Consider the following 115,343-nt stretch of genomic DNA (forward strand, 5'->3'; position numbering starts at 1 on the left):
ACATCTCTAGTACGGGCCGTGAGAAAATGGCCAAGAGCAGAAAAAGCGGCACCATTGGTTTTCGCTTGGCATTGTCGTTTTAGTTCTCTTTAACATTGCGTTTCAAAGTCTAAAGTTGAAGGTATTTAGCTAATAAAAAATAGTCGGATTGGTTTTTGTCTCGTTACCTGCCAAAATAGTGACATACGTTTAATCGATATAACTGTATAGAGCGATTGAAATTAATGCTTAAATTTGTGTTGCAGATAATGTCAGCTTTTACTTTGTTAATTGTTAGTTCAGTTGCTTATAGTCAAAACTCGCCTTTTGTTGACGATGACAAAGTGGTCGTTGTTGGCTCTATTGACGCCTTAGAAATTGAGCAGATGCCAGCAAAGTTTGCTGACTTTTCCGCCATGATTAGCTATATCGATTCACAGCAGGACGAAAAGCCAAAGCGTGTATTACAGTCAATAATCCGGTTTTTGGAGGAGAGTTCGTCACTTTCCCCAGAACAAAAAAGGTGCTACTGACACATAAAGCCCAGCTTCAAAAACATTTAGCTATGCCTCATAAAGCCATTGCAACTATGGCTGAAATACATCAATTAGAGCCCAACTTAGACAATACCGAAAAACAACAATATGCAAGTGAACTCGCCGAATTATATCAACAGGTAGGGAATTATTATCACGCCATTGAATATACTCAGGCGGCTTTTAACTTTGCGATCTCAAATCAAAATGTGCGTGATGCGGTTATGTTCGGTCAGAGGCTAGCCAGCTATTTTTATTCTTAAATGACCTAGACTATAAGCACAATCTTGGGTCGCCAAGGCAGAAAACTTGGCTGTTAAACAGGGAAATAACATAACTAAGATTGTCTTCTATTTAGAAAAGGCTCGTTGGCATAAAGAAAACCGAGAGTACTTTTTAGCAGAAGTCGCCGCCAAAAGTGCAATAAACATTGCATCTCACTTATCTCTGCCAAATATTGCACGCGAAGCGTCTCTTTTGTTAGTTGATGTCTTATTAATCGAGCGTAAATTTTCAACTGTTGAGCCATTGTTACAATCATTATTTGACCAAGCGCATGCCATTCGTGACCGAGCTGCACAATTTGAGGTAGTGATAGCAATTGTCGAATTACAGCTTAAACAGAAGAAAATTGAAGAAGCACAGCACTTTTGGACAATGGCGAAACAATTACAACGATTTGCCTATTCAATGCCAAATGCACAAAAGCTAAATAACCAATTGATAGGGCAACGAGTTCAGATATTAATGGCGCAGGAAAAATGGCAGCAGGCGCAAAGTGAAATTGTCCAAATACCATATCAAAATAATGTTCAATGGTATGCCCGATACATGTCCATATTATTCAATGTTAACGACAACATAGACATTACCGCAGAGCTTGCGGCGTACGTAGAGTTATCAATAGAACAAGCGACTCAGGCAAAACTACAAAAAATAGCATACGAATCAAAATTGTTAGCGATAAGCAAAGAAAATTTACAACAGCAGTTGGCGTTAACCCAAGTTAACGCCGACAATACGATTAACAAACTTCGCCGTTTAATCGATGCGAAGTCAAATTTAGTCACCGCCTTGTTTGTCATCCTTATCGTTTGTTTAATAACGATTTATATTAGGCATTTTAAGCCTACAAACTTACTCATTGCTGATAGTTTAACTGGCCTGCCCACCATTAATGGGTTGCCTGATATTACTGAACCATTATTTTTGCAACAAACACCATTTTCGTTTTTGTTATTCGACCTAGATAATTTTGCGCAGCTCAATGAAAGCCAAGGGTTATCAGGTGGAGATCAAGTTTTACAACAAATGGTCGCGGCTTTAACCTTATTACTGCCGCCAAATTGTATTTTAGGGCGATTACAAGGTGATACTTTTTTGTTGTCGCCACCGATTTTGACCGTCAACAAGCAAAAATATTGGCCGACCGAATTAGATTGCAGTTGCATAAATGTGACGCTTCCATACAATCAAATAAGTTGGGATTAACAGCGTGTGTCGTTGTAGCTGAATCTTGTGAGTTTTCAGATATTAGTCAAATGATAACGGCGACCAAAACACACTTGAAACAAATCCAAGCAACGGCGGTTGATAAGACTGTCGTTTTTGAAAGTAACTGTTAGAATTCTATTCAACTGACTTGCGCTAAACTCGGATATCGCCGAATTATAATAATAAAAGGGTAATACGAATGACCGAAGTGACGACCACCATAAGCAGTGATGGTGTTGAACAACTGCCACTTAGACGCTTTACTGAAGATGCATATTTAAATTATTCCATGTACGTCATCATGGATCGTGCATTACCTCATATTGGTGACGGCTTAAAGCCTGTTCAACGACGCATTATTTATGCAATGAGCGAATTGGGACTGTCGGCTACCGCAAAATATAAAAAGTCTGCTCGGACCGTTGGCGACGTTTTAGGTAAATACCACCCTCACGGCGACAGTGCGTGTTATGAAGCGATGGTATTAATGGCGCAGCCGTTTTCTTACCGTTACCCTTTGGTTGATGGCCAAGGTAACTGGGGTGCTGCAGATGATCCTAAGTCATTTGCTGCAATGCGTTATACCGAAGCTAGGCTTTCACGAGTTAGCGAACTTCTATTATCTGAATTAGGTCAAGGAACCGTTGAATGGCAACCCAATTTTGACGGTACTATGGATGAGCCAAAAACACTTCCTGCACGTTTACCTCACATTCTACTGAATGGTATTACAGGCATTGCGGTTGGTATGGCGACTGATATTCCACCTCACAATATTCGTGAAGTGACCAATGCATGTATTCACTTACTCAAAGATCCTAAAGCCGAGCTATCTGACTTAATGGGTTATGTACTGGGCCCAGATTACCCGACAGAAGCTGAAATTATTACACCATCTTCTGACATTGCGAAAATTTACGAGACGGGCAAGGGCAGCATTAAAATGCGCGCGACGTACGTTGAAGAAAGCGGTGACATTGTTATTAACGCGTTACCGCATCAAGTTTCTGGTGGCAAGGTGTTGGAGCAAATTGCAGCTCAAATGCAGGCGAAAAAGCTACCGATGATCACCGATCTTCGTGATGAATCAGATCATGAAAACCCAACTCGGATCATCATTGTTCCGCGTTCAAATCGCGTTGAAATTGAACCTGTAATGCAGCACTTATTTGCTTCAACAGATCTAGAAAAGAACTATCGCGTTAACTTAAACATGTTAGGACTCGATGGTTTACCTAAAGTTAAAGGTCTTAAACAGATATTAACTGAATGGTTAGAATATCGTCGCGAAACGATTACCCGAAGATTGCAATATCGACTCGATAAAATTTTAGCAAGACTCCACATCTTAGAAGGTTTGTTAACAGCCTTTTTGAATATTGATGAAGTCATCGAGATTATCCGTGCGAACGATAAACCAAAGCCGGTATTAATGGAACGTTTTGCTATCTCGTCGACTCAGGCAGAAGCCATTTTAGAATTAAAATTACGCCAATTAGCTAAATTGGAAGAAATGAAAATTCGTGGTGAGCAGGACGAACTAGCAAAAGAACGTGACACCCTTGAAGCTTTATTAGGCTCTCGCGTTAAGTTAAGTAACCTCATTAAAAAAGAACTTGCTGCAGATGCTGAAAAATATGGTGACGACCGCCGTTCACCAATTGTTGTGCGCAGTGAATCAAAAGCAATATCAGCCAAAGACTTAGTGCCAAGTGAGTCGATTACGGTGGTGGTTTCAGACAAAGGTTGGGCACGTTGTGCTAAAGGGCATGGCATTGATGTTGAAGGGTTAAGTTATAAATCTGGTGATGGATTTAAAGATGCGGCCCAAGGTAAGAGTAATCAGCAAGTCGTGTTTATCGCCAGTTCTGGACGCAGTTTCTCGACAGAGGCGCATACCTTACCGTCGGCGAGAAGTCAGGGGAACCACTAAGTGGTCGATTTAGTATTGTCGCGGGTGAAGTGATTGAACATGTCATTATGGCCAAAATGGACAAACAATATTTAATCGCATCCGATGCAGGTTACGGGTTCGTTTGCACGTTTGAAGATATGGTGACGCGACAAAAAGCCGGTAAAGCACTTGTTAAATTGCCAACAGGGGCAAAATTAAACGCACCTCAACCGGTTTATGATATTGAAACGGATTCGTGTTTAGCGATTTCCAATGAAGGCCGTATGTTGGTTTTCCCTTTAAAAGATTTACCAATACTAAGCAAAGGTAAAGGCAATAAGATCATCAATATTCCTTCGGCACGTTCTGCGAGTCGCGAAGAATATGTTCGTCAACTCGTTGTCGTACCGCAGGGTAGTGCCGTTGTGTTGCATGCGGGTAAGCGTAAATTAACATTGAGTGAACGTGATATTGAACATTATCGCGGTGATCGTGGACGCAGAGGAAGTAAACTTCCACGTGGTTTGCAACGAGTCGACAAAATTGAAGTCGAGGATATTGTGGTGACAGACGTTGAACAAATCGAATCTGATGGCAACGCTGCTATTTAATTTGGCTTTATAGATAGGCATTAGCGCAATATTTAGCTAACGAGTGTACGCTGAGTTTGTTACAATGCCGTCCTATTTTTTATTGGAGCAATCTACGTGTTGAAATTAGTTCGCCTACTCATGTTGGCGGTATTTTTTGTGTTGTCTACCCTATACCTTTTATTGTTTATGGTAGTTAGACCATTTAAGCCAAATAACGTATGGCATGTAGCTCATACCTATGGTTTATTTTTGCCTTTTTAGGGGTGAAAACCGAGATCCGTGGTGAGCACAATATTCCAGATACACCTGTTGTTTATGTTGGCAATCACCAAAATACGTATGACATTTTTACAGTTGCAAACGCCGTGCAACCAAATACCGTTAGTATTGGTAAAAAGAGCCTTAAGTGGATGCCATTTTTTGGTCAAGTTTATTGGTTGTCAGGCAATATCTTAATTGACCGCAAAAACAAAAATAAAGCCCACGGCACAATTAGTCAGGCGGCGAAAAAATTAAAGAACAAAACATTTCTGTTTGGCTATTTGCTGAGGGCACTCGTTCGCGAGGTCGTGGTTTATTAAAGCTTAAAGCAGGTGCGTTCCGAACGGCCCATATGGCTGGCGTTCCTGTTGTTCCAGTCGCAATTAGTAATACACATGAATTGATTGATTTGAATCGTTGGAATAATGGCAAAGTTATCATCGAATATTTACCGCCAGTGGCAATTGAACAAGATGATAAAACCTATATTCGCGAACAAGCTGACCACGTACACAATTTAATGGCGGCAAAACTCGAAGAATTAAATACGGAGTTAACGCCAACCACTGCAACTTCTGAAAGAAAGGAAGCATAAGTAATGGAACAAATCGATTGGCAACAATTTACCAATGACATCGTAGAGCAACTACTAGAAGATGGCTCTAATGAAGAAGCTATGTATGTAATAGAGCACCATTTTGTTGCTGACGATGCGACAAAAGCCGATGAAGCTATGCAGCAAGGTTTCCTCAATGGTTGGGACTTATCTGAACTAGAAGTCGCTGAGACTGAAGATGGCGAGCAAGTCTTTTGCTTTGACGTTGAAACTGAATGTCCACTAGATGAAGTTATCATCTTCGAAGAAGTTGAAATCATGGTGGCATTTGCAGAGAAGTCTGGATTGGAATATGACGGATGGGGCACTCACTTCGAGGAATAACCCGTTTGTAAATGAGATAAAAAAGGCTACCGATTGGTAGCCTTTTTGGTTTCTAAACTCGACATTAAATTAACTCAACCGCAATTTAACTTACTTTAGCAAGTAGAGACAGGTTAGCCTTGTTGTCCAATGCCCCGCTTATTCGAGTGAGCACTAACGCAACTAATACTACTACTGCGCCTACCCAAGTTGTATTTATTAAATTAGACTCCGCTACAATAAGTCCGCCACCCCATGCACCTAAAGCAATACCAACATTAAAGGCGGCTATATTGAGACCGGACGCAACATCGACAGCGTCAGGTGTGTGCTTTTGGGCCAGAGAAACAACGTAAACCTGCAAACTAGGGACATTGCCAAAAGCAAATGCTCCCCATACTAAAATTGTAAGTATGGCGGCTATAGGGTGGACCGCAGTAAAACTAAAAGTAAATAATATAATCGCTAGACCGCTAAATATAACCGTTAAGGCTTTAATAGGGCCCATTTTATCAGCCATTTTTCCGCCCCAAATATTACCAATGGCGACTGAAACTCCATAAACCAACATCACTAAACCGATAACATTGCTATTCAGTCCTGTAATGTTGTTTAAGATCGGAGCCAAATAAGTAAATGCGACAAATGTCCCGCCATAGCCAATCGCAGTAATGGCATACACCAATAATAATCTTGGATGTGTCAGTACCTTTAATTGCTCTGAAATTTTCGCCGGTTTTGCTTGTTTGAGGTTGTTAGGAATTAACATTGCACTGCCACACATTGCGATTAGCCCTAATGCAGAAACGGCTAAAAAAGTTGCTTCCCAACCAAAATGCTGGCCGATATACGTACCGAGCGGCACACCTGTAACTAAGGCCACTGTTAAACCTGTAAACATAATTGCAATTGCGCTCGCGGCTTTTTCTTTGGGCACCAATCCAGTGGCAATTGTCGACCCTATGGAAAAGAAAACACCGTGGGCAAGTCCTGTAAGAATTCGGGCTACAATAAGTATTTCAAAACTCGGTGCTTGCCATGCAACAAGGTTCCCTATGATAAACAAGCCCATTACTGTGAGAAGAAGGTGTTTTCTATTCCACTTACCCGTCAGTGCGGTAAGTACAGGCGCGCCAATGGCAACACCAAGTGCATACAAACTAACCAGTAATCCGGCAGAAGGTATCGTTACGTTAAGATCTTGAGCCATAGTAGGTAACAAACCTACGATAACAAATTCTGTGGTGCCTATCGCAAAGGCACTTAGTGCCAAGGCTAGTATTGCTAAGGGCATAATCATCTCCAAATAGTTAAAAGTGTATAGGTGAGCGCATATCCAAATTAATTGGGTTGTCACTTTGCCGACGCTATTATTAAGCGTTATACTGTTGTGATAAATGTGGTTATTGGCAAATCACTTTTGTTGTTAATGGTGTTAATTGGGGTTGGCTTTGGATTTAAAAACGCGTTCTGATGATTTAGAAGTATTACTCTGTGTCGTAGATTCAGGTGGTTTTTCTGCGGCAGCAGATGTGCTCGATATACAGGTTGCTCGGGTTTCGAGGGCGGTGAGTAAAATAGAGAAGCAGCTTGGCGTGAGTATTCTCACCCGAACGATCAGGCGAATAGAATTAACAGAAGAAGGCCGTAAGTTTGTAAATACCATTAGGACTGCATTGCTGTCGATTCAAACTGCAGAAAATGAAATTATTAGTCGTGGCGAACTGCCGGCGGGTAAACTACGTATTAATGCCGCTAGCCCATTTATATTTCATCAATTAATCCCACTAATACACCCTTTCAAATTGGCTTATCCTGATATTGAATTAGAGCTAAGGTCAAACGAAGCATTTATCGACCTTATTGAAAAGAGAACTGATGTTGCAATACGTATTGGTAAACTTGAAGATTCCACATTACACGCTAAAGCATTAGGTAATAGTCCGCTTTATATTGTCGCATCGCCAGAATACATAGCAAAAAGAGGCTTGGCCAAACACCCTAAAGATTTATATCAACATGACATTATTGGTTTTTCCGATATTAAGTCTCTCAATAAGTGGCCTTTAAAGGGAGGAGAGGCAATTGCGCCCACCGTTACAGCAAGTAATGGTGAAACAATACGGCAGCTTGCTTTAACAGGTAATGGCATCGCCTGCTTATCTGGTTTCATGGTTCATGGTGATATAGCGTCTGGGGCACTGATCTCGTTATTAGCGCCATACCGAATACAGAATACGGAAAGAGAACAGATAAATGCTGTATTTTATAAATCATCTGCTGTGGCTAGGCGAATAACTGCTTTTTAGACTTTATCAAACCCAAATTAACACTAAAATAATGTGATCAAAATTTCAGCTTTTCTGTTATTCGCATCTTTCTATGACGGTTAGGTTTTCTGCGGCAATTTCGTTGGGTTCGTCAAAGTACTTTGTCACATGATTAAATACTTGTTCTGTATCGAACTTTGCCCTAGAAGGTTGCTCAATTCGTCTTTGTGCAATTTGTTTTAAACATAACTCATTGCTGGCTTTCAAATAGATAAGCTCATACTTTGCATTCGCCTCCGCACATAAACTAACGAACCACTTTCGTTGATTAATTGTATTTGCAGGGAAGTCCATAATCACATTTGCACCGGTCTTAAGGATGTTTTGCACATGTGTTTTTAATAACGGTTTTAATAAACCAGAAAACCGAATGTAATCTTCAAACGTGGTGATTTGATCTGGATAAAGTGACGCCAGCCATTTATCTTCAGAGATTAGGATCCCATTACGTTCATTGTTGATGTTAACTGCAGCTGTCGATTTTCCCGCCCCCATTTTTCCGCAAAATAGTATTAATGTTCCATTTCTTGCCATTGGCTTTCCTAAAATTTGGCTATCGTTTGCTCGAGTTAATATTTAACTATTATTGCCTATGATTATGGATCTGTGAATCATTTCCTAATTGCAATCACTAACAGGAAATACATTATTGAATCGTTCGGTTCAGATACAAGCGTTAAATCGCTGGGAATTGGCTTTTTCTATGAATAGAGGTATGAAGGAGCTTTGCCTCCGTGATTGCGTAATCGGGGAAATGATGAGTGACTTAAAATAGGGTATTGCGAGCTTGTCCCTCAATACTAATTTTCGTTAAAAACGTTTTCTTATTGGCAAAATAGTAAAGCAAGGACAAACATACACTGCAAAATAATATACAGGGGCGCAGGATGCTGTCCTAGCTTTGCAATTTTAGGATGACATGATTAGTTTAGGACTGTACTTGTCAGTCCATAGCTTAACCAGTAACCAACTGAGTAAGCGACGATTAGGTAACCAAACATCGACAAATAACTGATGAAATTTAGCTCTTTTACTTTACTCATTGCGATAATGCCAGCTGCAGAACCAATGACTAACATCGAACCCCCGACGCCAGTAGCGTAAGTTAGCGCTAACCAGTTTGCTACGTCCATTTCTATGTCTGCTTTTAACAACGCGGCAGTCAATGGTACGTTATCTAGAATTGCAGATAGCATGCCTAGAATATAGTTTGCGACGCTGTAATCCATAGCCGTATATATTTTTGTTAATTGGTTTAACACGCCAACTTCTTTCAAAATGCCAACGATTAGTAAGACACCTAGGAAAAATAGCAGGGTATCAAATTCAATTTCACGAATGTAATTTAAGACGTTTTTATTTGTTTTTCTAACTAAATACTGCGCGATTAAAAACATGCAACTTAAGCCAAACAAAAACGTCAGGACCGGTGGAATTTGATAAAGCGCATTTAAAAACAAAGTGGAGAAGATAGTGACGAGAAACACCGACGCGATGATTTTGTCATTTCGTTCAATGGGTAATGTTTCCTGCTCAAAGGTCAGCTCGCCACGCATATTTCGTGCAAGTAACAATGCGAGAACTAATACCGCAGTAAAAGATGGAATAATTAACAGCAATAAGTTCGCAATGCTCACTTTGCCTTCTAGGAAAATCATCAGTGTGGTTACGTCACCGGTGATGAGTGAAACCCCACCGCTGTTTACTGCGAAAATTATTAATGTTGCATATTTTAATCGTTGACGGGCTGGGATATCGAGAGACGCGATAACAGCAACAGAGACTAAGGTTGCGGTCACGTTGTCGGCAAATGAACTGAACAGAAACGAGAAGCCGCCAATTAATAGCATAAACTTACGTTCGCTCATTTTTTTCGGAAGCAACCGTTGAACGAGATTCGATATAAATCCTTTGCTGTTTAAGTAAGCGACAAATGTCATTGCAGCCATTAGGAACAGCCAAAGCGTCGCAATTTCTAAAATATTTTCGTTTAACTCATTAGTTATCTGCGCTGAGGTAGAACCATGAAGTGGCACAAGGTATGCCAATAACCAACTTAACGTACCAATGAACAAAGTCGACTTTGCTTTATTGACGTGGATGACTTCTTCGAAAATTACCAGTAATAGGGCAATAATCGCCAAGGTACAAATTATTATGGTCATGGGGGCTCTAGGCAGTTAGGTCAAATTTGAAACACATTTTAAAGTATTAACTCTATTATGGAACTGTTTTTATATAATTAAAATTTATTAACCTATACATTTTTAACAAAATTGAACTTAAAACGGCTAGCTAAAACGCCAATCACTGAAATTTGTCACGGCAATTAAAATAATTCGTTTTAATTATTAACGATTTCCCTCTATAACTAACATATAACGTGTTAAACCAAATTGGATTTTATAATGGTAAACCTAAAACAATTAGGGTTAGTGAGTACAATATTTTTTATGGCTTTGTCTTTTTCAATCAAGGCCGAGGAATTGAGTAAAACGGCGACAATCGTTTTTGATCAAGTTGAAGTTGCTTTAAAGCAACTAAAAGCAAATGACGGTTTAAACTCAACCGAATTAAAGGGATTAGTAAATACAGTTGTTTTGCCACATATTGATCACAAGTATTTTACCTTTAAGGTTTTGGGCAAACATTTAGAAAAGTTAACGCCTGAGCAACGAGCTGAATTTGTAGAGTTGCTCACGATAGATTTAGTGAGTAACTACGCAGAGTCGTTAAAAAGGTACAACAACGAAAAAATAACGGTTGTTTCCTCGACCTTAGCACCGTCAGGTAAATTAGCTTCTGTTGCAATGAAGTTTACCGGTCAGGATAAGCCAATCAATGCGACCACCAAATGGCGCATGTCGGATAAAGACAGCGAATGGTATATCTACGATTTTGTCGTTGAAGGTGTGAGTCTATTGCAAACCAAACAAAAAGAATTAGGTAGTCAATTATCTAGCACAGGTATTTTGGGTACGATTGATAAGTTAAAGTCTAAAACAACCAAGGGATAACATTGGAAAATTTATTAACAAGCCAATTTTTTATTAGTGTTTTATTCGTCGTTTTTGCGTGGCTTGGCAAAAACGGCGTCACTCGTTTTATCAAAAAAATCATCTAAACCGGTTGCAGACAAACGTTACTTAATAAACAACACAAAAAACGTAATTAACGCGATTTTATTTATTTCGTTGTTTGCGTTATGGAGTGCTGAGTTACAGCGTTTTGCGTTAAGTATTGCGGCGTTTATCGTCGCTATCGTATTAGCAACAAAAGAAATCATTCAATGCGTTGTTGGATTTATTTATATTTCCAGTACGAATCCATTTCGAGTTGGGGATTGGATCCAAACCAAAGATTTTACCGGCGAAGTAACCGCTACCGATTGGGCAAAAGTGACTTTATTAGAGCTTGACCCAAAAGATCATAGCTATACAGGCCGCAGTGTATTTGTTCCTAATAGCCAATTGATCATGTTGCCGATTATTAACCTTAACTATATGAGACGTTATGTTAATCACTCGTTTTCGATTGTACGAGAAGATACCAACTTTAACCCCTTTATTATAAGGGACGTGATGATTGAGAAGGCCAATCAATATTGTGCCGATTTTAGTGACGTGGCCGAGCGATATAATACTTTGATAGAAACTCGCTTAGATATAAAAATATCTGGGCCGCAACCTGCGTTTATTGTGAGTACAACAGATATAGGCAAAATCAAGATAACAATGAGTTTATTTTGCCCAACAAAGCAGTCTAAAAAGATTGAACAACGATTAGTTGAAGACCTTTTGACGTTATGGTCAATTGAACAAAAGAAACATAAACAGTTAGAAGATACGTCAAAAAACGAAGTGTTGGACGCGTAGATGGAAAACCATTCACTTGCAATAGATTTGGAGCCGCTCATCGCGGCGTTGGCAATTGAGCCTATTGAATTGCCTGATGTCTGCCAAACGTTAAATTCATTTCAGTGGGCTGGTGTATTTGAAGGGTTAACAAATGACCAGCGGATAAAATTGTGGGCGTTTATCCCTGTAGAATTGCAAAGTACAGTGCTCGCTGTTATGCGCGAGGATGCAAGAAATCAGTTTATTGCAGTGTTGCCGCAACAGGTAATTGCAGAGGCTATTAGCTCGGCAACCAACGCAGAAGTAATGGGCATACTAGATGTATTGCCTAAACGTACAGCGGCCAAACTGGTTAACAAACTTGACCCCGTAATGCAGAGTGTTCTCGAAACGTCACTGAGCTATTCTTCAAATCAAGTTGGTCGGTATGCCAACGCAAATGTATATACAGTAAATGAAAAAGCGTCTGTTAAAGACCTTATTAATGAAATTAAGTCGAGTGACATAACAAATGACGGGGGCAGTTATTTTGTTGTAGATGATAGTTTGATATACGTTGGCGAAGTCAAAATTAGCGATATTTTAAATTCCAGTCAAAAAACCGATGTAAAAGAACTGGTCATTCCAAATGAAAAAGTGATTTTAGATCAAGCCAGTTTATTGGAAGCATCAGACTTAGTTCGTGGGTCAAACAAAGCTGCGTTGCCAATCGTGACTAAAACCGGTGTATTTTTAGGTCAGTTTTCAATCCATGACGCACTGGATGTTTTTCAAGCGCATTATGAAGAGCAACTCGCGCATATGGGGAAGGTGAGTGACGAAGACCTCTTTGCACCGGTTGCAGTGTCTGCAAGACGCAGAGCGGTATGGTTAGGGATAAACCTTGTCACGGCATTTCTAGCATCGTTTGTGATCGGCATTTTCGATGCGGTACTCATTGAAGTTGTGGCACTTGCAGTGCTTATGCCTATTGTGGCAAGTATGGGCGGGATTACGGGTAGTCAGACATTAACATTAACTATTCGAGGGCTAGCCACTGGGCAATTAGGTAAAGGTAATTTTAAAGTATTGCGGAGCAAAGAGTTAAAAGTTGCGGCGATAAATGGGGTTTTGTGGGCTATGTTGGTCACTGTCGTCACTATGTATTGGTTCGACAATCCAGGCTTATCTTCAATTCTCGCACTTGCAATGGTGGTCAATATGACAATTGCGTCTTTTGCCGGAATAATGATCCCAATGATATTAGACAAATTGGGGATTGACCCAGCACTCGCGGGCTCGGTGATATTAACTACAGTAACAGACGTAACGGGATTTTTTGTATTTTTGGGCAGTGCAACATTGCTATTTATTCATTAAATCGCAGGGATTCAACACCCTAAATGTCATAGAAAAAGTACGGTTGAATTCATCCTTTTGTTGGTGTTTTTAGGATGAAAATGGAGAGTTAATGCTGTTATTAACTCTCCTATAGAGGCAAGTCTCAGATAGAAAGCAGTTGGGGAAACCGCCTCTTAACTCGCCAAACAACGTATTGTTTTATTTACTTTCGTCGTCTGCAACTTTAGCAAAAGACAAGGCTTGTTCTATCGACGCAAACCCCGTGTATTCATAATATTCTAATTCACTGTTAAGACATTCTAACAAAGATTGTTTATCGATCTCTTCGCTAGTCTGCATGCTTACACAGTAATCATAAGTTTCTTGAACAAATTCTTTATCTGCTGGCTGTGTAACCACGTCACCATCAGCAAACGCCAAAGTGCTAAACATAAAGCTATTTATTAATGCGAACCCAACTAATAGTTTTTTCACGTCTTTTTCTCCTATGGAAAAACTAACGTTAAATTAGTCCCAATTTTGAAAATTGAAAAACGATTAATTTTTGTGGTATCAACAAAAAATATTATTCGACGTTTGAGGCCATTTCTAGAATTGCAGGACGTTGAGGCGATGACTGATCGATAACCTCTACAACTTGCTCAACAATGTCGACATTACGATTATGTTTTTGATAGACGGCGTAGATAGAGCGCTTCATGGCGTGTTTACCTTTTACTCGGTGCAATTCACCACTTTCGATAAAAGGCTCAGCTAGAGCATTAGGAAGGTAGGCGCTGCCACCTTGGGCTAATAAAAAGTCTAACGCGATGCGGCCCGTGGATGTTTTGAGTTTTGGTACAAAATTACGGCCATATTTAGCTTCATGTTCTGACGCAAATTGCGCTCCCCAGTCTACAAAGATATAGCCTTTAGACATGGCTTGTTCGGCACTGACATTAGGTTCACTTGAAACGAGGGACAAATTAATTTGGGCAATTTGTTCACTGCATACTTCGTTAGTCAAGAAGGGGTCAAACATCAGAGCTAAATCTAAGGTGTTATCAATAATAGACGCATGTAATTGACGAATGCCCAACATTTCAGTTTTAAACGCCAATTCATCAAATGCGTTAGCAGCGACGGTCAAATAATTTTGAAAATACGCATCCCACACATTTGGAGTAGCCGCGATAGAAAACGGCATAAGCTTAGCGTCAATTAGCGAAATTTCGGATTTAACTTGCTGCAATGCACGCACCATAGTGGTGGCATAAGGTAATAGTCGCTCGCCAGCGAGGGTCAACGTAATGTTGTTTTTAAGGCGAACAAATAGTGGTGCGTTAACAAACTCTTCGAGCTGTTTTATCCTCGCACTTACCGCAGCTTGGGTAATGTAAAGGTTGTCAGCAGCGCGACCAAAGTGGCGCGTATTGGCAACCTCTAAAAATGTTTTAAATACTTTCACGTCCATGCCAGTAGGATAACTAATCTACTGGGTTAAACAATAGTTTTCTCAATAAGTCAGGGTTTTTGGCCATTAAATATTTGTGGTATTAGATAGATTGTTTTAAAACGCTATCTAATACCACTCATATCCAGACCGGTTAAACGTGCACGCCGCGAATAAGATAATCAATAATGGTGTTTTCTTTGCTTACTTTTAATTCAAAAAGCGGTGCTGATTTTTGTAACATACCACGGGCGATCATCTCAGAAATGACGGGTAAATCGAGTAGACCTGTTTTACCTACCAATAGAATCTTCAATAGGTTCTCCATTTTCAGCCATCGTTACAATGTCGATAAATCCACGTAAGTAAAGGTGGTCTTTTGTAAAGCCACCACCACGATAAACCCGAGTGGTTATTGTGAAGGCTTGTTCTTGGCCTAAGTCGTAGTCATTAACTAACGTTTGATAGGTTTTTAGAAAGTTATTTTGTTCTAACATCAAGTGTACGGCGATAACCCGCAGTGCCAATGACTTAAGGCGGTTCAAGGTTAGGTTGCCCGAGCAATATTCGCTGAATATGGCTAATCCTTCCTGAGTATGGGTATTTCCGACAAGACCGAGGAAAACACTTTAAGCGGTTGAGCACGGGCACTCAACGTCGTAAACATATGAATGCCCAATTCATGGTGCGCAAAAGCACGCAATTCAACGTCGCTGAAGGTCGCGCTTTTATTAATCAACAATTGTTTTTTGAATTGTTAACCATAGCTTTTGCGACGATTTTGGTCGACGTTTCGATTTTACATTCCATCGCCCAATCTGCCGCCTGCTGCTTAAAGTATGCAACCGCACCATCAGCATCAATACGGGTTGGATTAAGCTCAGACTGGATGTCAGGGGCGTGTAAAAGGAATTTAGCGTTAGCAATATCACGGTGACTTGGCTGACCATAATATTTAAGCGAGTTGTAAAGAAACTCGTCTGTACCTATGGTAGTTAACATGTCGATTTTAGTTGCCAAGTTATCCACCACGTGGCGGTACAATTGCTGAATGCCAGCGTCGTCAATGTCTTCAATTGGTAATTTGTACAATTGTTCACGGAACAAGTACGGACTGATATTCAGTTGTTTGTATTGAAACTCAGGTGTTACGGTTGCTTTGCGACCAAAGAATTTTTCTTCTCTGCTGCGATGTTCACCGGATTGATGAAGTTCAAGGTTTCGATGTCTTTACACAGAGCGTAGAGCTTTTTGTCGATCTTGATGACTTCTGGGGTAATCGTCGACGACAATACATCGGCTTTAGAAAAAGATTTTTCTTGCCATAACGACGCATAAAAAGGCGGTGGTTTCACCAATCGATTCTTTGAATCCAGCTTTGAGCTCTTCTAAAACAAGCGGGTATAGCTCACCTGATACTTCATCCATAAAGACTTTTTCGCTTCAACAGGTATGACTAAGGTGTTGTCAAAATGCGAATTAATATGGGTGATCAAATAACCTCGTCCTGGAAGACTTCGTTGCAAGCCGCACGAGTTTCGAGGTTAGGTAATTCGATTTTATTGAGTTCTTTTTCAAAACGCTCAATGACATTGCCCCAGCGTTCAACGTCGATTTGGGCCGTACCAATATTAAATGTTGGTGTATCGGCTTCAATCCGTTGGTAGTTATACGAATGCACGTCAAACACAATCGCGTTGCGGTAAAGCGATTCAATAACTTCAACAAGCGCTTCTAGAATATCGTAAAATGCCTGATGTTTTTCGTGACTCTTTGCTCGTTGACTGGTCGTTAACGGCTTTTCCCAAACTTGTTTATTCCACGCCGTTTTGAAATAAGTAGACAGGGTTTTTGGGCGGTTTAAGTCGTATTCAAAACGCGAATCATTACCGGTAAGTACTATTGGAAACGACGAAACTAAGTCGACGGTATACGGGTCTTCTTCGTACAAACGTTCCGTTTGGCTCAATAAAAACGACTTAGTCAGTTCTTTCCTGAGCTGGTGGCCATTGTGAATTGCAGTACAGATAATTGGCGAATATTCTTCAATTTTAATTGTGAAAGCGCCGTTATCTACGTCAGCATGAAAACATTTCCGTTTTTTAATGAGTGCAATGCACTCTTGTTTAGAAAGCGTTTGCATCTTCAATTACCTGTCTGAATTGAGACTTTCTTGAAACCACTAATTCTTTGGCGTGTACAACACTTTCTACAAAGTCGATCACTTGGGTTTGTAAACGAGTACGATTTAGTTTGTTAATTCTTACGATGCCGCCCGGGCTTAATACATTGACTTCAATTAGTTTTCCGCCAATAACGTCGATGCCGGTAAAATACAAACCGTCGCGCACCAATTTAGGACCGATGTATTTGCAAAGGCGTTTTTCTTGAGCAGTCAATTTATGTTTAACTACAGTGCCACCAGCGTGCACGTTTGAACGGACGTCATCCAACGCAGGAACGCGTTTCATCGCGCCAATTGGCTCGCCATTGAGCATTAATATGCGAACATCACCTTGCTCAGCACCGGGCACATAATCTTGTAAAATAACGTAGTTGCTGCCTTTGCCGTGTTCATCGCCGCCGATGTAAAAGTCCAATAAAGAACGGAAGCTTTGTCGTGCGCTTTTTTCTAATACGATAACCCCACGACCACCAAAACCGTCAAGGGGCTTTAGTATCATTCGGTCACTTTCAGATTCGTCAAAAATACGTTCTAAATAATCACGGTTTTTAGACACGTGAGTCGCTGGAATAAACTCGCTCGCCGTGTCTTGGAATGAGGCGGTATAAATTTTGTTGTTAGCAATTCGCAATCCATCAAGGTCATTCATAATAAAGGTATCGCCTTTAACTGAATCGAGGAAGTTCAGTGCTAATGCATCTAGCGGGGGTTCGCGCGCATGATAATAGAATCAAATCCAGCTAAGGGCAGGGGCGTACGCTTAAATTTAGCTGATTTGTAAAATGTGACGATGTTTTCAGGACACTTCTGAGCTTTGGTAAATACATCGCAAAATGCACTTGCAACACTGTCGCGAATCGTTAAATTATGAATTGTCGAAATCGCCACCGTGTGACCACGTTTTACACATTCGTGGATTAATCGCAGTGTTGTATCTGTTTCAGGGTCCACGCGATCCCACGGGTACATAATAAAGCAAATTTTCATGGTATTTCTGACTCATATATAAACGGGTAAATTTTTGCGGAGGCTACCGACTTATGGTGGTAATTACCCACAAAATATTTTTATGTTATCCATAGAAATCTTTAATGATTAAATGGATATTTCTCCGGCGGGATTTTTAGGGCCTATAAATTGTGGGGTTTAGAGGTCGAGCCCTTGTGTACTGTAAATTACATCGCTTTTGTTTATCGAGATAATAAAAATTATTTGTTTTTCAAATAGGCTAGTGATCTCTATGTTATTGAAAGCAAAATAACAGAGAGTTAATCCATGATAAATATCGAGCTACGTACCGGCGCTAAGCTATTTTTTGATGATTTACATTTTCCTCGCGGTTTCAATCGAAGTGGCGAATTTACAATAAATGAATCGAAACTTCTAACCGATTATGGCGATACCATGAAGCGGTTAGCAGAAGGCACGTTAGATCCAATTAATGAAGAAGAAAAACGCTTCATTCGATGTGCAAATGGAGAGCAAGAAGCAACAACGGTTATTGAAAAAATCTGGCGTAGATACAAGCAGATCATCGTACCAAAAGTCGTAGTGACATTACATGGTCGCGGTATTCCAAATTTTGATATGGACTCATCTGAATACAGCATGGAACTGTAGTTTTAGATTTTTTGGTAAATGGGGATAATATTTCATTGTCTGTCTATTGGGCATTTAGCCAATAATTCGATGTGAAATAAACGCCCCATTTATTGCGTTATGGGACTGTTCAACGCCCGCCGTGCGCCCACCGAGTTATAATGTTTTGGTTGGCTAAATTTAGACTAAAATCAACTGACTTTACTGTTGTTCGATGGCATCAAAAAATAGCAAGCTTTTGGCGACATGTTCGTGCCAATATTGCCATTGGTGGCCACCATCAAATACTTGGTAACTGTGCAGTACACCAAGTTCATCAAACTGTTGACTTAATGTGTTGTTGCTTGCAAAAAGTGCATCGTCTTTACCACAGTCAAATCTAATTGGCGGTAGTGTCGCTAAATTTTGTTTACTCCAATACAAAATATTGTCTTCATCCGGTAACGCACATTGATAGTCCGCAATGGGGTTGTCAATAAAGGTCTGTAAGTCAGTTAAATTTGTTACTGAACTGTGGGCAGAAATGCCGGCGAACCGACTCGCAAATTTTGCACCTAATCTAAGTGCGCCATAACCTCCCATCGACAACCCTGTGATGTATATATTACTTTGTGATGATGCCGCTGGAATATGAGTTTGTACAGCGGTGAGTACATCGTCCATTATCCACTGTTCATAATTGCCATGCTCTTGTAATGGCAGGTATGCTGAACCTTGCCAAAGCCCTCCGTCTGACGGCATAACTAAGATAAATTCATTAAGGCCTTGTTGTCGCAATTTGTCATATACTTGATGCACACCACCTAAATTCATCCATACCCAATTAGAACCGTAAACACCATGCAGCAAAATGACAATAGGTAAATTGTTTTGGCTCGTTGGCTGGCAATAAACATTAACGTCCTGCCGGGCATTTAAATGACTGCTATGAAATGTGAGCATAGTCAGATTGTCGGCCGTGTATTTGGGTTCAGATATTTCAATTTGCGATATTGTCATGATGTTTTGTCGCTCTTTTTATCGATGAATTGAGGTTATGTCTCGGTATCTATGCATCCATTATTGGTCTTCTGCGATGACAAAAACACCTTTAGCAACACGACCATTTAATAGATCATCAAAACCTGACTCTGCTTGTTCGAGTGTATATGTTTTGGTGACAAGCTCTTCTAACTTCATGGCACCTTGTTCGTATAACGCTAAAATCTTGCCAAAGTCACGTTTAGGATTACACATTCCATAAAGTGGATTGATGTAAATTTTATCCCACTCAAATAACTCACAATCAAAATCTATTCGCTGTTCAATACCGCTAACCTGGACTGCGGTGCCGGCATTTTTGATTAATGCTAATGGTGCTGACCCAAGTGCGGGGATCGCTGTGCATTCAAAGGCGTAATCGGCACCGATGCCGTTGGTTAACTCTCGTACGGCTTGTCGAACGTCAATAAAATCAATGTCTTGATGATGTGCAACAATACCATGCGTCGCGCCAAATTCTTTTGCTTGTTCGATACGTTGTTGATTAATGTCGATAGCGATTATGGTTGTGGCACCAGATTGTTTGGCTGCCTGAATGCAGTTCAACCCAACCCCGCCAGCACCGATGACACAGACACTAGAGCCTACCTCTACTTTCGCGGCATTGACCACTGAACCCCAGCCTGTCATAACCCCACAGCCTATAATTGACGCCGCTGGAAACGAAATGCCACTGACTTGACTATTAGCATTTCCATTGGGTGTCATAGCAGTCTGACTGGGATTTACCTTTACCACAGCGGCTGCTTGGACAACGGTATATTCACACATGGTGCCTAAATGAAACGAGCGCTCAATAGGTTGACTTGCTAACGTTGTCGACGCTAAAGCGGCATGGCCAGATAAACCGCAACCGCAAACAGGTGAATTAACCTCGCAAATATGTAAATTACCTGCTTGGCACTGGTGACAGTCACCGCATGGGATCGCCCAATTAAGGATCACTTTATCACCAATGGCCAACCCCACAACATCGTCACCGACGGACTCAATAACGCCGGCACCTTCATGACCAACAATAAATGTTTTGTCCCAATTCTGGATTGAATCCCAATCGGTATGGCAAATACCAGAAGCGTATAGTTTTACACGCACCTCACCGCTTTGGGGTAAACCTACTTCAACAGTTTGGAGCGAGTATTTACCACGCCCATCTGAAACAATTGCTTTGGCTTGTTTGATCATGTGTCACCAGATATAAATTAACTTAGGCTTATTTGACCATCAAAACCAGAGGTAAACTGTCATCATTTTTATCTAAAATATAAAATATATGTCCAGTTTTAGTTTAGTAGTAGACGAGAATCGTTTTAAATATCATTATTGTGATGTTATGAAATGTTGGGTCGTAAAAAATTACGATGTTCAATTTCTGTAAACCCACTTAACTTTTGCGAGAACGTAATGAAACGAGCCTACTGCGAACCGTTTTGCATAGAAAAAGGGTATGCGTTCGAGATCCATAACGTGGCCTATGATATACATCAGCCTTATTCGTGTTTTATGCATTTTCATGAAGTGCACGAATTCATTATATTTGACCAAGTCGACGGAAATTATTTTTATAATCAAGGACAATCAAAATTAGAAAGTAACGATGTCGTTTTTACTCCCGCAATGGAAACGCACGATTTTGAACTTAACGATGGTGCTAAGTCTTGGCACATTATTCAACTTTTGCCTGAGTTTTTTCACCAAGATGACATTGCCCACTATGCGTCCTTCTTTAATCAAGGCATGCATTTACGGATTGATGACGTTAATCAACAGGAACTAAAACAAATAGTTGCTTGGCTGTTGGCGTCTTATCAAGTTGATCCGCAGAGCGCAAAAAGCAAAACCCTATTAAAACTATTGATCATTTGGATTGCAGAACATGCAACGGCTGTAACGGCCCCCAATATTCTGCCTATTACCGCAACTGTAGGTTATGAAAGATTATTGCCCGTCATCAATCGATTTAGACATGACTCCGCTGTGCGCTTTAGTCTTGTCGACGCGGCAAAGATGTGTCATCTGTCACCATCTTATTTTTCTCGATTATTTAAAAAGATTTTCCGTTTTAGCTTTTCGGAATATGTGCTGCGGCATAAACTTTATTCCGCAGCTCGGATATTAAGTATGGCTGACGTATCAATAACTGAGTTGAGCTACGACTTGGACTTTTCCAGCCCGTCGCATTTTATTGCACAATTTAAACGGCAGTTTTCGATGACCCCACTTCAATATCAAAAGTCGGTTATCAAACGCAGCAATATGTAACGAATTCCGCTTACACAGGTGTGAGTTTCATCGGATAACTGCCATTTGCACGCCATTGGCCCACATAAATATTACCTTCATCATCGACACACAGTCCGTGGCAGTGAGTAAATACGCTCCAATCTGTTACTAATGGTTGGAGTTTACCGTCAATATAACTCGGCGGCTCTCCGCCTAAGGTTGCAATCACTTGGTTGTCAGTGTCAAAAATACAAATAAAACCGGAACCATCGACATTTGAGCCGTCGATATGCGACCAGCAAACGGCGGAATACATCAAAGAACCGACGATAACCGGCGCATGGATCCAAGCCCCTGGTGTGGCAATCGTTGCGAGGTATTCACCAGCTAAAGTAAATTGTTTTAAACATTGTTCTGCACGGGAACTGACAATAAGCTTTGGATTAGCTTTGTCGCGATTATCCAGTTCAATACCGTGGGCATTAATGAGATTATGGTTGGGATCTTGATTGTCATGTCCGCCCCATTTTTCTTGGTACTGCCCTTTGCTGTTGTAACGAAGTACATAGTCAGAACCATATCCGTCGGTGACATAGATGTCGCCATTGGCCGCGATTGCTACGTCTGTTGGCCGAAAGGGCATGTCAGGCTGATAAGCGCCAACAGTTTGTGGGTGTCCTATTGTGTAAATCAATTTGCCATCGATTGTTAATTTTGCCACAAAGCCACTTTGAGCGATGACTTTATTGGTTGGCGAGTCCCATTCATCTGTTGAAACACCATCCCAATTACGATTTAAGATCCAACCGCTGTCTACCAAATAAATGTAATCTTGGCCCTGTTCCGAGACAATTTTGATGCCATGAGCGCCGGGGTATTCACGCCCCCAGACATCAATTAAATTTCCCTCTTTATCGTAAACAACAATGTTATTATCCGGGTGGTCAGTGACCATAAAAATTCGGCCAAGGCTGTCTATTGCAAATGCGTGGCAGTTTTCTACAGCGATTTGTTGTTCGTCAAGTTTGCCCCAGTGAGTATCTATGCTGTATTGATATTTGTCAGTTCCGATAATTTTACCGTGGCAATTGTTGCTCGACTTTGGTATTGCTATTTTTTGCTTCAACATATGGTTTTTTTGATTAGAGAATGATTATTAATATTAGTAACAAATAAATCTAGGGTTGACCATACTTGTTTAAATGTTTATTGTTAACAAAATGATTATTAAAACGGCAGTATTATGGATAAATTTGTAAAGGCCGCGTTTATCTACGCGTCAATTGTAACTATTGGTGGTTTTGTCTTTGGGTTAGACGCTGCGGTTATCTCGGGCACGCTTCGCTATGTTGCGGCAGAGTTTATGTTAGATGATATGCAATTGGGGAATGTAGTAAGTGCGCCTGCGTTAGGTGTTTTACTGGCATTAGTGATCACAGGTGCAGTATGTGAGTCCATTGGCCGTAAAAAACGCTTATTCTGATTGCCATGTTATATGTTGTATCGGCAATCGCATCTGCGCTCGCACCAAGTTATGAAGCCTTAGTCGCTGCGCGTTTTCTTGGCGGGTTAGCCTTTACTTCTTTGTCTCTCGCCTCTATGTATATAGGTGAAATTGCCCCCGCAAAACAACGTGGCAAACTGGTATCGATGAATCAAATTATGATTGTAGTTGGTTTGACGTTTGCTTATTTTTCCAATTATTGGTTGCTTGGCGCAACCGAAGCAGGCGCAAATTGGATCGTAGAATTTGGCGTTGCTGATAACCTCTGGCGTTGGATGTTAGGTATGGAAATCGTACCGGCCTTAGTTTGGTGTTTATTACTGTTTATTATTCCTGAAAGTCCTCGTTGGTTAGTGTCGAAAGGTAAGTTAGAAGAAGCAAAACAAGCCCTAAGTAAATTAATGCCGGCGGAACAAATTGAGGGCGAAATCCAATCCATCGAAGCAAGCTTCAACAATAGCGAAGTACAAGAAGGCGGAATTAAGCAAAAATTTAAGGCGTTATTAGACCCTCGTGTGCGACTCGCTATGATTGTCGGATTAGTGTTTGCCATTGTTCAACCATCCACAGGTGTAAATCCAATATTGTTTTATGCGCCAATGGTATTTGAACAGACTGGTATTGGCACAAATGCAGCGTTTGCACAAACAATTATCATTGGTTTGGTTTCATTTGTATTTACTGCACTGGCCATAGTATTAGTTGATAAAGTCGGGCGTCGACCGCTGGTAAATGGTGGGCTTATTGCTTCTATTTTATGTCTATTACTATGTGTAATCGCTTTTAATCAAGCTTCTTACACGCTTGACCAACAGGATGTCTCTAAGCTTGCTGCAGCGCACTCAGAGCTTAATGAAGGTGCTATGCAGTCGCTAGTAGGACAAACATTTAGTGATGACAAGAGTTTTAAAGCTGGTGTTGCTGAAGTGATTGGACTAGACAATGTTCGGGCACTGGAGAGTCAGTTTATTCAAGCGGCAGTGACGATAAACAGCATGTTGGTTTTAGTTGGTATCGTAGGCTTTATCGCCGCGTTTCATATCTCTATTGGACCAATTATGTGGGTGGTCTTCTCGGAGATTGTGCCGACCTCAGTTCGTGGCGTTGCTATCCCAATGTTTGCTTTAGTCTGCAGCACGATAAGCTATTTTATGCAGAAATTTTTCCCTTGGTTACTTAATGCCTTTGGTGCTGCGGATGTGTTTTTATCGTATATGTTGTCAGGCATCGTTGGTCTTGTTTTACTGTATCGCTATTTACCTGAGACAAAAAATAAATCGATTGAGGAAGTTGAAAAACTGGTGGCGGAATACAAGTCGTAGCCTCTGGTCCAATATTAAATTTATTATTGGGCGGTTAAGTATACTTAACCGCCTTTTTTGTTCTTAAATAAAGTGTGATGTTGTCGATAAAGGCCGAGGCTTGCCTATAATACAAAAGCGGCAACTCTGTTATAAAAAACAGTTTTCAACCATCTAAATCAACCACCCTATTAAAATTCCCCTTTTGAAAGCTAAGGTGACATCAAGCTCAGCCTTAGATTTACGAGCTAGCACAATGTAAGCGGTTACTTGATTGCGTCGCAGAAGTGTCCCGTTATAGTGACGAGTGGCCGCCTTTTACCCATTTTGTAACATTCCCTGAAATTGACAGTCAACCATAGTTGATTTATACCTAACTCTGACGAGCCCAAATTAGGATCGTAAATATTTCCTTGGGGAGAATAGTGAAGTTACCAATAATTGCATTTTTACTGTCGATTTTTTGTTTTAGTATTAACTTGAAAGCGGAGCGTTATACTTTAGGCATCGCTGTTAGCCCTCATATTCTCGAAGTTTTTAATCAATGGACGTTAAAACAAGATTGTTGGAATGTTGACGAGTTTAAATCTAAACATTCATCACGTGGTGCCATCGAACTCGTTATTATCTGTAAAGCTCTGTATTTAGGCGGGCTAGACGTCAGATTGGATTTTTATCCTTCTCCCAATTATACCCGTAGCTTAGTGCTGGCAAACCAACGTAAAGTTCATATTCCAGGAAACGATTTGGAAAGATGAAATAGACGAATCTATTTTTTATGTTTCTAAACCTGTAATTGACGTTGGTGAAATGAAAAAGGGCATCTTTACACTGGGCAACCATCCAATGTTAGATGTTGTTAAAACAAAACAAGATTTACAAAAATACGTTGGCATTTCACCAAATAAGTGGACCCATGACTGGCAAGTCATATCAAAGTTAACGCCGCAATTGTTAAATGCGCCGTCTTCTACAGCTGTGCATAAAATGATTGCTAAAGGGCGCGCAGACTTTACGCTAGGTGAATTTAATAGCGATATGAAAATTGGATTGGAGAATGTTGTTCTAGTGCCAATTCCAAATATGTATGTTTCGTTAGCACAATCTCGTCACTTTATTGTTCGTAAGGACGTTCGCAATAGTAAGTTGATATTTTTGGCGCTGGAAAAAGGTTTATCGATCCTAAAAGAGAACAAGTTTATTAGTAAAGCTTATACGGCTTCTGGTTTCACGCCTGCTGAAATCGCTAATTGGCAGGATATAAGTGTCGATTTGGAGTAATTATTTTACTTCGTTAACCTTCAAGCTCTTGTCTTGCTATTCTTAAAAGAAGGATGACCTTTTCGTTTAAGATCATCTAACTTTCTGTTTTTGACTATAGAAATTGTACAGCCGTACTATGATCCCCTAAAGTCGTTTTATCGACGACAAGTCCATTTTTAATGGTTTTAGTTGCGACGACATAGTCTTTTGCATTGTTCACTGCATCCACTGCGAGGAGTTGAGAACCGTTAAAATACCAAAGTGAAAATTTATCTGTATGTTCTTTACGAACGACAACATCCGTAAATCCCTCCGATAAACCTACCATCTGTAACTTAATATCAAATTGATCTGACCAAAACCAAGGTATTGTATTGTATGGCACAGGTTGACCACAAATAGCCTGCGCGACACATTTGGCTTGATCAACTGCATTTTGAACGGATTCAAGTCTAATGAAGCGGCCGTAATGAGGGTTGAAGTGATTGCTACAATCACCAATCGCATAAATGTTTTTGGTCGCGGTAGCGCCAAACTCGTTTACTTTCAGACCATTGTCTATTTCGATATTCGCCATTTTTGCTAGTTCTGTATTGACCCTGACACCCACTCCGACAATGATAATATCAGCTTCGTAAACGGTATCATCATCACAATGGAGTTGATTGATATTGCCTTTAAGAGACAAACCCTCTACATTTTTATTACATAGGATATTAACGTCATTTTGCTCGTGCAAATTGGTAAAATAAGACGACATGGTTGGTGTTGTTACACGAGCTAGTATCCGCTCCTCTCGTTCGAGAACCGTAACATCTGCACCGAGTTTTTTAGGGAAGCCGCGGTTTCTAAACCAATGTACCCACCACCAATAATAACGACTTTGGGAGCCGCTTTTTGACGCATGGCTTGTTTGATATTATTCACATCTAAAGCGGTGCGCAGTGGAAATAGGTTTGCCGCCTGTTGTAAACCAGGGATTGGCGGAATAATAGGACTAGCGCCGGTCGCCAATACCAATTGGCTATAATACATGACCTCTGTTGTTCCATTAGAAGCCGAGTCAAAGGTAATTGTTTGTTTGCCCGCATCTAAGTGAGTTACCCGACAACCTAAGTGCAATGATATCGTCGATTTTTCATAGCTCTCTGGTGACTTAAGGGCATTTCTTTCAATGGGGTCATCCGAGATCAAGTAGGCTTTTGACAGCGGTGGGCGATGGTAAGGTAACGTCGGGTCAGCATCTATTAACGCAATCGCACCAACATAACCTGCTTTACGTAATGAAAACGCCAAATTAACTCCAGCGTGACTTGCGCCAACGATAACGCAGGTCGATTGTTCAGGTTGATTTGTCATAAGTGTGACCTTTTAAAAACAATTTTTGATAAATGTCTATTTTAAGAATGGACTTAAAATAATGACTAACGTTTATATAATTTGATTAACCAACGACTTTTAACGTGATCCCGTCAATGTCGTCAGATATGTCAATTTGGCAACATAAGCGGCTATATTCATTCACGTTGTCATCTAGTTCGAGCATGTCAGATTCTATTTCGCTTGCTGTTCCGGTCTTAGCCATGTCTTGTGCTGCAACATGAACGTGACAAGTTGCACATGAACAAACGCCGCCGCAATCGCCATCGATGCTCTGGAATATTGTTGTCGACTGCCAGTTCCATAACGCTGCCACTTGTTGCTTCAACTGTAATTGATTGTTCGTCTTGTGTTACAAATGTAATTTTAGCCATGGTGGTTTCCTCTATTTATCTAAATTAGCGCTGTTTAAATTGTACGGTTAAATGATCAAAACCCACTTTTCGTTTAAATTCACCCAATGTTTCAATGTTGTCTTTGCTATCGACGATTGCTATTGAATCGAGCTTATTGATCATCACACTGAGTAAGGTCTGTAATATTTGACGCGCATGTGTCGCGCCTAAACAATTGTGAGTACCAAAACCAAATGCTACGTGAGGATTCAGCTTTCGGTCCAATACCACGTCATTTGGATTTTCAAATACGCGCTCGTCACGATTAGCAGATGCCCAACACAACGAAATACGGGTATCCGCCTTAACGGCATGTTCGCAAATTGAGGCGTCTTCAGTCGCAACTCGTCCCATTTGAGTTAATGGCGAAAAGTATCGTATTAACTCTTCTACGGATTTATTGATAATACTTGGTTCATCTCGCAAACGATGCAAGTCTTCAGGGTGCTCAGCAAAGTAGCCTATGGTATTGGTCACCATATTTATCACTGTGTCTCGGCCACCTGCGAAGGTCAAGATCATAACGCCTTTGATTTGTTCCTTTGTCATAGGTTTACCCATAACTTTTGACTGCAATAACAAAGAGTATAAGTCGTTTCATGGAGACTGCTCAGCCCGCTCGATTTGTGCTTCTATATAATCGTAAAGTATTGCAGCTTTGTCGCCATCTAGGGCTGTGGTATCACTTCTAAAAACGTGTGTACCCCAGTTGATCCAAGTTTCAGAGTCTGACATTGGTGTGTTAAGTAACAAGGTTAACGCTCGAGATTGAAGAACAAGCGCGAGTTGAGACACCACTTCGGTTTCAGGCTGTTGTAATACATCGTTAAAAACACCTTCGATAATCCCAGTTAATTGCTCTTGGTAGTCTGCTTCCAATGGTCGTTTAAACCAAGGTTCGATTAAATCCCGGTAAGTTTTATGCTCAGGTGGATCAACTTCAAAAGGGATCTGTCGTGTCTCACGAATGTTCACTTCAGAGGGGATGACGATTCGATCAGGTTTAGCGCCAGACTGGTACGTTTTCCAGTTATGGGCGCATTTACGAACGTCTTTTAATCCCAATACCATAGTTACAGGATCGTTTTGGTCATCCATAAATCCCAATCCAGTTTCAACTCTTGCGGTGGCAAACGGGTCAGATTGTTCACTTTTTTCATCGAGATACCTTTTGATTATGACGCCTAGTTTGAGCCTAACTCGAGATAATATTGTCTCGGTTACTTCGACCATGTAGCGGTTTGTTTATGCTGTAATCTTAATCAAGAAATTGGCATTAAAATACAAAGGCTAGAGAATAAAATGTTAAATATATGACCTGTTTTTTAGTTTATGTGACAATATTTTATTTAAAAAGACAAAATAATGTTTTTTAGGAATTAGTATTGAGAAGACTAGTGAGTTTAAAACAAAGCACCAAATGGGAATGTTATTAAGGGGTTCTCTAAGAAAGTAGGGGTTCTACTAAATGACGCCAATGAAACTCCTTAGCGTCATTGTTAACCTACATTGTACTAGGAGGTTTTCATCAAGACGGTTTTAGAGGCTGAAATGATAACTGGAATAGACTTAGACGTTGGAGTAAAACTGCCATCACCAAAGCTGTCGATTGGTACAAGTGGGTTAGTTTCAGGATAATAGGCTGCTACATTGCCCAGTGGAATGTCATAAAATATCAATTTAAAACCATCCACCATGCGTGTTTGATTATCGTGCCAAATTGAAGTGAGAGATACCCACGTCCCTTCTTCTAGTTTTAATCGCGAGGCGTCTTTTTTGTTTATAAAGACAACATTTCTTTCGCCAAATACGCCTCGATAGCGGTCATCCATGCCGTATATCGTCGTATTGTATTGGTCGTGAGAACGAAGCGATTGTAAAGTAAATATTGGTGCTTTTTGTTTTTCGATTATTGCAACGACCGCTGCTGGGTAGAGGCTAGTAGGCAATTGGGACGCAGTGAAGTTGGCTTTGCCACTATGAGTCTGCCAATGATAATTAGCCGCTGAGTTAACAAGGTGAAAGCCACCTATGGCGTTGCTATTTGTTGGTTAAAGTTATCAAATCCAGGAATCGTTTTTTCAATTAGGTTTCGGATCTGTCCGTAATCCTCCGCCAGCGTTGACCAGTCGACAATATTGTCACCTAATGTTGCGTTTGCAATGGCAGCGACGATTGCGGTTTCTGACTTTAAGTTTGGCCCAACCGGAGTGTTAGCGCCTTTGGACGCATGAACCATACTAAAGGTATCTTCTACCGTTATCGCTTGTTCGCCACTACTTTGTTTATCTATTTCTGTGCGGCCTAAACAGGGCAGAATAATCGCGTCGTTGCCAACACAAAGGTGACTTCGGTTCAGTTTGGTACTAATTTGTACATTGAGCTCAACTTGTTGCATGGCATCAATAGTAAAGTGCGTATCAGGTGCAGCTGCCGCTAAGTTGCCACCCAAGCAGATAAGGACTTTGCTTTGTTGTGTAGACAAAGCGGTTAACGCTTGGTTGACGTTATGACCGGGTCGCTTGTTGGTCGAGATACCAAATTCGGCGTCAAGGGCTTGTAAAAAGGGCATTGAAGGGTTTTCATTTATCCCCATTGTTCGGTTACCTTGCACATTACTGTGTCCACGTACAGGGCATAGTCCTGCGCCCGGTAGGCCAATTTGCCCAAATAATAAGTGTAAGTTGGTTATCTCTTTAATCGTATCAACAGAGTGTTTATGTTGTGTAATACCCATCGCCCAGAGTGGTAATGACACGCTTTCCACTTGCAAACAAATCAGCAGCCTGCTCAATATCTTTCTGGTTTAAGCCTGATTGTTGAGTGATTAATTCCCACGGCGTAGCAGAAACGGCCGTTAGGTAAGCTTCTAATCCATTTGTATGCTCTGCAATAAACTCATCGTTTAGTTTTGTATTTATATCGAGGAGATGTTTGACCATGCCTCGGACGACAGCAAAATCGCCGCCCAATTTGGGTGTGAAATAACGATGGCTTATGGTCGTTGCCGCTGGAGTAAGTAATTCAATAGGATCTTGAGGGCTGGCAAATTTCTCTAAGGCAACTTCTCTTAGATTATTAAATGAAACAATTTTACATCCCCCTCTTGAGGCTTTGCGCAACGAGTTCATCATTCTAGGGTGATTAGTGCCGGGGTTCTGGCCAAAAACAAAGATAACGTCTGCGTGGTCAAAGTCGTCTATCGTGACGGTTCCTTTGCCAACGCCTATAGTGTCTTTTAGAGCAACACCACTAGCCTCATGGCACATATTAGAGCAGTCAGGAAAATTATTGGTGCCTAAAACCCGGCCAAATAATTGATACAAATAGGACGCTTCATTACTTGCTCGTCCCGAAGTATAAAACTCCACTTGGTCTGGCTCTACGTTTCGTATTTTGGTACCGATTATTGAAATTGCCTGTTCCCAGGAAATAGGTTCGTAATGATCGGTGTTTGCATTGTATGACATAGGGTCAGTTAACCGACCTTGATATTCTAACCAGTGGTCACTTTGCTTTTTGAGTTGGCTTACCGAGTACTCACGAAAAAATTCAGGACCTACTTTTTTGTCTGTAGCCTCCCAAGTTACCGCTTTTGCTCCATTTTCACAAAACTGAAAACGGTCATTTGTATTGTCGCCCCACGCACAACCTGGGCAATCAAAACCATCGCTTTGATTTACTTTCAGCAAATTTTTGATATTGTCTTTTGCGCGTTGGCTGCGCATCACTTGTTTGAACGTGGAGGCGACTGATGCGAAACCACCGGCTTTATTAGATTTAACTGTCATAAATTACTCGATACCATAATAGATAGGCTGATCTTTTTCGGGATCTGGACTAACAAAAGGTTATGTTCTGCAGCTAGATTAACTGCAAACTGGCTTGGTGAGGCAAGGCTAATTAACGTAGGTACGCCGGCCAAAATTGATTTCTGCACTAATTCGACACTGCATCTACTTGTTATTAAAATTGCGCCTTGGCGTCTATCAATACCATTTTTTAAAAGGTAACCAATTAACTTATCAAGCGCATTGTGTCGGCCGATATCTTCACGGCAGGCGACTATCTGACCGTCAGTGTTGAGCCAAAATGCCGCGTGCAAAGCGCCACTATTTTTAGCTAGGGTTTGCCAAGTCGACAGCTTGCGCCGAATGACGCTAAGAGTGGTTTTCAGATTAGGCGATATCGCTGACATCGCAGGCAACGTTGGCAGTGTAGGGAATGCTTGGGTTAACGTTTCTGTACCGCAGAGCCCACAACCCGTGGTGCCTTTTAGTTGCCTTTGTCGTTGTTGCAAGTTAACTAAACATCGGTTAGCAATGATTACGTTAACGATATAGGCATTGTCCTGCTGGCTGATATTGATATCATGAATATCGCGATTGTGGCTAATAACTAAGTTGGACAACAGAAAGCCGATGACAAATTCTTCTAAATCATGAGGGCTTGCCAACATGACAGCATAGCTCACCTGATTTATTTCGATAGCAACAGGATGTTCTTCCACTAAATGAGTCGAAAGGGCTTTTAATGGAGTTGCAGAAGTCGGCATAAGGCTTGGGCTAACCTTGTATTAAAATATAAGAATGGCAAATATGTTAATAATTAAACCATATCGCGGATCAAAATGCTGTTACTTGTTGGTTGTAAAATAACAAATATATGATGGATCCGAGAAAGGTTATAAGCCGTATTCTCGCATAAGAAGGATCGCAAAGGCACTTTTTACGACACCGGAGTCTTCTTCTGTAAATTCGACGCCCAGTTGAACTTTTTCTCTTTGTCGAGCATTTTTAACGACACCGCTGATGGAAAAATCCATATCTAAGTCGTCGTTAGCAACAAATTCAACATTGACCTCTTGTCCAGTTAACTCTTCTGACGTTGGGTTCTCTAATACTTCTTCATTAAGTAAGTATTCACACTTTAATCCTGTCATTGAAAAGTCAGAAATCAAAGCCAGATATTGTCGGTCTAACTTTGGATAAGTAATGTTAGCCATTAACTCTACGGAAATCCTAGGGTGGTTCTCAGCCGCTGACCTTTCACAATTTTAGGGTATTCAACAAGTAAAAGGGGTTCTCGAAGTTTACTGATCCCTAATGAAGATACCTGAAAATTAAGAGCGGTAAGGTACTCTTGAGCTACTACAGTTTGAATTGATAACTGGACTCCGGCTTTCAAGTCGTGGCTGTCATTGGCAGCACTAGTGATATTTTGAAATTTTAGAATTAAATATTCATTTTCAATCAGGCCAACGTAAATCATTTTAAATTTTAGTCGGTTATGCACTTTGTCATATAGGCTGATGTTGACAATAGTACCTTAGTTGTAATTCTTTAATTAGATTCAACGTTTACTCCACCAATGAGTTAAATATGACGTTATCACTTGCAATAGGGAAACCAATATTAGTTGTTACTATTCGTTAAAATTATGCGTAATAAAATAATTTGTAAAAAGTCCCAAATAACTCTTTTTAACGAATATTCAATAGTATGGCGGATATTCAGTATGTGACAAAGAACTAATTTTTTAAAGTGGTTAAAGGGAAGATTATTAAAAATAAAACGCCAAGCAATAAAAAACCCGCTAGTGCGGGTTTTCTAAATGTGTTGTAAATTGACTTATTACTCGTCTAAGAAGGTTCTTAACGGTTCTGACCGAGAAGGATGTCTTAATTTACGTAATGCTTTTGCTTCGATCTGGCGTATACGTTCACGTGTTACATCAAACTGTTTACCAACTTCTTCCAAAGTGTGATCCGTATTCATGTCGATACCAAAGCGCATACGCAATACTTTAGCTTCACGGGCGGTTAGGCCAGACAATACATCACGGGTTGCATCTTGCAAACCTTCAGAAGTAGTTGTTTCCACTGGTGAAGATATTGTTGTATCTTCGATAAAGTCACCTAAATGTGAATCTTCATCGTCACCAATAGGCGTTTCCATTGAAATAGGCTCTTTTGCGATTTTAAGCACTTTTCTGATCTTGTCTTCAGGCATTAACATGCGCTCAGCAAGTTCTTCTGGTGTAGGCTCGCGACCCATTTCCTGTAACATTTGACGTGAAATACGATTAAGCTTGTTGATCGTTTCAATCATATGTACTGGAATACGAATTGTTCTTGCTTGGTCAGCAATTGAACGCGTAATCGCTTGACGTATCCACCATGTTGCATAAGTAGAGAACTTATAACCACGACGATATTCAAACTTATCTACCGCTTTCATCAAACCGATATTACCTTCTTGGATCAGATCCAAGAATTGTAAACCACGGTTTGTGTATTTTTTAGCGATGGAGATAACCAAACGTAAGTTGGCTTCGACCATTTCTTTTTTCGCACGACGCGCTTTAGCTTCTCCAATGGCCATACGGCGGTTGATGTCTTTAATCGCTTCTACATTTAGTCGTGTTTCTTTTTCAATTTCTTTTAACTTTTGGATGCTACGACGAATTTCAATGTCGACTTCTTTAAGTCGATTTGCAACGTCATCGCCGCCCGATTGCAATAACTCTAACCAAGACGTTTTAGTTTCGTTGCTTATGGAAGATCTTAATGAAATCTTTTTTAGGTAATTTAGCGTAACCACAAGTGTGTTTCATGATTAGACGTTCTTGAACGCGAACACGGTCCATCATGTCACGCATATTTCGAACTAATTTATCAAATTGCTTTGGAATCAGTTTGAATAAGCGGAAATGTTCACCAAGAGCCGCAATCTTTTCTTGAGTTTTTGGGTGAGAACGACCAAGTTCATTGATAGAGACTGTTGACTCATCATACAAACGGCGTAACTCTTCAAAATGCTCACGAGCTTCTTCAGGATCTGGGCCTGTATCAACTTCTTCTTCGTCTTCATCATCGTCATCTGAATCGCCGTCTTCATCGGCTAAATCAGTTTCAGACAATTCTGATCCAACATGAGTTGCAGCAGGTGCTACATCTTCTTCGTTTGGATCTAGGAAACCATTAATGATGTCGCTTAAACGAATTTCTTCTGCTTCATATTGGTCCCACTGATCCAACAAGTAGCTGATAGCTTGCGGGTATTCCGCAACTGAAGATTGAACGGTATATATACCTTCTTCAATTCGTTTTGCTATGACGATTTCGCCTTCGCGAGTCAGTAATTCAACCGTACCCATTTCACGCATATACATGCGAACAGGGTCGGTAGTACGACCTATTTCTTTTTCAACAGTAGCAAGTGCTGCAGCTGCCGCTTCAACGACTTCATCATCGCTGGTTTGTTCTTGCATCAACAATTCATCGGCATCAGGTGGTGTTTCACATACCTTGATACCCATGTCGTTGATCATCTGAATGATGTCTTCGACTTGATCAGCGTCGATCATATCCTGCGGAAGGTGATCGTTCACTTCTGCAAAGGTTAAGTAACCTTGCTCGCGACCTTTAATAATAAGAAGTTTTAGTTGAGACTGAGGAGTTTGCTCCATACAGATTATCTTCCACCTACTAGTTGAACATGAAATACTTGGGAAAGTGCTTATTTATTCACCGTAAAGTGATTTAAAAAGCGAACTACATATTATAACAGCTGTTTTAATTTCTGGCTATGTATTAATCGAATTGAAACAAATCAATGGCAATTAAATCTATTTTGTGAAATATCAATCTACGATGAAGGGGGTTAAGGGTTCTTAGAAGGAGTAATACAGTGCCAAAATCAAACTTCCGTTTGGTATTGTTTTAGGATTTTAAGGCGCTCATTAATGCCACATACTCAATCTGTTCTTGCTTATCGAGTTGACCAGTTTTCCCTTTAATTAATAAGGCCTCAAGGCGTTTCTCCAGATAACTATCTTGCAATGACTTAAATGTCTCGGCAAATTCTTGAATCAAGTTCTCATTGTCAATTTGGTGCTCCCAAGAGAATAAACGGGCCAAAAATGAGTATTCTTTTTGTGAACGAAAACGCTCTAACAAAACCGATTGTTTAATTTCAGGTTCGTCCAAAATTAACTTTTGAATAGCGATGAAGGTGGCAAAGCCTGGCATTTCTGCATTAGCTAATGCTGGAATAAATGGGACTTCTTTAGCTAGATTAGGATGTTGTAATAGCAAACCAATGGCCCGGCGCATCGGCGTTATTTGAAACTCAGTCTGTTGACGTTTAACTTCAGCGATAGGTGAGCGATTTGCCAATTTAATTTTATCGGCGTCGCGGCCGATTAAACGTGCTAACTTTGCTAATAATGCTTCTTTATAATAATCACTAGGAACAACTTCTATTAGTGGTTTGGCTTGCGAGAGAAGGGCAGATTTTCCTGCGTCACTGGTAATGTCCAGAGCGTTTACAAAGTGCTCAAAGAAATAGTCGAGCAAAGGTTTTGCTTCACCGAGTCTAACTTCAAAGGCTTCTTTGCCTTCCTTTTGCACCATAGTATCTGGATCTTCACCGTCAGGTAAAAATGTAAACCGTAAATCGACACCGTCTTTTAAATGGGGCATGGCGTTTTCTAACGCTCGCCAAGCGGCATCACGTCCAGCTCTGTCGCCGTCATAACAACAGATTACCTGGCGCGTACTACGGAACAAGAGCTGCATATGCTCAGGTGTTGTCGCTGTACCAAGTGCTGCTACAGCGTACGATATTCCCTGTTGAGCCAAAGATACAACGTCCATATAACCTTCGACAATAAGAACTCGTTCGAGGTTTTGATTGGCCTGTTTGGCTTGATAAAACCCATACAGTTCGTTGCCTTTATGAAATATACGTGTCTCAGGTGAATTTAAATATTTTGGGGTTCCGTCATCAATAACGCGTCCGCCAAAGCCCACCACTCGTCCACGTTTATCACGAATTGGGAACATCACTCTTTTACGGAAAAAGTCGTATGTTCTGCCTGAATCGTTCTGGTTTAAAACTTTTAGATCGAGAAGTTGTTGTTGCTGCGCTTTTGTTTTACCAATCGACTTTAAAATACTGTCCCAACTATCAGGCGCATAACCAATGCCGTAGCGTTGGCAGATTTCGCCAGATAAATTACGATTCTTTAAATAATCAATAACCGCTTTTGAATTCTGATCATGTTTGAGATTGTGTTGGAAAAACTTTGCGGCGAGTTCCATTAACTCGTAGTCCGATTGTTTTTGTTCTCTACTTACTGTTGGATATTTTTTCTGTTTTCCGGTCCCGTTATCTTCGCGGGGACGTCAATACTGTGCAGTCGAGCTAGTTCTTCAATGGCCTCGACAAACTCAAGTTGTTCGTATTCCATTAAAAAACTGATGGCATTGCCATGAGCACCGCAACCAAAACAATGATAAAACTGTTTTTCAGGGCTTACCGAAAATGACGGTGATTTTTCATTATGAAATGGGCAACAGGCTTGGTAGTTTTTGCCGGCTTTTTAAGCGGAACTTTAGCATCAATTAAATCAATAATATCGGTGCGAGCAACAACGTCATCAATAAAGCCTTTCGGAATACGACCAGTCAATCACTTGCCCCTTTGAGTAGTAAAAATAATTTAATTGGATGGTGATTATTGCAAATTAACAGTGGATTTAAAATGATCTATACGGCAAATAAAACAAAACCGCAAAATTTGCATTTTGCGGTTTATGTTGCTGAAGTGTTGCAGGTCAAAAATTAACTGTTTAATTTCGACCGTACTAAACCACTTACCTTGCCCATATCGGCACGGCCAGTGATTTTTGGCTTCAATTCGGCCATTACTTTTCCCATGTCCTGCATGCCAGATGCCCCAGTGGCTTCGATGGCGGCAGAGAGCAAGGTTAGAACTTCTTCCTCGGTAAGCGCTTGAGGTAAGAAATCTTCTATAATGGCGATTTCAGCTGCTTCAATATCAGCTAGCTCGGGACGGTCAGCGGCTTCATACTGCGCTTTAGAATCTTTTCGCTGTTTTACCATCTTAGTTAAGATGGCAATAACATCTTCGTCACCAAGCTCAATTCTTTCATCTACTTCTCGTTGCTTAACCGCTGCCAAGGCCATGCGAATTGTGCCTAAACGGATTTTATCCTTAGCACGCATAGCATCTTTTTGGGCGTCTTTAAGCTGGTCAATAAGACTCATAGGTACTTCCTGACTCGAGAGTTAGTAGATTAATAAAGTTTGATGCGACGTGCGTTTTCGCGAGAAACTTTTTTCAAGTGGCGCTTAACAGCAGCAGCTTTCTTACGCTTACGAGCCCAAGTTGGCTTTTCGAAGTGTTCACGACGACGTACTTCTGAAAGGATCCCTGCTTTTTCACATGAACGTTTAAAACGACGTAGTGCAACGTCAAACGGTTCGTTCTCTTTAACTTTAATTACTGGCATTTAAAAATCGACCTCAGTATTCTGTATTTTATGGTTAAACTTTAACCAAGACTAATAAAAATGGTGCGGCATTTTAAATCCAAGCCCCGTCTTTTGTAAAGTACTTTTTTAAATTTAAACAGGTTTTCAGGGATTATTTAACAAGACGTAATGTCTAAGAGGTTATTACTGAAATAAACTGCTCGGGGATTCAATTGAATCTCTTTGTTTCGAGGGGTAGAATGCGCGCCTTTCGCTAAGAGTAACATAGTTGCTACGGGGCGAAAACAGTCTAATTTGCACGATGGTTGGAATCGTTAGTCAAACCAGCCGGTAAACCCTGTGTATATTGATATTATCGTTATGAAAAACAAGCGAGTTTAAGGTGAATTTAACATGTTAATTTTAGGTATAGAATCTTCCTGTGACGAAACAGGCATTGCGTTATACGACACCGAAAAAGGGCTTGTTGGACATAAACTTTATAGTCAAATTGCGGTTCATGCCGATTATGGCGGTGTTGTCCCTGAACTTGCATCGAGAGATCATGTGCGTAAAACAATACCTCTTATCAGTGAATTGTTGACGGAATGTGATCTGACAAAACAGGATATAGAAGGAATCGCGTTTACGGCTGGGCCTGGACTTGTTGGGGCTTTAATGGTTGGAGCCTGTATTGGCCGCTCAATGGCTTATGGCTTAGGGATCCCAGCGGTAGAGGTTCATCATATGGAAGGGCATTTACTTGCGCCGATGTTGGAAGATGAGCGCCCGGAGTTTCCATTTATCGCGTTATTAGTTTCCGGCGGCCACACGCAACTTGTAGAAGTGCAAGGTATTGGCCAATACAAAATTTTAGGTGAGTCTATTGACGACGCAGCAGGTGAAGCGTTTGATAAAACCGCAAAACTACTTGGGTTAGATTATCCTGATGGACCTATGTTGGCAAAATTAGCCGAACACGGAACTCCGGGGGTATTTAAGTTTCCTCGACCAATGACAGACCGCCCAGGATTAGACTTTAGCTTCAGTGGCTTAAAAACAGCAGCGGCAGTTGCGATTCGTGGTGCAGGGATTCATTTGTCTGGAAGTAAATCAGACGCAACTGAATTACCAGAGAATATTGACCAACTTAAAGCTGATATCGCCCATGCGTTTCAGCAAGCTGTCGTTGATACTATTGCAATTAAGTGCCGACGTGCGGTAGAGCAAACTGGAATTAAAACTTTAGTTATCGCCGGTGGTGTCAGCGCAAATACAGAACTAAGAGAGAAACTAGCTCAATTGATGGCTAAGCAGCGCGGTAATGTGTTTTATCCTAGACACGAATTCTGTACCGACAATGGAGCGATGATCGCATTTGCAGGCGCTCAACGTATTTTGAGTCAAGGGGATCAAAACTTAAAAGTAAAAGCGAAACCACGCTGGTCAATTGAAGAATTACCTAAACTTTAATGTAAGTTTACAATAACTTTATACTCTTAAATTCGACTTAGGTTCGCTGCCATTGGCTAGGCGAATGATATTAGGGATATGTCGAGCAATAATAAGTAACGCTAACATGGTTACTGCGATTGTATATTTAGGCGAGGTTAGGTAAGTCACCAGTGGTGAAATCCCGACAGATACTATAGCGGATAAAGATGAATATCCGGTTAAACGGAATACGATCATCCAAGTTCCTAATAGAGTAAACGCAAGAGTCGAACCGACGGGCAGTAAGCAACCTAACGCGGTTGCGACCGCTTTGCCGCCTTGAAACCGGAAGAAAATCGGAAACATATGTCCGAGGCAGCAGGCCAATGCAATTGCGCCAATTTCTAAAGTCGAAAATCCTAGGTAATAACTCCCCAGCTAGGGATTATTCCTTTTAGAACATCGAACAATAAAGCCTGGATAGCCGCGGTTTTACCCGCAATACGGTAGACATTTGTTGCGCTAGGGTTAAAAGATCCTTTAGAGCGAGGGTCAGGTAATCGCCACAATTTACAGTAGATGATCGCTGAATTGACTGAACCTAGTAGATAGGTTGCAATTAATGTAAGAAAAATTCAGCGGACATGAGTTCCTCATTGTTAGTATTTCAGCTATTATTCGCGCTTTCAATTTTCGCGTCGCGTAAACTAAGAGCGAAACGTTAATTTGGTAAGCAGATATTTATCATTGAGAGAGACGAATTACTATACAAATTTGTATTTCGTTATGGTATCCGACCTCTTGGCGATACACAAATACAGCTCAGTTATACTATGTTGAATTGAATTATATAGGACCAAAAATTACATGGCGCAAGATATTGTTTTTATTGAAGCTCTCAAAGTTGATACTGTTATTGGTGTTTACGAATGGGAAAAAACGATCCAACAGACATTGCAATTTGACGTTGAAATGTACACTGATATTAGTCAAGCGGCACAAATAGATGACCTATCTAAAACAGTTGACTACGCCATTGTTGCAGAAGATATAGTGAATCTTGTTAAACAAAATCAAGCGGAGCTTATTGAAACCGTTGCTGAAAAGGTCGCAAGCCACATTTTAACGTCGTTTCCTGTTGAACGTTGTCGAATTAAATTACGTAAATTGGGTGCTGTAGCAAGTACGGCATCTGTTGGTGTGTTTATTGAGCGCACAAAATAAAAGTTAACGCATTAAGGGAAATCTAATGGGGATCATAGAAGTCATTGTTTTGGCGATACTGCAGGGGTTAACCGAATTTTTGCCAATTTCGAGTTCAGCGCATTTAATTTTGCCGTCACAGATTTTAGGTTGGCAAGATCAAGGTTTGGCATTTGATGTTGCTGTTCACGCGGGCAGTTTGCTCGCCGTTGTTTTATATTTTCGGGAAGAAGTCGGCCGCATGGCGGTAAGTTGGGTTCAGTCATTTAGTGGCAAACAGGATAAAGACAGTAAATTGTCGTGGTTGATTATCCTAGGGACTATACCTGCCGGACTAGCAGGCTTTATTTTTAAAGACTTCATTGAAGAAAACTTAAGAAATACAACCGTTATTGCGGCGACAACAATTGTCTTTGGTCTCTTGCTATGGTGGGCTGACAGACAAGCAAGCCAACTTAAAGACGAATATCAAGTATCGGTAAAAAATGTTGTCATTATTGGTTTAGCCCAAGTACTAGCATTAATTCCGGGGACGTCGCGCAGCGGCATTACTATTACTGCTGGGTTAATGGTGGGGCTAACTCGAAAAGCGGCCGCGCGATTTTCTTTTCTATTATCTATCCCGCTAATTGCCGCGGCCGGTGGTTATCAAGCAATAAAATTGAGTCAAGAAATTGTACCGGTTGATTGGGCCGCAATTGGTTGGGGCACCTTGCTGTCTTTTATCAGTGCCTATGCGTGTATTCACTACTTCCTAATCTTAGTAGAAAAGGTCGGTATGTTACCGTTTGTAATCTATCGATTAATCTTAGGTTTAGTATTGATCTTCTTTTTTATCTAGTTAATAGCCGCTAAAACAGGTTGAATTGATGTAATAATGGGGCTTAAGGCCCCATTATTTGTTTAAGGCGCGTAATGAGGTGACTATCTTTGTTTAGCCAAATAAACCACTGGTTGATTATTGTACAATCAATGTGTTGTTAAATTTACTGTCATTATTTAATTACGCTTTTCCTGTCACATATGCCCTAGAATCTAGACTTTTTGTTATTATTTTTTTACTTTTGGGCGAGAAACGTCTTATGTACTCCAAAAGGAAGAATAATAAATGAATAAAATGTCGAAGCTAACTGCAGCTTTGTTTGTTTCCAGTTTGGCCATAGCAGGCTGTGCGAGTGATTTAATGAAAGAAAAACAAATCAAGCTTGTTTATTCAGTTACCCAAAAAGGTGATGTGGTTGAAAATTATTTTGGTATTGACGTAGCAGATCCATATCGTTGGTTAGAAGATGACATGAGTAGCGAAACCGCAGCGTGGGTTGTAGCTCAAAATGAAGTGACAAACAGTTACTTAAGTCACATACCTTACCGCGAAAAAATTGAAAAACGCCTTACTGATTTAATGGATTACGAAAAAGTAGGCATGCCATTTATTGAAGGTGATTACACTTATTTTTACAAAAATGACGGATTGCAAAATCAATCGGTTTTATATCGTCAAAAAGGCAATGCCGAGCCGGAAGTGTTTTTAGATCCCAATACCTTTAGTGAAAATGGGACAGTTTCTCTTGCTAGCATAGAGTTCACTAAAGACGGTTCAAAAGCGGTTTACCTTATCTCTGAAGGTGGCAGTGACTGGCGTAAAGCGATAGTTATCGATACTGAAACTAAACAACAGTTAGAGCCTGAGCTCATTGACATTAAATTCAGCGGCATTTCTTGGTTTGGCGACAAAGGTTTTTACTATTCAAGTTATGACAAGCCAAAAGGCAGTGAACTGTCGGCAAAAACAGATCAACATAAAGTTTATTTCCATAAGTTAGGAACCCCGCAGAAACAGGATCAATTGGTTTTCGGTGGAACTCCAGAAGAAAAACATCGATATGTTTTTGGTGGCGTCAGCGATGATCTTAACTATTTGATCATTCAAGCAGCGGTATCCACATCGGGCAATAAAATCTTTATCAAAAAAATGGGTGTTAAAAACGCACCACTTGTTGCGATTGTTGATAACACAGACTCAGATACTAACTTTTTAGAAAGCAAGGGTGACGATATATATTTGGTCACCAACCTTAACGCACCTAATAAACGAGTTGTAAAAGTTAATGTCGATAATCCAGCTCCGGCAAATTGGGTTGATGTTATTCCTGAAACTGATCATGTACTCAGCGTGTCTACTGGTGGCGGTTATATATTTGCTTCCTATATTAAAGATGCCGTCTCTATGATCCAACAGTACGATTTTAGCGGTAAGAAGATCAGAGATATCGCGCTACCAGAAGTTGGCAGTGCAAATGGGTTTTATGGCAAAGATGATCAAACCGAACTTTATTATTCATTCAGCAACTACAAAACACCGACAACCATATTTAAATTAAATGTTGATACAGGTAAGTCGATTGTTCATGCAAAATCTAAAGTGAATTTTGACAGCGACAAATTTGAATCTAAACAAGTTTTTTATAAGTCGAAAGACGGAACAAAGGTTCCGATGATTATTACTTATAAAAAGGCTTAGCGTTAAACGGCGATAATCCAACTATTTTGTATGGTTACGGTGGTTTTAACGTAAGTTTATTACCAAGCTTTAGTTCAACTCGCGCCGCATGGATGGAGCTTGGCGGTGTTTATGCCGTTGCTAATTTACGTGGCGGTGGCGAGTACGGTAAAAAATGGCATAACGCAGGCATTAAATTAAATAAGCAAAATGTGTTTGACGACTTTATCGCAGCGGCGGAATATTTGTCTGCTGAGAAATATACCTCTGCAGAAAAGCTTGCTGTGATGGGGGGATCTAATGGTGGTTTGTTAGTGGGTGCTGTTATGACACAACGTCCAGACATCATGAAAGTCGCTTTACCAGCCGTCGGAGTTTTGGATATGTTGCGTTACCATACGTTTACTGCTGGGGCTGGTTGGGCATATGACTACGGCACAGCGGAAGATAATAAAGAAATGTTTGAGTATTTACTAGGCTACTCGCCAGTCCATAATGTTAAACCTGGGCTGGATTATCCTGCAACTTTAGTAACTACAGGCGATCATGATGACCGCGTAGTCCCAGCTCATTCGTTTAAGTTTGCTGCTCATTTACAGGCAAAACACACAGGCACTAATCCGACATTGATCCGCATAGAAACAGATGCGGGCCATGGCGCGGGTACGCCAACGAGTAAAATTATTGAGCAATACGCTGACATATTTGGCTTTACGTTATATAACATGGGCATAAAATCCATTTAATAGGTTTGCCAAACTGCAAGTGCATCAGAAGCATGCGCTTGCAATACGTTTAGGTATAAAACCGATTATTATGTCGAGCCATTAAAAAGCCCAAACTGCAAAATTAGCGGTTTGGGCTTTTTTGTTTTTTATCATCACACCATTTTTTATGACAATATGTGAGTTTAAGTCTGTTCGCTTACCGTTTTTTTATAGGCGTTTATAGTCGCTACACGGCGTTCGGTTAGACGAGTTCTAATTTCTGGGCCTTGGTATCCCTCTGCTATGACATCTTGAACATTGACTTCACCCCCGAGCACTAAACATTCAGCGAGGTAATCCGCTTGCGGATAGTCACGTTCTTCAAAACCTGTTCGTCCGCGCATATCGGCAGTACAAGCAAGTAAGAACTGCGAAAATCGTTCGGGTTTACGCCACGCGTCCATTTTATCAAACAGCTTCACTATGGTGTCTGCTCTTAACTCATAAGCTCTGTGAGTATGGGTGTGATATTCACACATAAGTAAGGCTAACTCTTTGTATTCGTTAGGTACTTTTAATCGAGTGCAAAATGCTTTTAACGGTGTTAATCCAGTTTTTTCATGACCACGATGATGAGGCCACATCGACTCAGGTGTCAGACCTTTACCAAAGTCATGAACAAGGGCAGCAAAACGCGTTACCGGGCTTTTAGATAGCTTAGCGGACTGATCCACGACCAACATCGTATGAATACCAGTGTCAATTTCGGGGTGCCATTTTTCAGGATTAGGTACTCCCCAAAGTGCGGCTATCTCAGGCATTAACAGCGCAAGCGCACCACAATCCCTTAGGACATTAAAAAACACTGACGGCGATTGTTCATTAAGAGCTGAGGACATTTCCTGCCAAATACGTTCAGGAATTAAGGCGTCAAGCTCGCCAGTTTCAACCATAGTTTTCATTAATAACTGAGTTTCTAACGCTACGGTAAAACCTAAATGGTGGTAGCGGGCTGCAAACTTAGCGACTCGTAAAACTCGCAGTGGATCTTCGACAAATGCTGGAGATACATGGCGTAGGATCTTGTCTTTAACATCTTGTTGACCGTTAAATGGGTCGATAATTGTGCCATCTTCAGCTTTTGCCATGGCATTTACCGTCAAGTCGCGTCGCTCTAAGTCTTGTTCGACACTAATATCCGGGGAAAAGTCACAAACAAATCCGGTATAACCTGAGCCTGATTTTTTTCAGTACGTGCAAGTGCATACTCATCTTGGGTTTTGGGGTGCAAAAGACGGGAAAGGATTTACCAACTTGGTTAAATCCATTCGCCTCCATTTCAGCTATAGTCGCACCTGTAACTAGGTAGTCTTTATCTTTTATCGGGTACTTTAGAAGTTGGTCTCTTACAGCACCACCGACGAGGTAAGTTTTCAAATTGACACCTTATAACAAATAGGTATTCGCCTTAGTATATTCTGTTATGATTGACCTGTCTTAATCATTGTGATCAAAATTCTATTTTCAACACGACAATCAATAATTAACCAGATTAACATTTATTATGTATTTACAACATTTTCACCTGTCGGCAGAACCATTTAATATCGCGCCAAATCCAAGCATGTTATTTCCAAGCGATCGTCATCAGGAAGCTATAGGCTATTTGCAGCATGGACTCGCAGGTAATGGCGGATTTGTTATGTTGACTGGAGAGGTTGGCACCGGAAAAACCATGGTCAGTCGAGCGGTTTTAGGGCAGTTAACAAACGATGTTAATGTCGCTTACATATTAAATCCAACGTTAAATAAATTACAATTATTACAAACGGTATGTGAAGCGTTTGAATTAACGATTAAGCATCAGGTCGACCACAAAGTATTATCGGATTTACTGCAGGACTTTTTGCTAAACCAATATAACAATGGAAAACGTTGCGTTTTGGTTATCGATGAGGCCCAGCATTTGTCTGTAGATGCATTGGAATTGTTACGGTTATTCACCAATATCGAAACCAATGAACGCAAGTTGTTACAGATCATTTTAATCGGGCAACCTGAGTTACAGGAAAAGCTAAATAAACGGGAACTGCGACAACTCGCACAACGCATTACCGCGCGTTATCATTTGTTACCGTTAACTGAATTTGAAACTTTTTTGTATATTAACCATCGAATAGCAACAGTTGGTGGCAATCGCCCTTTATTTGAAAAGCGGGCGATGAAACAAATATTTAAATTATCCGGTGGCACACCGAGAAAAATTAATTTATTGGCAGATAGAGCCTTGATGGGAGCATTTGCGCTGAATCAATCTCAAGTCAATTCTAAGATGGTAAAGCAAGCGGCGAACGAAGTGTTTGGTCAATACCAAAGCAACGATCCTAGTTCGACCTTATTGACTAAAAATGTAACCACAGCATTATTTATTTCTACACTTGTACTTGCGGTCCTCAGTACTGTGTTATTTGTGGGTAGGGCATAATAATATGAGTTTTTATACAAAGCGTTGCTAAAAGATAGCGCTAAAAAAATCAAAATGAACAGGTTAATTTAACCGGAAATCCGGCGCAGGCTTCAATGTTTGCCCAGCCACAAACGACCTCAATACCGGCGGCGATATGGGCTTTAATTGGCGGCCTGTTATTAATTATTGGCTTACTCGGTGGTTATCTGCTGGGACAGACGCCAACCAATATTGTTCATTCACAACAGGTGCCAAATGAGGTTCGAGATACCGGAACCGCGAATGATAGTGAAACTAATAAAATTGCGAGTACAGATAGCTTAACAGCACAAAATGAGAACCAATCCGAAGTTGCATCGCAAGCTCCCACTGAGGTTACGGCTCAAACCCCAAGTGCGGATGTGAGTGTGACAGCTAATTCGGTTGATGTGGCAAACACGGCACAATCTGTTGTGCAGGAGGAGCCGATAAAACAAATAGAAATAGGCAAAAATGAACAAGGCCAGTTGGTTACGTCAGTTACCGACGCAGTAAATCAGGCCACAAACGCGCCGACTGAGCGACAACAAGATGCGCTGACAACGGCAAATGATAACGACTTGCCTATTGCCGAAGTATCGGAAGACCTTAGATCGCAGTTTGCCATGGCGGTTGAAGCAACGGAAGAACTACCACTTAACTCTTATTCAGAGGTTAATATCTCTACCGGCTCAAGTCTAATGAGTATTCACGAATTAAGTGACGCAGAAAAAGCGGGGATACCACCACTTTATTACGGTATGCATATTTTTGCGACTGATCCAAATGAGAGGTGGGTTAAGATCAACAACCAAATTCTCAAAGAAGGTGACGACCTAATGCCGGGATTACGTTTATTGGAAATTCGTCAGGATTTAGTCGTTTGGGAAACTCATTTCATCCGCTTTATGCAAGAGGCATTAGATGACTTTGCTGGATGATTTAGGTTAGGGTATGTAACGGTTGAGTATTTCGTTTTTTGTTCATTTAAATGAAATACTCTCTGGGTGTTTTAAATACAATACTGACAAATTTGAGCAAATAGTCTTTATCTAAATCAAAGGTAGTTTTCAGCAAATATACCTATTTTATTACCGTAAAATAGACCAGAAATGACTTCAGATGGATTGTTCGAAAGGTCAAGATTCTTTGCTTCAACATGATGCCCCATTTTATCGTTATAAATTACTTTAACATTTGGGTGAACACTTGAAATTCCACGGTCTAAAACCAAGCCAACTTTACCACTGCTTAATTTGACCAAAGTACCCGGTGGGTAAACGCCGATACACTTAATAAATCGTTGTAACAACTCAAAGTCGAATTGCTTTTCAAGTTGTAACATTCGTCTAAATGCCTGCAATACACCATAAGGTTTACCGTTGTCACCAACCCGCGTCATGCGGTCAAATTCATCAATAATACAAAATAGACGGACACCATCATTAAGATCGGTAAGTTTCTGACCGGTAGGGTAGCCAGAACCGTCTAAACGTTCATGGTGTTGTTCAATTATTTCGATGGTTTCTTGAGTTAAGCTACCAACAAATTCAGCGATATTAATGCCATTTTGAACGTGTTCAGGTTTAACAAATTCATCTTTCATCCGTTGCTGTTCGGTCAGGTCATGCATGTTCGGTTGTTGGATGGATTGTGACATCTGTAACTTGCCTATGTCATGTAACAAGGCACCAACTACCCAGTTTTGTGCAACGTCTGCAGGCCACTCTAAACTGCGTAAAGTGGCAGAAAAATAAGCCGCGCAGCGGAGTGCATGGCCAAGTTGAAAATCTTTGTAGTACGTTACCCGCACTAAGCTTAAAACCGCGGCAGAATTGCGGTAGCTAGATGAAATAAATTCCATCGCGGCAAAGTGCAATAATGTCGCATCAATTAAATCATTATGCCTAATTAACTCAAAGGCCTTACTCAATTCCTTTGTTAATCGGTTTACGGCTTTTTTGCCGCGTCTAATTCTTGGTTAAAGGGGACATGGCCTAAATTGTCTTTAATGGATAGAGCGTCATCATTTTTGCTTTTAAGATGTTTCTCTTCGTTTATAACTACGGAAACAATACCCTTAGCAATAAGTTCATTAATTGCAATTTGAGTCCTAACCCAACCGGAAGCCGATACTCGCATATGACCAAGTTGTTGAGAAATATCTACAACAAATTGACCAGGTTTGAGCTGGGTTACCGGGATTCGCTTTAAATTGGGCATTTAGTTCTTTCTTCCGTTAGGGTAGCAAAACTTGTTTGAAAAACTTTATCATATCGATGTTAAAATCGTCAGGTTTAACGCTACGTTCTATCTCATCATTTATATTCGAAGCCGACAAATTAACGACTCGAGGTTCTATATGGCTCTTGTTCGTTAAACTATAAAAAACGTTTACTTCTGGGCACAATGGATTAATAAAATTAGATTTAATTACAACGCCAAGTTTATTGCTTTTTAGTTTAACTAATGTGCCAATAGGATGGATCCCCATGCAACTAATAAATTCAGTGACTAGTTCTTCATCAAAAGAGTCACCACTTTCAGCTCTTAATATTTTGAATGCCGTTATTGGATTTCGCGCCTTTTGATAACAACGATCCGCAGTAATCGCGTCGTAGGTATCAACAATCGTTATCATTCTTGCATAGGAGCTCAGCTCATCTGCAATTTTAAAGTTTGGATAACCCGTACCGTCAAGTTTTTCGTGATGATCTCGAACAACTTCCAAGCTAATGGGGTCAAGTTCTCCCGACCGTTTCAGTACTTCATAACCTAACGTGACATGACTGCGCATGATGTCCATTTCTTCATCAGTTAGACGACTAGGTTTATTTAGAACAGAGTCTGGGATACCGATCTTACCTAAATCGTGCAGTAAAGCCCCGGTTGCCAACGCATGAATTACGTCTCGGTCTAATCCAAGGTGACGGGCAAAAATGGTCATTACAATTGAGACATTGACTGAATGTTCGATAAGGTAACTATCTTTCTCACGCATTCTTGTCATACACGCAAGCGCATCTTGATTTCGAAATACAGAGTCGATAAATCCGTCAGCGACTTCTTTCATGGCGACGGTATCAATCGGCTTGCCAGCCTTCATATTGTCAAAAGCTTGCAACTGAATGTTCTTTGCAGTGCTATATAGTGTTGCGGCACGGCCTAGCTCTTGTGTAAAACCAGCGGTTGGGGTTTTATCGACTTTTTTAAGATTATTTTCAGGTACGACAGGTTCTAATTCTGGAAGAGGTTCGCGTTGTTTTGGTTGCAACGTTTTGGCTAAATCGACAATAACTCGTTCTACTTTTTTGTCCTTGAGCATGTCAATTGCACGCTGAGTTCCGAACATAACCCTGAGACTTAATTTTTACTTTACCCGCTTGTTGTGTAACTTCGACCACAAACATGCCGAGTTTTAGATTTGAAATTGAAATTTCTTTCTTCATAAGAATATTTTTATTTTTATTTTTATATTTTTGTTAATTATCTTTAAATTAGCAGAACATTTGCGAAAACCCCATGCAAATAATCAAATTATAGGTGATTTGCAACATATAACCGAGCTTGGCAATTTACCTTGACCAATAAAGTCCCTATAATGCGAGCCTATTTTTATACAAACGGGTATTTTTAAGACGTGTCTAAACCTATTCAAGCCATTCGCGGAATGAACGATTGTTTACCAAATGAAACAGCACAGTGGCAGCAAGTTGAAGAAGTTATCAGGAAAACAGTAGCCAGTTATGGATACTCAGAAATTCGTTTTCCAATTGTTGAGTTTACCGACTTATTTAAACGGTCTGTCGGCGAAGTAACAGACATCGTTGAAAAAGAAATGTATACCTTTGAAGACCGCAATGGTGACTCTTTGAGTTTGCGTCCGGAAGGCACAGCAGTATGTGTTCGGGCGGCAAATCAAGGCGCATTATTATACAACCAGCAACAACGTTTATGGTATCAAGGTCCAATGTTCCGTCACGAGCGTCCACAAAAAGGTCGCTATCGTCAATTCCACCAATTTGGTGTTGAAGCGTACGGGTTTGAAGGTCCAGACATGGATGCTGAAGTTATTATGCTTTCAGCTCGCTTATGGCAAGCATTTGGTATTACTGAGCATTTACGCTTAGAGATAAACTCACTTGGTTCTAATGAAGCGCGAGCAGACTATATTCGTGCGTTAGTAGAGTATTTAGAACAACATAAAGACAAGTTAGATGAAGATAGTTTACGCCGACTCGGAACTAATCCGATGCGTATCCTCGACAGCAAAAATTCGGATGTACAGGCGGTTTTAGAAGCTGCACCTGTGCTGTCTGAATACTTAGATGAAGAATCAAAAACCATGTTCGTCGAGTTGCAACAACGACTTGACGCTGTGGGAATTAAATACGTCATTAATGAAAAATTAGTGCGCGGCTTAGATTATTACAACCGTACCGTGTTTGAATGGGTCACTGAGAGCTTAGGTTCACAAGGTACCGTTTTAGCGGGTGGTCGATACGATGGCTTAGTTGAGCAACTTGGTGGTAAAGCAACCTCATAGTGTTGGTTTTGCCATGGGAATTGAAAGGTTTGTATTATTATTGCAAACTCTTGACGTTTTAAAGGAACCAACTTCAACAGCTGATGTCTATATGGTCGCAGTTGGCGCAGGAACCGATATGAAATCGGTTGAACTTGCAGAAGTGTTGCGAACTGAAGTTGACGGTATTCGCGTTGTTAGCCATTGCGGCGGCGGAAACTTTAAGAAACAAATGAAACGGGCCGACAAAGTTGGTGCCAGTCTTGCCATTATTTTAGGTGAAGACGAACTGAATAATAAGCAGGTTACGGTGAAAAACCTACGCCAACATGGCGAGCAAGAAACCGTAGCTTGGGAACAATTAGCAGCACGTGTAAGTGCGATTCTTGAATTAGATTGAGAGCGAGCTCACGTAGCCGCTGTAGTACAAAATAAGAGGTTGTAATGGAAATTTACTCTACAGAAGAACAACAAGTCGAAGCAATTAAGAAGTATTGGCACGACAATGGTACTCAAATTATCGTAGGTGCACTTTTAGGTTTAGGTGGCTTTTTTGCTTGGAATCAATATGTAGATTCTAAAATAGAAGCGCAAGAAGCAGCATCAGCGGCTTATGACCAATTTATTGAAAAGTCGGATTCAGCGGACGCAAATTTATCTAGCGAACTACAACAGTTTGTTGATGCTCATGGTGAATCGGGTTATGCCATCTTTGTTAATTTAGTGGCTGCGAGAAAATCAGTTGAAGATAACAAATTTGAACAAGCGTTGTCTGAATTGTCAGCAGCAGCAAAGTTAACAACTGATCAAACGTTGAGCGGTCTAATCGCGACTCGTATTGCCCGTGTAAACATTGAGCTTAAGCAATATGATGCAGCGTTAACGACACTGAATGCAATTAAAGACGAAGGTTATAAATCTCGTGTTGCAGAATTGAAAGGCGATGTTTATCTTGCACAAGGCAACGCCGACAAAGCGCGTGTAGAATATCAAGCAGCTGCAGATGCAGGTGGTTTGACAGGTAACACGTTGTTAAAAATGAAATTGGATGATCTTGCACTTTCTTCTGAAGTTAAGGGCTAGTACGCACTTATGGCAATATTATCAAACAGCCTATTGAGGCATTACAATCCACTTAAAATCGTTGCAACGGCTGTTTGTGTTGCTTCGTTATTAGTTGGTTGTGAAAGCACTGAAGAAAACGAAGAGCTTCGTATAGCCGAACTTAAACCGTTTAACATTACACGTCATGTGGAAGTTGAATGGCGCGAACATCCGGGAGATGGGGTTGAAAATTACTTTAGTAATTTACGTCCAGCGGTAACGGAAGAGCGCATTTTCACGGCGAGCCGTGATGGCGAAGTGATTGCATTGTCTGCTAAAGATGGTGACGAAATTTGGCGCACAGACACACGGAAAAAACCACCTACATGGTGGACTAAAATTCGTATGAAATCTGTACCAAGTGCGAAGTTAAGTGGTGGTATCACTGCGGCTTATAACAATCTCTATATTGGTACTGAGAACGGTGATGTAATTGCCTTAAGCCAAGAAACTGGCGAAGTGCTTTGGCAGACCCGAGTGACTGGTGAAGTTATTGCAGCACCAGTACTGGGGAGAGGGTTGGATAACCGTTTCTACGACATCGGGACATGTGTCTGCTTTACATCCTGACTCTGGTGAAATTCGCTGGGAAGCTGAAACTGACACTCCGGCACTGACCTTGCGTGGTACTTCTACACCTTCGGTTACCGGTGGTGGTGTTTTAGTTGGTACTGCAACTGGTAAATTAAAAGTCTTTATTTTAGATGGTGGCATTCCTGCGTGGGAAGCTGTTATTGGTAAGTCAAAAGGCACGACAGAGCTTGAGAAGCTAATTGATGCGGACAGTCAGCCAATCGTTGCTAATCAAGTGGCCTATGCAGTTGCATACAATGGCAACCTTGCTGCTGTAGATGTTTTGTCTGGTCGTATTTTGTGGCAACGTGAATATTCGTCTTATCGTAATTTAACATATGACAATGACATGTTGTATTTGACTGATGCGAAGGGAAATATCGTTGCAGTAGATGCAAAAAACGGTATTGAAAAATGGACTCAATCTGAATTTTATAATCGCCGTTTAACTCAACCTGTAGTCTACAAAGACACGTTAGTAGTGGGCGACTATGAAGGCTACTTTCACTTTGTCGATAAAAAGACGGGTGAGTTAGTCTCTAGATTTAAGTTAGACGACATCGATTATTCAGCTGTACGTTGGTTTATTAGCTGGTTTACGTCGGAAGACCGAACAGCTTATACAGCACCAGTGGTACGCGGTGATTTATTATATATCCAAACTCGAGATGGCGAAGTTACAGCATTACGACTACCGTAATAGTAAGCCATTGATATTTGGGCTTTGCTGTTCAATTTGAACTGCAGAGCCTTTTTTGTTTTTAGAATTATCAGTTTTGGCATTGTGCCAAACAAATTTGAGGTAAACCCATGCTTCCTGTGGTGGCACTAGTTGGACGACCAAACGTCGGAAAATCAACCCTATTTAACCGTCTGACAAAAACACGCGATGCGCTTGTCGCAGATTTTCCTAGCTTAACTCGTGATAGACGTTACGGCCAAGCTGCGCATATGGAAAGCAACTTTATTGTGGTTGATACCGGTGGTATAGACGGCACAGAAGAAGGGATTGACGTCGAAATGGCTGAGCAGTCGCTGATTGCGATTGAAGAAGCTGACGTTGTGTTATTTATGGTTGACGCTCGAGCTGGATTAACCGCTGCAGATCAAGCAATTGCTGAGCATTTACGTAAGAAAAATAAACCTACTTTTATCGCTGCCAACAAAATTGATGGCATCGACGGCGATTCGTATAGCGCTGAATTTTACGGATTAGCAATGGGTGATGTATATCAAATCGCCGCCGCCCATGGACGCGGTATTTCGCAATTGTTAGATCTTGCATTAATGCCAATTGTCGAACGCCTTGCAAACGAATTTGAAGAGCAAATGGGCCTTATCGATGCGTCGGCTGTTGAGTCTGGTGATTATGAGTTTGCTGAACCTGAGTATGACGAAAATGGCGAAATCATTGATACTAATGATGAAGACGCTATCCCGTTTGAAGACCTCCCTATTAAATTTGCAATTATTGGTCGCCCGAATGTAGGTAAGTCAACGCTGACTAACCGTATGTTAGGTGAAGAACGTGTTGTTGTTTATGATATGCCTATGGTACGACTCGTGATTCAGTTTATATACCAATGGCCCGAAATGACCAAGATTACGTGATAATTGATACCGCAGGGGTTCGTCGACGTGGACGTATTACTCAATCTGTTGAAAAATTCTCTGTGGTCAAAACGCTGCAAGCAATTGAAGATGCAAACGTTGTATTGTTGCTATTAGATGCCCGTGAAGGTATTTCAGATCAAGATCTCAGTTTATTAGGCTTTGCGTTAAATGCGGGTCGTTCAATTGTTATTGCCGTGAATAAGTGGGATGGCTTAGATAAAAGTGACAAAGAAGAAGTTAAACGCGAACTTGATCGCCGCTTAGGATTCATCGACTTTGCACGACTTCACTTTATCTCTGCATTGCATGGTACTGGGGTTGGTCATTTGTATGAATCAATTGATGAAGCGTATAAAAGTGCGACTAAACGTATTTCGACATCAATGGTGACTCGCATCATGAAAATGGCGCAGGATGACCATCAGCCACCAATGATCCGTGGCCGTCGTATTAAGCTTAAATATGCCCATGCCGGTGGTTATAATCCACCGCGGATAGTTATCCACGGCAACCAAGTAAAAGACTTGCCTGACAGCTACAAACGCTATCTTATGAATTATTATCGTAAAGCCCTAGATGTAATGGGGACACCGATAAAAATTGAGTTTAGAGAAGGTGAAAACCCGTTTGAAGATAAAAAACCGAAAGCAAAAACTTTGTCGCAACAGAGACAAGCGGGCGGATTTATTAAACGTCACAGCAGAAGAACTTAATTTTGACGTGATTTGGTTTGGATCCGCTACGTAAAGTGGTTGGATCCAAATCATTGAAGTGCTATTCTCAAAGCACTTTGGTACATGTGAGAGTACATTTCATTTAGAAATGTGAGTTATGAAACAGTTATTAGAAACGTTCCCGAATCCCCATAAATACATTTTGGCTGCAGTCGCATCTATTTTAGCGATTGTTCTTTTATTGCCCTCTGAATCTGCTGTTGCGTCTAAACCTGCTCATGCAGTTGTTGCGAATTATGCGTCACTCGCCGTTGGTAAAGAATATCCTTTGCCGCTAGAGCTGAAAAATATCAGCACTGAAGTTGAATTTGAGACTTATCAAAAACACGTTGAAATTCGTAATGGTGATTCATTAGCGACTATTTTTAAACGTGAAAAACTTCCCCAGAAAACCATGTTGGCAATTGTCCGTTCAGGTGACGTTGCGAATAACTTTACCAAATTAGTGGTTGGTAAAGAGCTCACCTTTGAATTTGATCAAGATGATCAATTTATTGCCCTATATTATCCTCTCGACGCAATACGTACCCTGTCGTCTAAACTGACCGATGAGGGTGGTTTTGTTGCGACGATAGAAGATAAAGAAATTGTTACGACGGAGCGTTATTTTGAAGGCCATATCGCTTCTAACTTTTGGAATGCTGGAACTGCCGCAGGCTTGACAGATAACCTCATTATGAATCTTGCTAATGTATTTGCTTGGGATGTGGATTTTGCGTTAGATATACGCGAAGGTGATAAATTTTATACCCTAGTTGAAGAGATATATGTAGACGGTGAATTTGCAGGTTTTGGCGATATTCTCGCAGCAGAATTTGTGAATCAAGACGATACATTCACTGCGGTTCGATATACCGATGGTCGTTATTATACGCCAGACGGTGATAGTATGCGTAAAGCTTTTTTACGTGCGCCTGTCAGCTTTAAATATATTAGTTCTAACTTTACCAATCGTCGCTACCACCCAGTGCAAAAGCGTTATAAAGCACACCGTGGCGTTGATTATGCCGCAAGTACAGGGACTCCAGTTGTTGCCGCTGGTGACGGCAAAGTTATCCGTTCAGGCTATGACAAATTTAATGGTCATCATGTTTTTGTTGAACATGGCGGCGGTATTACCACTAAGTACATTCACTTCTCTAAACGAAAGGTGAAGACCGGCCAACGAGTTAAGCAAGGCCAGTTGATTGGACTAGTCGGTAGCACCGGATTGGCCGCTGGTCCGCATTTACATTACGAATTTTTAGTTAACGGTACTCACCGTAATCCTAGAACTGTGTCATTACCAAAAGCAAATCCAATTGCAGGTAAAGAAAAACCGTTATTTTTAAGCTTTGCATCTGAACGTCTTGGTCGTTTAAACCACAGTAAAAATTTGCTGCTGGCAATGCGCTAATATAGACGGCCAAATGATTGCGCCTGAGTATTACATTGGTTTAATGTCCGGCACCAGTTTAGATGGTGTCGATGGCGCTTTGGTAGCGATTAGCGCTCATGATTCAAATTCAGTTGATGTTAAACTACTTCAAAGTATTGAAATACCGATCCCATCAGAACTGACCAATACATTATCTTTGTTGTGCCACGCCGACGAATTTAATCTAACAAGGTTATTTAAAACGGAAGTACAGTTAGCACACTTATTTGCAGATGCCGTAATCCAGCTACTTGCAGAAAGTGAATTGAACGCATCTGATATAAAAGCGATAGGCTGCCATGGCATAACCATTAGGCATTTTCCGAATTCTCCAACGTATTTTTCAAAGCAAATTGGTGACGGCAGTAAGTTGGCTGCGTTGACTAAAATAGACGTCGTGAATGATTTTCGAATGGCCGATATTGCTGTTGGTGGTCAAGGTGCACCATTAGTTCCCCTTTTCACCGTGCGGTATTTAACAATCTTGAGCAAACCGCCGTGGTTAATTTGGGCGGGATTGCCAATATCACACTAACCGATGCTACCGGTCGTTTAATCGGTTTTGATACTGGTCCGGCTAATACATTATTAGACAAGTGGTGTTTTCAGCATACCGGTAGCCGTTATGATAAAAATGGTGAATGGGCGGCAACGGGGAAGGTAAATAGGCAACTTTTAGCGTTGTGTTTATCCGACCCTTATTTTCTAAAATTACCCCCAAAAAGTACAGGCAAAGAGCACTTCAATTTGCCCTAGCTAGAACGATTAATCTCAATTGTTGAAGAGGAAAAGGCGCCATTATTGCCGCAGGATGTGCAGGCAACTTTGCTCGCCTTGACCATTCAGGCAATCAAAATCAGCTTAGAACCAAAATTTAATATTAAACAATTGATCGTCTGTGGCGGTGGTGTGCATAATACTCATCTTATGGCTGAGTTAGTGAATAATCTTCCTAATACGTTGGTAACATCAAGTTTAGAATTTGGTGTATGCCCTGACTCTTTAGAAGCGATGGCGTTCGCTTGGTTGGCGTATTGCCGAGTAAACAATATTGAAAGTAACTCACCAAGCGTCACCGGCGCGGCTAATGCCAAAGTTTTGGGTGCCTTGGTACCAAAAATAATAATAATGGGTAGAACTAAGTTTGAAGTATAATATTTCTGCATTTTTTAAAGCGGTTGCGTTTCCAAGTCTGATCTTTTGTAGCGTAATTTTTGCAGTTGCAATGCAATGGGTTGACTTGTCAGCTTGGCAGGGATCATATTACAAACACCTTTTTTATTGTTTGTAGCCACAATCATTTTGGCCCTGCGTTTCAATCAAACTCGCATTATCTATATCGTCCTATTTTTAATGATCGGCTGGGCAACAATAGCCAAAATTGACGACTTTCAAAACCTTCGTTTACATTCAAGTTTGTTTTTTATTAGTCAATTGGCCGTTATTTGTTTGTTTAGTTTTGATCAGAATAAAGCTGTCTGGGGTCGCCATGGTCTTGGTCGGTTACTATTGTTATTTATCGTTTTCCTAATCAATTATCGTTTTAACCAATCGATTACACTTAATCAAATTTTAGAATTTAAATTTGTCACCTTGTCATCAACCGCAAATCTTTCTGAAACATTTCAAGTTGATATGTTGGTAGTGACTATTGGCTTAATCGTGTTGTTTGCGCGCCAATTAGTAAAACCAAACCAAATGAATGCGAATTTGTGGGCGATAGCATTTGGTTTAACGATAATGCATTTTGGTAAGTTTGATAGTCAAATTCAGATGATCTGCTACATACTATTTGGTGTGCTTTTGATCCACGCCGTGTTATCGGATTCTTACCAGATGGCATTTTCGGATGAGTTGACCGGTTTGGCTGCACGTCGAGCATTATTGCAGTCGTCAATTTCATTGGGTAAAAAATATACATTGGCAATGTTAGATGTAGACCATTTTAAAAAGTTTAATGACACTTATGGGCACGATGTTGGCGACCAAGTATTGCGGCTCGTGGCGAGTAAACTCGATGAAGTTAAAGGCGGTGGCAAGGCTTATCGCTATGGTGGCGAAGAATTTACCATCGTATTTCCAAACAAATCGGTCAACTATGCAATTCCATTTTTAGAACAGGTTCGTGAGAATATCGCAAATTATCAAATGGCTATCCGCAATGATGACCGTCCTGAAGAACCTCAAGACGGTAAAAGTAAGCGTAAGAAAAACACCGGTGGTACAAAATTTGTAAATGTCACAATTAGTATTGGCGTAGCCGAACGTGAAGGTGAGCTGAAAGATTTTGACTAAGGTTTTAAAGCAATCTGACGAAGCCCTTTACCGAGCCAAACAGGCAGGGCGTAATTGCTTAGCTGAATAGGTTTCATCATAATGCGCGGATCTATTGTTTTTGAGGTTAAGGCTTAAAATCGACAAATCGTTGAAAAGGTTAACTATGGATAATCAGAAAGTTGCACTTATCACCGGTGGTGGTCGAGGTATTGGCGCGGCGACCGCAAAGTTGTTTGCTCAACACGGCTATGCAGTTTGCATTAATTACAAATCAAATAGTAAAGCCGCCACAAGTCTTGCCAAAGAAATTACTGCTGAGGGCGGATACTGCATAACAGTTCAAGCCGATGTAGCTAACGAAGCTGATGTATTACGACTGTTTTCTACCATCGACGATAAGTTTGGTCCGCTAAGTGTCTTAGTTAATAATGTTGCAGTTTTACAAACTCAAAGTCGATTAGTTGATATGAGCGCTGAACGAATTAATACAGTTCTTGTTAATAATGTGACAAGTGCATTTTTATGTTGTCGAGAAGCGATAAAACGTATGTCGACCGCTAATGGCGGTGCAGGCGGCGCGATCGTCAATGTATCTTCTGGGGCAGCACGCAGTGGCTCTCCAAATGAATATATTGATTACGCCGCATCTAAAGGAGCCATTGATACTTTAACCAAAGGATTGTCATTAGAAGTTGCGGATGAGGGCATTCGAGTTAATTGTGTCCGGCCTGGACTTATCTATACGGACATGCACTCCGATGGCGGTGAACCAACAAGAGTCGATAGGTTAAAAACTAAAATACCACTTAAACGAGGTGGGTTGCCAATTGAAGTCGCCGAGGCGATCTACTGGTTAGCTTCTGACAGTTCATCGTTTTCAACTGGGACCTTTGTTGATGTCACCGGAGGTATGTAAAGCTATTTGAAGTAATTCAAATAGCTTATTGAGCATTACGGTTCAAGTCTATAAATAGACTCAAAAGCGAGTCTAAAAGCTAATATAAAAGCTAATATAAAAGATAATCAAAATTAACATAGGCGCCTTCAACACCGGTGTAAAACAAGGCGAATACAATCGTTAATCAGCCGGAATATGACGCCAATGTTTGGCTAAATACATTTCATGGCTCAAACTGTTTGCCGCCGTTGCTTTAAGATTTTTTCTATTCCGTCTAATGTTCTTGTCAAATCAAACTGAGTTTTTCCAGCCATAATCGGGGCAACAGCCTGTGGTAAAATACCTTGCCCTGTTAATACCGCTAGCCAGTTATCTTGCTTAAACAGTTCTTTGTCGTGGGCAACTAAATGCCCATGTTGCTTAAATAAGTCAATTTTACGTTGTAATGACAATGGAATATCCATTTCTTGGCAACGTTGCCAGTATGGGCTGTCATTACGTTCTGTGGCTTTATAATGCAAAATAATAAAGTCTCGCAGATGTTCATATTCTTTTTGCGTTTCTTGGTTAAATTCATCCTGCAATAAAGGTGAACATGAATTGTCTGGAAATAATCTAACAAGTCGCATAATAGCGCTTTGTATTAAATGCAGGCTGGTAGATTCAAGTGGCTCTAAAAATCCAGCTGAAAGCCCAATAGCGATACAGTTATGTTGCCAACTTTTTGTTCTTCGACCGGTTTTAAATTTGATAACATTTGGCTCAGTTAAGAGTGGGCCATCAATTGCTGAGGTCAGTGTGGTTAATGCTTCGTCATCACTCATGTAATCGCTGCTGTAGACATTTCCATTACCCATGCGAGTCTGTAGTGGAATTCGCCATTGCCAGCCTGCATGGTGAGCTATAGAGCGTGTATAGGGCGATATACTTGTCATATGAGCCGATTGAACTGCAATTGCACGGTCATTAAATAAATGTTCGCTCCAATCTTCAAATTCAACACCCAATGTATCACCAAGTAATATGGCGCGTTGGCCGCTGCAGTCGACAAAAAAATCGCCATCAACTTGTTGCTCAGTCGCCAAAGTAACCGATTCTATATGTTGGTTAACAGAGTTGCTGACGACATTAACCACTTTGCCTTCAATGCGATTAACCCCGAGTTTTTCTGCGAATGCTCTGAGAAACTTCGCGTATAGACCTGCGTCAAAATGATAAGCATAGTCAAAGTTATAACTTAATGATTTAGGGTCAGTGCTCGGTAACATAAATTTGTTGTTGCTAGCTAACTGCCACGCCATTGAAAACTCTTGCAGCTCACGTTTGTCGCCATTGAGTTTTGCCTGCAGCCAGAAGTAAGGGAACGGCATGTAGTCAAAGTCAGTAGCAAATGAACCAAACGGGTGCATATATTTGTGGTTTTGTGTCCGCCAGTTTTCAAACTCAATCGCTAATTTTATGCTGCCGTTACAAAATTTAATAAACTCGGATTCATCTATTCCTAAAAGAGCGTTAAATCGTTTGATTGGTGGAATGGTGGCTTCGCCAACACCGATAGTGCCAATTTCTTCAGATTCAATTAATGTGATGTTGACCGAGCTGTTCAGTTGTTTAGCTAACATCGCGGCTGTCATCCATCCCGCTGATCCACCGCCAACAATTACGACATTTTTTATAAGACTGTTCATAGTGTTTGTTTTCGACTTTACCTGACAGAAGTAGATTAATTAACATAACGTAAATATCGAGTCCCGAAAATAAAAACTGCCGCAGAAGCGGCAGTTTATTAAGGACTTTTTCTATTGTAGATTAAAACTTAGCGTTTAGACCTACGTAGAATTGACGACCGAAGTACTGCAACGTACCTGTAGCTGCTTGGCTACCAAAGTAAGAACGGTTAGGTTCGTCAGTTAAGTTATTAACTGAGAAAATACCTTGTAGTTCTTCTGTGAACTGCCATGACAGCCTGGTAGTCGACAATAAGTTCTTCTGCGAAGAAGGCTTGTTGTTCATCACCGATAGCAATTTGGTTACCAACGTACTCTTCACGATAGCGCGCATTAATTCGGGTTGCGAATTTGTCGTCGTAATCGTAAAACAAGGCTGCTGTCCATACTCTTGGCGATAGGAATGGATATGGCGATTTAACATCGTCCTGTCCAGATACTGCCGCAAATTCAGATTCAACTTCAGATTCTGTGTAAGAGTAACTTGCACTGATACCTAAGCCTTCAAATGCACTCTAGTAAGAAACTGAATGTTTGCGTATATGCAACTTCAATCCCGCGGAAATAACCGCCCTTACCGTTGTTTAGAAGAACATGGTAGTCACCAGAAGGCACAGGTGTTTGCGATTCATCATTTGGATCTACAGCTGGCGGTGTAATGCCATTTGCTTCAAAGTCGTAATCACGTAACGTCGTTTTCTCTGGGAAGTTTTCGATGTCTTTGTAATAAAGTGCAACTACGATTGCGCCTTCAGTTTCCGAGAAATAATGCTCATAAGACAAATCATATTGATTTGCATAAAACGGTCGAACTTCTGGAGACGTATCACGATTTAAATCGGCTTCTTTTGCAACACCTTTTTCTTTGTCTTCACCAAACGACCATGCACCACTTACTGCCATGTTGTTCATGTCAGGACGTGACATTACACGTGCCGCTGCAAAACGAAGTTGGTCGTTTTCCGTCAATTGAACATTTAAGTTCATTGATGGTAAAACGTCGGTGTAATCGATACCTAGAGTCGTGTGAAGATAAGTTGTTCTTGTCTCACCAAAGTCATCAGTAATAGGGTCGCCACCGCCAGCGACAACAGGATCTTCAACACCAGTCGCTGATTGTTCCGTATGAATTATACGAGCACCAATGTTACCTGTTAGCGGGAAGCCACCTATTTCAGTATCTAAGTTTGCTTGAAGATAAAACGATAAAGTTTCTTCTTCAACAAGGCTTTCTTGCCAGATTGTCCAATCGTAGGCCCAATCTTGACGAGCGGTCGTATCTTCACCTTGGCTTTTTAACCAGACATTTTCAATGTAAGTATTATCTACGCCAATAAACGCTGGGAAGTTAGAAAACTCACCTTCAAGTTGCACAATTTCATAATCGCCATCTTGTAGCTGATAAGGCATACACGTTTCTTCAGGTTGTTGATTTTCATCGTAACCTAAAACGTATTGACCATTACGCAACAATTGACCGTAATTGGCAATGTCACAGTAGTTGTATGCTTGACGACGGTTGCTATAACTTCTGTCAGCATAGCGAACACCTGTTTCAATACCCGATAAATAATCATTATCAAGCGTATATTTAAAGTCTAAACGTACAGAGTTTGCTTCGTTTTTCTCTAAATGAGGGTACTTCTCAAGTGAACCAACCATCATGCGCGACGGATCGGTTAACGCACCTTGCACATCGTCATTAAACGAAATATCAGGTAATTCTAAGCCATTGTAATCGACATTAACAACAATGTTGTCAGTAACAACAGGCATTGCAGCAGATGCATCTTCAGAAACCCATAAACGCATAACTTCGTCACGGTAGTCAGACTCACCGCTTGAATGGGCAATATCTAATGTCATTTCTAAGTCATCGGAGATTAAATAGTTAACATTAAAACCAAAAGACTTAACTTCACTGTTTGTCGTGTTGTCATCCGCTTGAGTTTGGAATGTTAATGTATTTGCATAACGTGGGTACGGAGGGTTGTTATCCGGATTATCATCTACATCTCTATAATAAGAACCACCAACTAGGTATTCATTATTGTCACCCGCAAATACTGGGTTCTGGAAGTAAATTGAATTACCATCTGCAATTGAACCAATACCATTAACACGGTAACCGCGGTCTATACCTTGTGAATCAAACTTAGAATAGAAGAAGTCACCTTTGATGGTAAGTTCATCAGTAGGTTGATAGGTCAGTGAACCCATAACACCTTGGCGAAGTTCTTCACCACCGCGAGCCATTAATTCAAAACCCTGTGGAATGATGTAATAACCTGATTCCATCACTTCGTTGCCATTTTCATCAAGTACGACGTTGCCGTCGGTATCGATGACAGGTTGTGACAAACCACCATCTTCTAAGCCATCAATTGGTAACTTAGCGAGTCGAGGTTGATAATTTACAAACTGTGTAGATATCTTTGGTTGTTGCAAACGCGCATAACCCAAAGAAACACCAACCGTTTCATCTAGGAACTTACCTTGATACGAGAAACTGATACGGTTACCTAGCGGATCTGCATCTGGATGTTCATCAGCAGAATCGTTGTAACTAAGTTTGGTTTGGATTGCGAAAGTGTGGTCTTCGTCATTTTCCAAAGCATTTGCCGTTTTAAGTTCGATAGAACCGGCAACACCACCTTCAACAAGTGACGCTTTTTGTGATTTGTATACTTGTACTTGGTTTATGAGTTCTGATGGGTATTGGTCAAATTGAACAGAACGACCACCTTCATCAGTAACGACTTCACGGCCATTTAAGGTAGAAAATACAAATCCACCTGACATACCGCGTATATTTAGTTCACTAGATTGACCACCAGAACGAACGGCAGTAACACCAGGTAATCGTGAAATCGCGTCGGCGATTGATACGTCTGGTAATGCACCCATGTCATCTGCGGAAACTGCTTCTACAACAGTATCTGAATAACGTTTGGTATTTAGTGATTCTATAAGACTGCGACGGAAACCACGTACTTCGATGACTTCTACGTCTTCTTCAGCTGCTTTTGGTTCGTCATCTTCAGCTGCGTACGTAGGCAAAGTTGCAAACGAGACACCGCCTAACATTAACGCAAGTGAAAGCGCGCTGGGCTTAAACTTTTTCATGTGTATTCCTCAAACAAGTTGTTGTTATTTTTGTTGAAGAGTGTGACTGCGTTTATTTCGGACTAAACTTTTCACATTTAAATAGCGTTTATACACTTTTTGATTATTTTTTCTGGCAACGTCGCTAAACATAATCAACAAATTAGTAATTAACAAGCTTGTTTGGCACGCATACGTATTCATGGGTATGCAAGTCCGTTCTATATATACAAAGGCCTAAGCGTCTATTATCTTCCATGGTGTTGAGTGTTTTGTAATCAGCGATTTCGGACAGGTAAAATAAATGTAATCTACCACTAGGCAACAACCAGTAGTAGAGCAGTATCGACAGGGTTACGTTTTACCAAAAACCTTAGAAGCCAATGCTTCTGGGGATAACATTTTAATAGCACCTAATGACTAAACACTAGTTAATGGAGTTATTTCCTATGAATTTTAAGTTAAAACCTTTGGCAGTTGCATTAATTGCAACGACAACAGTCTTAAGTGGCTGTAGTACAGAGGATGAAAAAATTGAAAAAATGTTCTGACAACACCCGGGCAGGTAAATGCTGTCACTGGTGTAATTGAAACTGCAGCGTCTGGTTTGGTATGCCAATTACCAGATATCGTGCAATCAATAGATTCAGATTTTTATCCACTAACTCAAGATGAAAAAGACAGTTTACGTGCAATCGTCGATCCGGCAGGTACATGGTCAGATGCGGAAGTTACTGCTTGGAATAGCAATGATTTGTCCGCAACTGGAACTGCCTATACTTACGACTATGGTGCTGCTGATCTTTACGCTGCTTTTGCGACTGCGGCTACCGGTCACACTAATCAATTTGGTTTGACTGAAGAAGAAGTTGCACGTCAGGTAATTGCAAAAGCGGAAGCTAAAGCGTTTAAAGTCGGTCAAAAACAAGATGTCATTTTTGGCGATAACTTTGACACTTGGTTTGACTCTTGGTTTGCACAAATTCCTTATTCTGACTATTTAGGTGCTTCACAGCGTCTTGATAGAGCTAAGCGTGGCTTAGAACTATCAATCAATAGTGCATTAGATAATCAAGAATTGTGTTACACACCGCCGACCGAATGTCCAAACTACAAAATTTTGGATGAATCAGGAACATACGACTGTATTACACCTGAAGCAAACCCTATTGCTGATGCGCCTGCACCTATTGATATGGCAGGGACGGGTCAAGCAGTAGTTTATTTCCGTAAAAATGGTGAGCAGGATTCAGCTAACTATGAAGGCATAACTATCCATACCTTGGAACAACAGTAACTGTACTGCGTACGCTGAAGATGGCGACAATGCAAGTGTTACGAGCTGGGGCCAAGGTAAATCGCCAACAGGCATTGATCCTAATTACGGTATGTTTTGGGTTTTAGATTTAGTTGATGGCCACGACAATTGCGGTAACTTTATTGTTTACCACAAAAGCAGTGGTGATAAATTCATTACTCAAAACGATGCAATGATCCCATTAGGTAATAGCGGCGACGTTGTATTCCACGACATAGACAAGCGGGTCTTCTTCCAAGAAGGTTTCCCAGCGAACTTTATCGACGGCGTTTTCTTAGCTAACCAACATCCGTTTTTTGGTGCCTCAGCTGGCAGTAAATCATGTGGCTGGGGAACAGCACTTGATGCATCAGGTGAAGCTTGTTTAGGCCAAGAAATCTTAGATTGCCCTGCAGGTTCATACCCAGTCGGTGTTGGCCAAACAGATATCGCGTCTAAATGTATAGAAGAGTTTGACCCAACGGAAACCACTGTTTACCTACGTGGCGGCTTTAATGGTTGGGGTGACCCACTGGAAACTGCGCAATTTACGCACAAAGGTGACGGCCACTATGCTTATCATTTAACGTATACCGATCACCCAGAAGGTTCATCACTAAGTCATGTTGCAGGTAAGCAGATAGAAGTGATGATTGAAGCTGGCGAAACGCTAACTTTACCTGACGGTGAAATGTTGGCTGTTAATTCTATCCCTGCGGGTTCGGTATTAATGCTTGCTGATGGCACGTCAGTTACATTAGGTGACGGCACACATATGTTGAGTCTACCTGATGGTGTTGATGCACCGACGTCTGATACGCAGACTTATGCTTTAACAGAAGGTTCTAAGCTGACATTGGCGGCGAATGCTAACTTCGATGATTTTGCCTGTGTCACTCAATGTGAAACAAGCTACTTCTTCAAAGTTGCAGATGCAAATTGGTCAGAACCTACCACTTACGGTGGCGTAAAAGGTGGAGATACCCCAAGTGTTGGTGGAACAATCGCTTTAACCGCTGGTGAAGGTGTTGGTCAAGATATGTCGATTTCTTTGGAATCTGATTCATTCTACCTGTTTGAGTTTGATGCTGCTAAATCGTCAGAGGCAACTTTGACTATTAATAAAACACCAGTAGCTGCGTTTCCAATGTTAACAATTGATGCTAATGACCCAATTGAGCTTGCTTATACGAGTAATGGTCAATATGCCGCATCAAAAGTTGCATTAACCGCAGGAACTTATTCATTGGTTTTAGCCGACGCTGACAATGGCTTTGCTGTTGGTGGTAAGACAGGCGATGCTGATGTCACTATAGGTGAAGCTCTGACATTAGAAAATGATGGTAGCGCATTATCCTTAGTGGTGGCATCTGACGGTGAATTTGACGTTGTTTTAGACCTTTCAGATGTTGCTAATCCTACGTTGCTAGTACAATCAGGCGTGCCGTATGGAACTGAAAAAGTATACATTCGCGGAACGATGACAGGTTGGGGTGACCCTGCACCAGATGAAGACGAAGCTAAATATAACGAAGATACTCGTGAATATTCATTGGTTTATGGTCTTGAAGCTGGTGGCACACATGCATTTAAGTTTGCAAGTAAAGCATGGGGTGGCGCACTAGATTTAGGTCCTAGCGCATATGACTATTCTACAGCGGATGGCGCATTAGCAATCGGCGAGAATGGTAACTTTACTGTGTCACCGACTGAGTCTACAGCGTATGAGTTCTCAATTTCATTCGACGGTAAGACAAAAGGTGAGTTGAAAGTTGTTGAAGCGCCAATCTACATTCGTGGCGGTATTTACGGCTCAGGTGACTGGGGTGCAGACGAAACAATGCGTTTGAACTTCGAACCATCTGATGCAGGTAATGACGCAGAAGCGGGCCATGTTTACTCAAGTGTTGTTACTACAACTGGAACAGGCTTCTTTAAAATAGCCGACGAAGGTTGGGGTGGGTCATTTGGATTCAACTACGGTGCAAGTGCAGAGCAAGAAGCTGCAGGCACTAACGTAATTGAACTAGGTGTGCCATTTGATACAACGCATGGAAACGATTCTAAAAACATCAGTTTCCAACAACCTGCGGGTCAATATAGATTCTCGTTTGATGATGTAACTAAGCAGTTAACAGTTACAACAGTAGAATAAGTTTTGTAATGACTACAAAAACATAAAGAAAACCGGCTCCGGCCGGTTTTTTATTGCCTAATTTTTATTAACACAATGGATAGATTTAGATGACAAAGTGATTTTTATTGTTGCGCTTATTCGCCCCTATATCCTGTTCGGATGACAAACCAAAATATTTCAACTTTGGTTATCAGACTGGTTTGTATTAATCCGAGAATATTTGCCGGACTGTTGTTCTAGCTTATTTTTCAATGGACATATTTGTATACATAATTCTAATAACCCAAAATTACGATTGTTTTTAAGGTTTAGCTTTAACTAATAATGATGCTATAACAAACACTTAGATACTAATTGAGTGAAAATAGCGCAATTAGTAACTAAGCGTTTTTACTAAAAACTAAAAACTAAAAACTAAAAACTAAAAAATAAAAAGGAAAAATAGATGAAATTGGTCTACCAAATAGGAATATGGCTCGTCGTTGTCGCAGGTATGTCTGGTGCTCACGCTGAGAATTTAAACTTGAGTATCGTTGGCAAAGGTGAAGTTCTTATTAGTAGCCAAGAGGATTCTTGCACCGATGACTGTGTCCTTAATTACCCTAAAAACGCACTAATTACTCTGGAACATAATGCCAGTGAAAATTGGGAGTTTAGTCACTGGGACGACAATTTATGCATTCAAGATGAAATTGGTTATTTTAGCGGCACTGAAAATTTATTCCCAGTCACAGAACAGTCGTTGGGTGCCAAAAGTATAATAATCAATGATTTTAATAATGACGGTCAAAATGATGTCGTTACTAATTGGCTATTTAGCAAAAAGGTTGAAATCTTATACAACAACGGCAATGGCTTTGATACGCCTGTTTTGATCGGCAATCAATTTAACTATAACTCAGCATTAACCGCTGTTGATTGGGACAAGGATGGCAGCCTTGATATTGTTGTAACTGACTTTGGTGCTAAGACAATCACAATATTTGGTAATAAGGGCCTCGATGGTTTCGAGAAAATTGAAACCTTGGTATTCGAAGACATTTCGCCTTATGCAGTTGTAGTGCACGACATCAATAGTGACGGTGAATATGATCTACTAATTTCAAGTTTTGAAGCTGATTATTCGAGTGACCTTGGAAGATTAGAAGCTACGATTACTGATGCGCAATTAAGATGGTATATCAACCAAGATGACACTTTTGTTGCTGACAAGTTGATTTCTGAAGGTGAAGGAATAATTACATTAGATTCGGGTGACGTTGATGGCGACGGCGATTTGGATATTGCTGCAGCGTCTATTACAACCTACTCTAGTTTCATTTTTAAGAATAATGGCGACACATATGAAACGCAACTTGCAAGAAAGGGGTATGGTACTTATGGCGTTGCGCTTGGTTATGTTAATAGCGACAGTAAACTGGATTTGATCACAACTGACTACTGGAAAGGGGCGTTAATTTTAAACATTCAAATGGAAGACGGAACCTTTAGTGCAGATCAAAAAATTGGTGAACATTTCGATGGTGTGACTGCAACCGCAATTGGAGATTTAGACGGTGATGGGCTAAACGATATTGCAACGTCGGTTTTTAACGAGCAAGATTTTCGATGGTATAAAAACGAAGTGTTTGATATTTGTCATTTTTATCTAGCTCAAGATTATGACGTTACGGCGACCTTTACCTCAGATACGGAAACTGAAACTGAAACCGAAACCGAAACCGAGGAAGATGACCAACCCGAAAAAGACTCAAAAAGTGGTGGGGTATTTGCTATTTACTTCTTAGTTGGATTGTTAGTTTCTCGAATTTATCTTAAACGATAACTCGGCCTAGCATGTATATACTGGTTTAGACCAAGTAAAGAGCCATTTGTTTTTAAGTTCCTAGAATTTAATTATGAATGGCGAATCATTCGCAGCTGCCAAAGCCCAACATTCTATTGTTCGGCAGTTCAAAGCTTTATCTGTGGCAGGGAAAGAACTTAATTTTAGCCAGTATCATTATTCGTTTTAACAATATTTGACGAGCTTTTATACCAACCCTCTATAACACGTTGTTTTCAGTTAACGTTTTATTCACAAAACTTTCAATTCACAAAGCTTTCAATTCAAAATATAAGATTGATTAATTGGGCCGATCGTATTTTTTCGATCACAAATATTAATTTGTCTGCAAATACACCGAAGCCTACTGCTATAGGTATAAGGGCAACTGTTACCTTATTAGACAATGCAAAATCCACTTCTTTTATTCCAACCATGTAAAACTTGGATAAATTCAACTAATTGCAAAAAAATACCTACGTTCGGGTTGACAGATGCTGGTCATTTTCTTATTGTGTAATTAATTCAATACACACTGTAATTTTAAGTTTACACACTGAGTTAAGTATAAAGGTGTTTGTCTTTGTTTGTCCCAAATTGGTGCATAGATGATGGCTAGGTTTTTGCGTTTGGTGGATAGAGAGGAAAACAACATGCAACGAGATATTTTAAACAACGTAAATGTAACGTCTGAGCGCGTACTAGTAATGCCAAGTGTAATGAAGACAGCATTACCCCTGTCGCCGGCAAACGCAGAGTTTATTTCAAATTCACGTCTTACTATTTCAAATATCATTCATAAAAAGATCCGCGTACTTTAGTGATCATGGGACCTTGCTCAATCCATGATATTGCAGCTGCAAAAGAATACGCGCTAAAACTTAAAGCATTACAAGAAACTTGTCTTGATACTCAATTTATTGTGATGCGTGTTTATTTTGAGAAACCACGCACAACAGTAGGTTGGAAAGGACTTATTAACGATCCGCACTTAGATGGAACATTCGACATTGAAACAGGCTTAAATAAAGCTCGTGAACTAATGTTGTGGTTGACTGACCAAGAGATCCCAGTTGCGACAGAAGCACTTGATCCTATTTCACCACAATATTTGTCTGACCTAGTATCTTGGTCTGCCATTGGTGCGCGTACAACTGAATCGCAAACACACAGAGAAATGGCGAGTGGTTTGTCTATGCCTGTTGGCTTTAAAAACGGTACAGACGGCAACGTAAATATCGCACTTAACGCAATTGGTGCAGCTGGCAGCGGTCATAACTTCCTTGGAATTAATGAACAGGGCCAAGTGACAATTATGCAAACGGTTGGTAATCCTGATGCACATTTGATTCTGCGTGGTGGTAAACAACCTAATTATCAACAAGAGCACGTTAAATCTGCGGCTGAATCATTGACCAAATCTGGTTACAATCCTGCAATTATAGTTGATTGTTCTCACGCAAATTCTTATAAAGACTTTAACCGCCAAGGTGAAGTAGCAAGAGATGTGTTAGGCCAAATTGAACAAGGCGATGATTCAATTGTTGGGATCATGATTGAAAGCCATATCAACGCGGGTAACCAAAAACTGGATGCTGACTTATCTAAATTGAAATATGGCGTGTCAATCACCGACGGTTGTATTGACTGGCAAACGACGGAAGAGTTAGTGCTAGAATACCACCAGAGATTACTTGCGGTTGTAGCTAAAAAGAAACGACACACGCCTAGGAGGCGCCTAGTGGCAATAGAAAATTTAAGAGAACAAATAGACCAACTCGATATTCAATTGGTTGAACTCTTAGCGAAACGGCAGCAGGTTACAGCTGCCGTTGGCGTTTATAAAAGAGAAGTAGGAAACCAATTTACGACCCAGTTCGCGAAGCCGAACTTATTTCGGAACGTCGAGATTTAGCTACTTCGCTAAATGTTTCGCCCGATTTAGTTGAAGATCTTTTACGCCGAATTATGCGTGAGAGCTATCAAACTCAACATCATGCATACCGATGTGTTAACTCTAGCGCCAAAATTGTAATCGTCGGTGGCGCTGGCGTGTTAGGCCGCAGATTTGTCGAAATGTTTGAGCGCAGTGAATATCAGGTTTCAGTGATCGAACAACAAGATTGGGCCAATGCCGCTGAAATTGTCGAGGGCGCAAGCGCCGTTATTGTTGCTGTACCAATAAAATTAACACCTATGGTTATTAAGCAACTACCACCATTACCTCAAGACTGCATATTGGCCGATTTAACTTCATTAAAAGCAGAGCCTTTGGCTGCAATGTTAAACGCCCATGCGGGACCCGTTGTTGGTTTGCACCCAATGTTTGGCCCTGACGTACCTAACTTTGTAAAACAAGTTGTCGTTGTGTGTGAAGGACGTGAGTCAGATAAATACGACTGGTTGTTACGTCAAATTTCAATTTGGGGTGTTGTACTGCAACACGATGACGCAGTTGAACATGATAAAAGCATGCAGCTTATTCAAGCTATGCGCCACTTCACAACTTATGTGTATGGACGCTTTTTATCTGAACAAGGTGCCGACCTCAATAAGTTATTAAGATTAAGTTCACCAATATACCGACTTGAATTGGCGATGACGGGAAGGTTGTTTGCGCAAAACGCTGAGCTCTATGCTGATATCATTTATGGTGCCAGTTCAGCCATTGAACTAGCCGATACCTTTAGCCGTGAACTCGATCAGGCTGTTGATGACTTGAAACGTGACGATAAAGAAGCGTTTAAACAACGTTTTGGTGAGGTTGCAAATTGGTTTGGTGAAAAGTCAAAAGAGTTCTTACAGGATAGCCGTGCTATGTTACAAACGGCTCAAGATTCTCGTGATTTATCATAAAGTAGGGTAAATAATAGGCAATCTATTGATTTTATTATTTTGTCTCAATTTACTTTGCTTTTTTATCATAAAACAAGTTGTGAAATCATTGATTTAGATTAACATTAAAAACAGACACAGCTTATGTGATTTACCGTTAATCACCTCATGTGCAATTAAAGGAAACTATATGTCTACTGAGAATGCCTTATTAACAATTTTGGTTGAAAAGATACAAAGCGATTCTTTGGTTTTACCAACGCTACCTGAAATCGCTATTAAAATACGCGAAGCCGCGGATGACCCTGATGTAAATTTGTTAGCGATGGCAGATGTTATTGCTTTTGATCCAGCACTTTCTGCGCGTATGGTTAAAGTTGCTAACAGTGCTTTTATGGGACGTTCAGTTAAGGTTGAAACACTTAACCAAGCTGTTACTCGTATTGGTCTGCGTCAAATAAAAAATATAGCTACAGCAATTGCAATGGAACAACTGTTTGTTTCAAGAAATGAATTGGTTAAAGATTACATGACCAAAACATGGCAAAAAACAGTAAATGTTGCATGCGTATCAATGGCCGTTATGCAATGCTGGTTAAAAGAGAACAAGCACTCTTCGATCAATATTGACACATTAACTTTGGTTGCTCTTGTCCACACGATTGGCGTTTTACCAATTTTAACTGAAGCAGAACGTCACGAAGAAGTGTTCGCTAACCCTAGTTTCTTAGAAGCGGCAATTAAACGTATGGCTGGTAAACTTGGGGGCGCAATTATGCGCTCTTGGGAATTTACTGGTGAGTTTATTGAAGTTGCTGAAAACTGGAATGACCTAACGTATCAAACTGAGAAAGTAAGTTACTTAGATTTTGTTCGTGTTGGCGCTATCTATAACAAGATTTTAGGTAAAAATGCTGATACCAACGAAATGTTAAAACCTTATGTTGAAAAAGGCGTTATTCCAGACCTGAAGTTTTTCAATAGCGAAGAATTCACTAAAAACTTAAGCGATGTTAAATCTGTATTTTCTTAAGTAAATGATTGTCGTTTAAAAGCGATAACCAAAAAAACCGACGTCATGTCGGTTTTTGTTTTTTAACGCTACAACACTGCATTACTTCAAGTTCTACAACTTGTCATGGACGAATAGGTGTCACGAGTTAATCGTTCTCAGTTGTTTGGGTTTTACTTGCCAGCAAGGCTTCTAGTTGGTCGACAGGGACAGGTTTACCAAAGTAAAATCCCTGGAGTTCATCAACCTTATTTTCACTCAGAAACGATTGTTGCTCAGGAGTTTCAATACCCTCTGCAATGACCTTCATATTTAGGCTATTGGCCATAGCAATAATGGCTAAGGTAATTTCTTGGTTGTTCTGTCCATCGTGAATACCACTAACAAAAGAACGGTCGATCTTAATTCGGTCCATCGGGAAGTGTTTGAGATAGCTTAATGAAGAGTAGCCCGTACCAAAGTCATCAATTGATAAACTAATACCTATTTTTTGAGCTGGTTTAAGGTGGTGACAGCGGCATTAATATCGTCAACAACACAACTTTCAGTTAACTCTAATTCCAAAAATTCTGGAGCTAATCCCGAAGATGAAAGTGCGGCCTCAACTTCTTCAATAAGGCGTGAATGAGCAAACTGAATGGAAGACAAGTTGACTGCAATTCTAAATGTTGGATTGCCGTTATTTTGGATTTTTTCGCCCGTTTACATGCTTTACATAATATCCAGTTACCGATGTCGATAATAAGCCCTGTGCTCTCCGCAATTGGAATAAATACGTCTGGACTAATCATGCCAAGCTCTGGGTGATGCCAGCGTGCTAGAGCTTCTGCGCCAACAATTTTGCTTGTGCTCGCATCAACTTGTGGCTGATAGAAAATATCGATTTCACCCTCGTCTAGCGCTTTGGCCAAATCGGATTCAAGTTTTGCCCGTTCTTTTAATTTAAGCTTAATATCATGGGAATAAACACACATATTAGATTCATTTTTTCCAATGCTCTGTGCAAGGCTGATTCTGTCGCATCAAGTAATGACAGCCTATGGGTGGCATCTGATGGAAAACTTGCGACGCCAATACAAACTGGCAGTTTAAACAGTTGATCACGGATCAGAAACGGTTTTGAAAAGGCAGTTAATATCGAATTACCTATATCTTCGATTTCGTTTTTGTTGCCAGTAACTGGGATGCAAATTGAAAATTCAGCACCGTGGTAGCGTGCCATTGCTACGGCATTAGGAAATAGTGTTTGGAGTTGCTCTTTGGCGGTAAGTAACAGCTCATCACCGGCTTCAGTTCCAAGTAAATCATTGATCCCTTTAAATTTACCAAACTTAATTGTAAACAAATGGAACGCTGGTTCATCTACTGACTTGGTTAATTTTTTAAGTTTATTATTGAGTCCGAGTTCATTAGCGAGCGAGGTGACTCGGTCATGGACTAAATTGTGATTTAAGGTCGAAACTTCACTAAATAGTTGATCGGATTTGACTAAAATAAACAGAGCATAAATGAGGCATTGCGATGCAATTAATACGATGGGAGAAAACCAATAAGCTATTAAGTTATATAACAAAATCGTGGCAAGAGTGTCGATAACGATAAACGCCATCAATACTGGCAACATTCGATTAAGCTTAACTTTAAAAAAGACAAAAAATACTAAGAGGGCGTTAATCCCATAAATTATGTTTAACAGCAATTTTGGTAATGGAATTACTTCGGTTTTATTTAGAATGTCATTAACAAGGTACGCGTTAATAAATACCCATGAGCGTGGTGCCATGAGATGGCGAAGTGGGCGTAATAAAGCGATCACCCATCGCCGAAGCCGTCATCCCAATTAGAATCACTTTATCATTCAGCTTAGTTAGATCAACGGTGCCATTTAACACGTCAACATAAGAGTAACTATCAATTCCACCTTTGACTTGTTGATATGAAAGAAGTCTTGGGTTTTTCCTAACCCAACCATTTCCAAGTACCACATCTGAGTCAATTGCATTTACGGTTTCGTCATGTAAAGAGGCTAGTGCTAATCCAAAACTTGGCCATTTTGTTTCTTTATAGCCCGCATTTAAAAATACTTTTCTTATGGTACCGTCGCTGTCTAATTCAAAATGGACATGGCCTAAAATCGCTGCATTTTTAGCTAAAAGGGGTGTTGGCAATAATTCATATTCTGCGGTAGAAAATAGGGTTGAGCCCGAAGGTGCTACAGCAAGAACCACATTTTTTGATTTTTTAGCTGCGCTGAAAATAGCTCATCGTCTTGCGGATAACGACTGGCCCCTGAAAAAATCACGTCAAAACCAATAGCTTTGGTATTGCTCGACGCCAAGATACTTAATAAATCAGCGTGGGTATCACGACCCCATGGCCATTGTCCTATTTGGTTGATACTTTTATCGTCGATGGTAATAACTGCGACGTGATTGTTACTTTGTTTTATCTGAGTATTTAATACTAGATCATAAATAAGTTGTTCTACCGTTGTTTTTGCGGGGCTAAATAACAGTACTAACCCAAGTCCCAAAATGATCAAATGAAGTTGATAATCACGCCATTGCGTATGTCGAATTGGTGGAGAATCGATCAATTAGTAAGCTCCATATTGGCAATGTCGCATTTTGCAAATTGCTTAGTGACATTAACTAAACAGGTTCCAGACCAGTCACCTTCGTATCCGCCTTTAGTTTGTATTAAGCGGCCCCGGACATAGAATTTAGTTGTTGATTGGGGTTTAAAAACATACTCGTCTTCAGTGGTTATTACCTTGTTAAATTGTTTAAAATCACTTTCAGAGCTAGTTTGAATTTCAAGGCCGAGTCCTTTTTTCAGTGCTTCCCAGCGCCCCGTAACTTGCTCATCTTTAACCGAAATAAACAAGTTTGGCGACAATAATACCGGGCGAATGTTCAACTCGGCAGCCATAGAGAAGGGGCCACGTTTTAGAATGTTATTCGCGGAGCTTGTTGCGACTCGCCAATAATAGTTGCCTACGTTTAAATCATCAGAAATAGCCAGCTTGTTCTCAGATGTACTTTTATCCAAGATGATATTGTTAAAATGTCGATCTGATGCAATTTGAACTCGGTAGCTATTTGAGTTATTTGAAGTCCAATCCAATCGAGAGCCGGAGAAACGATAAACCGAAATATTTTGCAACTGCCCTGGAGGAATTGGTGTTGTATTTACTATGGTTGATTTTTGAATATTAAAGCCAATTAAGCCACTTTTAGACACTGGCGCGACTCGAACAAAATATTTACCTTCGTCTAGCGTTGGTAAAACATAACTTGTTGTGGTCACATTATTAGCATAGACAACATTAGAAAAAAGCACATCAGTTGCTATTGAAAATTGGTAGTGACTCGCTTCGTTAACGGCATGCCAACTTACTTCAACGTTTTGTTTAACTGTTTCGGGGGCTAATGCCATCGATGTCGGCGCGGCTAAAAGCGATTCAGGCTCTGACATATTGCCTGTTCCAGCGACGACGACACCAAACCCTTTAGGGATGTCGACATCTTTGCCACCTGACGCTACCGCAACTTTCCCTTCTAATACTTCAATAGAAGAAAGAGTAATGTCATTTTTGGTAACCGATGACGTTCTAAATACAGTACCTCTCACAGAGGTAATCGCTGAAGCGGTAGTAATGTCGAGGCGCGATCCTGCTCCTTTCGCTTTTTCGGCTCTAATTTCCAGTTTTCCGTCTTTGAGTCGAACACTAGTGTCAACCATTCCGGTTTCACCATAATGTTGGAGCTGGTCAAAACCAACCGTAGCGGGACCATAAATGGTCATTTCCGTATTGTCGGCAAACCGAATTGTTGCTGTAGAATGCGCGAGGACTTCTAACTCGTCACCAAGGGTAAAGACATCGAGTGCCTTAGCTGGTGAAGTTTGTGACTTTTGGACTTTTAAGGCTTTACCGTTTAATGAGACTAATTCCACATCTGCGGCAAAAATTTTGACCCATTCAAGCGGGATCCTAATGCGCGTACCAGGGCTAGTTTTTTAGGATAAAGCACATTATTAATTGATTGAACTTGTTTGAAATAAGACGGGCTTTTAAGATATTTTTTACTTATGTCCCACAGGTTATCGCCGTTGGTAACATAGTAAACCCACTCTTTCGCGAAGGCATTTGAGTGAAATAGTATAGTCAATAATATAAAAATCCGAATTCGTAACATACACACTTCTTAGCTTATTTGCTTATACAACTCGGGCCTCTAACATCGTCCCAATCCTAGACTAGATAAATTATTTGATTAACTCAAGTTAATCGTTCCTTAATTAGGCTGATTTTACCATTACAATTAATGGGGTGTATGTCAAATTTAACATTCAATGTATTTTTATATTTAATTAGGTAAACCTTGATGTAAATGAGTAATTTAATTTTGTCGTCCAAATAGGCCATTGTGGGTTATGAGATGGTTTTTGTTGAAAACCGCCAGTGAATTGGGTAAACATAATCACATTAAGTAAATGTATTTAAAGTTGAAAATACAAAATCTAATTTTTGGTAACTCATTAGAAATAGTGAATTAATAGGGCATAACATTGAAAATTGACATCAATGCAGATATTTCGCTGTTGTCTTTGACTTTAGACGACGCACAAACCATTTCTATTTTGGTTAATCAGAACCGTGATGATCTAGAGCGTTTTTTCCCTGAGCTAAAAACTTGCACACTAGAGAAGAAGCCGAAGCATATATTTCAGATCGTATATTTGACGAGGTAAATAAAGGGAAGTGGTTTGTTATTAAATTCAGAGGTGTTAAGTCCGGTATATTTGGTATCAAATCTATTGATAAAGTTAATTTAACAGCTGAATTGGGTTATTGGCTGTGTGCCGAAGCTCGTGGTCGTGGTGTAACCAATATCATCATTAAAAGCTTAAGCGGTTTTTTAGCTCGTTCACATTTAATTGAAACCATTGTATTTCGTTGTTTAGAAAAAATAGCGCGGGCATCCGAGTGATTGAAAAAGCTGGGGGCGAATTGGTTGACGCAATTGAAAACGATATGGATATCGAAGACAAGATGCAAAAGATTAATATTTACCATTTAAAAATTGCCGAGTAAGTTTGGAATTACATTAACGTGACAATTAACGTGACAAGAAATGAATTGGCCGACTACTGGGATAACATTTTTGATAACCAAGATCGTCATAAGTTAGAGTGGTTTGAACCTGATGTTAGCCAAACCATTGAGTTTTTAGGAAATGCCTTACCGGCAGAAGGTAGCCTAGTTTTTATTGCCGGAGCAGGGACGTCAAAACTAGTTGAATACCTCCATCATCGCAATTTCCAAATGGTTTTGAATGATATTAGTAAGACCGCACTTAAAGAAACTAAAAGTAGGGTAGGTGGCCGTAATCTCCACGTTTACTTAAACAGCGATATCTCAAAACCATTTTTTAGTCATAAAAATCACCTCGAAATACCCAACTCTGTCGAATTGTGGATTGACCGGGCAACATTGCACTTTTTGATTAATCAAAAGCAAATTGACCAATACTTTGTCAATTTAAGGCAGGTATTAAAGGTTGGTGGTTATGTGATGTTAGCTCAGTTTGTCATTGGCGGAGTTTCACAATGTACTGGCTTGCCAATTAAACAATGGACGATAGATGATTTTCAGCTAAATCTTGGTAGCGAATTTCGACTTCAAGCGTCTCGGTATCATGATTTTATAGCGCCTAACGGTGAAACTAAACCTTACGTTTATGCACTATTTAAAAGGGAATAATCGCAAGCCAAAATTAGGAATACCGATCGTAAGTCGATATTATAAGTGCAATTACTTTGGACTATACAAGCAAAACAAGTGCGTCTTAGGAAAATATGACTGAACCAATTGTTAACATTACAGGATTAGAATTTAACTTTGACGACAAGTCTAAAACTCGATTATGCGTGCCAAAGATGAGCGTTGAAGCAGCCCAAACGGTATTTTTACAGGGCGATTCGGGATCAGGAAAATCGACATTATTACATCTGATCTGCGGTTTATGGCGAGCTCAAAAAGGTTCTTTACGTGTTCTCGGACAAGAGTTAACCACGATGTCGGGAAGTGAGCGGGACTTATTCCGCGCTCAGAATATTGGTGTCATTTTTCAAAAGCTCAATCTGATCCCTTATTTAAGCGCGGTTGAAAATATTCAACTTGCCTGTCAATTTGCCAAGCAATCAATAAGTGTCAGTGATATTCATACACTTTTAGAAAAATTGAATTTACCGCGTTCAGTTTTTCAATTATCGGCAAACCAATTAAGTCTTGGTCAACAACAGCGCATAGCTATAGCGCGAGCGTTGGCAAATAAGCCTAAACTGATCATCGCAGATGAACCTACCTCAGCGTTAGACCAAGATAACGCCGACGACTTTATCAAATTGCTGTTTGATGTTGCAGGGCAAACCAATACCGGCATATTGTTTGTTAGTCATGATACTCGGTGGGCTGCTCAGTTTGACGAACATCTTCATATGCGCGAACTTGCCGTTTTAGAGAGGCAATTAGCATGTTAACTACTTTAGCCTATAAGAGCTTAAAAAGCCGAAAATTGACGGCCATTATGACCGTAATTGCGGTGGCGATCAGCATTTATGTCTTTGTCTCTGTGGCGCTTCTTAAGCAACAAACACGGGTAAATTTTACCCGAGCAGTGTCAGGTGTTGATTTAATTGTAGGCCCTAAAACCGGGTCGTTAAACTTATTACTGGCAAGCATTTACCGAATTGGCAATGTTAATTCGAGCATGAATTATAACACTCAAGAGTGGTTAGAGCGTCAAAGTCAAGTGGACTGGGTATTACCAATAGCGATGGGCGATTCCCATCGAGGATTTCGAGTTATTGCTACGAGCGAAGAATATTTTACTAAGTTTAAATACGGGCATAAACAATCTCTTTCTTTTGCCAAAGGAAAATCTTGGCAACGTGCATCTGAAGTTGTGATTGGTTCAGACATTGCCAAAAAGCTAGGTTATACATTGGCAGATGACATCGTATTGTCCCACGGTGTTGGGATCACTAGCTTTATGCACCACGATGGTTATCCGTTTAAGGTTGTTGGCATATTAGCTAAGACAGGGACGGCAATCGACCAAACGTTACATGTCAGTTTTGATGGATTGGCGTTTGCTCACGGTGAACAATCTCATGGTATTCAACCAAAAAACCTGAATCCGCGATTAAGAGTCAAAGTCTAGAACATGAATCTCACTTACAAACTCAACATCAGCACGACGATCATGCCAATGAAAAAGGCGATCTTAATAACAGGAACGGATCAGGCGAAGTTGCCAATCAAATTGGTCACTCAAGTTATCAATCTTCTGCTTTTTTAGTCGGGGTTAAAGCCAAATATGCAACATTGATGTTGCAACAAAAGATCAATAAATATGCGGGCGAACCTATTATGGCGATAATTCCTGGGGTCGCGTTAACCGAGCTATGGCAACTCATAGGGCAATTGGAAACACTACTATCTGTGATTGCTTCCCTTGTTTTATTGGCTGCGCTATTTGGGTTAGCCACTATGTTGCTAGCAACGATGAAAGAACGAAAGCAAGAGTTGGCGATTTTTAGAAGCTTAGGCGCAAGCCCCAAACACATATTTGCGTTAGTACAACTCGAAGTCATGATACTTACGTTCTTGGCCTTGGTTATTGCAACAGTGTTATTTGCAGTCAGTTTGGGTCTTAGTGGCGATTGGTTGGCTCAACGATACGGACTTTATTTACAGTTCTCCGACGTTTTATATGACCTTGGCCAAACCAGCCTTATCGTTTTTATAAGTGCTTTTGTTGTTGGCTGTATACCATCGTATTTTGCATTTCGAGAATCAAAGTCGGTGTCTATTTCCTGATAGCATTGGCTGTACCTCACATTTAGTTTATTTATTCAGCACTGAATGCTGATGACATAATTTGGCATTTCGCGCCATCCGTTTAATCTACACTCAAGCGGATTTTAGTTGTGTTCTTAAGGGATAATCATGGTGCGAGCTTGTGTTTCTGCCTAAAACTTCACTTTGAAGAATGCAAATCGTTAAACACTTCCATTCCCGATATTCCATGTCAGATTAATCTTCCTAATATTGACAATTTGGTCAGAAAATTACCGAATAATTTACATATTTGTCGATGACATACTCTGATTTTGATCAAATCTTCTGCTGATTGAAAACCTCACTTTAGTGTTGTCTGTAAATTTTTATTTGATTTTAGGTAACCGCTTACCTTGAAAATAAACAATAAAAACAATCGTTTGTAATTTTACGTTGGTCTTTGTTTAAAATAATAGTGGTAAACGTTTACCTTGGTTGTTATAAATACGCCATACATCGATGGGAAGTTGCTTTTTTTGAACCTGAAAATTTAAAAACGAGCAAATAAAAAGCGTCACTTGCGTAAGACAAAAATTAAATCAGAATAAGAATTAACAACGGGGAAATATCATGAACAATTTGTTCAAATCCACTTTGGTCGCACTTGCTGTTACGCAAGGGATCAGTGCTCACACAGTATTTGCAGCGGAGAAAGCAGAGTCAACCGGTAATGACATAGAAGTCATTGAAATTAAAGGGTTTAGCGGATCACTCGGGAAAGCGTTAAGAGAAAAGCGTTATTCAGAAACCGTGGTCGAAATCATTTCCGCCGATGATTTAGGCGTTTTGCCAGATGTTAGTATTACAGACTCTCTTGTTAGATTACCGGGCATTGCAGCCTCTCGTGATCGTGGAAACGCGAGTCGAATCTCCATTCGCGGAATGGGGCCACGATTAAACATAGCAACGATGAATAACCGTGAAATAGTGTCGTCTGAACCAAGTCGCGACGTACGGTTTGAGCAATTTCCTGCCGAATTAATTGATTCAGTTGAAGTATATAAAAGCCCAATGGCTAATCTAGCAGAAGGTGGAATTTCAGGCTTAGTTAACATGAACTTCGTTAGCCCGTTGTCTAAAGGTAAACGTACCGTTGCGATTAGCGGCAACGTAATGAAAAACAGCCTAGGTGACGACTTACCAGGGAAGATGGCACAGGGGTTAAAGGGAATATCAGTTATGTAGACCAATGGACAGAAACATTTGGTGTTGCAATTGGATTAACGTATCAAGATCAACCATCGATGGAACGCGGTGTAGAGTCATGGAATTACAATAATGGCGGTAACCGTGGCGACATTAATGGCAACGGTATTCCAGAACATGCGCCCTAGGGCGTAATGGCTAAGAGTAAACGCGGTAGTAATGAACGTACAGGTGGATTATTAATTGCAGAATGGCGTCCTTCGGACAGCCTTACCATTAAAGGCGATATGTTCTACTCAAAATTTGATATTGAAGAGCGTGATGACCAAATGGGACCGGGTGATTTAGGCAACTGGTGGGATTCTTCTGCACCGGAGGGAGGTTGGGCCGCCGATGCATATCGCAATGGTTCGTATAAAATAATTCCACATGCTGACGGCACAGAACAGTTAGTTGCGGGAAGTCAATGGGGCGGAATCGATGTATCTGTTCCTACTTGGTTCCAACAAAACGAAATGCTAAGCACAGGTTTGAAGGTCACCCATATTGGCGATATTTGGACAATAAAAGCCGACATTGGTTACTCTGAAGCGAGCATCAATTCAGTTTGGGTCGATATTGATCCTGTATATGTAGGTGACGCTTATGAACTTGGATTTAACGTTGAAGATACCAATGCCGCAGAGATATTGGTGCTAAATGGAGACATTAGTAACCCGGACAGTTATGCGCTCGGCGCGGTTGCGGATGTATGGTCAGAAACATCACCAGGAGTGTGGGAAATTACCAGTCAAGAATTTACCCCCGCGGCAATGAATGGCGAAGGTGACAAAGAGCTCACCGATGAAATGCACAACATCAATTTAGACTTTGTGCGCGATGTTGAGTGGGGCATAGTTGAAACGTTTAGCTTTGGAGGCCGTTTCACCGACAGAACAAAAATCAATGATCAAATCCATGACTGGGAACGTCTAGCGAAACAAGACCATGGACTAACCGATTTCGGCACAAGTTATGATATTGGAGGCGGTTTTAATGTTCCTGCAATTTATACCTTTGCTGACTGGACAAACGTTGCAAATGTTGCATTTGGGGGTTATACCAACCCTAGCGATAGAAGCAACAAAGATCAATTGGCCTCCTAGGAATTGAATGAGACGAACACGGCTGCTTATGTGATGGTGACAATGTCTGGCGAGTTAGGTGATATTCCCTTCTCAGGAAATGTTGGATTACGTTACGCCAAAACAGAAGTTACATCTACCGGGCATGAACAAACCAACTGGGGTGACATCAACCCGATTTCAGTTGACCACGATTATTCTGAATTTTTACCATCGTTAAATATGTTGTTTAACATAACGGACGATTCTCAAATTCGCTTTGGTATGGCTCGCACAATGGCGCGTCCACCATTGTTAGAAATGAGAACCGGTTTTTCCTTAGACAATACGTCATTACCACCTACCGCCAATGGCGGGAATCCAACATTAGACCCGTATATTGCAAATCAAGTTGACCTAGGTTACGAATATTTTTGGGGGACAATTCCGCCGCAACCATTAACTTTTTCATAAAAGATTTAGAGTCGCATATTGGTTTGTCAGAAGGTACTGTGAATTTAGATGGTGAGACTTACCAGTATACGGGAACGGTCAATGGTGATGGAGGGACTATCAAGGGAATCGAAGTGTTATATCAACAAAAACTTGATATGTTACCAGCACCATTTAACGGCTTAGGTATATTCGCCAACTACTCATATACAGACAGTGAAGTCATGGAATTTAAACCGACTAATAATCCTTATAATTTAGGCGGTTTGTCTAAAAACATAGCGAGTGTAACGTTATGGTATGAAAAAGATAATTTTGACGCACGTATGTCGTATAACTTTCGAAGTGAATTTACCGGCATTAACAGTTGGTTGCCATCGCAAGTTAATTTAAATGCGGCTGAAACGACCATTGATGCAAGTATTGGATATCAAGTTTTAGATAATCTGAAACTGACATTACAAGCTCAAAACTTAACAAATGAAGCGTCGGAAAACTACTGGGACAACGACTACTCAAAACCCGCAAATAACGTAGAGTGGGGACGTCGTATTCTATTTGGATTCCAACTTACACTTTAGCTGATAACACGGGCGCGGAAATGCCGCGCCTTTAATTAAACCAACATTTATATTATTAACAGACGCATAGGCGAGTAGACTGATTGCAGAGTTGCAAGTATTTACAGAATTTTAGCCTGAAGGGGTATTTCGTGTTTAAATCACTTATTGGTAAGTTTTTTACTTTCTTAATTATTTTTCAATTGTCGCTTTTTGCGGCCCAGCTCCACGCAGCATCAGCTAAAGACGTTAGCCTAAATCAAGGGTGGAGTTTTAAACGGATCAGTGGCAATGAGGTCGACAAAACGGCAATCAAAGTTAATTTGCCCCATACACCAAAAGTTGAACCTTTGATTGTAAACGACCAATGGCAGGGCACGTCAGAGTATATTAAAGTCATTCAGTTTGATCCAGAATGGCAGGACAAAGCGCTTTATATTCGTTTTGAAGCGGCGATGAATCATGCAGAAGTTTGGCTAAATGGAACAAAATTAGGTGAGCATCTAGGTGGTTATTTGCCATTTACTTTTGACGTAACCAATTTACTTAATAGCCAATCGGCAAACACATTAAAAGTGGTACTACATAATGTTGATAATCCGATAATTGGCCCTAAACCGCTAAAAATATTAGATTTTAATACTTACGGTGGCTTGTATCGAGATGTGAACTTGTTGGTCCGTAATAAGGTCCACATTACCGATCCTATTTTGGCGAACACGCCAGCGAGTGGCGGTATTTTTGTTACTTTTCCTGAAGTCTCTAAATCTCGTTCTATTGTGTCTGTTAAAACCCATCTAACAAATAGGTTGGAGTCAAATCAAGACGTTTCTGTTACACAAAGTTTGTATTACAAACACAAGCTCATTACATCTAATACCCAACAACATATTTTATTGGCGGCTAATAAAAATCGTCAAATTGAACAGCAGCTCGACGTTACCTCTGCACTGCTGTGGAGCCCGAAGACCCCTCATCTATATGAGCTACAAACTGATGTGTTTGTCGCCGAGCGATTAATTGAATCTAAGATGACTCGAGTTGGGATCCGTAAGTTTGAATTTGACGCCCAGCACCAACTCCTGATTAATGGTGAAAAAACATTTTTGCGAGGGGTTAACCGTCACCAAGAATACCCATATGTCGGGTACGCGACATCGAAACAAGCAGATTATCGCGATGCAGTGAAAATTAAGTCTGCCGGTTTTGATTACGTTCGCTTGTCTCATTATCCACATTCACCAGCATTCATGGATGCTGCGGATGAACTGGGATTAGTGTTGGTCAATGCGGTTTTAGGCTGGCAATATTATTTAGAATCACCAGAGTTTAAAACCCAAATTATCAATACATGTGCCGACTTAATCAGACGAGATCGAAATCACGCCAGTGTACTTGCATGGGAGTGTTCATTAAACGAATCTGCTATGCCTAAGTCATTTGTAAAAGACCTACATGACACCGTTCATCAAGAATACCCAGGTGCCTTTTCAGCTGGGTGGCAACATGGTTATGACCTATATCTTCAAGCTCGCCAACATAGACTACGCCACTATGAAACACCGACTCAACCATACAACGTTTCGGAGTATGGTGATTGGGAATACTACGCTCAAAATGCAGGCTTAAACCAAGATGCATGGGGTAATTTGAAAAAGAAGAGCGCACTTCACGACAATTATTAAGTGCCGGTGAAAGTCGTTTATTGCAACAGGCTCGCAATCTACAAGAAGCACATAATGACAACTTAGCGAATACCCCTGCGTTCTCTGACGGGTATTGGGTGATGTTCGACTACAACCGAGGGTACACAGATGACTTAGAAGCCTCGGGCATCATGAGTATTTTTAGAGTGCCTAAATACAGTTACTATTTTTATCAAAGTCAACGTGACCCAGACTATTTTGTTAAAGACCAAGGATTTGCCGAATACGATGCGGGACCTATGGTATTTATTGCCAGTGAATGGCGTAAGTCATCATCACCGAAAGTTCGGGTTTTCAGCAATACAGATACAGTTGAATTGTGGCTAAATGGAAAATTGCTCGCGACGAAAAAGCCGACTAAAAATAAATATTCAACACATCTTCCGCATCCACCATTTGAATTCAATTTGGATCAATTTAAAGCAGGTACGTTAATCGCAAAAGGATTCATTAATGGTAAGGAAGTTACACGTCACCGCGTAAGCACCTCTGGAAAAGCGACAGGGGTCGAATTAACGTTAGACATTAGCGGACAGGAAATGGCTAAAAATGGTCAGGATTTAGTATTTGTTTACGCACAGTTAATTGATGACTCCGGTAACCCTGTACCGTTAAACAATCAAGAAGTGACGTTCAATACTGTCGGTGATATTGAAATCGTTGGTCAAGAAACGTCGTTAACTGAACAAGGTGTTGCAACTATCTTATTACGTATAGGTAATAGTTTAAAAGGCGCAGCAGTTGAAGTAAGTGCTGACAAACTGGGTATTGAGTCTGCGATATTTCGTCTCGCCCATTTGGCTGAACAAGAATAATAAACACAGTTAAATCAATTCTATTTTAGTAACACATTGACTTTGGTAGTGGCGATTTGCGACTACCGATATACATTTTTAGGTGGAAAAATGACACTCAACCCAATAGATTTGGCGATATTTGTCGTCTATGTGCTCGGTTTAATCGCCGTTGCATTTTACGTGTCCCGCGAGAAAGCGGGCCACGACAAAAACACAGATGACTATTTTTAGCAGGCCACAGTTTACCTTGGTGGGCTATTGGTGCCTCCCTCATTGCGGCCAATATATCAGCAGAACAAATAATCGGTATGTCTGGTTCGGGCTATGTATTAGGTTTAGCTATTGCATCCTACGAATGGATGGCAGCCATCACTTTGATCATTGTTGGCAAATACTTTTTACCGATATTTTTGAAACGTAAAATCTACACGATGCCGCAGTTTTTAGAACAGCGATTTGATAGTCGGGTAAAAACCACAATGGCAATATTTTGGTTAGCGGTTTATGTCTTTGTCAATCTAACGGCCGTCCTGTGGTTAGGTGCTCTAGCAATTAACACCCTAACGGGACTGGATTTAACATATTGCATGATTTTGTTAGCGGCACTTTCGCTGACTTATTCGCTATATGGTGGCTTAAAAGCGGTTGCCTTTACGGACATCATTCAAGTTGTTCTGCTCATCGCTGGTGGGTTGTTTTTGTCGTATATGTCGTTGAATTTAATTGGCGACGGACAGGGGATTATTGCAGGATTTGACCGTTTATCGAGCGAATTGCCAGAAAAATTCGACATGATATTAACGCCGGATAGCCCTCATTACGTCAACCTACCTTGGATTGAGTGTGTTGGTTGGTGGAATGTGGATCATGAACTTATCTTATTGGGGATTTAATCAATATATTATCCAACGAACATTAGCGGCGAAAGACTTAGCCGAGGCACAAAAGGGAATTGCTTTTGCCGCATTTTTAAAGTTGTTAATGCCGGTAATCGTGGTTTTACCAAGGCATCGCCGCCGTACTAATTTTACCTGACTTAGCAAAACCCGACCAAGCTTATCCAGAGTTGATGAACTTGATGCCAGTCGGTTTAAAAGGACTTATATTTGCTGCACTTGTTGCGGCTATATTGTCGAGTTTAGCGTCGATGACCAACAGTGTTGCAACTATTTTTACCATGGACTTATATAAGCCACGTCGTCCTGACTGCACTCAAGGTCATTACGTTAAAGTCGGCAGAATTGTTAGCTTAGTCGCGCTTATTGTTGCGTTAGTCACTGCGCAACCTTTACTCGGTAAATTTGACCAAGCATTCCAATATATTCAAGAATTTACCGGCTTCTTTACCCTAGGAATTGTTGTGCTGTTTTTACTCGGTATGTTTTGGAAAAAAACGACGGCTAATGCTGCGCTTGCCGCAACGATAGGTTCCGCCGCTATTTCATTGGCATTTAAAATGATAATGCCGGAGGTGCCGTTTATGGACCGAGTTGGCTTAGTGTTTATTAGTTGTATGGCGTTAGCTATTTTAGTGACTTTGGTGGAAAAACCAGAAGAACACAAAAATGCAGTTGATCTAAATGATGTCGACTTTAAAACACAATCAAATTTCAATATTTCGGCGCTTTTAGTCACGCTCATTTTAATCGCTCTTTATACGACATGGTGGTAACAAGAGCCGTCAAACTAATTGTCGTTCGCGGGGATTAAGCGGTGAGTAAGACAACACGATGCAGCAAAGTATTCAAATAAAGAGCTGAATAAATGGCATGGCTTCGATGTTGAAACGATTCGCATTACTAGGCATTAAAATAGGCCGTGTTAGTAGTTAAGTATAAGTACTTAAACGGTTTTTCATTGAGACTGAAAATAGGAATAAACAGCAGATTATTCTATTATGGGTCTATTTAAATTTATCAAATGATTAGTCGATTTATGATTAATCAACTGACCAATCAATTGACCAGTTTGATCCTCTGGAATTGATGCAAAGTTAGAATACAAGGTAGAGCACAGGATATGGCTACAATAAAAGACGTTGCTAAAATTGCGGGCGTTTCAACAGCAACCGTTTCTAGAGTTATCCACGACGGTGGGCAGGTTGGGGATGCGTGTCGTGCGCGAGTTAAAAAAGTAATAAAAGAACTTAATTATCGACCAAACGTTAATGCCAGTGCATTGGCGGGTAAAACCACAAATACCATAGGTGTGGTAACGCCTAAGTTATCGATGACCTTTTTGGCACCTTGGCCAGTGGCGTCGAAAAAGCTGCACGCGAAAATAATTGTAAATTATTAATGAGTAATTCCCTTTATGAAACACAGTCTGAGTTAGATGCCATTGAGTCTCTTAGAGAGCACAACTGTGATGCCATAATTTTACACTCCGAATACTCTGATGAAAAAACCTTAATTAAGCTGGCTAAACAAATCCCTGGATTGGTGATTCTAAATCGCTATATTCCACAAATTGCTAATCGTTGCGTTTGGTTAGATAACGTATCAGGGGCTCAGGAAGCCACCAGAATATTTGGTGGGAAAGGGCATCAAGAGTTTGCTGTGGTGACCAGTATTTACCAAAATCGCGATCCCGGCAGTCGAATTGAAGGAATCACACGTACTCTTAAAGAACATGATTTGATGTTATCCTAGGACAATATTGAAGAGTCCACAGCAAACATTGAAGGCGGCGAACAAGCCGTCAAAACGTTATTACAAAATGGCCGAAAGTTTACCGCACTGCTGGCGTACAACGACCTAATGGCGATTGGGGCAATTCACGCATTATTCGATGCTGGATTGCGGGTGCCTGAAGATGTTTCAGTTATCGGTTTTGATGATTTAATTGTGGCACGTTCTTGTCGTCCCAAACTAACGACAATGCACTACCCAATTGAAGAAATGGCCGACTACGCGGCAAATTTGGCGTTAAAACTGAGCGATCCAAAACACAAAGCGACAAATCAAACCCATTTGTTTGTTGCCAACATTGTAGAGCGAGATTCAGTCGCGGCAGTGTCAGAACAAACTCCTGAATAAATAACCGACCCTTTGTCGCCCACAGATTAGTAGAGCGACAAATCAGACAGCAGAACTGAGTTATCCCGATGTTGGAATTCAGTTAAATTAGGTGAATATTGTGATTAACACACGTGAACGATTTCAATTACGGTTGCTTAAGGGCAGCCTTATGTTTTTTATAATGGCGTTGAGTTTTGGGTGTGAAAATTCTCAAAACCATCAGACGTTAGAGCCATCCCCTACTGGAAATAAAGATTCGGCGGTTGCGCCACGAACGACGGACAACTATATACTCGGGGCCGATATTTCAAGTTTAAAGGAACTTGAGGACAACGGAGTTACTTTTATCGACACTGACGGCATCGAAAAAGCTTGTTGGATTTACTGAAGTCACATGGCTTTAATTATATCCGCTTGCGCACCTTTGTTAACCCAACAACAGATTACGGGTATGCGTCAGACGATGGACAGTGGTGCAGTGGAAAATCAAAAGCATACAACGATAAAAACCATATTGTCGCGTTAGCACAACGCGTAAAAACATCAGGGATGAAATTACTTCTCGATTTCCATTACAGCGATACTTGGGCAGATCCCAACAAACAAGTTATTCCGCAGGAGTGGCGACATCTAACGACTATAAACGAGCTGTCTGCGGTTGTTGAAGAGTACACTTTTGATGTTTTAAACGCCTTAAAACAACTTGGCGCTACACCAGATATGGTTCAGGTTGGCAACGAAATTACCCACGGAATGATGGTCCATATTCCGACAGAGAAGACCGACTGTTATGGCAACAACTCAATTATTAGTCCAAATGTAAATGGCAGCACAGCGAATTGGGATAATTTAGCTAGCTTGTTAAAAGCAGGGATTAAGGCCGTTGACGATGTTGACCCTAACATTGAGGTTATGTTGCATGTAGAAAACACCGGTGACCCTGAAGGGGTGTTGAGTTGGGTACAAAACGCCACATCTCGCGATGTACGATTTGATGTGCTTGGTCTATCCGCTTATGAAAAATGGCAAGGACCTTCGGTTAAATGGAAGTCGACATTTGATAAGTTTGCAACAGCATTGCCTGATCTGCAATTTTCAATTGTTGAATACAACCCTGAGATAAAATTGTTAAACGACATTATGTACCAACTGCCAAACTCAAAGGGGGCGGGGACGTTTTTTGGGAACCAGCTTTGTCGGGGGAATGGGGCGAGTCGATGTTTACAATTAACGGCAATGTGTACACGGCCAAACCCGAACGATTTAAAATTTACGATCAGATCACAGCTGAATATGGCCTGTAATTAGCAACGAAAACTTTGGAATTAATGATTTTGGAATTTAGTTTGAAATGGCGTTGCTGGGGTAACAGCTCAACAACGCCAATGTTGAATACAGACCTACAATGTTTTCCTTAATGTTAAAGATAGATCAATAGGTATCTGTTTATCACTGATTAATGACTTATGATTTAGGCTCTATGGTTGCCAGTTTAAAATAGCGTCGTCTTCGACTTTTTCTAGTGGACGATAAACCAAAGAATTCTCTTTAAACGGTTTTGCACTATTTGCACAATACGCAGGTATCAGTGTCCAGCGCGGATCGGCCGAGCGATTTTGATTAGACTTATGCAATAAATTGCAGTGAAAAAACAGCGTGTCTCCAGGCTCTAGCTCCACTTTAATTAGCTCGTGATGTTTTAATGCTTCATCAACAAATACCATATCAGCGCCTTTTTGGTCACCTGTTTTTAGATGATTGATTCGGCCAATATGATGCGAGCCTTTAAGTACTTCTAAACAGCCGTTTTCCACTGTCGCTTTGTTTATTGCAATCATGCAACTGACAAGGCGCGGGTATAAATGATAATTGTCATTAGCCCAGTAACCATAGTCTTGGTGCCACTCCCACGCGCCTCCGACATAGGGTTCTTTCATCATGATTTTTGAAGTAGTGTGAAATACTGGTTCGCCTAATATTTTCTCCACAGAGTCGACCAAGCGGCGGCCTCTTGAAAACATGCTGTAAAAATCATCGCCAAGTTCTTGCCATAAACTCACTTTACTTACTGTGCCCGAGGCGTCTTTTTTGTCCCAGGCGTTGGCATATAAATTTTTGTCATTAAATGCGGTGTCCTGCAAACGGGCAATTTCTTCTTTATTGTAAAAACCACGAGCGATGACATAGCCATCACGGTGAAAATCGGTGACTTGTTGGTCGGTTAAAATCAACTGTGCAGATGTTAATGACATAATATGATCCTAGTAAAGTTTAATTGTTAACAATACTGCCTTGGGTTTTCGATAAGTGCAAGTGTTATTTATATACAAAGTTGTTATTTTTATATGAATATCTATGTTGGGCATTAGGATTTAATGGTATGGTGCGACTTTATGTTGTGAGAAAATACTGGGCATCAAATTAAAGGGTTAAATTTTATATTGGCTTTTAATATAAATTTCATCAGCTTAAGTTTATGCATTGAAGAGTAGACAAGGTAATTCCGTGATAGAAAAAATGAAAACAAATATGCAGTGCCTGCATTAGATAAGGCGCTTGATGTGCTTGAATTTTTGGCCTCGCAAATTACGCCCAAGTCACAAACTGAGATTGCCCATCAGCTGGGGCGAAGTGCCAACGAAATCTATCGAGTTTTAATTGGCTTAGAACATCGAGGATATTTAACGCGTGATGAGTCATCTGGTAAGTATTCCGTGTCGCTAAAACTTTACAATTTGTCGCGATCCATTTCACCAATAGACGAAATACGCCAGGTTGCTCTGCCTCATATGGAAGACCTAGCCGTTGATATTGGAATGTCCTGCCATTTAAGTGTCCTATATCAAAGTCAGGTTATGGTTCTCGTCCATGCTCGGAGTCATTCGCCCGTCTCGTTGAATATTAGCGAGGGTGCTTTGTTTCATCCGGTTAAAAGCATTTCAGGACAGGTATTATTGGCGAATAGCAATGAACAAGTGAAGGCCATGATTTTACAAAGAGACAATGACTTTGTTAATTCTTCGTCTAATGAAAAGGCAGAATTTGAAACTAAATTAGCGACTTTCAGCAAGCAAAAGCATTTTGTTGGTAATAGTACGATTACTCCGGGAGTATTTGAATTGGCCACTCTAATCGGCGAAGCTGAAGGGAAAATAATTGCGTCGTTAGCGGTTTCTTCACTTGAGCCTTTAGATTGTCATGCTGCGGATTTTCAAAGTTTAAAAGCAAAACTAATGGCGACAGCCGCAGCAATCACAAAACAACTAATGGGTTAATGGCAATTTGCTGAAGACTGCTCTAAGGTAGCCAGCATAAGTGCGCATAAACTAAAATAATAAAAAAGAACTTTAAATTATGTCAACGATTGAACGACTTAATAATGACCCATTTCTACAGGAAGCAAATATAACCCAGTTGCTTGAGATGTTTGACTTATTGCCAAATACCTTGTTTTGGGTAAAGAATTTTGAAGGCCAAGTTAAATACGGTAATTTGCGTTTTATCGAACATGTGGGAGCAAAGTCACTCGCTCAAATAATAGATAAGACTGACTATGATTTTGCGCCTAGGCATCTGGCGAAACAATTTGTCACTGATGATAAAAAAATTGTTCTTGGTGACGTGGTGACAAATAGATTAGAACTGAATATGGATGTAAGAGGCAATATTGCTTGGTATTCCACCTCCAAGCGTCCTTTGTATAATAAGCAACACGTTATCATTGGTTCATATGGTATTACTCGAATATTGCACGATAAGGTTGAGCCCTATCCTGAGTTACACTCAATACGTAAGCCTTTAGAATTTATTAAAGAAAATTTCGCGCGGGACATTTGTATACAAGAGTTAGCAGATACTGCCCATATATCTATTAGTGCGTTGGAACGTCGTTTTAAAAAGTTTTTACAGAAAACCCCAAAACAATTTATCACCCAGATCCGACTCGAATATGCCCGCAAACAGTTAATAGAAACTGTAACGCCTATCGCCGACGTTGGGTTTAATTCAGGCTTTAGCGATCATAGCTATTTCAGTAAACAATATAAATTGCTCTTCGATGAACTACCGTCGGTAACTCGTAAGCATAGAGATGCCAACGAAATTTAACCACAAACGCTCTGTGCGTTTATTTTAATTGCGAATTTTATTATCTCTATGTTGTTTTTAGACCTGCCTATTGAAATGTTTATTGTTTGCGCGTTGACTGTCTTTATTATTAAAGCAACACAGATTTTGACAGGGTAGATAATGAAAAATATGCGTTTATTGGTTAAGCCGTTAGTAACTCGTTTATTAAAGGGTAATTTATTAAGTTTACTCGCCTTAGTTACGGTTGTTTTTGGCGTAGTTGCCTGCTCAGAAAAAACGACTCAATTAGAGACAACGAAGACTAAAGTGGTTAAAAACCATCTTCACGACAATACGCCACCTAAAGTAAGTAAATGGACCAAAAGTCCTACTGTTTTGGTTTTTTCTAAAACCAACGAGTGGCGTCATAACGAGGGTATCGCTGCTGCGGATCTGCATTTTGTCAGGCTTGCTCAAAAGTTTAACTACGGTATTTTCACAACGACAAATGGCGCTATATTTAACGACCTAGACTTAAAAAGTTCGACGTTGTTGTTTTTAACAATGCGACAGGCGATGTTTTGTCAAAAGAACAAGAGCAATCATTTGAACGTTGGTTAACTAATGGGGGCGCATGGATTGGTTTGCATGGTTCGGGTGACCACTCCCAGAAAGATTGGCAGTGGTATCAATCGACGTTAATTGGCCCTAAATTTATTGGTCACCCAAACAACCCTCATTTACAGGAAGCTAAAGTCGTTAATTTGGCAGCCGAACACCCAGTAATGAAAGGTATTCCGGCCTCATGGATGGCTTTTGATGAATGGTATTCATTCGACGGTGTTCCACAAAGTTATGGTTTGACGCCACTTGCGGGCGTAGATGAGTCTACGTATGTTGCGGTTCTCAATATTGATGAATTTCCAGCCAAAGGTGACCTGCGGATGGGGAGTAAACCAGAACAGCATCCTATTATTTGGAGCAAGTGTATAGGTAAGGGCAGGGCGGTTTATTCGGCACTTGGCCATCACGATCGAGTCTATGATGACAAGATTTACAGCCAACTATTAGACAACGCATTTACTTGGGTTACCCAAATTAATGGTGTAAACAGCCTTGGATGCGAAAAATAAGTCGAAGATAAATTGCCACGATTGTTTATAATTTGAACAATTAGTGCAAAGTTGTTGATAAAGAGCTCTAATGTTGCTATATTTTATTTTAATTCCGGTTTATTTTTTATTTATATTTTTCAGTGACTTATGAAAATTATGACAAAAAATCAGTCGTTCAACAACCAGACGTTAAATACATAGGTTTTATTATTCGTGTCTTTGGCGTTTGGCAGTTATAATGTAATCGCAAAACATTGCGAAAATTAAGACAATCAAACTAAAGAGAAGAATATGAGTAAAGGTACAGTTAAGTGGTTCAATGCAGATAAAGGTTTCGGATTTATTACACCAGAAGACGGTAGTAAAGATCTTTTTGTTCATCATTCAGAAATCCAAAGTGGTGGCGGTTACGCAACACTAAATGACGGACAAGCGGTTGAATTTGAAGTTGGCCAAGGTCAAAAAGGCCCTTGTGCTAATAAAGTTGTTCCTCTTTAGTCGTAGTACATAAGCAGAGCATAGGCGTCAAATATAAAATAATGATGACGCAATGAATATAAGGAGGCCTAATAGCCTCCTTTTTTATTGTCTTAAATTGTTATTTTAAAAACTGCAGTTTTCAAAACAAACAATTCAGATAGGCACTTTTTAATCAGCGTACATTAATTTTGTTATACTGACCTTTAGTTCAAACAAAGGATCAAACGAACTTCACACGACATTCAAAAGATGGTGTCTTTAATTTAATTCCGTATTCATATGTCTAAAACACGCAGGGGTATCTTTACCTACGGGCTGTATATTTTTAGATGGGCGTTAATTTTAGGCTAGCGTTGTGTCCCAGAGGGAGGACGACTATCTTGCATTAAAATATCGAGTTTTTGTTGGGCCTGTATAGGTTTGTCCAAGTCTGTTATTTCAATCATCTCGCATTCATCTCTGATCATTTCAGCAATTAGACTAGGATAATGGCGACAATCTTCCGGTCTATTCTGATAAATACTGCAGGTATACTTTGTTTGAGTTGGCGGTTGCGCTTTTAAGTCGGCATTACTTTCGACTTCAAGGAATGGGCATCGGGTGAGTTTTTGGCCTGAAATGGGATCGAACCAAATATCGTCGTTTTTCACAAATTCAAAAATTTCGGGATTAAATATCTCCCACAAATCGATTTCGTCCTGAGTGGCCGATAACGCACCATCACCGTATTTGATACAACATTTACCACACTGGTTACAATCTTTCATAGTAGGCCATGAAGTTGGGCTATTAAGCGAAGTGTAACACCTCTTACCGGCTCCGTAAGATTATTTAATATGTTGGTGCTTTATTTTAGAAATGGTGGGAGAGGGTTCGTCAGGTGGCTTAGAAGACAAGGGCTCGTCCACACTGCGAGGTAGTGAACGAGTTTTGTTTGTATTAAAAAGTTAATTACTGCGTGGCAGTGCCTTAGTGGTCGTAAATACCATCAACGTTGTGGAAGCCATTCTGCCACCATCATCGGTAAAATTGACACTTATCTCATTGTTTTCTGAGAGTAAACTATATGGTACGGGTATTTCAATTACACCGTAAAAGTTATCTCGACCACTTAGGTTACGCCCATTTTTTGGTCGTATCCTCTAAAGTCGTTTGGTACCGTAACAGTAGTGCCATTAATGGTTACCACAGGTGATAACGACTTGCCGTGATCTCGAGCAAGCCCAATTCGTAATATCGCTTCGCCTTGTTCACCTAAAACGACATCGTTAATGTTTGACGTGATAGACGTATTTTTCTCGATTTCAACGGTGACCTTATCACCGTAATATTTGGCTTCATTATTACATTCTGTTTGAGCGATAACGTCTGACCATGTTGTCTTTATTATCATGGTCGCTTCGCTGCCAAGAACCACACTTTGCGGAAGTTCATTTAATGTAGTGGTTTCTAAAACAGAGGCTACATCGGCAGCATCGGTTGTTTTTAAATGTTTAATTTCAACAGCTGTAACATTGTTTGACGCTAAACCAAATGTGTTTAGATCAATTTCAACATCGTCAAACTCAAGACTATTTAAGATCACATAACTGGTATTGTCATCAACATAACTATCGACTAGAACGTCTGGGTCGCTTGAGTGAGTGTCTATCCGAGTCCCTTTAACATCTGACCAAAGTTGATAAAACATAACAAGATCGGAATATACCCATTCGTCACCGGCCCCTGCGCCTTCACGTTCAAACTTTTGAACCATTAATCGCGGACCGTATGGAACTGTTGTTCGTCCCCATTCCGCTTTTACCACATTAAATGGGATGGTTTTAAGGATGAGGTTTGGACGTTCCAAAAATGCCATTAACATGGAATTGATAGCGCGTAATTGCAAGGTATTACGGTGAGGACTCCAACCTTGGTTAAACATGCTGTGAATAGCCGCACCATATTCTGAAACGATAAATGGCTTTACTTCGCCTAGTGTCATTTGAGTATATTGTTCCATCAAATCGAATGTCGCTTCTAAGTTGCTGCCTTTGCGATATTTTTCACGATTTTGATGGGCTGGGAAGTCATATAAATGGATGGAATAAAAATCCATATTGTCGCCTGCAATATCGATAAACTGCTTGTCTCTTTGTTCCCAGCGCGAAAAATTGTCTTTATCAAAATCAGGGAACGCGACGGTGTAGCCACCGATAAGAACATCACTGTTGGTTTTTCTAATTTCATTGGCAACCGTATTATGAAATTTAAAAATGTCGGCTGGTGGTACTAGATCTGAGCCTGAACGCACTGTGGTAAGGTCATATAAAGGTTCGTTCATAACCTCGACAAATTTGGGTTTAATTTGGCCGAAACGCGCATCGTTAGGATTTTGATCAAAATACTTAGCTAGAAACTGCCCCATATAATGACCTGTTGCCGTGCCGAGGGGTTCGTCCGCAGAGTCAGTTTGTGAAAATGCCCAACCTTGTCCAGTCAATGTTCCTTCTGGCCAGTATGGATGTTGTTGCGCACCAATTATCATATCTGTTGCACGGTGTTCATGAGCTCGTATGTTTTTGGACTTTTGTGTTGATGAGTTTGAATAACTCCATTTTGTATCGTTACCAAATGTGGTTGCCTGCGCTTCGTCAACTAAACCCGGACGGGATGCATCTTCTTTTAGGCGGCTTAATTGCCACCCAATCGCGCCGGTATTACGACCTAAATAAACGTCATATCCTTCCAAAAAGTTTGTCATTACATCAGCATCAGCGTTCGGTGCATTGCGGCTATGAACATCGCCGCCATTCCAGTCATTTTCAGTAACGTCAGCATGAATAGTAATGAATTTTTTACGATCAAATGTGTCAATGCCACCTACAACATGCTTTGTATCAAAGTTAATGTCGACTTGCACATTACTGGCTGGTGCGGCTTTTGTAGTAACTTGGAAGGTTGCAGAGACACCGCCAATTGTTAATGTTGCGCTTGACGTTGTTGCAAATAACTCTGAGCTTGTTAATTGAATGTTGACGGTTTGACCATTAGAAATTTCACCCGCGGTGGAAGTTAATGCCCCACCACTGATAGCATATTCACCGCCTGTTATAGAAATAGCCGCCGACGCTGTTAATCCGGTGACCGTTACTACACTACTTGATACGGTTGTTGCCGGTTCTGCGGCAACAACCGCTGGGAATACAAATGCATCAGGTGTTGTGTCAACTTGCGCTATCGGGTCAGGGTCTGGTGTCGACTCCGAACTCGAACCGCAACCTGATAATATCGAGCAAGTAAAGATTAATGGCAAAAGACAATGCCATATTTTTTTATTTAAATTATTCATTTTACTGCCTTATTTATACTTCTCTAAGATCTAATTTGCAGACTTAACAACTTGTATAATGTTGATTGTTTACAAAATGCAACCGTGTATAAAAAAACCTTAATGAGATAAGGTTTTTTAGCTAAAAATTATTTTATATTAGCTTTAATCGCTTTTGTTGCCGCGCTTATATCACCGTCTTTCAACGCATCCAAGATAACGCGGTGCTCATTTACGCACTCTTCACCGGTGGTAATACGTTTGTAGTTTAGGCGCATACGCATTACGTATGGATACCAGATGTTAACGAGTTCGTCGCCACCGGCTTTATGTATTAAGTAGTTGTGGAATGAAATATCAATTTTTGTGACTTCAGTGTAATCACTGCGCTCAAAGGCTTCTTGTAATTCATCTAATATGGATTCTAGATCAGCAACGTCATTTGCAGTTAACTTATCTTTCAGTTGCTCAATGGCAAAAACTTCGATTTCTCGACGCAATTTAATCATTAGCTTCTGTAGTTTTGGATCAAGTATGCTATTGACCGAAGCGCCGCAGTTATTTTTAGATATGAGCAAGCCTTCTTTTGTAAGCTGCAATATCACGTCACGAATGGGTCCGCGCGATAATCCAAAACGTTCGGCCAATTCTTTTTCGTTCAATTTAGTATTGGGAGCCAAATCACCTGCGATGATGTCTGAACGAATTTGTTCAGCAATCTGATCTTTCACAGATAAAATTTTTGGCGCTCTTACTCCAGCCATATTAACCCCTTAATTCAAATAGTTCCGACATTGTAGAGTTTTCATCCACAAATAACAATTGTCGCTATTTTATTGTTTACAAAATAATGACGTATATTAACTTTTATCGCCTTATATTAAGGCATTAATTATAATTAGATTAAGTATTTTTTATATAATTAATGCCATTTCTGATATTTAGGACGTTATTGTTAACAATAATTACTGGTTGAAGCGCCTTTCGTACATTATTTCGTTAATTTCTGTCGCCGCTTTTACAATCGGTTTGTAAGGTGTATCTGCAACATTGATAAAACCAACATTGTAGTTTTCACCATCATAAGCACGACCTGTAATTGGTGAGTCCATATATTGGAACCAGTGAGCACCAATAAAGTTTGGATGGTCGATAACTGAGTGCATATAGTCTTTATACATTACGCCGCGGTCTTCTTGACTTGATGCGTGAATGAGGCCGGGATGGAACAAGCCCGAGTCAGATGCGCCATTGTGCCACTCTCCAACAATCGCAGGCATATCAAGTTTTTCTAAGAACTTCCATTTACTCTTAGTAAGACCTTCTTTGTAAACGTTAAAGCTTATAACATCGACATGTTTTGCAGACGCCATGACAGCTTCTTTTGGCATACCCCAATCAGGGAAGCGAGCACCCATATATAGGTGATTTGGCATATGTTTGTCTTTGGCTTTACTCACAACAGAGAAATACTGATTTGCATATGCATGAAGCATAATTGAAAAGTCAGCGACTTGATTCGGTTTTGTAATATCGCCTTTAATCCCTTTGTTAAAGCTTTTCCAGCTTGCGACGTCTGTTCCCCAGCTGGTATTTAGTTTTTCAATCGTTCCGTATTTTTGCTTCATTAAACGAGTGAATTCTGCTTTGGTTGGCACGTCATTGCCGTCGCGCTGTAACGTATGTAAAGCAATACCATACTGTGATGCAAGACTATCAGGACGGCCTAAGCTCATTTCGTTATCGATAAACACACCAACACACCAAGGGTTGTTGCGTACTTCTTCCGCCACTTTTGCTAGGGTGATATTGGCGCGTTCTTCAAACAACGGATCGAATACATCCGGCAGTGGCGCCCAAAAGTCGTTGCCGCTAGATACGGTTTTGTAGTTACCTATGATCCAACCGTTCGCAAAATAAGGAACACGATTGTTCTGATAAAACATTGGATCAGTCCAGTTGCCGAATGACGTAAAGCCCCAAGTTTGCATTCTTCGAATAGTCACATCCTGCCAAACTTGCATGAAGTCAGGGTTTATATCTGAATATTTCCGCTCTAAGTTGGCCGAATAGAAACTGAAAGTTTCACCATGTTTAAGGGGTCCTGAGTGTGCTGAACGGCGGTAGCCGTAATGTTTGCCGAGAGGTTCGTCGTAACTTGGTAACCAATTAAACATTTGTTTACGTACGTCTGACGCGACTTTGCGTGTTGGAATAGCTTCAGCACCAACGCGGTTTAACTTTTGTGAGTCTTCAGGGGTGAGATCACCTGCTTTTCTTTGGACGATTTTAGATGGGTCGAAGTCATATCCTGTCATTGTCGACGTATTGGAAAGGCGAATAATGTCTAAACCTGTAGCAAAGTATGGGTAACCTTCTGGGTCAACTAGAGACCATTTGTCGCCAATTTTTTGGGTTCTAAAATAACCTGTGGCAGCTTGACGAGGGCCGTTTTTCCAGCCTCCAAATTTCGATCGTGTGGCTGGGTCATAATTATTTCTTAATTCACTCATTTCCTGATCACGAGCGGCTTTTAATTCGTCGATATCATGGATTTTTCCAGCAAATTCAACTTTAGCGTTTTGGCCAAATTGATCGACTATACCCGTCAAGAACTGCTCATCAAATTTAGGGTTTGTTCTTAGGCCGATATTACTGATGGTGATCGTCTTATCAAAAAGGGCACTTTGTACGCTTAGGCTAATTCGTTTGATTTTCGATGTATCTAAGTTCTTTTTACCCCAAAGTGAAATGAATTGAGTTTCATTTGAAGCCCAAGTATCAGGGTTAGAACGTAGACCAGAGGTAAAGTTAAGTTCTACTTTTTCATCACCATCTGGCGTTGCTAAGGTCATGACCAGCCATTTTGGCATAATAGGTTTTTGTAGGGCCAATAGGAATGCTGACACTTCGAGTGTAGTTATCTCCGTTGCCATCGGTAATGTCTAAATATATTTGGGTTGAATGCTGACCGCTATTGGCAATGTCGAATGCAAGATTAAAGTCTTTAAAATCGCTCCAGTCCCAACCCTGCTCAGATTCAAATACAATTGATGAATAGCTATGCTTACCAGAATGAAAGTTAACAACGATTGCGCCGTCATCTGATACATAAGCATCAGCGGCATTGAGCTTCACTTCTTTTGGAAGTGTCTTGTCTGACTGAATATCGACAAGCTGGGTTAAATACGACGAGTCGGTATTTGTTGATTGGTTTTGTTTATTGCTGCATCCGCTGAGCAGCATCACTGTTGATAGGGCTGCCAGTGTTATTATTCTCATTTTGTTCCCCTGATGGTTATGTTGGAGCTAGGATGAGTATATAGGATAAAATGTAGATTGAAAATTGTTAACAAAATGTTTTTTGAATTATTTTTAGTCAGCTCTGTGTCCATTATAGCGTGTGTCTAATTTAATTCCCTTAACTTGCTAATAAATAACAGGGTTGTTGTAAATTACTCGGCGTTATAGATAGGCTTTAGATAGTTGACGTCACATCCAATATTGTTTTTTGAGACGTTTTAGTAAGTATTTTTTACTATTTATAAGGTGTGTTTGTGAAAAAATAACATAAAAAAAGCCAACAGATTTGTTGGCTTTTAGTGTATTAGTTATTAGTTATGCTTGATTAAGGCAAAGGACAGTCCATTGCTGTTACTGAGTCGATAGTAATTGCAACGTCAGGCACGTCGGCACGACCGCTTTGAGTTGAGGTATCAACATTAACGATAGTATCAACAACATCCATACCACCAATGACACCACCGAATACAGTATAACCAACGCCATCGCTTGCAGACTCTTGGTTTAACGAATCATTATCAACCACGTTAATGAAAAACTGACTGGTTGCTGAATTTGGCGCTGAAGTACGAGCCATAGCAATTCGGCCTCGATAGTTTTTAAGTCCGTTCATTGATTCAGTTGCAATAGCTGCTCGGGTCGTTTTGGTTTCAAGTTCTGGTGTTAATCCACCACCTTGTATCATAAAGTTAGGAATTACCCGGTGGAAAATTAGACCATCATAAAAACCGTCTGTTACATACTGAGTAAAGTTTTCACTTGTTGCCGGTGCATATAACGTATCAATAGCCAATTCAATATTACCTTGGCTTGTTACCATGTTAAAACAAGAATAATCGCCGCGAGTTAAGTCAATGGCAGCAGTATCGTCACTGTCATTAACAGGGTAAGGTAAGATAATAACTTTAGGTTCAATTGGTTCTGAAACCGCAGGGCAGGCTGTCGCTACAACATTACTTATCAAAACATTTTCATCAGGTTTATATCCAACATCGTCTGTTGCGGTAACAGGCACATCTGAAATGGCATCAACAACGTCCATTCCAGCGACGACGCCACCGAATACGGTTAGTCCATGACCATCCGAGGTTTGGCCATAGCCAAATGAAGGATTGTTGTAAATGTTAATTAAAAAACTGGAGGTTGCTGAATCAGGTTGGTCAAAACCACGCGTTGCCACTAAACGACCGCGGTAATTTAATAAACCATTTCTTGCTTCAGACACAACTGGATCTAACGTCGTTTTTGCGACTAAATCTTCACCCATGATGCCGGTTTGGACCAATGAGTTGGACAAAACATTATGGAAGATCACGCCATTATAAAACTGACTGTCTACATATTGTTTAAAATTTGCGGCGTGCAATGGGGCATATGTTTCATCCAAAGCTACGGTAAAATCACCTTTAGTCGTCGTTACGTCATAACAAGCATAACCGCCACGAGACAAATCGAGTGTGGCTGAGGTATCGGTGGTCGAAAGAATATCTGGTTCTGAATTGTCATCGTCATCTGACGAACAGGCAAATAAAGATAACGACATACAAAGTAGAAGGGTACTGCGTAGGTTAAACATGACGGGTTCTCAACTAATTCAAAGGAAAATTTTTCAATTTTAATGCGCGACTTTTTGAAGCGATTCAAAATGAATGTAATTTTATTGTTTTACAGACTATGTATTAAATCATAAGTTCAACGTTTAAAACGTAATCTTATGTAACTGTACGTATAAAACAGTCTGTTTTACCAAAATACGGCAGTCATGTAATCGCTTACAGTAACAAAAGTCAACTATTCTAATCAAAAATGAATACGTTTAACCTCTGGGCATATTACCCAAACACCACTTTGTGTATATTTAATTGTTAACAAAAGTGTGTTATTACGTTACTATCAAATTATTGTGTGAAACAGTATTGCAGATAATAAGTGTAAAACTGAGGCCTGAAGTGGGCTTAAGCCTTTGTTCCGGTTACGACTATTTAGGTCTATTTAATGGGGTGAACATCTTTGCCTGATCTCTACGTGTTTGCAAATAGGATTATCCGCGAATGCAGACGATTAACTGGAAGCTCGCTAGAAGTAACGGTTTAGTTTGGGTGATAACTTCTGAAATGAAATTTAGATAAACCCTTGTGGTGAAAATGAGAAATATATTATGAGCCGTACATTAATGGCCATCGGCGAATGCATGATGGAGTTAGTTGAGCAAAGTGATGATTTGCTTCAAAGGTCCTATGCTGGCGATACTTATAACGCCTTAGTTTATGCCAAGCGCAGTTTTCCCGAGCATGATGCTCAATTTTTTCCGCGGTCGGTCAAGACAATGTCAGTTCGGCTATGGTAAGTCGATGGGTTAACGAAGGCATTAATATTGAAACGGTGCAACGCAGTGCAGACCATACCATCGGTATTTATTCGATTGCTGTAGATGCTGAAGGCGAGCGCAGTTTTAGTTATTGGCGAAAAGATTCAGCCGCAACAAAGATGATGCGATTACGCTCAGAGACAGCACTTTATGAACTATGCAAAGACGCCGATTTGATCTTTTTAGCGGTATCAGTTTGGGTATTTTGAACGAAATTGATAAAGCTAAGTTATTGTCACTGCTATCTAAATTGAAATCTGAAGGCAAAGTGATCGCATTTGATCCCAACTATCGCCCTAGCATGTTTAAACATGTTGATGATGCGGTTAAGTGGTTTACCAAAGCCTATCAGGTCGCCACTATTGCCTTGCTTAGGTTAGATGAACATGAACTTTTATTCCGACATAGGAATAAAGAAGAGGTCGTCAACTTTTGCTTTGCAAATGGAGTCAATGAAGTAATTGTCAAAGCAGGTAAGTTGGGCACCTACGGTTATTATGAAGGTGAAGAGGTATGTGTGCCATTTTCCCCTGCACCAAAGCAAATTGATACAACAGCAGCCGGAGACTCATTTGCGGGCGTTTATTTGGCCTCTAGACTCTCTGGAGTAAATGTTAAAGACGCGATTCATAACGCCGCTGATGTGGCGAAAATTGTTGTGCAGCACAAAGGGGCCATACTATCTGCGGCACTTTTGAAAGATTGCATCAGTAAATTAGTCCGATAAATTAAGACTGGAAAAATTATGACAGACAAAGCTAAAAAACTCAGCTTGGCAAGCAAACGAGCAATAGAACGTGGTTATGACCAAAAGCCGTCAGATTGGATGACTGAATTTGATGTTGAGCCGCTAAAAGGTGACTTTGCATTTGAAGAAGGCGTTATTCGTCGTGACCCAACGTCGGTAATAAAAGTGGGTGATGAATACCATTGCTGGTATACCAAAGGCACCGGTGAAACTGTCGGTTTTGGTAGTGACAACCCAGACGATAAAGTGTTCCCATGGGATTTAACTGAAGTTTGGCATGCAACATCAACTGACACAATTGAATGGCATGAGCAGTCTGTTGCTATTACGCGTGGCGAACCAAGGTCGTTATGACGATAGAGCTGTGTTTACGCCAGAAGTATTGCACTTTGAAGACAAGTTTTATTTGGTTTATCAGTCAGTACAATTTCCTTATACCAACCGTCAAATAGAGCAAGTTGCCATGGCATATGCCGACTCTCCTTATGGCCCTTGGACTAAATCAGATGCACCTATTTTATCGCCCTCGCAAGACGGAGAGTGGCTAGGAGACGTTGATAGCCGTTTTGAAGTTAAATCAAAAGGTAGCTTTGACAGTCACAAAGTACATGATCCATGTTTATTGGCGTTTAATGGTAAGTTTTATCTTTATTACAAAGGTGAAACTATGGGCGAAGAAATGAACTTTGGTGGCCGCGAAATTAAGCATGGTGTTGCTATCGCAGACAACATTTTGGGTCCTTATGTTAAGTCAGAATACAACCCAATATCCAACAGCGGTCATGAAGTAGTAGTTTGGCAACAAAACGGCGGTATTGCGAGTTTATTAACTACTGACGGTCCAGAGAAAAACACGATTCAATTTGCCGAAGACGGTATTAATTTTGACATTAAAGCCCATATTAAAGGGGCTCCAGAGGCTTTGGGGTTGTACCGTAGTGGCGAACAGACTGAAACATTACCTGAGGCTAACCTGGGGCTTGTGCCATAAATACGATGCGAGTTGGAATTGGAATTTTATTTGTAAATTTAAAACCAGAAAGCAAATTTTGGATGCAGGAACATTTCAAAATACTGCAGGGTAATTAAATGAATAGAGTATTGCTCCACCCGACAGTTTTGTTTGCACTGTTAGGAAAGTGGTACAAGCGGTTGTTATGGCGTGAAACAATAATAAGAAAAATGCCTGACTACCTTAACGGATCTTATTAATACTGCTTTGGGAAATACGGTTACCTTTATAGCGGGATTGATATGATAATTGTGTGTTGTTACAAACCTTTGACAGTGATTGGGTAACCTTTCACTGTCTTTTTTATATTGATGTTGGCGTAAATAGTTCGACTTGTTACACTGCCTCACACTTATTATTTTCGTAATTAAGAGCATGACTCAAAACCAACCACAAAAGCCTCAAGCCAGTAATACATTATTGGAACTTGTATTTAATATTGTTGTTCCCTCGCTCATTTTAATGAAACTATCCTCGGACGAATATCTAGGTACTGTAAACGCGTTAATAATTGCTTTGGCGTTCCCATTGCTTTATGGCATTTGGGATTTTGTAAAAAGTCGCAGCTTAAATTTCTTTTCTCTGCTTGGTTTTTTAAGCACTTTATTAACCGGCGGCATTGGATTGTTTGAACTTGATCCGCAGTGGTTAGCCATAAAAGAAGCCGCTATTCCTGCGGTTATTGGTTTTGTTGTTTTAATGTCGAGCTTTGGACATAAGCCATTGATAGCAAAATTGATATTAAATCCTGCCATTTTTGACTTAGAGAAAATTTACGATACGTTGGCAAAAAATAACAAGGTAGACGTTTTTAAAGCTGAGATTAATCGTGCAAATTTGTGGCTAGCTGGCACATTTGTTTTCTCTGCAACTGCCAACTACGTATTGGCTCGTATGATAGTTACTAGCCCAGCTGGTACCGTGGCATTTAACGAAGAGCTTGGTAAAATGACCATGTTAAGTTATCCCGTGATTGCGATACCTTCATTACTCATGTTAATCGGCTTGTTGGTTTATGTTGTTAAAATTATCACTAAACTTACCGAGCTAAAGTTCGAAGATATCGTTCAACAAGAATAATGTCATGCCTATTGAGCAATGAATTCTCTTATACACAGCGCAAGTTTTATAGAATGTGTGCTGTGTAGAAATATCAAATTTATAACCGCGATAATTAAACAGCCTCTGTAATTAAATCGCTATTCCAATGCCAATATGTTTGCCAAATATTAATTCCTACATTTTGAACAAAACTCAAAGCGTGACCTATGTAAAGTCGGAATGGATTATTGTTTAGCAACGAGTAAATCGCGACGCTCTAAATTCTAAATAAAACCATGAATATCTGAATACGTATGTAGCTTAAATACATTTCCCTCCATTCCCGATAGCCTACTAGTTCGCGACAGTTTTCGTTTTACCAATGTCTAAAAATAATTGCGAAATGTTTGTTATATGCCTGTTTATTCTCCGTTTTTCATCGATTTAGGACGAGTCGCTAGATCTGGTTACGAACAGGGGTTAAGGGGTGAGGAATGCTGTTTAATACCGATTTTACGGTGAAGTCATCACCGGGCACAACTTACAATTTTCATCTACACGGACTAATGTCAATAATAAGCAAACATTAAAAACAGGTCTAAACGTAAATTGGAATTTAACAAATAGTATTTAAATCAACAAAGTTAATAAAGGTTTGCCTAATGAGATCCAACATATTTTGGTTATTTATCGTTATATTTTCTACCGAGGTGGTCGGAAACGAGTTAGTGTCTTGGCAGTTACATGGTCAATCTTTGGAGCTGAAAACAAAGGTCAGTCAAGTGACGTTGACGGCGCTGACTCAAGATGCAATAGAGGTATTATATGACGCCGACGAAAAACAAATTCCGTCGTTTGCTATCGATTATGATGCCCTTAAACAAAACCCAAACTTAGCTTCTGATGTTTCTGTTGTAGAAAAACCCGGCCAATTGTTATTCACGACTGCACATATGCGAGCTGTCGTCCAAAAAGTGCCATTTGGGATTAGATTTGAATACAAAAATAACTTTTTATTCGCAGAGGAAAGTGGCTTTTTTAATGAGCATGAGTAAACTCGGGTTTCGGTTTCGATTGCAACTAGGGGAGTTACTTATGGGAGGCGGTGAACGTGTACTTGGGATGAATCGCCGGGGACATCGCTTACCTCTGTACAACCGAGCTCATTATGGCTATGGCACTGAATCTAAACAAATGAACTTCTCTATTCCTGCGGTGGTGTCGTCGCGCAAGTACACTTTGTTATTTGACAATACCGCGAATGGTTGGATGGACTTAGGTCATTCCCAATCCAATGTTTTGCAGTTTGAAGCAACAGGCGGACGCAAAGCGTATGTCGTCATTGGGGGCACTACTTATCCAAATCTATTACAGCATTATGTTGGAGTGACGGGCAAGCAACCTTTACCGCCCCGTTGGGCATTTGGTAATCACGCATCGCGATTTGGATATCGAAACCAAAATGAAGTATTGGAAACGATAGCGTTGTTTCGAGAAAAGCGGATACCAGTTGATTCAATTATTTTAGATCTATATTGGTTTGGTGCGGAGATCAAAGGTCACATGGGGAACTTGGATTGGGATGATAATACCTTTCCTGCCCCTGAATCGATGATTTCGACATTAAAACAAAATGGTGTAAACACTGTTCTGATCACCGAGCCATTTATTCTAACAAGTTCAAAAAAGTGGACTGAGGCAAACGAAAATAGGGCATTAGCTACAGATTTAGGTGGAAAGCAGACGAAGACGTTTGATTTTTTCTTCGGAAATACTGGACTCATAGATGTCTTTAAAGCCGATGCACAAGTGTGGTTTGGAAACGTATATAAACGTTTAGCAGCCCAAGGTGTTGCTGGTGTATGGGGAGATTTAGGCGAACCAGAAGTGCACCCTAAAGACATGTTACATACACTCTCCAACGCTCTGAATATGCAGGTTACTGCCGACGAGATACATAATGTTTATGGTCATCAATGGGCAGATTTAGTGACTACAGCACTTACTGAATATGATGTTAATGGTCGCCCATTTATGATTATGCGTTCAGGCTTTGCCGGTTCACAGCGGTTTGGCATGATCCATGGACTGGCGACGTAAGCCGGTCATGGGATGGCTTAAAGCCGCAAATTGAGCTGACATTACAAATGAGTTTGTTGGGCATGGGCTACACTCACTCAGATTTAGGTGGTTTTGCCGGTGGCGACACTTTTGATAAAGAGATGTATATTCGGTGGTTACAATACGGTGTATTTCAACCAATATATCGGCCCATGCTCAGGACAATATTGCACCTGAGCCTATTTTTCATGATGAACAAACCGTTAATATAATTAGAGAATCGATTAATCTTCGATATAAATTATTGCCTTACAATTACACATTGGCCTATGAAAATACGACAACGGGCATGCCACTGATGCGGCCGATGTTTTTTGGTGATGAGCAAAATTTTGATTTATTGAAGATAAAAGACCAATATTTTTGGGGAGATTCTTTTTAGTTAAACCGATAACGGATCCTAGGGTGAACCGTATCCCTGTCATTTTACCACCCGGCATCTGGTTTGATTTTTGGAGTGATAAGCAGTTTAAGGGCGCACAAACCATTAACTATCAAACGGCGTTATCAACAATTCCTGTATTGGTTCGAGCAGGTTCAATTATCCCTAGTGTTGAATTAGTTCAGACAACAAAAGATTACAGCAGTGATGCGTTACAACTCGATTACTATTTCCATCCTTCCGTTACCACATCACAAGCAAAAATGTATGAAGATGATGGTTTATCAGCCAATGCAATCGCGACAAAGCAATTTGAGTTATTGCAATTTTCAGCCACAATTGAAAACCTTGATAAAACGCCAATTTCAGCGTCTACGCTTACATTTACTCTAGCAAAATCTAATGACGGTTTAGGCTATAAAGGCGCGCCAATGAGTCGCGAAGTTACGCTGGTGATTCATAATTGGCAAACAACGCCAAAGCAGGTGGAAATAAATGGTGTTCTCTCTAATTTCGCTGATTATGACTGGGATCAAGACAAATCAAGGTTAACTGTTAAAATTGCCAAATGGGCTCAAAATAATGTAATGATCTCTGTGAGGTAGCCGTTATAGGGGATGTGTCAGCTAATCGCATTTTAATTTTCGGTTTCAACAACTAAAGTCTATAACACAAATACTTGATCGCATGTTTGGTTGCTTTTTGTCCAGCTCGCGGTTTAAAAGTGATGTAGATCAAGTATTTTTTCGTTATCTTGCTATTTTATTTGAAACGTCTGCTATATAGGATGTATGACACGTTATAATTTGTTGGATTGTAATTTAAGTCAGGAAAAGGAGAAGTGAATGGCTAGGCGGGATCAGGCAATAATTGCGGAAGAAGTTGATTTTGATGTAAATGAAGAACTTGTCTCAACCACGGACACCCGTGGAGTTATAACCTATGCTAACGATAGCTTTTGTCAGGTAGCAGGTTATACTAGGGAAGAAATGATCGGCAAAAATCACAATCTGGTTCGACACCCAGACATGCCAAAAGCGGCTTTTGAAGATTTATGGTCGCATTTAAAAAAGGCGAAAACTGGCGAGGCGCAGTAAAAAACAGATGTAAAGATGGACGCTATTATTGGGTTGATGCCTACGTAACTCCTATTTATGAGTAAGGGTGAATTAGTAGGTTTTCAGTCGGTTCGTCGACATTTAAGTGCCCAACGAAAAAGAAAGCGACCGAGATTTATCAGGCGATAAATCAAAATAAAAATATTGAACCTAAGCTGCAGAATATTCAACTGCGACATATTGGCTTTGGTCTATCGGCTTTGTTAGCTGGCGCGGCAAGTTTTAGCTTGAACTGGATTGCTTTGGTTACCCCTGTTTTACCTTTCATTTTTTATTACCCTGAATTATTTACAACCCCTGCGTTTTTCAAACGATTGAAACAAGAAAATGACAGTGTTTCGCGGTGGGTTTATTCTGGAACAGGGATTCATAGTATTGCGGATTTTCATCTAAAGTTATTTGAAGGCAAAACCCGAACAATATTGGGGCGTGTTATCGACAGTTCACAAATTATGGCCGTTGGTGCGAGTACGTTAAATGGTGCGGCACATAAAGCAAAACTTGGGGTTGAACAAGAAACCCATGAATTGCATCAGGTTGCTACCGCAGTGGAAGAAATGGTTGCAACGATAGACGAAGTGGCACAAAACACCGTGAGTACATCTACTAAAGTAAGTGAAGCTCACGCCGATTGTGAACGTGCTAATGCGGCAATGACTCATACAATGACACAGGTTTCCTCGTTGGCAAAAGAAGTTGAGAAAAGCGCCAACTCGGCAAATGAATTGGCGTCTGAAGCTGAAAAAATTGGTTCAATAATGCAGGAAATTCAGGGTATTGCGGATCAAACTAACTTACTTGCACTAAATGCGGCAATAGAAGCTGCTAGAGCCGGAGAGCATGGCAGAGGGTTCTCCGTTGTAGCGGATGAAGTTCGAGCGCTGTCAAGCCAGAACCCATGGTGCGACTGAACAAATTCACAAATCGATTAACGAAATTCAAAATACGTTATTGTCTTGGTCCAAAATTATGGAGCAAGGTAAAGATTCGGCTGACGCCTGTGTCGCCGAAACTCAAGAAACTCAAGATATCGTGAACAGCGTTTATGCTGCGATCACTGATATAGCAGACTTGGCTATGCAAATATCCACAGCAGCCGAAGAGCAAAGTTCTGTTTCTCAAGAGATCAGCCGAAATATCGTCAATATTAGCGATGCATCACGTATCAATTTAGAGCAAGCTGAATTTGTCGAATACGAAGCAAATGAAATTCAAACCCGTTGTAAAAATCTAGCCTCACTGAGTTTAAGCTTTAAGTGATTTGTTAATAGCTAAAACCATTTTAATCCCGTCCTTATTGGGGTTACGATGGTTTTAGTCTCCTTTCTTGCCTGAATACGTATGTAGATGATTGTTATAAAGAATCGTTACAGGGTAGTCTATGAATAATAAGAAGAGTGGCGTGTTGACCACAATCAATGGGACGTATTTATGAATCAACCTAAGTTGTCGTTTTGGCAAATTTGGAATGTGAGTTTTGGTTTTTAGGTGTACAGATAGGTTTTGCGTTACAAAACGGTAACGTAAGTCGGATCTTAACTGACCTAGGCGCGGACTTGTCATCTTTATCACTATTTTGGTTAGCAGCACCTATTATGGGCCTGCTAGTTCAACCCATTGTTGGCGCGCTATCAGACAAAACATGGAATGGCCTTGGCCGTCGATTACCCTTTATTTTAGGTGGTGCTATTGTCGCAGCCGGTGCCATGGCGTTATTGCCTAATGCATCTATGGTGGTCGCATTTTTACCGCCAATGATTTTTGGTCTATTAATTTTTGCAATTAAAGACGCCGCATTTAATGTCACTTTCCAACCGTTTCGCTCATTAGTGTCGGATATGGTGCCTGCTGAACAACGCAACTTAGGTTATTCAGTTCAAACGCTTCTTATTAATATTGGTGCTGTTGTTGGTTCTATTTTGCCTTTCGTTTTAACAAACGTAGTTGGTTTAGATAATGTCGCAGAAGCAGGGCAAGTTGCGCCTTCCGTTATTTGGGCATTTTATATTGGCGCCACGATTTTGTTAGGTTCGGTATTGTGGACGGTATTTAGAACGAAAGAATACGCGCCAGAAGATTATTACAAATACAAAGGTATGGACATTGAAAAAGTCCAAGCTGAAAATGAACAAGATGCTAAAAAATCAATGGTTGAAAAAGTTGTTGGCCTTTGGCAGTTAATAAAAGCATCACCTGAAATTATGAAACAATTGGCTTTAGTCCAATTTTTCTCATGGTTTGCTCTTTTCATTATGTGGACATATCTTCCAGCGGCCTTGACTCAACATGTATGGGGTGTAGGTGTTGAATGGTTTGACCCAGCTTATTTAGCCACTCATGCCGTTCCGGACGCAATCTCGCAAGCCAAGGGGGCGGCGGGTGACTGGGTTGGTATTTTATACGCAGCACAAGCGATATTTTCAGTATTGTTTGCCATTGTATTAACTAAGTTGGCAAATAAATTTGGTCGAAAACTTGTGTACTCGTTATCGTTGTTAGCTGGTGGCTTAGGTTATTTGAGCATGTTTTTGTTCCAAGATACGACATTAGTTACGGTTGATTTGTTAATTACTCAAGTGACCGTCGCTGAAGGTGCAATTGGCATTGTACTGTCGATGATTGGTGTTGGTATTGCTTGGTCTGCGATATTAGCGATGCCTTATGCGATATTGGCTGGGGCATTACCTGCGGATAAAACCGGTGTTTATATGGGCATATTTAACTTTACTATCGCGGCACCGCAAATTGTCTCTGGTATCGTGTCAGGTTGGGTGCTTGGCAGTATATTTGCGAACCAAGGCAATTAATATCATAATGCTAGCTGGTGTTTGTATGATACTAGGCGCTTTCTCTGTGGGTTTAGTAAAAGACCAAACGGAAGCGACGCAAGCTTAACAGGGCTCGCAATTTCATAAGTGTAAACACCCGATAACATTCGGGTGTTTGTCTTTTGGGGTAATAGATTGTTTCTACGTGATGCTTAGCTACAATCGTAAGGAATCAAATCTACAGGAATAAGCCCTTTGAAAATCTCTATTATCTCTGGCAGTTCGCGCGCCAAATCAGCTTCATTGAATGTATCCACGCACATCAATCAACTCATGTCTAACATCGACTCTACGGTTGACTCTACGATATTTTCACTTGCCGCCAATAAACTACCTATGTGGGATGAAACTACCGATTTAGCATCGCTTAGCGCGTTTCAAGACGAACTGGCACAGGCCGATGCCTTTGTTTTTGTCATCCCAGAATGGCACGGCATGGTACCTCCTGCGGTGAAAAATTTGTTTTTCCTATTCTCCGGTGTATTTCGTCATAAGCCGGCGTTTTTAGTCTGTGTTTCATCGGGAACTGGTGGGCGTTACCCTATCCCTGAAATGCGCAGTTCAACCTACAAAAATAGCTTTATAAACTACATTCCCGTCAGTGCGGTTATCGACCGAGTAAATACGGTCATAGACGAAAATGGCAATTATATAGCCGAAAAGGCATTTGTTCAAAACCGCCTAGATGAAGGGTTACGGATCCTTATTGAATACAGTAAAGCGTTTCAGGCGATCAGGGCAAGCGACATTGTGCAAGAAAAACGATTCCCAAATGGGGTATAAATTTCAATTTCCGCGTTAAGTTTAATTTAGAATGACTTTCTAATTTGGGTGGAGCGTTTTTATTTCTTAATTGTTTTGTTAAATTAATTAAATTGTGGTCGATTACACGACATTTTGACGTCACTTGACACGTTTGGTTTCTTTGTTTTTCTTATCTATTTGTTTTTAAAGGAAATTAAAGTTGGTTTGCAACTTGCTCTTCTTTAGCGACAAAAGGCGCAGTAACAAAGTAATGAAAATATTGCTGTAATTACTCGCTAAACCAAAGTTAGGCTTTTACAATAAATTAAGTCGACTCAAATTGACCAAAAAAGAATAAAGGGGATAACATCATGAGTGTAAAATTGGAAGACCGCCCAATTGAGCAAGTACGAGAAGAATGTATTGACAAATTGATCATTAACTATAGCCATGGTGTGATCTCATCAGATGCATTTGAACGAAGACTTGACCAACTCATGACCTCTGAGGTTCATAGCGAGATGTTAGCGCTAGTGGTTGATTTAGAAATGGATATTGACCAAAAGTACGAAACATCGAAGGAAAAGCAGTTTACCCCAAATTATGCTGAAACAACTGACGATGAAGTGCTAACGTTAAATAGCATATTAGGTTCAGCCGAGCGAAGTGGCCAGTGGCGCGTGCCTAAGCGCATTAAAATTTTAAACGTCATAGGCTCAGTTACTTTAGATTTCACCGACGCTATTTTCCATCATCAGAATGTCACTGTAGAGATTTTTAGTGTACTGGCTAGC

General features: G+C 40.5%; 93 protein-coding genes and 26 pseudogenes (1 of these 119 running past the window's edge). 70 read left to right on the plus strand and 49 right to left on the minus strand.

What is annotated here, in order from left to right:
- Nucleotides 1-248 precede the first annotated feature (248 nt).
- The 6 genes and pseudogenes from PN838_RS20610 to rraB all read left to right on the plus strand — a co-directional run bounded on the left by PN838_RS20610 (nucleotide 249) and on the right by rraB (nucleotide 5,697).
- A complete protein-coding gene (locus tag PN838_RS20610; RefSeq protein ID WP_272181820.1) occupies nucleotides 249-512 on the plus strand; it encodes a hypothetical protein in 264 nt (87 codons plus the stop codon).
- A 32-nt stretch (nucleotides 513-544) separates the two neighbouring features.
- Nucleotides 545-778 (plus strand): hypothetical protein, encoded by a 234-nt coding sequence (locus PN838_RS20615; RefSeq protein WP_272181821.1) that lies wholly within the window; start codon nucleotides 545-547, stop codon nucleotides 776-778.
- 46 nt (nucleotides 779-824) lie between these two features.
- Nucleotides 825-2,006, plus strand: coding sequence for a diguanylate cyclase domain-containing protein (locus PN838_RS20620; protein ID WP_272181822.1), 1,182 nt, complete (start codon nucleotides 825-827; stop codon nucleotides 2,004-2,006).
- Nucleotides 2,007-2,208: 202 nt separating this feature from the next.
- A pseudogene (gene parC / locus PN838_RS20625) lies at nucleotides 2,209-4,514 on the plus strand (DNA topoisomerase IV subunit A).
- Between the two features lie 96 nt (nucleotides 4,515-4,610).
- Nucleotides 4,611-5,352: pseudogene (locus PN838_RS20630) on the plus strand (1-acylglycerol-3-phosphate O-acyltransferase).
- Between the two features lie 3 nt (nucleotides 5,353-5,355).
- Nucleotides 5,356-5,697 carry a ribonuclease E inhibitor RraB gene (gene rraB, locus PN838_RS20635; protein ID WP_215965407.1) on the plus strand — a complete coding sequence of 114 codons (342 nt, stop codon included), beginning with the start codon at nucleotides 5,356-5,358 and terminating at the stop codon, nucleotides 5,695-5,697.
- Between the two features lie 85 nt (nucleotides 5,698-5,782).
- Here the strand turns inward: rraB and PN838_RS20640 are convergent, their stop codons facing one another.
- Complete coding sequence (locus PN838_RS20640; RefSeq protein ID WP_272181823.1) at nucleotides 5,783-6,970, minus strand: MFS transporter; 1,188 nt, start codon at nucleotides 6,968-6,970, stop codon at nucleotides 5,783-5,785.
- 151 nt (nucleotides 6,971-7,121) lie between these two features.
- On the opposite strand from PN838_RS20640, the pseudogene PN838_RS20645 reads away from it, so the two are divergent.
- Nucleotides 7,122-8,017 (plus strand): annotated as a pseudogene (locus PN838_RS20645) (LysR family transcriptional regulator).
- Between the two features lie 25 nt (nucleotides 8,018-8,042).
- On the opposite strand, the gene PN838_RS20650 reads toward PN838_RS20645, so the two are convergent.
- Both PN838_RS20650 and nhaD read right to left on the minus strand, forming a co-directional pair.
- Complete coding sequence (locus PN838_RS20650) at nucleotides 8,043-8,540, minus strand: P-loop nucleotide/nucleoside kinase family protein (protein ID WP_272181824.1); 498 nt, start codon at nucleotides 8,538-8,540, stop codon at nucleotides 8,043-8,045.
- 389 nt (nucleotides 8,541-8,929) lie between these two features.
- Entirely contained in the window at nucleotides 8,930-10,171 is a 1,242-nt protein-coding gene (gene nhaD / locus PN838_RS20655) for a sodium:proton antiporter NhaD (RefSeq protein WP_215965411.1), read from the minus strand.
- A 243-nt stretch (nucleotides 10,172-10,414) separates the two neighbouring features.
- Between nhaD and PN838_RS20660 the strand changes: the two genes are divergently transcribed.
- Genes PN838_RS20660 through PN838_RS20670 form a run of 3 tightly spaced genes read left to right on the plus strand, consistent with a single transcriptional unit; the run spans nucleotide 10,415 to nucleotide 13,222 of the window.
- Nucleotides 10,415-11,023 carry an MlaC/ttg2D family ABC transporter substrate-binding protein gene (locus PN838_RS20660; RefSeq protein WP_272181825.1) on the plus strand — a complete coding sequence of 203 codons (609 nt, stop codon included), beginning with the start codon at nucleotides 10,415-10,417 and terminating at the stop codon, nucleotides 11,021-11,023.
- A 36-nt stretch (nucleotides 11,024-11,059) separates the two neighbouring features.
- Nucleotides 11,060-11,881 carry a mechanosensitive ion channel family protein gene (locus PN838_RS20665; protein ID WP_272181826.1) on the plus strand — a complete coding sequence of 274 codons (822 nt, stop codon included), beginning with the start codon at nucleotides 11,060-11,062 and terminating at the stop codon, nucleotides 11,879-11,881.
- Nucleotides 11,882-13,222, plus strand: a complete 1,341-nt coding sequence (locus PN838_RS20670) for a magnesium transporter (RefSeq protein WP_272181827.1) — start codon at nucleotides 11,882-11,884, stop codon at nucleotides 13,220-13,222.
- Between the two features lie 180 nt (nucleotides 13,223-13,402).
- On the opposite strand, the gene PN838_RS20675 is transcribed toward PN838_RS20670, so the two are convergent.
- From PN838_RS20675 to PN838_RS27975, 9 genes and pseudogenes are all read right to left on the minus strand, one after another.
- The gene (locus PN838_RS20675; RefSeq protein WP_215965414.1) at nucleotides 13,403-13,678 is read right to left on the minus strand and encodes a hypothetical protein; all 276 of its coding nucleotides are present in this window, start codon (nucleotides 13,676-13,678) and stop codon (nucleotides 13,403-13,405) included.
- 91 nt (nucleotides 13,679-13,769) lie between these two features.
- Complete coding sequence (locus PN838_RS20680) at nucleotides 13,770-14,651, minus strand: LysR family transcriptional regulator (protein WP_272181828.1); 882 nt, start codon at nucleotides 14,649-14,651, stop codon at nucleotides 13,770-13,772.
- A gap of 139 nt (nucleotides 14,652-14,790) precedes the next feature.
- Nucleotides 14,791-14,952: a hypothetical protein gene (locus tag PN838_RS20685; RefSeq protein WP_272181829.1), complete on the minus strand. Its 162-nt coding sequence runs from the start codon at nucleotides 14,950-14,952 to the stop codon at nucleotides 14,791-14,793.
- Nucleotides 14,930-15,378 (minus strand): annotated as a pseudogene (locus tag PN838_RS27600) (tyrosine/phenylalanine carboxypeptidase domain-containing protein). Before PN838_RS27600 ends, PN838_RS20685 begins: the two are co-directional and overlap by 23 nt.
- On the minus strand, nucleotides 15,372-15,761 hold the full coding sequence (locus PN838_RS20700; protein ID WP_334313548.1) for a tyrosine/phenylalanine carboxypeptidase domain-containing protein: 390 nt from the start codon (nucleotides 15,759-15,761) through the stop codon (nucleotides 15,372-15,374). The pseudogene PN838_RS27600 and the gene PN838_RS20700 overlap by 7 nt, the downstream one beginning before the upstream one ends.
- Before the next feature lie 23 nt (nucleotides 15,762-15,784).
- On the minus strand, nucleotides 15,785-15,991 hold the full coding sequence (locus PN838_RS20705; RefSeq protein ID WP_272181831.1) for a hypothetical protein: 207 nt from the start codon (nucleotides 15,989-15,991) through the stop codon (nucleotides 15,785-15,787).
- A 137-nt stretch (nucleotides 15,992-16,128) separates the two neighbouring features.
- Nucleotides 16,129-16,779 (minus strand): N-formylglutamate amidohydrolase, encoded by a 651-nt coding sequence (locus PN838_RS20710; protein ID WP_272181832.1) that lies wholly within the window; start codon nucleotides 16,777-16,779, stop codon nucleotides 16,129-16,131.
- The gene (locus tag PN838_RS20715; RefSeq protein ID WP_502592191.1) at nucleotides 16,763-17,470 is read right to left on the minus strand and encodes an ATP-grasp domain-containing protein; all 708 of its coding nucleotides are present in this window, start codon (nucleotides 17,468-17,470) and stop codon (nucleotides 16,763-16,765) included. The genes PN838_RS20710 and PN838_RS20715 overlap by 17 nt, the downstream gene beginning before the upstream one ends.
- A gap of 50 nt (nucleotides 17,471-17,520) precedes the next feature.
- Nucleotides 17,521-17,808 (minus strand): hypothetical protein, encoded by a 288-nt coding sequence (locus PN838_RS27975; protein WP_502592192.1) that lies wholly within the window; start codon nucleotides 17,806-17,808, stop codon nucleotides 17,521-17,523.
- A gap of 288 nt (nucleotides 17,809-18,096) precedes the next feature.
- Between PN838_RS27975 and PN838_RS20720 the strand changes: the two genes are divergently transcribed.
- Complete coding sequence (locus PN838_RS20720) at nucleotides 18,097-18,441, plus strand: MaoP family protein (protein WP_215965418.1); 345 nt, start codon at nucleotides 18,097-18,099, stop codon at nucleotides 18,439-18,441.
- Between the two features lie 180 nt (nucleotides 18,442-18,621).
- Here PN838_RS20720 and PN838_RS20725 read toward each other — a convergent pair whose 3' ends face one another.
- Nucleotides 18,622-19,419, minus strand: coding sequence for an alpha/beta hydrolase (locus tag PN838_RS20725; protein WP_215965419.1), 798 nt, complete (start codon nucleotides 19,417-19,419; stop codon nucleotides 18,622-18,624).
- Between the two features lie 60 nt (nucleotides 19,420-19,479).
- Nucleotides 19,480-20,646, minus strand: a complete 1,167-nt coding sequence (locus PN838_RS20730) for an alcohol dehydrogenase catalytic domain-containing protein (RefSeq protein ID WP_272181833.1) — start codon at nucleotides 20,644-20,646, stop codon at nucleotides 19,480-19,482.
- Nucleotides 20,647-20,865: 219 nt separating this feature from the next.
- Between PN838_RS20730 and PN838_RS20735 the strand changes: the two genes are divergently transcribed.
- Nucleotides 20,866-21,723, plus strand: coding sequence for a helix-turn-helix transcriptional regulator (locus PN838_RS20735; protein WP_215965421.1), 858 nt, complete (start codon nucleotides 20,866-20,868; stop codon nucleotides 21,721-21,723).
- Nucleotides 21,724-21,733: 10 nt separating this feature from the next.
- Here the strand turns inward: PN838_RS20735 and PN838_RS20740 are convergent, their stop codons facing one another.
- On the minus strand, nucleotides 21,734-22,813 hold the full coding sequence (locus PN838_RS20740) for an NHL repeat-containing protein (protein ID WP_272181834.1): 1,080 nt from the start codon (nucleotides 22,811-22,813) through the stop codon (nucleotides 21,734-21,736).
- A gap of 114 nt (nucleotides 22,814-22,927) precedes the next feature.
- Between PN838_RS20740 and PN838_RS20745 the strand changes: the two genes are divergently transcribed.
- From PN838_RS20745 to PN838_RS20760, 4 genes are all read left to right on the plus strand, one after another.
- Nucleotides 22,928-23,167 carry a hypothetical protein gene (locus PN838_RS20745; RefSeq protein ID WP_272181835.1) on the plus strand — a complete coding sequence of 80 codons (240 nt, stop codon included), beginning with the start codon at nucleotides 22,928-22,930 and terminating at the stop codon, nucleotides 23,165-23,167.
- A 5-nt stretch (nucleotides 23,168-23,172) separates the two neighbouring features.
- On the plus strand, nucleotides 23,173-24,510 hold the full coding sequence (locus PN838_RS20750) for an MFS transporter (RefSeq protein WP_272181836.1): 1,338 nt from the start codon (nucleotides 23,173-23,175) through the stop codon (nucleotides 24,508-24,510).
- A gap of 404 nt (nucleotides 24,511-24,914) precedes the next feature.
- Nucleotides 24,915-25,247, plus strand: a complete 333-nt coding sequence (locus tag PN838_RS20755; RefSeq protein ID WP_272181837.1) for a hypothetical protein — start codon at nucleotides 24,915-24,917, stop codon at nucleotides 25,245-25,247.
- A 52-nt stretch (nucleotides 25,248-25,299) separates the two neighbouring features.
- Nucleotides 25,300-25,770, plus strand: a complete 471-nt coding sequence (locus PN838_RS20760; RefSeq protein WP_272181838.1) for a hypothetical protein — start codon at nucleotides 25,300-25,302, stop codon at nucleotides 25,768-25,770.
- A gap of 94 nt (nucleotides 25,771-25,864) precedes the next feature.
- On the opposite strand, the gene PN838_RS27605 is transcribed toward PN838_RS20760, so the two are convergent.
- The 12 genes and pseudogenes from PN838_RS27605 to rpsU all read right to left on the minus strand — a co-directional run bounded on the left by PN838_RS27605 (nucleotide 25,865) and on the right by rpsU (nucleotide 37,847).
- Nucleotides 25,865-26,080 (minus strand): oxidoreductase C-terminal domain-containing protein, encoded by a 216-nt coding sequence (locus tag PN838_RS27605; protein ID WP_370661122.1) that lies wholly within the window; start codon nucleotides 26,078-26,080, stop codon nucleotides 25,865-25,867.
- 150 nt (nucleotides 26,081-26,230) lie between these two features.
- Nucleotides 26,231-27,111 (minus strand): annotated as a pseudogene (locus tag PN838_RS20770) (NAD(P)/FAD-dependent oxidoreductase); the annotation flags it as partial.
- Between the two features lie 85 nt (nucleotides 27,112-27,196).
- Entirely contained in the window at nucleotides 27,197-27,448 is a 252-nt protein-coding gene (locus PN838_RS20775; RefSeq protein ID WP_272181840.1) for a 2Fe-2S iron-sulfur cluster-binding protein, read from the minus strand.
- Nucleotides 27,449-27,530: 82 nt separating this feature from the next.
- Nucleotides 27,531-28,703 (minus strand): annotated as a pseudogene (locus PN838_RS20780) (cytochrome P450).
- 338 nt (nucleotides 28,704-29,041) lie between these two features.
- Nucleotides 29,042-31,318, minus strand: a pseudogene (locus PN838_RS20785) (FdhF/YdeP family oxidoreductase).
- Nucleotides 31,315-32,082 (minus strand): formate dehydrogenase accessory sulfurtransferase FdhD, encoded by a 768-nt coding sequence (gene fdhD, locus PN838_RS20790; protein WP_272181841.1) that lies wholly within the window; start codon nucleotides 32,080-32,082, stop codon nucleotides 31,315-31,317. Before fdhD ends, PN838_RS20785 begins: the two are co-directional and overlap by 4 nt.
- Before the next feature lie 129 nt (nucleotides 32,083-32,211).
- Nucleotides 32,212-32,532 (minus strand): PilZ domain-containing protein, encoded by a 321-nt coding sequence (locus PN838_RS20795; RefSeq protein WP_272181842.1) that lies wholly within the window; start codon nucleotides 32,530-32,532, stop codon nucleotides 32,212-32,214.
- 5 nt (nucleotides 32,533-32,537) lie between these two features.
- On the minus strand, nucleotides 32,538-32,798 hold the full coding sequence (locus PN838_RS20800) for a hypothetical protein (RefSeq protein WP_272181843.1): 261 nt from the start codon (nucleotides 32,796-32,798) through the stop codon (nucleotides 32,538-32,540).
- A 362-nt stretch (nucleotides 32,799-33,160) separates the two neighbouring features.
- Nucleotides 33,161-34,997, minus strand: a pseudogene (rpoD, locus tag PN838_RS20805) (RNA polymerase sigma factor RpoD).
- 253 nt (nucleotides 34,998-35,250) lie between these two features.
- Nucleotides 35,251-37,003 (minus strand): annotated as a pseudogene (gene dnaG, locus PN838_RS20810) (DNA primase).
- 152 nt (nucleotides 37,004-37,155) lie between these two features.
- Complete coding sequence (locus tag PN838_RS20815) at nucleotides 37,156-37,602, minus strand: GatB/YqeY domain-containing protein (RefSeq protein ID WP_215965433.1); 447 nt, start codon at nucleotides 37,600-37,602, stop codon at nucleotides 37,156-37,158.
- A gap of 29 nt (nucleotides 37,603-37,631) precedes the next feature.
- Nucleotides 37,632-37,847 (minus strand): 30S ribosomal protein S21, encoded by a 216-nt coding sequence (gene rpsU, locus PN838_RS20820; protein WP_105053374.1) that lies wholly within the window; start codon nucleotides 37,845-37,847, stop codon nucleotides 37,632-37,634.
- Between the two features lie 375 nt (nucleotides 37,848-38,222).
- Between rpsU and tsaD the strand changes: the two genes are divergently transcribed.
- Complete coding sequence (gene tsaD, locus PN838_RS20825) at nucleotides 38,223-39,281, plus strand: tRNA (adenosine(37)-N6)-threonylcarbamoyltransferase complex transferase subunit TsaD (RefSeq protein WP_272181844.1); 1,059 nt, start codon at nucleotides 38,223-38,225, stop codon at nucleotides 39,279-39,281.
- 18 nt (nucleotides 39,282-39,299) lie between these two features.
- Here the strand turns inward: tsaD and plsY are convergent.
- Nucleotides 39,300-39,877: pseudogene (plsY, locus tag PN838_RS20830) on the minus strand (glycerol-3-phosphate 1-O-acyltransferase PlsY).
- Between the two features lie 232 nt (nucleotides 39,878-40,109).
- Here plsY and folB point away from each other — a divergent pair.
- The 3 genes and pseudogenes from folB (at nucleotide 40,110) to PN838_RS20845 (ending at nucleotide 43,691) form a co-directional block, all read left to right on the plus strand.
- Entirely contained in the window at nucleotides 40,110-40,466 is a 357-nt protein-coding gene (gene folB / locus PN838_RS20835; RefSeq protein ID WP_272181845.1) for a dihydroneopterin aldolase, read from the plus strand.
- Between the two features lie 25 nt (nucleotides 40,467-40,491).
- Entirely contained in the window at nucleotides 40,492-41,286 is a 795-nt protein-coding gene (locus PN838_RS20840) for an undecaprenyl-diphosphate phosphatase (protein ID WP_215965437.1), read from the plus strand.
- 267 nt (nucleotides 41,287-41,553) lie between these two features.
- Nucleotides 41,554-43,691, plus strand: a pseudogene (locus PN838_RS20845) (prolyl oligopeptidase family serine peptidase).
- A gap of 164 nt (nucleotides 43,692-43,855) precedes the next feature.
- Here PN838_RS20845 and PN838_RS20850 read toward each other — a convergent pair.
- Nucleotides 43,856-45,089, minus strand: a pseudogene (locus PN838_RS20850) (multifunctional CCA addition/repair protein).
- Between the two features lie 127 nt (nucleotides 45,090-45,216).
- Here PN838_RS20850 and PN838_RS20855 point away from each other — a divergent pair.
- Nucleotides 45,217-46,137 (plus strand): ExeA family protein, encoded by a 921-nt coding sequence (locus PN838_RS20855; protein ID WP_272181846.1) that lies wholly within the window; start codon nucleotides 45,217-45,219, stop codon nucleotides 46,135-46,137.
- A 95-nt stretch (nucleotides 46,138-46,232) separates the two neighbouring features.
- On the plus strand, nucleotides 46,233-47,078 hold the full coding sequence (locus tag PN838_RS20860; RefSeq protein WP_272181847.1) for a general secretion pathway protein GspB: 846 nt from the start codon (nucleotides 46,233-46,235) through the stop codon (nucleotides 47,076-47,078).
- Nucleotides 47,079-47,194: 116 nt separating this feature from the next.
- Here the strand turns inward: PN838_RS20860 and PN838_RS20865 are convergent, their stop codons facing one another.
- Genes PN838_RS20865 through PN838_RS26645 form a run of 4 tightly spaced genes read right to left on the minus strand, consistent with a single transcriptional unit; the run spans nucleotide 47,195 to nucleotide 49,586 of the window.
- Nucleotides 47,195-48,070, minus strand: a complete 876-nt coding sequence (locus tag PN838_RS20865) for an HD-GYP domain-containing protein (RefSeq protein ID WP_272181848.1) — start codon at nucleotides 48,068-48,070, stop codon at nucleotides 47,195-47,197.
- A 17-nt stretch (nucleotides 48,071-48,087) separates the two neighbouring features.
- On the minus strand, nucleotides 48,088-48,360 hold the full coding sequence (locus PN838_RS20870) for a DUF3391 domain-containing protein (protein ID WP_272181849.1): 273 nt from the start codon (nucleotides 48,358-48,360) through the stop codon (nucleotides 48,088-48,090).
- Between the two features lie 16 nt (nucleotides 48,361-48,376).
- Nucleotides 48,377-49,462 carry a cyclic di-GMP phosphodiesterase gene (locus PN838_RS20875; protein WP_334313415.1) on the minus strand — a complete coding sequence of 362 codons (1,086 nt, stop codon included), beginning with the start codon at nucleotides 49,460-49,462 and terminating at the stop codon, nucleotides 48,377-48,379.
- A gap of 1 nt (nucleotide 49,463) precedes the next feature.
- Nucleotides 49,464-49,586 (minus strand): hypothetical protein, encoded by a 123-nt coding sequence (locus PN838_RS26645; RefSeq protein ID WP_334313416.1) that lies wholly within the window; start codon nucleotides 49,584-49,586, stop codon nucleotides 49,464-49,466.
- Nucleotides 49,587-49,777: 191 nt separating this feature from the next.
- On the opposite strand from PN838_RS26645, the pseudogene hisS reads away from it, so the two are divergent.
- The 9 genes and pseudogenes from hisS (at nucleotide 49,778) to PN838_RS20920 (ending at nucleotide 59,297) form a co-directional block, all read left to right on the plus strand.
- Nucleotides 49,778-51,062 (plus strand): annotated as a pseudogene (hisS, locus tag PN838_RS20880) (histidine--tRNA ligase).
- Between the two features lie 44 nt (nucleotides 51,063-51,106).
- Nucleotides 51,107-51,745 carry a YfgM family protein gene (locus tag PN838_RS20885; RefSeq protein ID WP_215965444.1) on the plus strand — a complete coding sequence of 213 codons (639 nt, stop codon included), beginning with the start codon at nucleotides 51,107-51,109 and terminating at the stop codon, nucleotides 51,743-51,745.
- Between the two features lie 9 nt (nucleotides 51,746-51,754).
- A complete protein-coding gene (locus tag PN838_RS20890; RefSeq protein WP_272181850.1) occupies nucleotides 51,755-52,336 on the plus strand; it encodes an outer membrane protein assembly factor BamB family protein in 582 nt (193 codons plus the stop codon).
- On the plus strand, nucleotides 52,251-53,039 hold the full coding sequence (locus tag PN838_RS20895) for an outer membrane protein assembly factor BamB family protein (RefSeq protein WP_272181851.1): 789 nt from the start codon (nucleotides 52,251-52,253) through the stop codon (nucleotides 53,037-53,039). The genes PN838_RS20890 and PN838_RS20895 overlap by 86 nt, the downstream gene beginning before the upstream one ends.
- A 110-nt stretch (nucleotides 53,040-53,149) precedes the next feature.
- Nucleotides 53,150-54,666, plus strand: a pseudogene (gene der / locus PN838_RS20900) (ribosome biogenesis GTPase Der).
- A gap of 118 nt (nucleotides 54,667-54,784) precedes the next feature.
- Nucleotides 54,785-56,083, plus strand: a complete 1,299-nt coding sequence (locus PN838_RS20905) for a peptidoglycan DD-metalloendopeptidase family protein (RefSeq protein ID WP_215965447.1) — start codon at nucleotides 54,785-54,787, stop codon at nucleotides 56,081-56,083.
- Between the two features lie 43 nt (nucleotides 56,084-56,126).
- Nucleotides 56,127-57,259 (plus strand): annotated as a pseudogene (locus PN838_RS20910) (anhydro-N-acetylmuramic acid kinase).
- Nucleotides 57,260-57,385: 126 nt separating this feature from the next.
- A complete protein-coding gene (locus PN838_RS20915; protein WP_272181852.1) occupies nucleotides 57,386-58,399 on the plus strand; it encodes a GGDEF domain-containing protein in 1,014 nt (337 codons plus the stop codon).
- A gap of 145 nt (nucleotides 58,400-58,544) precedes the next feature.
- Entirely contained in the window at nucleotides 58,545-59,297 is a 753-nt protein-coding gene (locus PN838_RS20920) for an SDR family oxidoreductase (RefSeq protein WP_272181853.1), read from the plus strand.
- 212 nt (nucleotides 59,298-59,509) lie between these two features.
- On the opposite strand, the gene PN838_RS20925 is transcribed toward PN838_RS20920, so the two are convergent.
- The 3 genes from PN838_RS20925 to PN838_RS20935 form a co-directional block, all read right to left on the minus strand.
- Complete coding sequence (locus PN838_RS20925; protein WP_272181854.1) at nucleotides 59,510-60,967, minus strand: tryptophan halogenase family protein; 1,458 nt, start codon at nucleotides 60,965-60,967, stop codon at nucleotides 59,510-59,512.
- Nucleotides 60,968-61,088: 121 nt separating this feature from the next.
- Entirely contained in the window at nucleotides 61,089-61,430 is a 342-nt protein-coding gene (locus tag PN838_RS20930) for a hypothetical protein (protein ID WP_272181855.1), read from the minus strand.
- A gap of 80 nt (nucleotides 61,431-61,510) precedes the next feature.
- Nucleotides 61,511-64,132: a TonB-dependent receptor gene (locus PN838_RS20935; protein WP_272181856.1), complete on the minus strand. Its 2,622-nt coding sequence runs from the start codon at nucleotides 64,130-64,132 to the stop codon at nucleotides 61,511-61,513.
- Between the two features lie 586 nt (nucleotides 64,133-64,718).
- On the opposite strand from PN838_RS20935, the gene PN838_RS20940 reads away from it, so the two are divergent.
- From PN838_RS20940 to PN838_RS20965, 6 genes and pseudogenes are all read left to right on the plus strand, one after another.
- On the plus strand, nucleotides 64,719-65,408 hold the full coding sequence (locus PN838_RS20940) for a hypothetical protein (protein ID WP_272181857.1): 690 nt from the start codon (nucleotides 64,719-64,721) through the stop codon (nucleotides 65,406-65,408).
- 91 nt (nucleotides 65,409-65,499) lie between these two features.
- Entirely contained in the window at nucleotides 65,500-67,563 is a 2,064-nt protein-coding gene (locus tag PN838_RS20945; protein WP_272181858.1) for an early set domain-containing protein, read from the plus strand.
- Nucleotides 67,564-67,990: 427 nt separating this feature from the next.
- Nucleotides 67,991-69,370, plus strand: coding sequence for an FG-GAP repeat domain-containing protein (locus PN838_RS20950; protein WP_272181859.1), 1,380 nt, complete (start codon nucleotides 67,991-67,993; stop codon nucleotides 69,368-69,370).
- Between the two features lie 653 nt (nucleotides 69,371-70,023).
- Nucleotides 70,024-71,075 (plus strand): annotated as a pseudogene (locus PN838_RS20955) (3-deoxy-7-phosphoheptulonate synthase); the annotation flags it as partial.
- 36 nt (nucleotides 71,076-71,111) lie between these two features.
- Nucleotides 71,112-72,226: pseudogene (gene tyrA, locus PN838_RS20960) on the plus strand (bifunctional chorismate mutase/prephenate dehydrogenase).
- Between the two features lie 169 nt (nucleotides 72,227-72,395).
- A complete protein-coding gene (locus PN838_RS20965; protein WP_215965456.1) occupies nucleotides 72,396-73,238 on the plus strand; it encodes an HDOD domain-containing protein in 843 nt (280 codons plus the stop codon).
- 127 nt (nucleotides 73,239-73,365) lie between these two features.
- On the opposite strand, the pseudogene PN838_RS20970 reads toward PN838_RS20965, so the two are convergent.
- The 5 genes and pseudogenes from PN838_RS20970 to PN838_RS20995 all read right to left on the minus strand — a co-directional run bounded on the left by PN838_RS20970 (nucleotide 73,366) and on the right by PN838_RS20995 (nucleotide 77,174).
- A pseudogene (locus tag PN838_RS20970) lies at nucleotides 73,366-73,865 on the minus strand (EAL domain-containing protein).
- Nucleotides 73,793-74,191 carry an EAL domain-containing protein gene (locus PN838_RS20975; RefSeq protein ID WP_272181860.1) on the minus strand — a complete coding sequence of 133 codons (399 nt, stop codon included), beginning with the start codon at nucleotides 74,189-74,191 and terminating at the stop codon, nucleotides 73,793-73,795. The pseudogene PN838_RS20970 and the gene PN838_RS20975 overlap by 73 nt, the downstream one beginning before the upstream one ends.
- A complete protein-coding gene (locus PN838_RS20980) occupies nucleotides 74,155-75,000 on the minus strand; it encodes a GGDEF domain-containing protein (protein WP_272181861.1) in 846 nt (281 codons plus the stop codon). Before PN838_RS20980 ends, PN838_RS20975 begins: the two co-directional genes overlap by 37 nt.
- A pseudogene (locus PN838_RS27610) lies at nucleotides 74,972-75,813 on the minus strand (CHASE2 domain-containing protein). Before PN838_RS27610 ends, PN838_RS20980 begins: the two are co-directional and overlap by 29 nt.
- Nucleotides 75,810-77,174 (minus strand): FecR family protein, encoded by a 1,365-nt coding sequence (locus PN838_RS20995; protein ID WP_272181864.1) that lies wholly within the window; start codon nucleotides 77,172-77,174, stop codon nucleotides 75,810-75,812. The pseudogene PN838_RS27610 and the gene PN838_RS20995 overlap by 4 nt, the downstream one beginning before the upstream one ends.
- Before the next feature lie 740 nt (nucleotides 77,175-77,914).
- Here PN838_RS20995 and PN838_RS21000 point away from each other — a divergent pair.
- The 15 genes and pseudogenes from PN838_RS21000 to PN838_RS21075 all read left to right on the plus strand — a co-directional run bounded on the left by PN838_RS21000 (nucleotide 77,915) and on the right by PN838_RS21075 (nucleotide 91,219).
- Entirely contained in the window at nucleotides 77,915-78,211 is a 297-nt protein-coding gene (locus PN838_RS21000; protein ID WP_272181865.1) for a GNAT family N-acetyltransferase, read from the plus strand.
- Between the two features lie 134 nt (nucleotides 78,212-78,345).
- Complete coding sequence (locus tag PN838_RS21005) at nucleotides 78,346-78,984, plus strand: methyltransferase domain-containing protein (protein WP_272181866.1); 639 nt, start codon at nucleotides 78,346-78,348, stop codon at nucleotides 78,982-78,984.
- Between the two features lie 95 nt (nucleotides 78,985-79,079).
- Nucleotides 79,080-79,763 carry an ABC transporter ATP-binding protein gene (locus PN838_RS21010; protein WP_272181867.1) on the plus strand — a complete coding sequence of 228 codons (684 nt, stop codon included), beginning with the start codon at nucleotides 79,080-79,082 and terminating at the stop codon, nucleotides 79,761-79,763.
- Nucleotides 79,757-80,446 carry an ABC transporter permease gene (locus PN838_RS21015; RefSeq protein WP_272181868.1) on the plus strand — a complete coding sequence of 230 codons (690 nt, stop codon included), beginning with the start codon at nucleotides 79,757-79,759 and terminating at the stop codon, nucleotides 80,444-80,446. The genes PN838_RS21010 and PN838_RS21015 overlap by 7 nt, the downstream gene beginning before the upstream one ends.
- Before the next feature lie 167 nt (nucleotides 80,447-80,613).
- Nucleotides 80,614-81,105 (plus strand): ABC transporter permease, encoded by a 492-nt coding sequence (locus PN838_RS21020; protein ID WP_272182673.1) that lies wholly within the window; start codon nucleotides 80,614-80,616, stop codon nucleotides 81,103-81,105.
- A 591-nt stretch (nucleotides 81,106-81,696) separates the two neighbouring features.
- A complete protein-coding gene (locus PN838_RS21025) occupies nucleotides 81,697-82,311 on the plus strand; it encodes a TonB-dependent receptor plug domain-containing protein (RefSeq protein WP_272181869.1) in 615 nt (204 codons plus the stop codon).
- A gap of 155 nt (nucleotides 82,312-82,466) precedes the next feature.
- Complete coding sequence (locus PN838_RS21030; protein WP_272181870.1) at nucleotides 82,467-83,417, plus strand: TonB-dependent receptor; 951 nt, start codon at nucleotides 82,467-82,469, stop codon at nucleotides 83,415-83,417.
- Between the two features lie 42 nt (nucleotides 83,418-83,459).
- Nucleotides 83,460-84,409: pseudogene (locus PN838_RS26650) on the plus strand (TonB-dependent receptor domain-containing protein).
- 131 nt (nucleotides 84,410-84,540) lie between these two features.
- On the plus strand, nucleotides 84,541-86,073 hold the full coding sequence (locus PN838_RS21045) for a glycoside hydrolase family 2 protein (RefSeq protein ID WP_272181873.1): 1,533 nt from the start codon (nucleotides 84,541-84,543) through the stop codon (nucleotides 86,071-86,073).
- A 20-nt stretch (nucleotides 86,074-86,093) separates the two neighbouring features.
- Complete coding sequence (locus PN838_RS21050; RefSeq protein ID WP_272181874.1) at nucleotides 86,094-86,909, plus strand: DUF4982 domain-containing protein; 816 nt, start codon at nucleotides 86,094-86,096, stop codon at nucleotides 86,907-86,909.
- 90 nt (nucleotides 86,910-86,999) lie between these two features.
- Nucleotides 87,000-88,563: pseudogene (locus PN838_RS21055) on the plus strand (sodium/sugar symporter).
- A gap of 347 nt (nucleotides 88,564-88,910) precedes the next feature.
- A complete protein-coding gene (locus PN838_RS21060) occupies nucleotides 88,911-89,189 on the plus strand; it encodes a LacI family DNA-binding transcriptional regulator (protein ID WP_272181875.1) in 279 nt (92 codons plus the stop codon).
- Nucleotides 89,189-89,929: pseudogene (locus tag PN838_RS21065) on the plus strand (substrate-binding domain-containing protein). Before PN838_RS21060 ends, PN838_RS21065 begins: the two are co-directional and overlap by 1 nt.
- Before the next feature lie 100 nt (nucleotides 89,930-90,029).
- A complete protein-coding gene (locus tag PN838_RS21070) occupies nucleotides 90,030-90,299 on the plus strand; it encodes a hypothetical protein (protein ID WP_272181876.1) in 270 nt (89 codons plus the stop codon).
- Nucleotides 90,284-91,219, plus strand: a complete 936-nt coding sequence (locus PN838_RS21075; protein ID WP_272181877.1) for a glycosyl hydrolase 53 family protein — start codon at nucleotides 90,284-90,286, stop codon at nucleotides 91,217-91,219. Before PN838_RS21070 ends, PN838_RS21075 begins: the two co-directional genes overlap by 16 nt.
- A gap of 170 nt (nucleotides 91,220-91,389) precedes the next feature.
- On the opposite strand, the gene PN838_RS21080 is transcribed toward PN838_RS21075, so the two are convergent.
- Nucleotides 91,390-92,163: a phytanoyl-CoA dioxygenase family protein gene (locus PN838_RS21080; RefSeq protein WP_215965467.1), complete on the minus strand. Its 774-nt coding sequence runs from the start codon at nucleotides 92,161-92,163 to the stop codon at nucleotides 91,390-91,392.
- Nucleotides 92,164-92,445: 282 nt separating this feature from the next.
- Between PN838_RS21080 and PN838_RS21085 the strand changes: the two genes are divergently transcribed.
- The 5 genes from PN838_RS21085 to PN838_RS21105 all read left to right on the plus strand — a co-directional run bounded on the left by PN838_RS21085 (nucleotide 92,446) and on the right by PN838_RS21105 (nucleotide 95,592).
- A complete protein-coding gene (locus PN838_RS21085) occupies nucleotides 92,446-93,186 on the plus strand; it encodes an IclR family transcriptional regulator (protein WP_272181878.1) in 741 nt (246 codons plus the stop codon).
- A gap of 79 nt (nucleotides 93,187-93,265) precedes the next feature.
- Nucleotides 93,266-94,018, plus strand: coding sequence for a helix-turn-helix domain-containing protein (locus PN838_RS21090; RefSeq protein ID WP_215965469.1), 753 nt, complete (start codon nucleotides 93,266-93,268; stop codon nucleotides 94,016-94,018).
- 141 nt (nucleotides 94,019-94,159) lie between these two features.
- Nucleotides 94,160-94,600 (plus strand): type 1 glutamine amidotransferase family protein, encoded by a 441-nt coding sequence (locus PN838_RS21095; RefSeq protein ID WP_272181879.1) that lies wholly within the window; start codon nucleotides 94,160-94,162, stop codon nucleotides 94,598-94,600.
- Nucleotides 94,561-95,112 carry a ThuA domain-containing protein gene (locus PN838_RS21100; protein WP_272181880.1) on the plus strand — a complete coding sequence of 184 codons (552 nt, stop codon included), beginning with the start codon at nucleotides 94,561-94,563 and terminating at the stop codon, nucleotides 95,110-95,112. Before PN838_RS21095 ends, PN838_RS21100 begins: the two co-directional genes overlap by 40 nt.
- A 273-nt stretch (nucleotides 95,113-95,385) precedes the next feature.
- Entirely contained in the window at nucleotides 95,386-95,592 is a 207-nt protein-coding gene (locus PN838_RS21105) for a cold-shock protein (protein ID WP_215965471.1), read from the plus strand.
- Between the two features lie 329 nt (nucleotides 95,593-95,921).
- Here PN838_RS21105 and PN838_RS21110 read toward each other — a convergent pair whose 3' ends face one another.
- The 7 genes from PN838_RS21110 to PN838_RS21130 form a co-directional block, all read right to left on the minus strand.
- Nucleotides 95,922-96,341, minus strand: a complete 420-nt coding sequence (locus tag PN838_RS21110) for a YkgJ family cysteine cluster protein (protein WP_215965472.1) — start codon at nucleotides 96,339-96,341, stop codon at nucleotides 95,922-95,924.
- 180 nt (nucleotides 96,342-96,521) lie between these two features.
- The gene (locus tag PN838_RS27615) at nucleotides 96,522-96,713 is read right to left on the minus strand and encodes a hypothetical protein (protein ID WP_370661123.1); all 192 of its coding nucleotides are present in this window, start codon (nucleotides 96,711-96,713) and stop codon (nucleotides 96,522-96,524) included.
- Nucleotides 96,686-98,905 carry a hypothetical protein gene (locus PN838_RS21115; protein WP_272181881.1) on the minus strand — a complete coding sequence of 740 codons (2,220 nt, stop codon included), beginning with the start codon at nucleotides 98,903-98,905 and terminating at the stop codon, nucleotides 96,686-96,688. The genes PN838_RS27615 and PN838_RS21115 overlap by 28 nt, the downstream gene beginning before the upstream one ends.
- 128 nt (nucleotides 98,906-99,033) lie before the next feature.
- Nucleotides 99,034-99,648, minus strand: a complete 615-nt coding sequence (locus PN838_RS21120) for a GntR family transcriptional regulator (RefSeq protein ID WP_272181882.1) — start codon at nucleotides 99,646-99,648, stop codon at nucleotides 99,034-99,036.
- 201 nt (nucleotides 99,649-99,849) lie between these two features.
- Nucleotides 99,850-101,757: a beta-galactosidase gene (locus tag PN838_RS21125; RefSeq protein WP_334313417.1), complete on the minus strand. Its 1,908-nt coding sequence runs from the start codon at nucleotides 101,755-101,757 to the stop codon at nucleotides 99,850-99,852.
- Nucleotides 101,714-102,166, minus strand: coding sequence for a hypothetical protein (locus PN838_RS26655; protein WP_334313418.1), 453 nt, complete (start codon nucleotides 102,164-102,166; stop codon nucleotides 101,714-101,716). Before PN838_RS26655 ends, PN838_RS21125 begins: the two co-directional genes overlap by 44 nt.
- A gap of 346 nt (nucleotides 102,167-102,512) precedes the next feature.
- Entirely contained in the window at nucleotides 102,513-103,730 is a 1,218-nt protein-coding gene (locus tag PN838_RS21130; RefSeq protein WP_272181883.1) for a peptidylprolyl isomerase, read from the minus strand.
- Between the two features lie 615 nt (nucleotides 103,731-104,345).
- Between PN838_RS21130 and PN838_RS21135 the strand changes: the two genes are divergently transcribed.
- The 13 genes and pseudogenes from PN838_RS21135 to PN838_RS21200 form a co-directional block, all read left to right on the plus strand.
- On the plus strand, nucleotides 104,346-104,534 hold the full coding sequence (locus PN838_RS21135) for a hypothetical protein (protein WP_272181884.1): 189 nt from the start codon (nucleotides 104,346-104,348) through the stop codon (nucleotides 104,532-104,534).
- Nucleotides 104,528-104,764, plus strand: coding sequence for a PfkB family carbohydrate kinase (locus PN838_RS21140; RefSeq protein ID WP_272181885.1), 237 nt, complete (start codon nucleotides 104,528-104,530; stop codon nucleotides 104,762-104,764). Before PN838_RS21135 ends, PN838_RS21140 begins: the two co-directional genes overlap by 7 nt.
- On the plus strand, nucleotides 104,752-105,282 hold the full coding sequence (locus PN838_RS21145) for a PfkB family carbohydrate kinase (protein WP_272181886.1): 531 nt from the start codon (nucleotides 104,752-104,754) through the stop codon (nucleotides 105,280-105,282). The genes PN838_RS21140 and PN838_RS21145 overlap by 13 nt, the downstream gene beginning before the upstream one ends.
- 18 nt (nucleotides 105,283-105,300) lie before the next feature.
- A pseudogene (locus PN838_RS26660) lies at nucleotides 105,301-106,388 on the plus strand (glycoside hydrolase family 117 protein).
- Nucleotides 106,389-106,690: 302 nt separating this feature from the next.
- Nucleotides 106,691-107,395 carry a VC0807 family protein gene (locus PN838_RS21160; protein WP_215965479.1) on the plus strand — a complete coding sequence of 235 codons (705 nt, stop codon included), beginning with the start codon at nucleotides 106,691-106,693 and terminating at the stop codon, nucleotides 107,393-107,395.
- A 623-nt stretch (nucleotides 107,396-108,018) separates the two neighbouring features.
- Nucleotides 108,019-108,411 (plus strand): alpha-glucosidase domain-containing protein, encoded by a 393-nt coding sequence (locus tag PN838_RS21165; protein ID WP_272181889.1) that lies wholly within the window; start codon nucleotides 108,019-108,021, stop codon nucleotides 108,409-108,411.
- The gene (locus PN838_RS21170) at nucleotides 108,404-109,456 is read left to right on the plus strand and encodes a TIM-barrel domain-containing protein (protein WP_272181890.1); all 1,053 of its coding nucleotides are present in this window, start codon (nucleotides 108,404-108,406) and stop codon (nucleotides 109,454-109,456) included. The genes PN838_RS21165 and PN838_RS21170 overlap by 8 nt, the downstream gene beginning before the upstream one ends.
- Nucleotides 109,457-109,491: 35 nt before the next feature.
- Nucleotides 109,492-109,859: pseudogene (locus PN838_RS21175) on the plus strand (TIM-barrel domain-containing protein).
- A gap of 23 nt (nucleotides 109,860-109,882) precedes the next feature.
- Nucleotides 109,883-110,464 (plus strand): DUF5110 domain-containing protein, encoded by a 582-nt coding sequence (locus PN838_RS26665; RefSeq protein ID WP_334313419.1) that lies wholly within the window; start codon nucleotides 109,883-109,885, stop codon nucleotides 110,462-110,464.
- A 240-nt stretch (nucleotides 110,465-110,704) separates the two neighbouring features.
- Nucleotides 110,705-112,237 (plus strand): annotated as a pseudogene (locus tag PN838_RS27620) (methyl-accepting chemotaxis protein).
- A 171-nt stretch (nucleotides 112,238-112,408) separates the two neighbouring features.
- A pseudogene (locus PN838_RS21190) lies at nucleotides 112,409-113,872 on the plus strand (MFS transporter).
- 128 nt (nucleotides 113,873-114,000) lie between these two features.
- Entirely contained in the window at nucleotides 114,001-114,588 is a 588-nt protein-coding gene (locus PN838_RS21195; protein WP_215965483.1) for an NADPH-dependent FMN reductase, read from the plus strand.
- Between the two features lie 332 nt (nucleotides 114,589-114,920).
- A protein-coding gene (locus PN838_RS21200; RefSeq protein ID WP_215965484.1) for a LiaF domain-containing protein crosses the window boundary here: on the plus strand, nucleotides 114,921-115,343 show its 5' portion. It continues 234 nt past the right edge of the window; 423 of the gene's 657 nt are visible here — the first part of the coding sequence; its start codon is at nucleotides 114,921-114,923; its stop codon lies beyond the right edge, outside the window.

This window comes from Psychrosphaera algicola (genome assembly GCF_028401425.1).
GTDB classification, from domain to species: domain Bacteria; phylum Pseudomonadota; class Gammaproteobacteria; order Enterobacterales; family Alteromonadaceae; genus Psychrosphaera; species Psychrosphaera algicola.

Coding starts and splice junctions, on each gene's coding strand:
- tsaD (WP_272181844.1), top strand. CDS start 38,223: ATGTTAATTTTAGGTATAGAATCTTCCTGTGACGAAACAGGCATTGCG.
- PN838_RS21025 (WP_272181869.1), top strand. CDS start 81,697: ATGAACAATTTGTTCAAATCCACTTTGGTCGCACTTGCTGTTACGCAA.
- PN838_RS20730 (WP_272181833.1), bottom strand. CDS start 20,646: ATGATCAAACAAGCCAAAGCAATTGTTTCAGATGGGCGTGGTAAATAC.
- PN838_RS21030 (WP_272181870.1), top strand. CDS start 82,467: ATGGCTAAGAGTAAACGCGGTAGTAATGAACGTACAGGTGGATTATTA.
- PN838_RS21140 (WP_272181885.1), top strand. CDS start 104,528: ATGGTAAGTCGATGGGTTAACGAAGGCATTAATATTGAAACGGTGCAA.
- PN838_RS20795 (WP_272181842.1), bottom strand. CDS start 32,532: ATGGCTAACATTACTTATCCAAAGTTAGACCGACAATATCTGGCTTTG.
- PN838_RS20735 (WP_215965421.1), top strand. CDS start 20,866: ATGAAACGAGCCTACTGCGAACCGTTTTGCATAGAAAAAGGGTATGCG.
- PN838_RS21135 (WP_272181884.1), top strand. CDS start 104,346: ATGAGCCGTACATTAATGGCCATCGGCGAATGCATGATGGAGTTAGTT.
- PN838_RS20610 (WP_272181820.1), top strand. CDS start 249: ATGTCAGCTTTTACTTTGTTAATTGTTAGTTCAGTTGCTTATAGTCAA.
- PN838_RS20710 (WP_272181832.1), bottom strand. CDS start 16,779: ATGCAAACGCTTTCTAAACAAGAGTGCATTGCACTCATTAAAAAACGG.
- PN838_RS21165 (WP_272181889.1), top strand. CDS start 108,019: ATGAGATCCAACATATTTTGGTTATTTATCGTTATATTTTCTACCGAG.
- rpsU (WP_105053374.1), bottom strand. CDS start 37,847: ATGCCAGTAATTAAAGTTAAAGAGAACGAACCGTTTGACGTTGCACTA.
- PN838_RS21105 (WP_215965471.1), top strand. CDS start 95,386: ATGAGTAAAGGTACAGTTAAGTGGTTCAATGCAGATAAAGGTTTCGGA.
- PN838_RS21020 (WP_272182673.1), top strand. CDS start 80,614: ATGTTGCAACAAAAGATCAATAAATATGCGGGCGAACCTATTATGGCG.
- nhaD (WP_215965411.1), bottom strand. CDS start 10,171: ATGACCATAATAATTTGTACCTTGGCGATTATTGCCCTATTACTGGTA.
- PN838_RS27605 (WP_370661122.1), bottom strand. CDS start 26,080: ATGGTAGGTTTATCGGAGGGATTTACGGATGTTGTCGTTCGTAAAGAA.
- PN838_RS20715 (WP_502592191.1), bottom strand. CDS start 17,470: ATGAATGACCTTGATGGATTGCGAATTGCTAACAACAAAATTTATACC.
- PN838_RS21110 (WP_215965472.1), bottom strand. CDS start 96,341: ATGAAAGATTGTAACCAGTGTGGTAAATGTTGTATCAAATACGGTGAT.
- PN838_RS20885 (WP_215965444.1), top strand. CDS start 51,107: ATGGAAATTTACTCTACAGAAGAACAACAAGTCGAAGCAATTAAGAAG.
- PN838_RS20720 (WP_215965418.1), top strand. CDS start 18,097: ATGATAAATATCGAGCTACGTACCGGCGCTAAGCTATTTTTTGATGAT.
- PN838_RS20800 (WP_272181843.1), bottom strand. CDS start 32,798: ATGATTTACGTTGGCCTGATTGAAAATGAATATTTAATTCTAAAATTT.
- PN838_RS21080 (WP_215965467.1), bottom strand. CDS start 92,163: ATGTCATTAACATCTGCACAGTTGATTTTAACCGACCAACAAGTCACC.
- fdhD (WP_272181841.1), bottom strand. CDS start 32,082: ATGCCGACTTCTGCAACTCCATTAAAAGCCCTTTCGACTCATTTAGTG.
- PN838_RS20745 (WP_272181835.1), top strand. CDS start 22,928: ATGGATAAATTTGTAAAGGCCGCGTTTATCTACGCGTCAATTGTAACT.
- PN838_RS20760 (WP_272181838.1), top strand. CDS start 25,300: ATGAAAAAGGGCATCTTTACACTGGGCAACCATCCAATGTTAGATGTT.
- PN838_RS20740 (WP_272181834.1), bottom strand. CDS start 22,813: ATGTTGAAGCAAAAAATAGCAATACCAAAGTCGAGCAACAATTGCCAC.
- PN838_RS21130 (WP_272181883.1), bottom strand. CDS start 103,730: ATGTCGTTATCTTTATTTGCCTGTTCGTCAGATGACGATGACAATTCA.
- PN838_RS20670 (WP_272181827.1), top strand. CDS start 11,882: ATGGAAAACCATTCACTTGCAATAGATTTGGAGCCGCTCATCGCGGCG.
- PN838_RS20950 (WP_272181859.1), top strand. CDS start 67,991: ATGAAATTGGTCTACCAAATAGGAATATGGCTCGTCGTTGTCGCAGGT.
- folB (WP_272181845.1), top strand. CDS start 40,110: ATGGCGCAAGATATTGTTTTTATTGAAGCTCTCAAAGTTGATACTGTT.
- PN838_RS20925 (WP_272181854.1), bottom strand. CDS start 60,967: ATGAACAGTCTTATAAAAAATGTCGTAATTGTTGGCGGTGGATCAGCG.
- PN838_RS20980 (WP_272181861.1), bottom strand. CDS start 75,000: ATGGCACCACGCTCATGGGTATTTATTAACGCGTACCTTGTTAATGAC.
- PN838_RS20815 (WP_215965433.1), bottom strand. CDS start 37,602: ATGAGTCTTATTGACCAGCTTAAAGACGCCCAAAAAGATGCTATGCGT.
- PN838_RS20920 (WP_272181853.1), top strand. CDS start 58,545: ATGGATAATCAGAAAGTTGCACTTATCACCGGTGGTGGTCGAGGTATT.
- PN838_RS26655 (WP_334313418.1), bottom strand. CDS start 102,166: ATGAGAATAATAACACTGGCAGCCCTATCAACAGTGATGCTGCTCAGC.
- PN838_RS21060 (WP_272181875.1), top strand. CDS start 88,911: ATGGCTACAATAAAAGACGTTGCTAAAATTGCGGGCGTTTCAACAGCA.
- PN838_RS21095 (WP_272181879.1), top strand. CDS start 94,160: ATGAAAAATATGCGTTTATTGGTTAAGCCGTTAGTAACTCGTTTATTA.
- PN838_RS21015 (WP_272181868.1), top strand. CDS start 79,757: ATGTTAACTACTTTAGCCTATAAGAGCTTAAAAAGCCGAAAATTGACG.
- PN838_RS20650 (WP_272181824.1), bottom strand. CDS start 8,540: ATGGCAAGAAATGGAACATTAATACTATTTTGCGGAAAAATGGGGGCG.
- PN838_RS20890 (WP_272181850.1), top strand. CDS start 51,755: ATGGCAATATTATCAAACAGCCTATTGAGGCATTACAATCCACTTAAA.
- PN838_RS26645 (WP_334313416.1), bottom strand. CDS start 49,586: ATGAAGAAAGAAATTTCAATTTCAAATCTAAAACTCGGCATGTTTGTG.
- rraB (WP_215965407.1), top strand. CDS start 5,356: ATGGAACAAATCGATTGGCAACAATTTACCAATGACATCGTAGAGCAA.
- PN838_RS21160 (WP_215965479.1), top strand. CDS start 106,691: ATGACTCAAAACCAACCACAAAAGCCTCAAGCCAGTAATACATTATTG.
- PN838_RS21125 (WP_334313417.1), bottom strand. CDS start 101,757: ATGCCAAAATGGCTGGTCATGACCTTAGCAACGCCAGATGGTGATGAA.
- PN838_RS20930 (WP_272181855.1), bottom strand. CDS start 61,430: ATGTTAAATCGCCATATCCATTCCTATCGCCAAGAGTATGGACAGCAG.
- PN838_RS21120 (WP_272181882.1), bottom strand. CDS start 99,648: ATGGCTGGAGTAAGAGCGCCAAAAATTTTATCTGTGAAAGATCAGATT.
- PN838_RS20615 (WP_272181821.1), top strand. CDS start 545: ATGCCTCATAAAGCCATTGCAACTATGGCTGAAATACATCAATTAGAG.
- PN838_RS20945 (WP_272181858.1), top strand. CDS start 65,500: ATGTTTTGGGTTTTAGATTTAGTTGATGGCCACGACAATTGCGGTAAC.
- PN838_RS20840 (WP_215965437.1), top strand. CDS start 40,492: ATGGGGATCATAGAAGTCATTGTTTTGGCGATACTGCAGGGGTTAACC.
- PN838_RS20965 (WP_215965456.1), top strand. CDS start 72,396: ATGTCTACTGAGAATGCCTTATTAACAATTTTGGTTGAAAAGATACAA.
- PN838_RS20975 (WP_272181860.1), bottom strand. CDS start 74,191: ATGTGTGTTTATTCCCATGATATTAAGCTTAAATTAAAAGAACGGGCA.
- PN838_RS20870 (WP_272181849.1), bottom strand. CDS start 48,360: ATGCCCAATTTAAAGCGAATCCCGGTAACCCAGCTCAAACCTGGTCAA.
- PN838_RS21115 (WP_272181881.1), bottom strand. CDS start 98,905: ATGAATAATTTAAATAAAAAAATATGGCATTGTCTTTTGCCATTAATC.
- PN838_RS21010 (WP_272181867.1), top strand. CDS start 79,080: ATGACTGAACCAATTGTTAACATTACAGGATTAGAATTTAACTTTGAC.
- PN838_RS20725 (WP_215965419.1), bottom strand. CDS start 19,419: ATGACAATATCGCAAATTGAAATATCTGAACCCAAATACACGGCCGAC.
- PN838_RS20660 (WP_272181825.1), top strand. CDS start 10,415: ATGGTAAACCTAAAACAATTAGGGTTAGTGAGTACAATATTTTTTATG.
- PN838_RS20750 (WP_272181836.1), top strand. CDS start 23,173: ATGTTATATGTTGTATCGGCAATCGCATCTGCGCTCGCACCAAGTTAT.
- PN838_RS21170 (WP_272181890.1), top strand. CDS start 108,404: ATGAGTAAACTCGGGTTTCGGTTTCGATTGCAACTAGGGGAGTTACTT.
- PN838_RS20905 (WP_215965447.1), top strand. CDS start 54,785: ATGAAACAGTTATTAGAAACGTTCCCGAATCCCCATAAATACATTTTG.
- PN838_RS20875 (WP_334313415.1), bottom strand. CDS start 49,462: ATGCTCAAGGACAAAAAAGTAGAACGAGTTATTGTCGATTTAGCCAAA.
- PN838_RS20860 (WP_272181847.1), top strand. CDS start 46,233: ATGTTTGCCCAGCCACAAACGACCTCAATACCGGCGGCGATATGGGCT.
- PN838_RS27975 (WP_502592192.1), bottom strand. CDS start 17,808: ATGAAAATTTGCTTTATTATGTACCCGTGGGATCGCGTGGACCCTGAA.
- PN838_RS20855 (WP_272181846.1), top strand. CDS start 45,217: ATGTATTTACAACATTTTCACCTGTCGGCAGAACCATTTAATATCGCG.
- PN838_RS20640 (WP_272181823.1), bottom strand. CDS start 6,970: ATGCCCTTAGCAATACTAGCCTTGGCACTAAGTGCCTTTGCGATAGGC.
- PN838_RS20935 (WP_272181856.1), bottom strand. CDS start 64,132: ATGAAAAAGTTTAAGCCCAGCGCGCTTTCACTTGCGTTAATGTTAGGC.
- PN838_RS21090 (WP_215965469.1), top strand. CDS start 93,266: ATGTCAACGATTGAACGACTTAATAATGACCCATTTCTACAGGAAGCA.